The organism is Mesorhizobium sp. M0960, from assembly GCF_040319055.1.
Lineage (GTDB): Bacteria > Pseudomonadota > Alphaproteobacteria > Rhizobiales > Rhizobiaceae > Mesorhizobium.
Genome location: NZ_JAMYNN010000001.1, coordinates 1 through 109550 on the forward strand (window position 1 = coordinate 1; position 109550 = coordinate 109550).

The following is a 109550-nucleotide window of genomic DNA, read 5'->3' on the forward strand; positions in this document are numbered from 1 at the left end:
GAGTAGCGAGTAGCGAGTAGCGAGTAGCGAGTAGCGAGTAGCGAGTAGCGAGTAGCGAGTAGCGAGTAGCGAGTAGCGAGTAGCGCTCCCTACTCCCTACTCCCTACTCCCTACTCCCTATTCCCTCTACTCAGTGATCCTTCTTCCAGGCGTCGGAATTGACCCAGTAATCGAGGTTCTTCTGCAGGCGGCCGTCGAGGCTGACCTGGTCGAGGAACAGGTTCATCCAGGTCAGCAGGTCCTGCTCGTCATAGCGCGTGGCGAAGGCCAGTGGCTCCTTCGACAGCATGTCCGGCATGATGATGAAGCTGCCGGCCGGATAAGCGGTTGACTGGCCCTTGACCGCCGAGACGTCGTTGACGCCGCAATCGGCCTGGCCGTTGTTGACGGCGTCGAGCAGCAGCGGGCCGCCGCCCTTGTAGCTCTTGATGTCGGCATCGGGGAAGGCGGCCTTGGCTTCCTTCTCGCCGGTGGCGCCGAGCAGCACCGCGATCTTGGTGCCCTTGGCCTTGCAGTCCTCGGTGGACTTGAAGGCGGTCCCAGCCTTGGTGAAGACGGTGCTGCCCGTGTACATGTAAGGCTTGGTGAAGGCGACCTTCATGCCACGCGCCAGTGTCGGCGTCATGTCGGCAACCAGAAGATCGGCCTTGCCCGACAGCAGCGCCGGGATCAGGCCGTCCCAGTCGAAGTCGAGGAAGGTGATCTTGACGCCCATTTCCTTGGCCATCAGTTCGGCGAGTTCGACCGAACTGCCGGTGCGTTCGCCGGCGGCGCCGACCAGCGAGAAGGGCGGTCCCTGCGTCTGCACGGCGACGCGCAACTCACCGCGCTTGGTAATCTCGTCGAGCGTTCCGGCACTGGCGGCAGCGGTGAGGCCGGCGAGCGCAAGTCCGGCGATGAAAAGCTTGGCAATCTTCATTTGGGCATTCCTCCTTGTTGTCGTTTGTTGTTCCACTTGTTGTTTCACCCCATCGGGGCGCCTTTTGAGCGGCGGCGCCGTTGCCGGCGGCAACCACCGTTCGAAAATCTTCAATCCCAGCTCACCGTTTCGGCGACCTTGATGCCGCGCCTGGCCAGCTCGTCGAGGAAGCGGCCATCGGGCACATGCAGCAGCGGGTTGAGCAGGCCGGGCGTGGCGATCTCGCGCCGTGCCAGCATCTGCGCCACGATACTGGCGGGATAGCCGACGCCAAGGCTCATGCCGAACAGGCCGGAGGCGAGGTCGCGTTCGATGACCAGCTCCGAGGTCACCGTCTTGCGGCGGCCGCCTTCGCTGCCGACAAAGACGTTGCGCATCACGCAAAGGTCCTTTTCGTCGGCGCCATATTGCAGTTGCGGACCGAGCAGCCGGCCGAGGAATTCGCGTGGGCTGACGCCGGTGCCGGGTACCTTGTCCTCGGACAGGAGGCCAAGCTGCTTCAGCGGCGCCCAGAACGCCGACCAGCCGGGCCAGCGCAGCGAATAGCGACCGGAGCGCTGCAGCCCATTGGCGGCGGCGAGCATGCCGGCATAATGCGGCGCGTCACCATTGGGGAAGGCCTCGAGCCTGCCCAGCCCGGCGATCTCGATATCGTGGATGAAACGATTGTCGTGCTGGCGGGCGGCCGGCACATCGACCCGGTTGCCGTCCTCGACCAGCACGCTGTCGCGGTTCTGGCTGACCAGAACCATGTCGAAATTCCAGCTCACCTTGTAGCGGAGCGGCTCGACCACCGCCTTCGGTTCGGGAATGCCGCCGCAATAGGAATCGATCGCGGTGATGGTGTCGAACTGGCGTGCGGCGCGCGCGTAGAGCACAAGGTCGATGCCGGGGTCGAGCCCGCATTCGGTGACGATCGAGACGCCGGCCCTTTCGGCCTCGGGAGCGAGATCGGCGATGGCCTTGCCGTAATTGGTGGTGACCAGCGGCGTGCGCGTCGCGATCGCCGCCTGCACCGCCTCGCGCATCAGCGGCTGCGGCAACAGGTCGATGACCGCGTCGACGTCCTTCATCACATCGGCCAGCACCGGACCGATCGCGCCCTCCGGCACGACAAAACGCACCCGGGCAAGGTCGGTCAGGCCGCCAAGCCGCGCCGCGCCGTCGGTTGCGGTGTCGAGGCAGACCACTTGCTCGACGCCGTCGCTGGCAACGAGATCGGCGATCGCCGCCCGGCCTTGCAGGCCGAGGCCGCCGAGAACCGCGATCTTCATGCCATTTCCTTTCGCGTCTCGTCCGACCAGCAGCCTTCAGGCAGGCTGACCCATTTGTTGCAGGACGCCATGACGACGAAGGTCTCGCTGCGCACGACTTCGCCCGGCTCGCCGGCGCCGGGGATCAGCTCGCTGGTGACACGGTAGAGATCGGCGACATCGCCGGCCACCGTTACGTCGACGATGATGTCGAAGCGTCCGGTGACGACGGCGGCCGAGTTCACGAAAGGCAGTTCGGAGATGCGCTGCGCCAGTTCACGCGCCCGGCCGCGCCCTTGCGCGTTGATGCCGACGATGGCCGAGATCAGCTCGGGGCGTTCGGTCAGGTTAAGCAGTCCGACGATCTTGAGCAGGTTGCGGTCGAGCAGGTTGCGCAGCCGCATGCGCACCGTCGGCACCGAGATCGCCATCTTCTCCGCGAGGCGGTTGACGCCAAGCTGCGCATCCTGCGACAGCAGCTTGACCAGTCGCCGGTCGGTCTGATCGAGATGTTCCCGCAAACGCTCAGGCTTTCATAAAAGGAAATAAACGGTCGGATTTTCTTTCTGATATGAAAATACCTTATGAGAGATTTTTAACAACGGCAAGAGCCACGTCAGCCGCGGTGCCCCTGTGCCTGTCGGCAGTTTCGTCGCAGATGCCACATTTTGTTCTTGCTTTGTGCCGGCAGCTATGCTACTAATTTGGGTATGGTGCTAATCGCGCCGCCGACCCGCCCTCCCGAGGCGGGTTTTTTGTTTTCCGGATACCCTTTGAAGGTTCAGCGCCGCCGGCTTGAGTTGGCGGTACAGCGCCGTTCGGGACGCGCTGTGTTCGAGGGTGAAAGAAGCAAGTGGCGCAAGAGGTGCCTGGAATCCATAGTTAGAAAGGAACGGTAGATCGACATGAAGAAGATTTTTCATCTGTTGGTGCTGACGGCAATCTGCACCATTACCGCCGCCATGGCGCCAGCTGGCGCCGCATATGCCCAGAATGCGCCCTACTGGCGAGCGGACTGGGAGGAGGGGCCTTGCACCGGAGCCTCGTGCTATACCGACTGGTCTTTCGTCCAGGCGGAGAATCCGGCGGAAGCCGATCCCAGCCTGAACGCAATTGTCAGCGGCCTGGTCTCGACCGGCGCAGGGAATGTATCCTCGCACGGCGGCAACAGCTTCGGAAAGTTCGAAACGACGCTGGCTGCCATCAATGCCGGGAAGCCCCACTCCAAAGTCTACAAGGAGTGGCTCTTTGCGGGCGGCCTGGCCAAGAACGACGCTTTCGGACGTCCGCTCCAGGCGATGTCGCCGTCAGGGATCGATGGAACTTATGTCGCGTGGTTTTTCATTCCCTCCGATTACCAATACGCGGGAAACGGCTGGACGAATATCTTCCAGTTCAAGGTGACCGAGCAATCGCCTTTCAAGCAGGATCCAACGTGGTGGGTCAACCTGACCGACAATCCGACTGACGATGTGGTGATGCTGCATGTGGAAAATGCGGCGGCCGGAGTCCACAATCCGGCTAACGATGTTCCCGCCCCGAAGGGCCGCTGGTTTCAGCTGCGCGCGGATCTCTATGAAGGGGTAGGCATCGATTGGTATCTGGACGGGGTGTTTTGGCAATCGTCGTCGAACGCAACCTGGCCGGTCGGGCGAGATTCCGACGGATCAGGTACACCTCAGTCATTCGTGTTTGGGGTGGGTCACTATGGTGGAGTTGGCAAACTCTACACTGATGATGCCTACATGATTGCAAAGTAGCCACTGACACATTGCCGAAGTGCATAAAATAACAAGCTGCTTCGGGTCCAACCGGGCGGCTATTTTTGCACCTAGAGCGCGTCGCATTGAACGGATCCTGCGACGCGCTTTAAGTTTTTGTTTTATGCATGTCGCAAAATCGCTGCGAGGCGCAACCTCAACTTATTGTGCCTTCACCTGATAGGCGGAGAGGCTCATCCGAGATATCGCCAAAAGCGGCTTCTCAATAAAACTATAGCTGGCCAGGGAGACGGCGATGCAGGCGGCGACAAGAACCGTGCCTGCGAGCCATGGTGATACATTGGCGCTTGCAACGACAGGAGCGGTCGCAAGCAGCACGATAGGATGTGTCAGCTAGAGAGAGTAGGAAGCATCACCCAACCTTGCCAGCACGCGAGGAGCAAGAAGCCGGAAGTAGCTTTCCAGGCTTATGCAAGCCGCGACAAGGATCAACGCCGGGATTCCCTGAGCAAGGGTTCGCGGCAAGTTGAAGCCAAGGCCCATCACCAGCATGGACACGATGGCGAACACGAGTGCCGAGACACCCAGGACGGCATGCAAACGCGCCAGCCTGCCGACCAGGTGGCCGAGAGCCATGCCGGCAAGGAACTCAAACAGGATTGGCGTGGTATAGAAAAACAGCACAGTATCGGCGGCGGGTTTGAAGATGATGCGCGCCGCTACGGCGATTGCAAAGACAACGCCGACCATGGCCATTTGCGTCAAGGTGCCAAGACCCATAGTCGCCGCGAACAGAATGTAAAACAGGATTTCCAGATTGAGCGTCCAACCCACGCCAAGCACTGGTTGGACATAACCTGTAACAGTGTCGAGATAGGGAATGAAAAGCAGGCTATTGGTGAGCTGCTCAAGAGACACTGCACGACCGGCAAACAACCAAAGTGCGGCGACCATGACGAAGGTCATAACCCAATAGAACGGAACGACGCGCGTGAAGCGCTGCATCAAAAAAGCACGATGGTCGCGACGTCTGTTCTCCGTCGAGAGAACCATGACAAAACCGCTGATGACGAAAAACAGATCGACACCACTGTTTAGGATGGGAATACCCAGATCGAGCATGCCCAGTGCGGCCGGAAGATGATAGATAACAACCATGAGGGCTGCTAGCCCCCGCAGGATCTGTACCGATGTATACTGTTGAACCCGGCGCGGCGCAGCGTGATCATTCTCTGGAATGATGTTCATCGAAAAATGGTCCCCTGTGCGGGGAGCATTAACACACGGGGTCGTTGATGTGCTGATTAATTGCTGGTTTAATTAATGCGTAAAGTTTTAGATAAGTTTTACTGACACCAGCACGCGGCTATACTTTAGACCCGCCCGACTTTGGCCTGCCTCTCTGTCAAAACCTGGCATCTCCCCAGTGAAGAGGAGATTGGCTGTTTCCCCGCGCTAACGGCTGGTCTCGAAGATAGCGACGGCTGCCGCTGTCAGCGCGGCGTTACCGGGTGCTACTGTTCCGTCAGGAAGCTCCTTGCCGTCTTCCAGCCCGACGCGCGTCGACCAACGGCGTTCCGCCGCCCGGTGCACGAAAGGCCAGACCGTGGCGTCGGCACCGTGCAGCAGGATCGCCCGGCGCATCCCGGCGCCGTCGAGCACGGCGGCGATATCGTCACTGACCTCCAGCGCCGCGTCCAGGGGCTGCTCGGAGATTTCGAGCAGGATGCGCAGCACCCGTTTGCCATGGTCGAGGCTCACCAGGCGTTCGGCGTCGGCGACGGAGGCAAGCCCCGCCTCGATGCCGATGCCGCGCTGGCGCAGACTCTCCATGACGGCGGGCGCGGCGTCTTCGCTCAGATTGACCGAGGCATAGTCGGGCAGCTCGCTCCAACCGGCGATCGCGGCCAGCGTCCGCTCGTCGTCGTTTTCGATCCAGGCGCCGGTCGACACGCCGATCAGCGTTCCCGGACAGGCACGGCGGAGCGCCATCACAGTCCGGTCCATAGCCGCAGGCGCGATGCTTTCGCGGCCGTCGAGTCCGCGCGCATGGACATGCAGCTCGGCCGCACCGGCGGCAATCGAGGCCGCACCGTCGCGCGCCATGGCTTCGGGATCAAGCGGCAGTCGCGGGTGGAAATCGGCGCTGCGCGCGCCATTGATGCAGGTCTGGACAATCATTGAGATGGCGGTCCCGTTGAAGTGGAACAAGTTTAGCGCACGACAACGAAATCGGAAATCGGATGATATCCATCCCGCGAAGCTCACCCGGCAAGAAACGGGTGGTCTGCGCGCGCTGTCTCACCCATCTCTGGTCTTAGAGAAGGAGGCGAAGCCATGACCATCCATTCGATAGGCGCGAAAGCGGCGATCAAATCGGCGGAGGCGCGCGTCGCCGCCTATGATTGGCCGAAACTCGCCGGCGAGCTGAGCGGCTATGGCTGCGCCGTGATGGAAAAGCTGCTGACGCCGCAGGAGTGCCGGCAGATCGCCGGGCTCTATCCGGACGAGAGCCATTTCCGCAGCCATGTCCACATGGCACGGCATGGTTTCGGCAAGGGCGAGTATCGCTATTTCCGCTATCCCTTACCCGACTTGATCGGCGGCTTGCGCACCGCGCTCTTTCCGCGCCTGGCCGCGGTCGCCAACGACTGGAACGCGCGCATGGGTATCGCCCAGCGCTATCCCGACGAACACGCCGCATTCCTCGAGCAATGCCACGAGCAGGGCCAGACGCGGCCGACGCCGCTCCTGCTGCAATATGTCCCCGGCGATTTCAACTGCCTGCACCAGGATCTCTACGGCGATCTGGCGTTCCCGCTGCAGGTGGCGATCCTGTTGTCCGAGCCCGGCAAGGATTTCACCGGCGGCGAGTTCGTGCTGACCGAGCAGCGTCCGCGCATGCAGAGCCGCGTCGAGGTGGTGCCGCTGCGCCAGGGCGACGCGGTCGCCTTCGCGGTCCACAATCGTCCGGTCCAGGGCACACGAGGCAATTACCGGGTCAATCTCAGACACGGCGTCAGCCGGCTTCGCTCCGGCATGCGCCACACCGTCGGTATCATCTTCCACGACGCCAAGTAGCCGAGCCTCTCGGCCCGGCGGCGATTACCGGGAAAAATCGCTGCGCACGATGCCGTGGCGCTGGAGCTTGTCGTAGAAGGTCTTGCGCGGAATCCCCAGCGCTTCGATCGTGCGCCTGACATCGCCCTCGTTGCGGCCAAGCGCCTCGCGGATGATGTCGGCCTCGTAGCGCTCCAGCCGCTCCGGCAGCTTCATGGCGGCGTTCGATTCAGTCGGGGCAGGGGGTTGTGCTTCGGCGCCTTCCTCCAATCCAAGCACGAACCGCTCGGCGAAATGCGCCAGTTCGCGCACATTGCCCGGCCAGTCATGGTCGCTCAGATGGCGATGTACCGTCGCCGGCACTGCCGGCACCGGACGATGGAAGCGGGCGGCGGCGCGCTCGGCGAAATAGAAGAACAGCAGGGCGACATCGTCGCGGCGCTCGCGTAGCGGCGGGATCGAGATCGTCACCACGTTGAGCCGGTAGTAGAGATCCTCGCGGAAAGCGCCGCGCTGGCGCGGATCGCCGAGATCGACCTTGGCGGCGGCGACAACACGCAGATCCACCGGCCGCACCTCGTTGGTGCCGAGCGGAGTGACCTCGCGCATTTCCAAGACGCGCAGCATCTGCACCTGTGTCGAGACCGGCATGCTTTCGATCTCGTCGAGGAACAGCGTGCCGCCGCTGGCGTGCTCGATGCGGCCGATCCGTTTCTTCTGCGCGCCGGTGAAGGCGCCGGCCTCATGACCGAACAATTCGCTCTCGATGACGGTCTCCGGCAGCGTGCCGCAATTCAGCGCGACGAAATTGCCCTTGGCGCGGCGGCTCCAGCGATGCAGAAGGCTTGCCACCACCTCCTTGCCGGAGCCGGTCTCGCCGGTCACCAGCACGTCGACATCGGTGTCGGCGATCTGGCGCAGTGTGCGGCGCAGCCTGTCCATCGCCGGTGTCTGGCCGATCAGCGGCAGGCCGTCCTGCGCCTCTCCGGCCGCCTCGCGCAAGGCGCGGTTCTCCATCACCAGGCGTCGCTTTTCCGCTGCGCGACGCACGCTCTGCACCAGCCGGTCGGCGGCGAAAGGCTTGGTGATGAAGTCGTAGGCGCCGTCCTTGATCGCCTTGACGGCCATGGCGATGTCGCCATGCCCGGTGACGAGGATGACGGGAATGTCGGCATCCAGCCGCAGGATGCGGTTGAAAAGCTGCAAGCCGTCGATCTGCGGCATGCGGATATCGGACACCACGACGCCGGCAAAATCGGCGTCGAGCCTGGCCAGCGCCTCGGCCGCCACCGCAAAGGCCGAGATCGAGAAGCCGGCAAGCTCCAGCGTCTGCGCGGTGGCCTTGAGGAGATCGCGATCGTCGTCGATCAAGATGACCGGCGCGGCATTGTCGTTCGTCATGATGGCTTACGCTGCTTTCATGAGATGGATGGTGAAGCGGGTGCCGCCGTCGTTGCTTGAAACCTCGATGCGGCCGCCATAATCGGCGACGATGTCCTTCGAGATGACGAGGCCAAGGCCGAGGCCTTTTTCCTTGGAGGTGTTGAACGGCGTGAACAGCGACTTGAGAATCCCGGGCGGAATGCCAGGTCCGTTATCGGACACGCCGACCGTCACGCCGTCCGCGGTCTCCTCGACCGATACCTGCACATGAGCGTCGTCGCGGCCGTCGAGTGCTTCGAGCGCGTTCTGGAAGAGGTTGATCAGCACCTGTTCGAGCCGCACCCGATTGCCCATGACTTTGAGGCTCGGCGGCGGCAGGTCGATGGCCAATGCGTCGAGCCGACCGGCAAAGCGGCTTCTCAACAGCATGATCGCGCCCTCGACAACACCACGTAATTCAACAGGCTCGGCGGCGGTGCGGCCCTTGCGGGCAAATGCCTTCAACTCCTCGGTGATTGAGCCGATGCGTTCGGTAAGTGCTGCAATGGCGCCGAGGTTTTCCTCGGCCGGCCCGGTCTGCTTGCGGTCGAGGAAGGTGCGGGCATTGTCGGCATAGGCGCGGATGGTGGCGACCGGCTGGTTGATCTCATGGGCGACACCGGCGGCGACCTGGCCGAGGATGGCGAGGCGGTTGGCCTGGACCAGATCCTGCTGCACGATTTGGAGCTTGGCTTCGGTGCTGCGGTGGCCTGCTATCTCGGCCTGCAGCCGGTCGCGGGCTTGGCTCAGATCCTCGGTGCGTTCGACGACGCGGCGTTCGAGTTCGGTGCGCGCCGCCTGTTCGGCGGCAATCCGCATCTGCGCCGACTGCCGCCGCCACAACAGATACGCGGCCAGGCCGAGCAGCGGGACGACGGCACCCAGTGCCAGAAGCCGCATTTCGCGGACGGCAGCGGCGATCGGCGCTTCGGCCGGGATCAGATAGTCGAGCTGCCATGGGGTCGAAGGGACCGGCGTGGAAAGGCTGAGATACTCCGCCTCACTGCCGCCGGGCGTCACCGCGTGGACAATCGACACATCCGGGCTGAGCGCCTGCCGGTGCATGATCGGCAGCGGAACCAGCGGCGCGTCGCCGAACTGTTGGCTGTCGCGGATTGCGGCTTGCTCAGGTGCGGCCAGCGGCACGGTTGTCATGAAGCGCCAGGACGGCACGCTGGTGATCAGCACGACGCCGTTCTCGTCGCTGACATAGGCCGGGCGGTTGGCCTCGCGCCAGTCGGCTTCGAGCTGGTCGAACTCCATCTTGACGACGACGACGCCGAGCGGTGCGGCAGCATCGCCGACGCGCCGCGAAATGTAGAGGCCGGGACGCTTGCTGACATTGCCGAGCGCAAAATACTCGGCGGTTCCGGCCTGCATCGCGCCGGAGAAATAATCGCGAAAACGGTAGTCATTGCCGACGAAGCTGATCGGCTCGCGCCAGTTGCTGGAGGCGATCGCCAGTCCGTCGGTGCCGACGACATAGAGCACCGACGCCTTGGTGCCGGAGACCAGCCCCTCGAGCTTGCGGTTCAGAACATCGATTGCCGCGGCATTTTTCTGCGACAGCGCGTCACGCACTTGCTGGTCCGCGGACAGAAGCAGCGGCAGGGCGCGCGGGCTTTCGAGCACGGCGCGCAGCAGCGCGACCTTGAGATTGGCGTCGGTACGCCCCTGCGCCGCCAGGGTCCCGACCTCGGCGGTGCGGCCGTAGAGGCCGGCACCGTAGAGCGCTACCGTGACGATCAGCAGGGCGACGGCCGCAAACAGCAGCCAGGCTCGGCGCGCCCGCCTGGCGAGTTGCTCGGGCGTCGAAGACAAGGCACCGGCGGGGCGTTGCAGCATCGCCCATTTGTGCATGAACTCGCACAAAACACAATTCGACCTATGCGGAGATTCGCACTTGTCTGTGTGTCCAGCAGTGCGGACGTTTGTGAATGCTCAACAAAATCAATGATGAAAGGCCCTTCTGCGTATCTGGCACGGCTGTTGCAAACACGAATTCAGCAGTCGCGAGGCTGCTGGTCAAAACAACTGCCCCGGGGAGTCGAGCTTTCGATCGGGGCGCCATGGAGGACGTCATGCAGACAGCAATCGCTGCCGCCGAGCCGCGCGGCAAACTTCCCTTATACCGGCATCTTTATGTGCAGGTGCTGGCGGCGATCGCCGCCGGTGTGCTGCTCGGCCACTTCTATCCGGAAACCGGCGAGGCGATGAAGCCGTTCGGCGATGCCTTCATCAAGCTGGTGAAGATGGTGATCGCGCCGGTGATCTTCCTGACGGTGGCGACCGGCATCGCCGGTGTTTCCGACCTGCAGAAGGTCGGCCGCGTCGCCGGCAAGGCGATGATCTATTTCCTGGTGTTCTCGACGCTGGCGCTTGTCGTCGGCCTGGTCGTCTCCAATGTCGTCCAGCCCGGCGCCGGCATGCACATCAATCCGGCCACGCTCGATACCACCAAGGTGACGGCCTATGCCGAGAAGGCGCACGACACAACCATCGTCGGCTTCCTGATGAACATCATCCCCGACACCATCACCGGCGCCTTCGCGCAGGGCGACATCCTGCAGGTGCTGTTCTTCTCGGTGCTGTTCGGTGTCGCCCTGGCACTGGTCGGCGATCGCGGCCGTCCGGTCGTCGATTTCCTGCAGGCACTGACCACGCCGATCTTCCGCCTCGTCGCCATCCTGATGAAGGCCGCACCGATCGGCGCCTTCGGCGCCATGGCCTTCACAATCGGCAAATACGGCATCGGCTCGATCGCCAACCTCGCCACGCTGATCGGCACATTCTACCTGACCGCGCTGCTGTTCGTGCTGGTGGTGCTCGGCGCGGTTGCCCGCTACAATGGCTTCTCGATCCTGGCGCTGATCCGCTACATCAAGGAAGAGCTGCTGCTGGTGCTCGGCACCTCGTCCTCGGAAGCGGCATTGCCGGGCCTCATGGCCAAGATGGAGCGCGCCGGCTGCAACCGCTCGGTGGTCGGCCTGGTCATCCCGACCGGCTATTCCTTCAATCTGGACGGCACCAACATCTACATGACGCTGGCGGCGCTGTTCATCGCGCAGGCGACCGACACACCGCTCACCTACGGCGACCAGATCCTGCTGCTCGCCGTCGCCATGCTGAGCTCCAAGGGTGCCGCCGGCATCACCGGCGCCGGCTTCATCACGCTGGCGGCAACGCTTTCGGTCGTCCCCACCGTGCCGGTCGCCGGCATGGCGCTGATCCTCGGCGTCGACCGCTTCATGTCGGAATGCCGGGCGCTGACCAACTTCATCGGCAATGCGGTGGCGACAGTGGTGGTGGCACGCTGGGAGGGAGAACTCGACCAGACGAAGTTTGCCGCCGCCATGGCCGGCGACTTGCCGGAGGAAGTCGACCTGTCGCTGCCGGGTTTGCAGGCCGCCTGACTGTCCAGGCCACGTGACTATAAGCCCCGGAGGCGGTTCGCCGGCTCTGGGGCAAAGCACCGGCGGTCGCGGCATGCCGCCTGAACGCAACCTGAAGTGGCCCTGTTTTCGACGCGGGGCTTGTTCCAGCCGCATTTGAAGGCCAGTATCCGCCATGCCTTCAGGGCACCCGTCCGCTTCGCTCCCGACCTGATCGCGAGGCGAGACATTTCCGTCGGGCTCGGTTGCGACATCACCTTGGCCGAACTCGTCTGGGCTTTTGCTGCCGCCGACCCCTGACCATGGCAGCAGCCCTCGAAGGCAATGGCGGCCTCAGTACGAAGTCGCAAAGCGAAACGTGACCCGTCTCCTGATAGAAAGCGCAGGCTTTCTCCCAGGGAACTCGTTGCGCGCCAAGAGGGCGCTTGAAGAGGGGGGCAGGCCCATGAGCGGGCCTTTGCCGAACCAAAGCAAGATGCGAGGTCAAACGCGATGCAGACTGTCCCGAGAATTCCGGTATCCATCATCATCCCGAACTACAACTACGCGCGGTTCCTCAAACGCACCATCGACAGCGCCCTCGAGCAGGACTACGCGGATGTCGAAGTCATCGTCGTCGACGATGCATCGCAGGACAATTCCACGACAATCATGGAATCGTATCGCGACGAGATCCTCGCATGTCCGCGAGCGCAAAATGGCGGACACGCCGCGGCATTCAACACTGGCTTTGCAGCGAGCTCGGGCAAGATCGTCCTGTTCCTCGACGCCGACGATTATCTTTATCCGACCGCCGTCTCCACCATCGTCGACACCTGGGACGAGGCAACCGCCCAGGTCCAGTCCAGACTGCATATCGTCGACGAAGGGCAACGCATCAAGGATGTCTTTCCGCCGCCCGAACTGCCTTTCGACAGCGGCGATGTCATGCCGAAACTCCTGCACAAGGGCCGCTACCAGACCACCGTGACCAGCGGGCTGGCCTTTGACCGCGCAACGCTGGAGTCGATCATGCCCATACCGGAGCCGGAGTTCCGCCAGGGCGCTGACGGCTATCTTGCCACGCTGGCGCCGATGTACGGGCACGTCCAATCCATCGACGAATGCCTCGGCGCCTACCGGATCCACGGCGCCAACCATTCGGTCTTCGGCGAAAAGCTCGCCGAGCGGGCACGCTGGCGGGTAACCCACGATTTCCGCCGCATGCAGGCACTGTCGGACCAGGCCTCCGGGATCGGCCTGACCATCGTGCCGTCGGATGCTGTCCGCCACGATCCGGTCCACCTGGAGGAGCGGCTGGCGTCGCTCTGCGCCGACAGAGACCGACATCCGGTGGCCGACGATTCCCGGCTGGCGCTCGGGGCGGCCGGCGCCGTCGCCAGCCTCGAAATGACCGCATCCCTGCGGCGGCGCGTCATCCTTGCCGCATGGTTCCTGTCGGTCGGGGTGTTGCCGCGGAAAATGGCCACGGCGGTGCTGTCGTGGAAGCTCGATGCGTCGTCGAGGCCGGCATTTTTGAGCCGCCTGTCCAAGAGAATCCGCCACGCTATGGGGTAGTGGGTGGCGCAGTGACACAACGCCGCCAGGTTTTCGGGAGGTCTGGCAACCCGGGTAGATTTCGAGCAATATCACTATGGGCACGTGGCGACCCAACCGAAGGACAACCAGCCCATGACCTGTTATAAGCCGATGCGTCCGATGGAGCGCTGCCCATCCCACCCTGGGGCGCTGCTCGACGACATTATCCCGGCAACCGGAAAGACCAAGGTGGAAATCGCCAATCTGCTCGGAATCTCGCGCCAGCAGCTTTACGACATCATCCGCGAAAAGAAGCCGGTCTCGCCGGCCGTCGCGGCGCGCCTTGGAAAGATGTTCGGCGACGGCGCCGCGATCTGGCTCAGGATGCAGGCCGCTTACGATGCGTGGCACGCGGAGCGCGAGGTTGACGTCAGTGCCATTCCAAGGCTGCATGCTGCCTGAGATGCAATAGATCGGCCGAACCACCGAGGCTCACAAATCGATCACGGTCCCGCCTGCCTGGACCGGTCCTGCGGTTCAACGGCTCGCTCGACCAGGACATGCGCTTCCCGCGCGGCCTCGATGAACGCGTCCCTGGCGGCTTCGGTCCAGCGGTCGTCGCTCATAGCGCGGCGGCATGTGCGCCGTGCCAAGCCGTGTTTGGCGCTGCCAGCGTCGCGCCAGTGGGCTTCCAGCAATTCGACAGCCTGCCGTGCGTTGGAAATGTTGCGGATATCTCCCACGATGCCGACCGCAACCGCAACCGGCTTGGAAAACCATCCTTGATTCATGGCGAAGCCTTCGACGTGTTGAACTACCTATAACGAAAATCGTGGCGCAAGGTTTCATTCGCGCCAGTCACCGCGGCAGTGAGGCGGCCCTCACTGCGCCGCGCGCAGCCTGACCACGACGCTGCGCGCCACAAGCACCAGCACCGTGATGACGATCAGGATCACCGAGAGTGCGGCGATCGCCGGGTCGATGTTGTCGCGCAGGCCCATCCACATCAAGCGCGGCAGCGTGATGGCGTTGACCGAGGTGATGAACAGGGTGACGCCGATCTCTTCCCAGGACAGCACGAAGGACAACAACGCCGCGGTGACGATGCCGAAGTTGATGTTGGGCATGATGATGCGGGTGGCGCGCTCCCACACGGTGGCGCCGAGGCCGCGCGCGGCAAGATCGATGCGGCGGTCGAGCTGGCTGAGCGACACCAGGATCAGCACCGTGGCGAAGGGCACCGTCATCACCGCATGCGCCATGGCGACACCCAGCCAGGTGTCATAGCCGAAGAACGACGAGAAACCCGAGATCGAGGTCAGCAGGAAATAGAGCGTGATTGCCGAGACCACCGGCGGTACCACCATCGGCAGCAGCACGAAGCCGACCAATGCTGCGGTGAAGCGCGGCTGGAACATCCAGACGCCGAGGCCGAAGCAGAGCGCGAGCACGGTGGAAAAGGCGCTGCTGACGACGCCGATCCTGATCGAGAGCAGGATCGAGTTGATCCAGCGCGGATCCTCGATCAACGCCCGGTAATGGCGCAGCGACAATTCGCCCGACGGCATCGCCAGCATGCGGCTCGGCGTCAGCGACACCGGAATGACGGCGAGCAGCGGCAACAGCAGAAACAGCGCGACCAGGGCGGCGAGGACCAGCGAGACGGGACCGGGGCGATAGGTCGGCATCGCGCTACACCAACTGCTTTGGTCTGATATAGCGGAACAGCAGCGCCATCAGCGCGCCGACGAACAGCACCAGCACCACGCTGATCGCAGCGCCCAGGCCCCAGTCCGGGCTCTGGAAGATGCGGAGATAGATCAACTCGGCGATCATCACGCTACGACCGCCGCCGAGGATCGCCGGCGTGACGAAGAAGCCGAGCGAAAAGACGAAAACGATCAGCGCCGAGCCGATGATGCCGGAGCGGGTCATCGGCACGAACACCGACCAGAAGGTGCGCATGCGGCTGGAGCCGAGGCCGCGCGCCGCCAGCAGCACGCGGTCGTCGAGACTGCGCATCGAAGAGGCCAGCGGAAACACGGCGAAGGGGATGAGGAAATGCGTCATGCCGACGATGACGCCGAACTCGTTGCGCACCAGCGCCAGCGGCTCCGAGATGAAGCCGACCGCCTGCAGCCAGGTGTTAATCAGGCCGCGATTGGACAAAAGCGCCACCCAGCCGAAGGCGCGGGTCAGCACCGAGATCCAGAACGGCACCAGGATGCAGAATTCGGCCACGACGCGCTGCACCGGCGTGCCGCGCACCCAGACAACGGTGATGGCGTAGGCGGCGGCAACCGAAACGATCGTCACGATCGCCGCGATGCGCAGCGTGCGGATAAAGACCGACTGCACCAACTGATCCGTGAGCAGCGCATTGTACTGCCCCAGCCCTGGCGTGGGCAGCGTAAAACTCCATTTGACCACGCCGAGGAATGGCCAGGCATAGGCCAGCACAAGAAAGAGGAGCAGCGGCGCCATCAACAGCGCCGCGCCCATCCTGTCGGAGAGGTATGCTCTCATCCGGTTATCCCGGCTTGTCAGGCGGAGATGATCTTCGTGTATTCGTCGAGTGCCGCCCCGTAGTTCTTGGCGTACCAATCCATGTCGAGCGGGATCTGCTTTTTCATGTTCTCGGGATCGACGGGGTTGATGCGCTTCTTGTCGGCGGGGATCAGCGCATCGGCGGCCGGATTGGCCGGACCCTGGCCGAGCTTGTCGAACATGATGAGTTCCTTCTCAGGGTCCTGGGTGCTGGCGATGAACTTCATCGCCGCGTCCTTGCCGCCGGGATTGCCCTTGAGCACGGCGAGCGCGCCGGGCGAGATCAGACCCTGGTCCCAGATGAACTTGATCTTGCCGCCGGAATCCTGCTCGATGAGCGAAGCCCGGGTCGACCAGACGATCGCCATCGACGCCTCGCCATTGAGCAGTACGCTCTGGCTTTCGGCGCCGCCACCCCAATAGGCGACGACGTTCTCCTTGAAGGCGGCGATCTTGTCATGCGCGCGCTTGAGGTCGAGCGGGTAGAGCGAGGCCGGCGCGATGCCGTCAGCAAGCAGTGCCGCTTCCCAGCTCGACACGCCCCATTTGTAGAGCGAGCGCTTGCCGGGGAATTTTGCCACGTCGAAGAAGTCGGCCATGCCGGTCGGTGCCTGGCTGCCGTATTTCTCGGCATCGTAGGCGATGACATAGGAGAAGAAATAGGTCGAGGCGGCGTGTTCCCAACCGAAGCCCTCGCGCATCTTCTTCTTGTCGACGATCGTATAGTCGATCGGCTCAAGCATGCCCTGCGCGCCGAGCGTGATGGCCGAGAACGGATCGACGTCGACCAGGTCCCAGGTCGGGGCGCCGCTCTTGAACTGCGCCGCGATCGCACCTTCGGTCGGGCCGGAGCCGTCCATCTTGACGACAATGCCGGTCTCCTTGGTGAAGGCCTGGCCGTAAGCCGCGTCATAGGCGGTGATGGCGTCGCCGCCCCAGTTGACCAGCACCAGTTCCTTCGCCGCGGCAAAGGCGCCGGTCGAGCGCAGCAGCATCGGCGTGCCGGCCAGCACCAGTGCGGCCAGCTGCGTGAACTGCCGGCGCGAGATCTCGCCGCGCACTGCCCTGGCGGACAGCGCCTCGATGGAATTTTTCTTAGTTTGGTTTGTCATGTCAGTTCCCCTTTTTTTGTCGTTGATATTTCCCGAAAGTCAGCCTGGCGAATTCGCCACGTCGATCGTCATTGTCCTCCACGCGGGAGGAGGAAACCTTTCTCCGCCGGCCATGTCAGCCAGACGGAATTGCCCTTGCTGAGTGCGGAGGCGGCGACCTCGTTCGGCACCGAAACCGTCACCTTGGCGCCCTGGCGCGTCGTCAGATCGAGCCGCGTCGCAGCACCGAGATAGGTCGAGGCGACGGCAGTTGCAGCAATGCCGTTCTCGCCCGCTGCCGCTTCCGGCGCGATCGACATGTATTCGGGCCGGATCGCCAGGATGGCGTCGCCACGGACCTTCTCGGCCTTGCAGCGCATGCTGATCGCGCGGTCTTCGCAGAGGCCGGTCGAGCCATTGTCGGCCGGGCGTACGCCCTTCAGCGGCAGCATGTTAATCTCGCCCAGGAACTCGGCGACGAAGCGGTTGTCCGGCCGGTCGTAGACCTCGTCCGGCGCGCCAACCTGCAGCAGTTTGCCATGGTTGAAGATGGCGACGCGAGACGACAACGCCAGCGCCTCGCTCTGGTCATGGGTGACGAAGACGAAGGTGGTGCCGGTTTCCTGATGCAGCCGCTTCATCTCGGCCTGCATCTGGCCGCGCAGCCCTTTGTCGAGCGCCGAAAACGGCTCATCGAGCAAAAGCACGCCCGGCTCGAACACCAGCGCACGCGCCAGCGCCACGCGCTGCTGCTGGCCGCCGGACAATTGCGACGGCAGTTTCTTCTCGTGGCCCTTGAGCCCGACGCGCTCGATCATTTCGCCGACGCGGCGTTTGATCTCGGCCGCCGGTTTCTTGCGCACCTTGAGCGGGAAGGCGATGTTGGCCTCGACGCTCATATGCGGGAACAGGGCGTAGCCTTGGAAAACCATGCCGGCGGCGCGCTGCTCGGCCGGCCGCTCGGTGATGTCGACGCCGTCGCTGTAAAGGCGGCCGTCGGTCGGCTGAATGAAGCCGGCAAGGATCATCAGGAAGGTGGTCTTGCCGGAACCGGAGGGGCCGAGCAGGGTGAGGAACTCGCCACGGCCGATATCGAGCGTCAGATCGTCCAGCGCACGGAACGAGCCGAAGCTCTTGCCGATCCCGATTGCCTTGATCTCTGCGGCCCGGCCGGGTTGCTGCATCCTGCCCTTCCCTTAGCGTAGGCGAAATCGTAGGCAGGGCGGCAGCTCACCGCAACCGAATAGTTTTCGCCTGACCGGCAAATTTGATTCATCTATGCGCCAATCTCCTCCTCGAGGGGGGAGATTAGCGCTCCTTGTTCTCGGACAGCTTCGACCTCAGCCATCTCCCAAACGCCTCCAGCACCGGATGTGCTGCCTTGGCGTGCTCGGAAACCAGAAAATACGAGCGCGGCGAATTGATCGCTATGTCGAAGGGGCGGACCAGCCGGCCTTCGCTCAGCGCCCGGCGACTGGTCAGCTCGTCGCCCATGGCGATGCCCTGGCCGGCAATCGCCGCCGAAAAGACCAGGTTCATGTCGGAAAAGAAGATGCCGCCTTCCGGATCGGGGTTCTCGACCTTGGACAGGGCCAGCCAGCGCGCCCAGTCCTCGGTTTCACCGAGATGCAGGAGATTGGCGCGCAGCACGTCTGCCGGCTTGGAGAAGCCGCCGATCTTGTTGAGCAGCGTGGGGCTGCACAGCGGCGTGAAGGAGATTTCGCACAATGGTTCGACCACGCGGTTCGGCCAGTTGCCGACGCCGAAGGCGATGAAGGCGTCGGCCTCGGCATTGCTGACGTCGTCGAGGCGCCGCGGCGTCAGGATGCGCAGTGCGACATCGGGGTACATCTGCCGGAACTCGCCGATATGGGTGCACAGGAACAGCGAGGCGAAACCCGGCGTACAACTGACACTGAACGAGCCGCCGATGCCGGTGCCGGCATGGCGTGTCACCGCGTCGCCTAGCACCGTCAGCGCCTTGCGCACGTCGCTGGCATAGCGTTGGCCGCGTGGCGTCAGCGCCACGCCCTTGCCGATGCGCGCGAGCAGGTCGAAGCCGAGATCGCGTTCGAGCAGGCGCAATTGATGACTGACCGCACTGCGGGTCAGATGCAGTTCGTCAGCGGCGCGCCAGACGCTGCCGTGGCGGGCAAAACTGTCGAGCGCGCGCAGCGCCTGCGTCGAGGGAATTCTCAAGAGGTGAACCGAATTTGCATGAGCCGGGAAAACATATCACTTTTTGGAGAGGCGCTTCACTGCTTTCTTTCCGCCATGGAGAAACCGGTGACCTCGGCGCAAGCGACCGCGCTTGCCTGTCTGGACGACATCCAGCCGTCGCTGTCGGCGTGGACGCGGACCATCTTCGACTTCGGCGAGACCGCCTGGCGCGAATACCAGTCGGCCGCCTGGTATGTCGAGCGCCTGAAGCACGAAGGCTTTACCGTTGAAGAGGGCTCTGGCGGCATGCCGACCGCCTTCTGCGCCCACTGGACCAACGGGACCGGCCCGACAATCGGCATGTATGCCGAGTACGACGCGGTGCCTGGCAATTGCCAGGATGCGGCGACGGTGAAGCGACCGCGTCCGGGCCTCGGCGAACAGGCCGGCGGCCACACCGATCCGCATTCCGGGCTCGGCATTGCCAGCCTCGGCGGGCTGCTGGCGACCAAGGCGGCGATGCAGCGCCACGGCATATCGGGCACGCTGCGCTTCACCGGAGAGCCGGCGGAGAAGGTGAGGGGATCGAAGCCGATCCATGCCGCGAAGGGCTATTACGATGGGCTGGCGGGCATGATTTCCTTCCATCCTTTTTACATGCTGCCGCTGTGCAACACGGCGCGCTGGGACACGCATTGCGGTGCGGCCTATGCGATGATCTACCGCTTCATCTGCGACGAGCCGGAACATTGGGCGAGGGCGGCAGGCAACGCGGCGCCGATCCCGCAGGCGCATTCGGCGGTCCGGGCGCCGGGCGCCAACGACGCGCTCATGATGATGTACATGGCCTCGAAGGCGCTACGCGATTCCATGCTGCCGCATCAGGGCGGCTGGTCGATCAGCGAGGCGATCCTGACGGCGGGGCAGGCGACCGCCGACAATCTGCCGGCCGGGCTGGCCGAGATCCAGTACATGATCCGCGTGCCGACGCTGGCGATGGCCGAGCAGGTCACCGCCGTGCTTGACCGCAATGCGGAAGCCGTCGCGGTGATGGGCGGCTGCCGCTATGAGCGGCACTGGGTGTCGAAGTCGCGGCCGGGGCTCGCCAATCACGTAATGGCTGGCATTGCCTTCGACGCGCTGGCGGCGGTCGGGCCGCCGCGCTGGGACGAGACGGCTAAGGCGATCGCCCGCGAAATCCAGGTCAATGCCGGCGGGGTGGCGAGCGAGGAGCCTTTCATCGAGGAATTGGAACTGCTGATCGAACCTCGCGAGGCAGAAGCGATCCTGCGCCGCGACCTGGCGCCGTCGCAGGTGAATTCGACGTCCGACGACTACACCGACATGTCATGGCATACGCCGACGGCGCGGTTCTATGTCGCTCGCCCGGCATTGCGCTCGGAGAACGGTCACGCCTTTCCGTCCTGGGCGATGAATGCGCTGGGCGGCATTTCTGCCACCATCGACCCGATGGTCATCTGCGCCGCAAAGACGGTCGCGCTGGCAGCACTTCGCCTGTTGGAAGACGAGGCCGCGCGCGACGCGGCGATGGACGAATTCGTCGCCCGCACCGGTGGCGGCATCGGCGGCTCGAACTGGATCGCGCCGCTCTGCGACTACGAGCCGCCAATTGGATTTCGCTGGCCGGAATACATCACCTCCCCGCGCGGACGGGACTGGTGGATACCGAGCAACCAAGCCGCATGACTCAACCAAGCCGCCCCTTCACGAGGAGAACCCATGACCGTCCATGACCGCATCGTCACCGAGCCGTTTTCGCTGCAGCGCCGCAACCCGGCCGGCGGCACCAAGAAGCTGACCGCCTGGGGCTTCGCCAACGAGACCGACGTGCTGACCGACGTGCTGCTCGGCTCGCCCAATTTCCTGCGCCATCTCTCGACCAGCTCGCTATCGCGAAAACATCTGCGCGAGGCGCCTTGCAATGTCCAGATCGCGCAGGCGCAGCACAAGGACCTTGTCGCCGCCTATGAGCATTTCGGCGTCAACATCCACTGGCATGAGCCGACGCCGGAACTGCCGATGCAGGTCTATTCACGCGATTCCAGCGTGATGACGCCATATGGCGTCATCATCACCGCGATGGCCAACTGGTGGCGGCGCGGCGAGAACTACGCGGCGATCCGCACCTATGAGAAGCTCGGCATCCCGATCTATGACATGGTCACCGCCGGCACATTCGAAGGCGGCGACTTCAACGTCATCGAGGACGGCGTGGTGCTGATCGGGTGCGGCGGCGCCCGCACGCAGGAGGAGGGCGCCCGCCAGGTGCAGGCCTGGTTCGACAAGGAGGGCTGGGAGACCCGCATCGCGTTCATCGACGAATATTACGTCCATATCGACCTGATGGTGGTGCCGATCGCCGAGAAGCTGACCGCCGTCTGCCTCGCCTGCACGGAGCCGGGCATCGTCGACTGGCTGAAGGGCAAGGGCCACGAGATTATCGACGTGCCGTTCCAGGACACGATGGCGCTCGGCTGCAACTTCATGTCGCTGGGCAAGGACAGGGTGATCGCGCCGACGTCCAGCCAGGCGCTGATCGGCCAGCTCAAGGCACGCGGCTTCGAGGTCGCGGCCATCGATATGAGCGAGATCTCGAAGACCGGCGGCGGCATCCACTGCATGGCACAGGCGCTGAAGCGCGAGCCGGCCTGAGGGGCCGGCCTTTAGCCCCAACGCTCCCACGAAAGCGCCATTGTCAGCAACGTCGAACCCGCCTGGCTCGCGGCACGCGCCTACAGCACGATGAGCTTTCCCTTGCGCAGACGCTTGGCGCAACGATAGGCGAGGTCGGCGGCGACCATGTCTTCCATCGCAATGCCCATCGCCTTGTAGGTGGTGATCTGTTGATTCGAAACGCGACCCGGCGCGCGGTCGAGCAGCATGGCGCCAAGCTCGGTGCCGAAATCCGGGTCGAAGCCGGCAAGCTCGCAAGAACCGACCGGGGTCGGTTTGAACGCATCCTTGGTTTCGACAAAAAGACTGGATTTGCCGATGAGCTCGATCGGCATTTCTCCGCCGGGCGGCGCCACCCCGACCGACGAGACATGCGTGCCCGGCTGGACCCAGCCTGCGTCGATCACCGGCTGGTAGGAGTGGGTCGCCAGGCACACCACGTCCGAACTGCGCACTGCCGCCTCGAGGTCGGCGACCGCCACCACCGACGGATGCAGCCGGGCAAGCGCTGCCGCATCGTCGAAGCTCTTCGAAGCGACCCGGATTTCGGCAAAGTCGCGCACCAGCGGCAACAGATGCAGGTGCTGGTTGGCCTGCACGCCGGCGCCGATCACTGTCGCTATCCTGGCATCCCGGCGGGCAAGCGCGCGCACCGACAGCACGGCGGAGCCGGAGGTTCGCACCGCGGTTATGAAGGTGCCGTCCATGATGCAGACCGGCAGGCCGGACAGCGGATCGAACAGGCTGATGGTGGCGAGATGGCTGGGCAGGTTCTTGGCCAGGTTGCCTTCGAAGACATTGACGATCTTGACGGTCAGGTTCATGTCCTCCATCCAGGCCGGCATGGCGAGGCTGTAGCCGGCTCCGGGGATGTCGAGCTGTGGTCGGGGTGGATTGACGACCTTACCTTGTGACAGCGCCTTGAAGCCGTCTTCCAGAACGTCGAGAAGCTGGCTGAGGTCGATGCACGCCATCACGTCGGCTTCGCTCAGCACCAGGATCTCGGTCGCTCCCTTGCTGATTTCCGCCGCACTCTTGCCGGCTGGGCTGCACGCTTCCTTGGTCATCCTGCACTCCTGTGTTCGTCGAAATCGGCTCACCACATCTGCTTTGAGTGGGTGAGGGAAGCGCAGGCTATTGCGAGGTTTTATGTGATGAAATACGTTGATTTTGGCATCTGTGCGTGAATTAAGCACACAAATCCCTGAGATAGAGTGGATTGTGAATGGACGATCTCGACCAGATAGACCGCAGCCTGCTCCGGCTGCTGCAGGAGGATGGGCGCCGGACGACGCTTGATCTTGCCGGGCGTGTCGGGCTGTCGCCGACCGGAACCAGCCAGCGGGTGAAGCGCCTGTTCCGCGACGGGTTCATCACCGCGGTCAGGGCTATGCTCGATCCGCGCAAGGTCGGCAGGGGAACGCTGGTGTTCATCGAGGTCAGGCTTGACCACACGGCGCCGCATGTCTTTGACCGCTTCGCCGAAGCCGTGGCGAAAGCTCCGGAGGTTCTGGAGTGCCATATGGTGGTTGGCGGTTTCGATTATCTGGTCAAGGCGCGGATCGCTGAAATGGCGGTGTTCCAGGATTTCCTGCAGCGGGTCATCCTGCCTCTGCCCGGCGTGCGCGAAACGCACACTTTCGCCTCCATCGCCGATGTCAAGCCGAACGCTCTCTTGCCGGTGTAATCAGATGGAGGAGGGGAATGCTGTTCAGGGCGACGTTGAACGCATCTTCGCCACCTTGTCGCTCCCCCTAGCGCGCCTCCTGGTGCAGAGATGCCGGAGACCGGCTCTAGCCTTGCAGGGTCAGCAGGTTAGCGTCGCGCGCGAGCCGCCACTCACCATCTGGCTCCTTGCGCAGGAGCGTCAGCGCATATCCCGATCGATGGACCGGCTCGCCATTCGGCGGGGTCGCGGTCATGTCGATGCGGCTGCGGATGAAGGCCCAATTGCCGAGAAGCTGTAGTTCCACGATATCGCTCGTGCCGTCGATATGAACGCCGGCCGTCTCCTGCGCGGCCGCCGCGAAGATCTCCTTGTCGAAGGGTTCCCGGCCGGGAACCATGAAGATCGCATCGTCCGTCATCAAGCTGAGGACAGTCGCGATGTCTCCACGCTTACTCGCATCCATCCACGTCTCGACCAGCTTTCGGATTGCTGTTTCGTCGCCCGTCATCCGTTACCTCCCTGGCATCTCGCCGTCATCGATAGCGCACGGCGCTCCTCCGTCGCTGAAACATAGGGCTTAGATCGCTGTCGTCATCGATTGCGGTGGTCCTCGACGTCGCGCGGCGTGGGGCATGGTCCGCGAAATGGCAGGTCCTGGCCCTCGATGCCTATCGCCAGCCACCCGAGGCGGTGATGCGCTCGCCGGTCAGCCATGACGCCTCGTCGGAAGCGAGGTACACCGCGACGCGGGCGACGTCATCGGGCAGGCCGAAGCGACCGAGCGGGGTCATGGCGATAATCTGCTTCTCGAATTCGCTGCCGACGATGCCGATGCGCGCGAGGCCTTCGGTATCGATGCCGCCGGGCGCGATCGCGTTGACGCGGATGTTGCGTGCGCCGAGCTCCCGCGACATCGACAGCGTGATCGTGTCCACCGCTCCCTTGGTGGCGGCGTAGACGAGCGAGTTCGGCTGCGGATTGCGGCTGGCAACCGAGCTTATGTTGATGATGCTGCCGCCGCCCGGGCCAAAATGGCTCACTGCTGCTTGCGTGGTCAGAATGATGCCCAACACATTGGTGTCGAACTGACGGTGGAACTCGGCCTCGGTAACCGCTTCCAGCGGCTCGAACGCGAAGACGCCGGCATTGTTGACCAGGATGTCGAGCCCGCCAAACTCCGATTTCGCCGCCTCGAACAGGCGGCGCACGTCGGCCGCTTGCGACACGTCGCCCTGGACGGTGACGGCGCGGCCGCCACGGTCCTCGATCTCGGCGACGACGCGGTCGGCGCCTTCCTGTGACGAGGCGTAGTTGACGACCACCGCGGCGCCGGCCGTGGCAAGACCCTTGGCGATGGCAGCGCCGATACCCTTGGAGGCGCCGGTGACGATGGCGACCTTGCCGTTCAGCTTGCTCATCAAATCTCTCCTTTGTCGATGATGAGCGGTATTTAATGATGATCAGAAATCGTATTAGGATCATCATGATCCATTCTTTCGTGCCTGGAATTCCGGAATGACCACCATCCTCGAAAAGACCGCCGGTCTCGTCGCCTTCGTCCGCACGGTCGATGCCGGCTCGTTCCATGCCGCCAGCCGGCTGGTCGGCTCCAGCCCATCGGCGGTGTCGAAAAGCGTGGCGCGGCTCGAGCGGCGGCTGGGCGTCAGGCTGATCAAGCGCTCGACGCGCCGGCTCGGGCTGACCAGTGAAGGCATCGCTTATTACGAGCGCGTGGCGCCGCTGCTCAGGGCGCTGGACGATGCCGAAGACATCGTCCAGCTGGCCGATACAGCGCGCGGCCTGCTGCGCGTCACAGCGCCGGTCGAACTCGGCCGCGGCCTGATCGCGGCATGGGCGCAGGCGTTCCTTTCGCGGCATGGCGCAGTCAAACTAGAGCTCAGCGTCACCGACCGCCACGCCGACCTGATCCGCGAAGGCTATGACGTTGCGGTGCGCATGGGGCAGCTCTCGGACACCGGGCTCATCGCGCGCAAGATCGCCAATCTGCCGATCGTGCTGGTGGCCTCACCGGCCTATGTCGAGCGGCGCGGCCGTCCGGCATCGGTCGAGGATTTACCGAACCACGAATTCGTCCGCTACCAGATGGCCGGCCGGCCCTATCCCGTCACTTTTGCCGACGGTACGATGATCGTGCCGGACGGACGGCTCGATACCGATGATGGTGGTGCCATCCGCAATGCGGCACTTGCCGGCGCCGGCATCGCGCATCTGATGCGGTTTGCCGTGCAGGACGATCTCGACACGGGCCGCCTGGTCCGCATCCTGCCCGAGGTGGCGATGCCGACCATGCCGGTGTACATCGTCCATGCGTATGGGCGACAGCTACCCGTCCGGGCGCGGCTGTTCGTCGACTTCCTGGCGGGCCAGATGGCGGCGCTGATGCGATAGCGCAGGGCGGAATGACCTCCGCAGCCGATCCGACGCCGTCGCAAGCAAGATTCTTGCCCCATCACCCGATCTTCAGAACGCAATCTTCACTGACTCGGCGCTGCGGTTGGCCGGGCCGTGGTGGACGGCCTCGATATTGTTGCCGTCGGGATCGAGCAGGAAGGCGGCGTAGTAGCCGGGATGGTAGTGCTGCCGCTCGCCCGGTGCGCCATTGTCCGTGCCGCCGCCATCGAGGCCGCCCCTGTAGAAGGCGTCGACCATGGCGCGGTCCTTTGCCTGGAAGGCAAGGTGGTGGCGCCCCGTCAGCTTTCCCTGGGCTGCCGGGCTGTCGGGGCTGGAAATGAACAGCTCGTCGGCCCAGAAATAATCCTCGGCGCTGCCGCCGATCGGAATATCGAGCACCTTGAAAACCGCCTCGTAGAAGCGGCGGCTGGTCTTGAGATCCCTGACCACCAGCTGGACGTGGTCGATGAGACGGCCGCGATGAAGTTCCATGCCTGTCAGCTCCTGATCGCCAGGTTGAAAATCTAGCTCAGGACGGTGCACGGTCAATGCAATGGAGCAATTGAGCGGCGCAATTTCTTGACTGGATAAAAAATGCAACCAGATTGTCGGATTCAAAACGTCTCCAACGTCCTTCGGACGCAAGCGGCTCGGCGAAGCTCGAAAAGGTCGTGCCGTATCAACGCTTCCGGCATGGGAGAAAAGTGAAATGAGCCTTCCCTATCGTTGGGTTATCGTCGCGGCTGGCGCGCTGATGACCTGTGTCGCCCTCGGGGCGATGTTCTCGCTGGCGATCTTCCTCGAACCGATGGCGCTCGACACACAATGGTCGCGCGCCGGCATATCGAGTGCGATGACGCTGAACTTCCTGGTAATGGGCCTCGGCGGCTTCGCCTGGGGCGCCATTTACGACCGCTTCGGCGCTCGCATCGTCGTCATGACCGGCGCCGTATTGCTTGGCCTGGCGCTGGTCCTGGCCAGCTGCACCGGCTCGCTGCTCGTTTTCCAGCTGACCTATGGCGTGCTCGTCGGCCTCGCGGCAAGCGCCTTCTTCGCGCCGATGATCGCGCTGACCTCCGCCTGGTTCGACACGAACCGCAGCCTCGCGGTCTCGCTGGTCTCGGCCGGCATGGGCGTAGCGCCAATGACCATCTCGCCCTTCGCGCGCTGGCTGATTTCGGCCTATGACTGGCGCACGGCGATGTTCGATATCGGCATAACCGCGTGGGTGCTGCTACTGCCGGCCGCGCTTCTGGTGCGCCAGCCGCCCCAGCCCGCTGCCGACGGCGCTGCCCCAACCGTTGCCGCCGAGGGTGCCGGCATGACGGTTCCGCAGGCGCTGCGCTCGCCGCAATTCATCGTGTTGGGACTGACCTTCTTTGCCTGCTGCGCAGCGCATTCGGGGCCGATCTTCCATATGGTGAGCTATGCGATGCTGTGCGGCATAGCGCCGATGGCGGCGGTCAGCATCTACAGCATCGAGGGCCTGGCAGGGCTGGGTGGCCGGCTGCTTTACGGCGTGCTTGCCGATCGGCTGGGCGTCAAGCCGGTGCTGATCACCGGGCTGGCCATACAGGCGGTGGTCATCACCGCCTATCTGGCGGTCAGCGAGCTTGGTCAATTCTACACGCTCGCCGTCATCTTCGGCGCCACCTATGGCGGTGTCATGCCGCTCTATGCGGTGCTGGCGCGCGAATATTTCGGCCAGCGCATCCTCGGCACGGTGTTCGGTGCCGTAACCATGCTGTCCAGCCTCGGCATGGCTTTCGGCCCGCTCGCCGGCGGCATGGTGTTCGATGCCTATGCCAGCTATTCCTGGCTGTTCATCGGCTCGGCCCTTGTCGGGCTTGGCGCGATGGCGATTGCGATCGCCTTCCCGCCGCTGCCGCGCCGGGAGTTGCAACCGGCTTAAAGCCGGATCAGCAGAAAAGGGCGGCCGCTTGGATGGCAAGCGGCCGCGATCTGGCAGTGCTTGTTCGGCATTATGAAAAGCGAATTGCTATGGCCGCAGAGGCACCACCTCGGCGCCGTCAAGCGTGTAGCGCGCGTAGCGGAAATCGCGAATTCTCGCCAATCTGTCGCCCGCCCATTCCAGCAGGATAAAGTATCTTGGCCCTCCGGCCGAGTCGTCCGGATCGATCACCAGAATGGCTGGGTGCCGATCCACCAGGCCCGGAAGCAGCCGCCAGTCGTGGATACCCGCGTAATTGTGGAAGTACCGGCCCACTTTCGTGCGGCCGCTCGCCCGGAGCCGGTTGACGAGGTCAAGCCGCACGTCCTCGGCCAGCATGTCGCGGATCGCATCGAAGTCGCGGGCGTTGAACCGCTCTACATAGGCTGCCAGACGCGCCCGCTCGGGCTCGGCCAACACCGGCACAGGCCGATCGTCAGGCTCGCCGGCGACTTCGCGCAGGCGCAGACGGCCGCGATGCAGTGCGGCTTTCACCGCCGGAACACTGCTGTCGATAATGTTGCCGATCTCTTCGATCGTATAGCCGAGCACATCCATGAGAATGACGCTGCTACGCTGCGCCGCGGGCAGGCGCATGAAGGTCTGCAGGCTTGCGGCCGCAGTGTGCCGGCCCTCGGCCGACATGCCGGGGTCAGGTATCATATCGATATCCTCGACGACATGCGCGGCATCCAACCTGGTACGGCGGCGTAGGTGGTCGAGTGCTGCATTATGCGCGATGCGGAACAGCCAGCCCTCGACATTGGCTATCGGCCCGGTCCCGGGGAACGCCTCGAGCGCCTTCACCGTAGCTTCCTGGACGACATCCTCGGCATCGATCACCGAACCGGTCATGCGGGCACAATAGCGATGCAGTTTCGGCCGCAATTCGCCGAGCTGCCGGTCAAATGGCTCCCGTCCTTCTGGCGCACCGGATGCGGATCCGGTCATCGCACAAGGATCGATTTCATTGCGTATCTCCCAGGGCAGGCGCGCCCGCCATCAGGCGCAGCGTCTTATAGACGCTCGACGATGGCAAAAGGATTCGGTCGAAAAAAACTTTCTTTAGCTGGAATCCTTTGGTGGTGCCTCCGCGTCTCTGGATCATGGGACCGCGAGACTGGTGGGCCATCTGTTCAAGCCGGAGGCGCCATAATCATGAGCAAGCAAAGTGCGGGATCAACGAAGGTCTGGGTTCTCGCCCTCACGTCGATAGGCTCCTTGATGGTCGTTCTCGATGCGATGGTCGTGGCGACCGCATTGAGCACGATGCGGGTCGAACTCGATGCCTCGCTGGAGACGCTGCAATGGACGATGAACGCCTATAATTTGAGCTTTGCCGTCCTGCTCATGACCGGGGCTGCGCTCGGTGACCGGTTCGGCCGCCGCCGTACGCTCGTTGCCGGATTGGCGTTGTTCATCGCAGCGTCGGTTGCCTGCGCGCTCGCTGGAAATGCCGGATTGCTGATTGCGGCCCGTGCGGTTCAGGGCGCGGGTGCCGCAATGGTCATGCCGCTGGCCATGGCGCTGCTGAGCGTCGCTTTTCCCCCGGAGGAACGAGGCAAGGCGCTGGGCATCTTTAGCAGCATCACCGGCCTGGCCCTGATCATCGGTCCGATGGCGGGCGGGGCGATCTCCGAAGGCCTCTCCTGGCACTGGATCTTCTGGCTCAATGTTCCGGTCGGCATCGTTCTCATCCCGCTGGTGATGCGTCGGATTCCGGAGAGTCACGGGCCGGGTACGGCAATCGATGTCCTCGGCGTCGCCCTGGTGACTGCGGCGGCATTTGGAGTGGTCTGGGGTCTGATGCGCGGCAACATCGTGGGCTGGAGCAGCTCTGAAGTGCTGTCGGCGCTGACGGCCGGGCTGCTTCTGGCCATCGCATTCGTCCTTTGGCAGCTGCGTACCCGTGAGCCCATGCTGCCTTTGCGGTTCTTTCAGGCGCGCGCATTCTCCTCGGGCGTCGGCGCGAATTTCCTGCTTTGCGCCGCCATGTACGGCCTCGTATTCCTGCTGCCGCAGTTTCTGCAGTTTGCCCAGAGCCGTGGGCCGCTCGGCGCCGGCATGGGTTTGCTGCCCTGGACCGCCACGCTTTTCGTGGTCGCACCGATCGCCGGCAGCCTGATCAACCGCGTCGGCGAGCGCTGGCTTGTCGTGGCCGGATTGATCCTGCAAGCGGCTGGAATGGCCTGGCTGGCGCAGATCGCAGCACCTGATCTGCCCTACATCCAGCTAGTCGCGCCCCTGATCATTACCGGTGCCGGCGTGTCGATGGCCATGCCTGCCGCGCAGAATGCGGTCCTCAATGCGGTCGCGCGGCCGGAGGTCGGCAAGGCTGCCGGCACGTTCAATACATTCCGCTTTCTGGGCGGCGTATCCGGGATCGCGATCGCCGGTGCGGTGTTCGCCGGCACTGGAAGCTTCTCGTCCACCGACGCGTTCAGCGATGGCTTCACCGCGGCAATCGACGTCTCCGCGCTGCTCTCGCTCGCCGGCGCGCTCGTCGGAATGGGGCTTCCGGAGCGTCGCACAGTGGCGCTCGCGAATGCCGGCAAGGAGGCGTAATTGTCGCTCGGAGGCGGGAAGCTCGCGCGAAGCGGGTCCCCGCTTCAAAACGCCTTCTACTGCCCGGCGGATGCGAGGGTGCCGCTCGCCATGAGGCCCCACAACTGGTCGGCGCTCAAGTGCCTGGCGGATCCGTCATAGGCCACGCGTCCGAGGCTGAGAACCACGATCCTGTCGGCCAGCGCCCGCACCGTGGCGAGATCGTGTGTGACGAGGCTGACGCCAGTGCCGCTGGCGGCGATCGAACGGATCAGCTTCACGCGTTCCGTGATGGCGGCGAACATGCTGCATCGCAGCACCCTGCCGCCGATATCGGCGGGCCAAGGCAGCGCGCGAAAATCGTCAAAAATGGACAATTCGGGCTGGTTCCCGCTTTTTTTTGGCTTTTATTAGCCGCGCCTCACGTTCCTGTTTCAAATATGTCAACTTTTTGTGTTGCGTTGCACAATGGTGGCGCCTTATCCTGCGTGAGGGGGGCGCTTCCGATTGGAAATGCGCCGTGAACGACGCCGCTATGTTGACCGATTGGCAGTTTCGCCGTCCCGCCGGCGCACGCCGCTAATGGGAAATGCGCGCGACACCCAATTGGACGCGCTGAGGGCCATCGCCGTGACGATGGTGCTGTACGCACACTTCTTCGCGGCCGGAGGATCCTCGTTCTGGGGCCATATCGGCGTACGTCTGTTCTTCGTGCTGAGCGGCTTTCTGATTACCCGCCTGCTGCTCGAAGCCCGCTCGGCCGCCGAATTCGAAACCGGACCGGCGCTGAGATCCTTCTATATCAGGCGGGCGCTGCGGATATTCCCGCCCTATTTCGCCGTGCTGGGTTTCGTCTGGCTTACGGACATGGAGCAGTCGAGAGGATCGCTGGCCTGGCACGCGCTCTATCTGTCGAATTTCTGGTACGCAGCGCAGAATGAATGGACGCCCTGGCTGCTCTGCCATTTCTGGAGCCTGAGCATCGAGGAGCAGTTCTATATCGCCTGGCCGTTGATCGTGCTGCTGGCGCCGCGCCGGCGCCTCGAAGCGATCTGTATCGCCGTTATCGGGCTGTCGCTGGCCTACCGGTTTTATTGGCCGATCGCGGGAACACCCGGTTTGTCGCGCGACCTGCTGCCGCCGGCGTCGATGGACGCGCTGGCGTCAGGGGCGCTGCTTGCCGCTTACCGGTCAAGATCCGCTGGCCTGCCGCAATGGCTTCGAGCTGGCTGGCCGTGGCTCGCCGCGGCGTTTTTCGTTCTGCAGTGGTTTGCGCCGGCGCCGGCAAATCCGCTGCAGGAATGGGGCCTCTGGCTGCTGTTGCAGATCCTGCCTCTCGTGCCGCTGGTGGTCATCGTTGCAAGCTGTTCGACAGGCGTTGGTGGCTATATCGGAAAAGGTCTCGAACTGCCGCCGCTGCTTGGCCTTGGCCGCATCAGCTACGGCGTTTATCTCTACCATCCGATAGTGCTGTCGCTCGTCGTCAAATCGCAGCCCTGGATTCCGCTCAACGTCTCGGAACAAGGGCCGGGACGGTTCCTGGTGGCGGGAACGGTGACGCTCATGCTGGCGTCGGTTTCATGGCTGCTTTTCGAGAAGCCGCTCAACAGCCTAAAGCGCCACTTCCCCTATGTTGCCCGGAGAGGCCGAGCCGGCTTCCCGACAGGCATCGATACGACCAACAGCGGTTGGCTCGCGGCAGGAGCATATCCGAGCAGGCCGCTTGATGGCGCATCGCGCTTGCCACGCAAGTTGCAACGAAGCGGTCGGGGCTGACCAATGGCTGCTCCCTTAGTCTCCGTTCTGCTGCCGACCTACAATGCGGGACCTTATCTTGCCGCTGCGCTGGGTAGCATCCTGCGCCAGGATTACGATCGTCTGGAGGTCATCGCCATCGATGATGGCTCGACCGACAACTCACTGCAGATCCTACAGAAATACCGCCAGGCCGACAATCGCATCTCGATCATCTCACGCGAAAACCGTGGCCTGATTGCAACTTTGAACGAAGGCCTGGCCATGGCCCGCGGCGATCTGGTCGCCAGGATGGACGCCGACGATGTCGCCTATCCCCGGCGCCTGTCGCGACAGGTCGCGCTGTTCAACCAGCAGCCTGACCTCGCGCTGTGCGGCGCGGGTTTCGACACCTTGCTCGGCAACCGCATCGTCAGGGGTTCGCCCGATCCGATATTCCAGGACAATAGCCTGCGCATCTTGTCGATGTTCTTCACGATCTGCATGCATTCCACGGTCGTCTACAACAGGAAGGTCATCGAAGAGAGCGTTCTATTTTATAACGAAAGGTACAAGCACGCCGAAGACTTCGACCTGTTCAGGCGGCTGACCGACCGCTACCCGGCGGCCATGATCCCCGAAAGCCTGATCGCCTATCGTATCCATGACGACAGCGTGACCAACAGGCACAAGCGCGAAATGCGCAGGACGCATTTGAAGATCGTCGCCGAGAACCTCGAGCGCGAGGGGCTCGCGGAAGAGACGCAAGACCTCCGCGACATCGGTGAGGTCCTGTCGATGGGCACGGTTCGCCGTGCCGCCGAGTGGATCCTTGCGCTGGAAGAAAGGATTGCCGCGCTGCCGGCCGAGGCGAGGCCGAGCTACCAGGCCGGCACGCTGAACCTGTTCTACTTCCTCTATCAGCTCATATCGGGAGAAAGACAGCCGTTGCTGATGCACGAATTCCTGACGCGGACCGCGAAATGGAAGCTCATCCGGCGCCGCGAGCAGTACGTGTTTCGCACCGGTGCCTTCGCGCCGCGCTTCAGTCTCGCCTCGATGTCGGTCACCAGGCAGGTGGATGCCCTGTCGCGGTATCTGCAATCCGTGCCGGCCGCGGCGGTTTTGCCTTCGAACCAGTTGAGCTAGCAACGCATGTTCGTCAAATCGCACCAACTCCAGCAGCGCGGCCACTCGACGGTGCCGGCGGCCATGTCGCCGCGGCCGCAGCATGGACCGGCGCCGGCGGTCAGCTTCATCGTCTGCACACGCGACCGCGTCGCCGTGCTCGAGCCCTGTATCAGGTCGATCCAGGCCGCGTGTCGTGCCCATGCCGACTTTGCCGCCGAGCTGGTGGTTGTCGACAACGGCTCGACCGACAGCACCGCCAAACGGCTGGCCAGCATCGCCGAACTGTCGGACATCCCGTTCACCGCTATTCGCGAACCACGACCTGGACTGGCGGCCGCGCGCAACGCCGGGCTGGAGCGGGCGCGGGGCCGCGTGCTCGTCTTCGTCGACGACGATTGCGCAGTCCACAAGGATTATCTGCACGATCTGCAACGGCACTATTCGGCCGGCGAACGGGTCATCCGTGGTGGCCGCGTCGAGATCGGCGATCCCCGCGACCTGCCGTTCACCATCAAGCGGTCGCCGGTGCGCGCGCGGCTTACGCCGGATGTCCATCCCGGTGGCTTCGTGCTTGGCTGCAACATGACGATGCACCGCGATGTTGCCGCCCGCATCGGCCGTTTCGACGAACGGTTCGGCGCCGGCGGCCCGCTGCGCTCCGCCGAGGATACGGACTATCTCGTGCGGGCGGTGCTGCTTGGGATTCCGGTCGAATATGTGCCCGACATGACCATCTATCACCATCACGGCCGACGCGACCGCAAAGCCATCGAAAAGCTGCATCGCGACTACAGCATGGGCAATGGCGGGCTTTGCCTGAAACATATCCGCCACGCGCCGTGGCTGCTTCGCCATTTCTACTGGTCGATGAGGGCGGCTTTGCGCGAACTGAGGAAAGGCCCTCTGTTCGACCGTGAACTCAAGCTGTCGCACTGGCCGATCATCGGCATGAACTTGCTCGGCGCGGCCAAGTTCGCGGTGCTTTCGCTGGTGAAATCGCCGCAGCCGGCGCAAATGCGACAGGAGCAACAGGCAAATGCCGAGGCGAGGTGATCCGCAATCATGCGCCTGATGCCGCCCAGCCTGCCGATGCTGCGCCGCGCGCTCGGGCAAAAGCAGTTGCGCCTGCTTCCGGCCGTGGTGGTGCTCGGGCTGCTCAGTGCGGCGCTTGAGGGGTTCGGCATCGGCCTGATCATCCCGTTGCTGAACATAATCATGGGGCAGGGGCAGACCGGCATGGCCGGCTTCTCCGCCGTCTTCCAGCATGTCGGATCGAGCCTGAGCGAGCGCGACCGGCTGATCGTCATATCGGTCGCCATCCTCGGCTCGATCGTGCTGAAGAACCTGTTCGCCTACGCCAACACGCTGCTGACCACCTTCATCTATGGCAAGGCGAGCCATTCGATCCGCAGCGCGCTGTCGGAGCAGCTGCTGCGGGTGGGCTACCCGTTCTTCCTGCAGCAAAGCCCCGGACGGCTGCTCAACATCATCTCCAACGAATCCTGGCGGGCCTCGGATGCCATCCAGATTACGCTGGGGGCAATCGTCAACGCGTCGGCCGCAATCATCCTCCTGACCTTCCTGCTGCTTTTGTCGTGGCAGATGACGCTGCTGGTCACGCTGGGACTGGCGCTGGTCCAGGTCGCGCACGCCATGCTGTCGGCCAATCTGAAGGCGCCGAGCCGCAGCGTCGCCTCCCGCAACAGCCAGCTCGCATCACAGATGCTGCATCTGGTGCATGCCGGACGGCTGATCCGCATCTTCGGCCAGGAGCAACGCGAGAAGGCGGCATTCGACCAGGCATCGGATGCAGTGCGCCGGGCGGCGTTCGTGCTTTTGACGCGTCAGGGAGCGTTGCCGCCGCTGACCGAGGTTCTGCACGCCATGCTGTTCCTGGCGGTGGTGATCGGCGCCTGGTTCGCCAATGTCAGCTTCCCGCTGATCGTCGCCTTCGTCATCCTGCTCTACAGGCTGCAGCCCTACATGCGGTCGCTGCAAATGGCCTGGAGCCAGTTGCAGGGCCTGAGCGGATCGCTTGAAGAGGTGACGTGGATGCTGGACCCATCCGGTAAGCCCGAGCCGCCGCAAGGTGACGCGGCGTTCCCCGGGCTCAGCCAAGGCATCAAGTTCGAGGACGTCACCTTTACCTATTCTGGTTCGGAACAGCGCGCGGTGGTGCTGCATGCGGCGAATTTCGACATCCGCAGCGGCCGCTCGACCGCGCTGATCGGCCGCTCTGGCGCCGGCAAGACGACGATCGTCAATCTCCTGTGCCGCTTCGTCGAACCGGATAGCGGCAGGATCCTCGTCGATGGATCGCCTCTGGACCGCATCGACCCCAGCCAATGGCGAAAGCACATCGCGCTCGCCAGCCAGGAGCTGGAGCTGGTCGACGGCACGATTTTCGACAACATTATCTACGGCCAGGACGCGGCCTCGGCCGATGACGCCGAGCGCGCGGCAAAACTGGCCGAAGCGCATGGCTTCATCGAGCAACTGCCGCAAGGCTACAGGACCGTCGTCGGCTACCGCGGCGTCAACCTCTCGGCGGGACAGCGGCAGCGGATCGCGCTGGCCAGAGCCCTGGTGCGCGATCCCGATATCCTCATCCTCGACGAAGCCACCAATGCGGTGGACGGGCTGTCGGAAGCGGCGATCGTCGAGACGCTGAAGTCGCGCGCCGGCCGCCGCACCACCATCGTCATCAGCCACCATCGCAGCACCATCTCGTTCTGCGACGACGTGGTGATCCTGAGCCACGGCCGCGTGAAAAAGCAGGCGCCCTTCGCGGCGCTCGCGACGCTCAGCATGGACGAGCTTTACCAGCACGAGGCGCTGGAGGGCTGAGGGCGCCCTCCGCTGCGTGCGCGCGCTGGGAGGTCGTCTCGGATGTCAAGCCAGGTCAAGCATCTCAGGGCGAGGAGCCCTCCGCCATGCCTCTCTGCAGGATTTCTGGGATGATGAGTGATCCCGAGCTTACCCGCTTTCGATCTGGAGCGTACAGAACCAAGGGTCCGCCTGCCAAATCCATCAATGGCAGGCGGACCCTAATCAGCGCTGAAGGGACTGATTCTGCGCCGATCTCTCCTCGAGGAGGTGACGCCATCAACTGAAGACGGGCGCAGTTGTTCCCGGCGCCGGCCGTACACGAGACCATTGCGCAGGCAGGTCAGACTTAGGTCCTATAAACGGGCATCGCTGGCTGGAGTGAACATCGGGTCTGCTCGGTGGTAGCGAAACTTCGGCCGGAGGTCGACGCAGCCATTGGGTTCCGGGGCATGGCTCGGCGCTGATCATAGGCGGCGATCGATCCCCGCACGCCTGATGGAGGGGCGCTTGCATTCCTGCGGAATGCCCATCCACCGGCGCCAAGTGAAGTTCTCCAAGCGGTACGGGCTCAGCGGTCGTCAAGCTGTTGCTAATATGCAGCACAGGCAGCGCTCTATGAACAGCGTCGCTTGGAACCGCTACCTCCGACCAACCGTTAGTGTCACAATGACGAACCAAAAAGTGAGGCTGACGATGGACCCGCTGCAAAACAACACGTTGGAGATCTGGTGTCTTGCGGCTGTTCCGCTGTCACTGCTCCTTACGGTGTTATTAGCCGGATTTATTCTTTAGCTGACCCAACGAGGCCGGCTTTGCGGACCGGGCCAGGAAGATGAAAATGACGGCCATTAGGCACGGTAGGGTCGCGGACACCCCGTGGCACCAGGCCGTGGCTGCCTTTTCCAACGTGCCCCCATAATCGGCTCTTTCGAGCGGTCCGGCTCGCGGCGATTGCTCGCGGCGCCGTGGCGATGGCGAGCATCCGAGCTCGTACGTTTTTTACACAATCTCTGATTGGTGGACTCGCCCGACGCCATCGACGTTAATTTTGCGTTAGCGACAGGAGGGGGAAGATCGCTAACGGGAGGAAGAAAATGAAAGAAAACTACGATCTGACGATCGACTACGACGACGTGCCTTACGACAACAAGCCTTACGATCTAGCCACATTCGCAAGGAAGCACGGGCTCAACATTCGAGCCGCCGAGCTTCTTCTTTTCGCCAAGGGCCCGTCTCGAGCGGCCTGCGATGCCGCGGCGAGGGCTTTTCTGGCGGCAGTCGCCGCACAAGCTATGAGACAATCGGCGCGGTAGGTCTCACAAAGCCATTGCTGACACGGCCTGCCGTGTCAGCAACCTAACGGACAGCGCTGGAAATTCCGGGCCGTTTCCAACAAGATGCCTAACATCCGGGAACGGCCTGAAATGTGCAATCTTTACAATATCACGACCAGCAGGAGGCCATTCGCCAGTGGACCCGCGCCTTGCGGGATATCCTCGGCAATCTCGAACCCTCCATCGACATCTATCCCAACCAGCCAGGCCCTGTGGTGCGCAACACGCCGGACGGCGAACGCGAATTCAATTCGCCCGTGACATTTTTGTTCCCGTTTTGTTCAATTTGACCAGAAACTAGTGGAGGCATCGCCCACATTGCAAGCGAACGCTTCGTCACTGAAAGGTTTATGCCGCTTGCGCGAGGTGCATCAGGTACGGTTCTGAACAATTTGCATACCGTGCTAAAATCCGCGGGCGACCGCGATGGGCGTCGTTACCTGCTTCTGGACGCACCATGTTCTCGTAAACTGTCCGGCGCAGAGATGCGTGGCCGCCGTCTTCGCAGGCTCAGGTTCCGTCAGGCATCCGGCGCGGCTGCCTGGCAAGCGACAACACGCCCAACGCCGCCTCAATGCTTCTTGAAATACTGCACCTCACGTTCGTGCTTCTCCGCAGCCTCGCGGCTGTCAAACGTCCCGAGATTGCGGCGCTTGCCGGTCTTTTCGTCCTTCTTGCGCGAATAGAGGCGGTATTTTCCGTCTTTGAGTTTTCTGATCATCTGTCACTCCCCGAGCCGCTGCTTCCCCTTGAGGTTGCGCGCGGCTTGTTCGATCGCCGCCCGGTCGTTGCCCAGCCTGTCGATCAGCTCCTGTGCCTGTTCGCCCGATATGCCGGTGCGCACCGCCAGGGCCTCCACCGTCAAGACGTCGGAACTCGCGAACTCGCGGGTTTCCGGCAGGGCATCGCCTGCCGTCAGCGGCAGGGCTGCCTCCCTGTCGATCTCGGCCTCAGCCCGGTGCCAGTGCCGCTCGGGATCGCCATGGATCCCGCCTTCGCGTTCCCAGATCTGGTATGCGCGCTCACGAATCTTGTCGTCCCGTTCGTCGCCCATCTTAATTCCTCCTTTGCCTGTCGGATGAACGCCGCGCCGATCCGAACGATCCAAAAAAATTGGGCATTATCCCCTTGACACAAGTACAGTCATTTCGTACAAAGGGTCATGGAAAACCCGAGCAAGTCACCGCAGTTCTCAGTTCGCAATTTCTTCGCCCGGTTCCCGGATGACGAAGCTTGCCTGCAGCACATAATGGACGTGCGCTACGGCATGAGGCACCCTTGCCGGAAGTGCCTCAACCTTTCGACATTCCACCGCATGACCGACCGCCGCGCCTTCGCTTGTTCGCATTGCGGAGACCATGTTTACCCGACCGCTGGAACGGTGTTCGAAGATACCCGTACGCCGCTGCAATCGTGGTTCTATGCGATATATCTGTTCGTCACGACACGCCACGGCGTTTCGGGAAAAGAGCTTCAGCGCCAGCTTGGCGTGACCTATAAGACCGCATGGCGGATGGGGATGAAAATCCGTGAACTGATCGGCTCGACCGAGGATTTCGACATGCTGAAAGGCCACGTCGAAATGGATGAAACCTATGTCGGTGGTTATCGCCCCGGCAAACGTGGCCGCGGCGCGGCTGGCAAGACCATTGTCATGGGCATGAAGGAACGCGACGGCGATATTCGCACCGAAGTCATTCCGAACGTGAAGATGGCTACGCTTCGTGGCGTGACCCTGCGCAACGTTGAGAAGGGCTCTGTCGTCTCGACCGACGAACTCATGTCCTATGGGTTACTAGAGGGTGACGGGTACAAGCATGGCACCGTGATGCATGGCGACAAGGTGTGGTCTACGTTCCACAACGCCACTGGCGAATTCCACTCGACAAACCATGTCGAAAGCTTCTGGAACCTGTTCAAGAATTCGGTTCGCTCGACCCACATTCACGTGTCGGCGAAGTACATGGACCGCTACCTTGCGGAATTCACTTTCCGGTCGAACCATCGCGTGATGCAGAACGCGATGCTCGATCTGATCGTGTCTCGTGTTTGATGACTTTGGAGGCCGCCCCTAAAAAAGCGGCCTCCTGAATTGGGCCGATTCCTGCCGCCTCGGCTTGGCGTATAAACTCCTCCAATCGGTCTTCGCGGATTGCTGCGGCCAAAGACAGGGTCATATCTTGATTCCTTTCGAGCGGAGCAAATCGTTGAAGTCCATATGCTGCACCTTCTCAAGACTGCACACGTCCGGAATGCGGCGCTTGTTTGCGCTTGGCTGGAAAACGTTCGCCTTTTCCATGCTTATCACCGGAAGTGCCAGCGTCTTGGCAAGAGCGATGATGGATATGTCGTTAAGGCCGACCGTCCCTTTTCGGTTCCCGTTGTACTCGGAAATTACGGACTTATGATCGACCCTCATCCGTTCAGCGTGTTCCAGGTACGCTTCCCAGTTCCAATCGCCATTGCCTATTTCCCTGATTAGGCAATGGCCATGGTCTTTGACACAGGAACCAAGCGTGCCCTTGATCGCCAGCATTTCATCATAGATTTCCGGCGTGCAGCAAAACACGCCGTCCCTTATGAGGTTTTGGACCCGATCCCACAGACCCTCATAGATATCGCCGGGCAGAGCCTCCCACGGATTGCTGATGCCGGATGTGTCCAAGCAATAGTCAGTCATTCGACATCCAGTTCGCCCGGATGTCGTTGAGGTGATCTAGGTTCCTAATCCCCATAAACTCGGCGGCGTTGTGGTTCGTGATCCGCCCGGTGTTCCATGCTTCAAGGACAAGCCCCGTGTAGAGATCGCCCTTGGAGCTGCGATAGCGAGAGCCGTAATATTTGGGCCTTCCAAAGCCCTCATATTCCTCTTCCTGCTTCACAAATTGAGGTCTTTTCACCCGCCAGTAAAACGATGGCTGCACATAGCCAAGATTGACAAGACGTATGAGGGCCGCGTGCGGGCTGACAGCGTATCGCGCTGAGACCGATGCCAGTTGCGCGTCCGCTATTGATTGGGACCCTTCCGGGAAGCTTCCCATGAAGGCGGTCACCGAATCTGCTGGCATGAGAAAGGCAGCCGCAAAGCGATTGCACCACCCTTCTACTTTCTTGAGCGAGGATCCATTTCCAAAGCGTGGGTAGCTGCTGAGAGCACTTTGTCTTAGCAGGATATGGGCAAACTCATGTACTAGCGTAAATGCTGTGCCGCCCGGCGACTCGTTGCCAAAAACGATGATTGGGAAGGTCTCGCTATAGAGACATATCCCTCGTGTTCGGACACGGCTTAGCCCGCTTTGTTTGAGGACAAGAATTCCAATCTCTTCCAGCTTTCGTCTAAGGACCGCAGGAAAGCCATCTCGATCCTTCTGAGATCGAAGGCTCGTCTGTCTCTCAATGGGGAACGCGATCCGTTCGCGGACTCGCGCCGCTGCCTTGTCAACGTCTTCCTCGATGCTGCAATACAGGTCAGATGGAAATGGAGTTGGCGGCTCTCCGATTAGGTCGAGGAGATCGAAGGCATTCAGCCTAATCTCTTCTGCCCAAGTCTGCAGTTCGACAAGGGCAGCGGCTTCAGACGAAGTCGGCGGAATTCTATGAAAGCGAAAATCGGGAGCCAGTTTCGGTTGCTGGATAGCTGGTATTTCTCTTGCGAAGAATTCAAGAAACGGTCGTCCATACATATCCGCAAGGGCTCGCGCCTGCCTAACGGTCGGCGCGTCCGGTCTCCCATCGTGCTCCCACGCAATAACCTTCTCTGGCGGCACATGCAGGCGGCGAGCCGCGTCTTCAACGCCAATGCTTACCCGCTCCCGCGCCCATCTCATGACACGCGGATTGTATGGAATCTCCCGTTTTGCTGCCGTAACCATATTGAGACTCTAGAAACCCCGCATCCTGAAAGCCACCGCTTTCTTGACAAGGTGAACGGAATTCATTAACGGCCGCCTATACGTGTCTCAAGGGGATAATGCCCAAAAAATTTGCGTGATCGTTGGTTAGCCGCTCGAGGGTGGGATCGCACAAGACACCATGCCCTTCGGTCCGCTAGCCCGCCATCCGGCGCGCCAGCCTACTCGCACTGCCGACGTGGCCCGCCGGAATACGGTTGATAGCTGTTGTCCTCCGGCCGGTACGAGCGGTAGCGGCTGAAGCAGTATTGGACGTGGTCGGATGAGAACTCGGCGCCGCCGGGTTCATCCGGTGGCGGGTAGCCCTCCACTGACGACGTATCGCTCGCCTCGACGTAGCTGCCGTCATCGGCGGCGTCGAGATAGGGCGATATGCAGGGGCGCTGTTGGCCGCTGTAGGATGTGTAGCGGTTGTCGCCTGGCCTGTAGGAGCGGTAGCGGCTGGCGCACCATTCGACATGGGCGGCGGGCAGCGTCTGCTGCTCTTCCACCGCCGGCTTGATGGAGCCGGTGGTGTCGGGTGTCGAAGCTGCGGCGGTGTCGGCGGGTTTCGAGCTGCGATCAACTTCCGAGGTGCGAACGGGAACCGGGCGGGCCGGGAGGCGCTCGAGGCGCTGCGAGGCCGGGTTTACCGGGCGCGGATCCTTGGCCCACAGTTCGGCGACGCTGGAGACCGGGGCGGGCGGCCGCACCGGCTTGGCTATCAATAGCCAGGTGGCGAATGCGAGGCCGCTGGCGAATACGGCGAGCGTCAGGACGAAGCCGCCAAAGATTGCGAACAAAGCTTTCATGCCGCGCTCCTTCGCCTCCCGGTTAAGGAAATGCGGGGGCGGGGAATCCGGTTCCAGGAAAGAGCGCGGGGGGAGAGGATTTCAAAAAAGGAAGACCCCTCTCCGTCTCGGCTTCGCCGAGCCACCTCTCCCCGCTTTGCGGGGCGAGGAACCCAAGATCGCGTAGGGGGCCTTTCAGTGCAGGCCGAATTCGCGCAGCAGTTCTTCGCGGTAGCGTACGAAGCGGCTTTCGCTGCGCTCGCGCGGGCGGGGCAGGTCGATGTCGATCAGCCGCGCCGCGCCGCCTTTCTCCTTGGGCAGGATCAGCACCCTGTCGGCCAGGTAGATCGCTTCCTCGAGGTCGTGCGTCACCATCACCATGGTGACGTTCTCCTCGCTCCAAATGCGCGCCAGTTCCTCCTGCATGCCGATCTTGGTCATCGCGTCAAGCGCGCCCAGCGGCTCGTCGAGCAGCAGGATTTCGGGCTGCACGGTCAAGGCGCGGGCGATGCCGACGCGCTGCGCCATGCCGCCCGACAGCTGCCTCGGGAAAGCATCGCCGAATTCGGCGAGGCCGACGAGCGCGATATAGAAGCGCGCCCGTTCCTCGGCCTCGGCCTTCGGCACGCCGCGCACTTCGAGGCCGAAGGCGACATTGCCGAGCACGGTCAGCCAGGGCAGCAGGCGCGGTTCCTGGAAGATCACCGCGCGCTCGGCGCCGACGCCGTGCACCGGCTTGCCGTCGATGGCGACGCCGCCGCTGTCGGCGGCCTCCAGCCCGGCAAGAATGCGCAGCAGCGTGGTCTTGCCAGATCCGCTGGCGCCGACGATGACCAGGCATTCGCCCGAGCGGATGTCGAGGTTGAGGGTCCTCAGCACGGCAAGCGAGCGCCCGCCGATGCTGAACGATTTGGACAGGTCGCGTATGCTGACCTCACCGCCGCTTGTGCTGCTCATCGCGCTCGTCTCCCAACTGCCGGTTGGCCTTGTCAGTTGGTCTTGGTTTCGCCGGGCCGGTAGAGGATGTCTGTTGCCTTCAGCTTACCCTTTGGCAGGCGACCGTCGCGCTCGAGCACGCTGACCCAGAAGTCGATGTCGCGGTCCGTCGCCTTGGCCCCCTGGCGCAGCCCGAAGCCGGTCCAGTAGCGCGCCAGCTCGCCGTTTTCGCCGCGCTTGTCGAGGATTGTCGCGAGCACCTTGCGCGCTTCGTCGGGGTTCTGCAGCGACCAGTCGGAGGCGCGCGCCGATTGCTCGACGAAATTGCGGGCGGCGTCGGGATGCGCGGCGATGAAGTCGCGCCTGAGCACGACGAAGCCGCCGGCCAGTTCGCCCAGCACGTCGGTGTCGTTGAACACGCCACGCACGCCGCCATTGTCGACCAGCGCGCCGGCAAAGGTCGCCTGCCAGTAGCCGAGCGCCGCGATGTCGACCTGGCGGGAGCGCAAGGTCTGTTCGAGTTGCGGTCCGGGCACGACGACGAGATTGGCGGCGTCCGGCGACAGGCCGACGCTGTGCAGCGCCTCGCGCACCGTGTAGTCGAGATGGGCGCCGAGCGTGTTGACGGCGATGGTCTTGCCGGCAATGTCAGCGATCGATTTGATCGGGCTGTCGTCGAGCACGTAGAAGACGCTTCGCACCTTGCCGTTGATGCCGTTGCTCGGATAGACGGCGACGAAGTCGTTGCCACCGGAAATCGAATTGATCACGGCGGCGGTTGCGGCCGAGCCGATATCGACGCTCCCGGAGGCCAGCGCAAACAGCGATTCCGGGCCGCCGCCGGAATAGCCGACATTCTCGACCTCGATACCGAGGCCTTTGAAATAGCCGAGCTCGCCGGCAAGCTCATGCGGAGAGATGCTGCCGCGGCTGGCGAGGGAGCGGAACTTGACGGGTGCCGCTTCGGCAAAGGCGAGGCGCGGCAGGCCGGCGGCGAGAAGGCCGGCGGCAAAGGGCGCGCCGGCAAGCAGGGAACGGCGAGTGATTTTCATGGTCCGGTCTTCCTTGGTTCTGGCCTGGCTTGGCCTGGTTGGGAGATGGCGAAGGGGTGGTCAGTCGACGGCATTGCTCCAGCGGCAGAGCCGCCGCTGCAGGCTGACCAGCGCCTGGTTGGCGATCAGGCCGAGGCCGGCGAGGATGACGATTGCCGCAAACATCAGCGGGATCTGGAAATTGTACTGCGCGTTCATCACCTGGAAGCCGATGCCCTTATTGGCGCCGATCATTTCGGAGGCGATCAACAGCAGCAGCGCCGTGGTGGCGCTGAGCCTCAGCCCAACGAAGATCGAGGGCACGGCACCGGGCAGCACGACGCGGCGGAAGACGGTGAGCTGCCTGGCGCCATAGACGCGGGCCATCTCCAGCAGTTTCGGATCGACCTGCTTGACGCCGCCGATGGTGTTGAGCAGCAGCGGGAACAGCGTCGCCCAGAAGATGACGAACACCTTGGAGGCTTCGCCGAGCCCAAGCAGCAGGATGAATACGGGATAGAGCGCCAGCGCCGAGGTCTGGCGGAAGACCTGCAGGATGGGATCGAGCGCGGTCTCGACCGCGCGCACCTGGCCCATGAACAGGCCAAGCGGGATGGCGACCAGCACGGCGGCCGCGAAGGCGAGACCGGCGCGCTGCAGGCTGATGGCGATGTCACCGAGCAGAGTGCCGCCGGCCAACCCCTTCCAAAGTGCCGCGACAATCATGTCGATCGGCGGCAGCACGGCCGTGTTGACCCACCCGGCGCTGCTCGACACTTGCCAGATTGCGAGGAAAGCGATGAGGGCGCCGTAGCGCGACAGGAAGCGGATGCCTGCCCGGCCGCCGAGGCGCAGGAAGTCCGTGCCCAGGCTTGTCGTGCCGTCACGCGTGCCGAGGCTGGCGGCCTGTTCGATGTGCTGCAAGGTCATCGTCTTGCCTCTCGCTTCGAGGGTAGTGGGCTTCTCGGGATTATTCGGCGGCCAGCACGGCCGAGCGGGCGGCGGTCCACGGGTTTTCAGGCCGCCTGAGGCCGAGGTTCTCGCGCAGCGTCCTGCCTTCATAGGCGGTGCGGAACAGGCCGCGGCGCTGCAGTTCGGGGATCACCAGCTCGACGAAGTCGTCGAGCCCGCCGGGCAGCCAGGGCGGCAGGATGTTGAAGCCGTCGGCGGCTTCGTTGCCGAACCATTCCTCCAACTGGTCGGCGACCTGCACTGCGCTGCCGATGACGGTGTAATGGCCGCGGGCCGTCGCCACCCATTGGTAGAGCTGGCGGATGGTGAAGTTGTGCTCGTCGGCAATCTGGCGGATCAGCGCCTGGCGGCTCTTCATGCCTTCGGTTTCCTTGCTCGGCGGCAGCGGGCCGTCGAGCGGATAGCCCCTGATGTCGAGCGTCTGGCCTGCCAGCCCGTTGAGCAGGGCGACGCCGTCTTCGGGCAGGATGAGATCGTTCAGCTGCTGGTATTTGGCGCGCGCTTCTTCTTCGGTACGGCCGACGAAGGGTGCTACGCCGGGCATGATCAGCACCTGCTCGGGATCGCGGCCGACGGCCGCCACGCGGGCCTTGATGTCGCGGTAGAATTCCTGCGCCGACGCCAGGTTCTGATGGGCGGTGAAGATGACTTCCGCCGAGTGGGCGGCGAGCTTGCGGCCGTCCTCCGATTGCCCCGCCTGCACCACCACCGGGTGCCCCTGCACAGGGCGCGGCACGTTGAGCGGACCCTTGACGCTGAAATGCGCGCCCTTGTGGTCGATGTCGTGGAGCTTGTCCTTGTCGTAGAAGCGCCCCGATTTCTTGTCGCGGATGAAGGCATCGTCCTCCCAGCTGTCCCACAGCGCCTTGACCGTCTCGACATGCTCATGCGCGCGGGTATAGCGCTCGGCGTGGGCAGGCTGGGTATCACGATTGAAATTGCGCGCGGTTTCGTCGCCGGCCGAGGTGACGACGTTCCAGCCGGCGCGGCCATTCGACAGATGATCGAGCGAGGCGAATTTGCGGGCGAGCGTGTAGGGCTCCTCGTAGGTGGTCGAGGCGGTGGCGATGAAGCCGAGATGCGTGGTGAGCGGCGCCAGCGCTGCAAACAGCGTCACTGGCTCGAAGCCGGCGATCTTGGCATTGCCGCCTTCGCGGGCGCCGAGCCCGACCGTCAGATTGTCGGCGAGGAAATAGGCGTCGAACAGGCCGCGCTCGGCGGTCAGGGCAAGCTGCTTGTGGAACTCGAAATTGGTGGCACCGTCGGCCGGCGCCTCGGGGTGACGCCAGGCGGCGATATGCTGTCCGCCGCCGGGCAGGAAAGCGCCCAGTTTGATCTGCCTGGATTTCTTGGATCTGGTCATCGCGGCGTGCTCCTGGATTGGTCGGGGAGGGGATCTCGGGTCAGTAGTGCGTTCAGGCGGCAAGGCCGACGCGATAGGGCACTCCGGTTACCCGGCATGCCTCGGCGACCGCCTGCCGGGCGCGGGCATGGATCGCGTCCGACACCAGCACGCCATTGGCAAAGTCCTTGTCGGAGGCGTAGATCGCGGTCGGCACGGTCAGCGCCTCGAAGAAGCCGAACAGCGGCCGCAGCTGGTGCTCGACGATCAGCGAATGGCGCTCGCCGCCGCCGGTCGCGGCGAGGATGACGGGCTTGCCCCTCAGCGATGACGGATCGAGCAGGTCGAAGAAATGCTTGAAAAGCCCGGTATAGCTGCCTTTGAAAGTCGGCGAGCCGGCCACCAGGATGTCGGCGCCTAGCAGCCGTTCGACGATGTTGCGCGCCGCCGGGTCGAGGTCGCCGAGGCGCCTCGCCTGCGGCAGGGACGCGCCGAGATCCTCGATGTCGAAGACGGCCGAGGCCGCGCCAATGCTTTCGGCGGCCTGTCCGACAATGTGGCTGACGAACGCCTTGGTCTTCGATGGCCGGGTCAAGTTGCCCGACAGCCCCACCACGAGCTTTTTCGACATTCCTGGCTCCCTCTCAAGCGCTCTATTTTAAGATCTTGGGTCTAGCGATCTATTTTAAGTCTAGAGATTTTGTAGAATTAAAAGAGCGAGAAAATTTCAAAAGCAGGGCGATGAGCGAACTGAGTTTGCTGCACATCGCCCGCAATTGGTTCATTCAACGCGCCGTACCGCGCTGAAAGATCGCTGCAGCGCCTGCAGCCGCGATAGCGTAGCGCGTCGGACAGAGCGCATGAACAGCCGGCCGGACATATCAGGCAAGTCGCCCTCGGGCGCTCCGGCGCGACGTCGGGGAACCATGTCCTGATGCCACGATCCTGGATGGCCTAGCGGCCCTCGGAGAGGACGCGGCGCGGGCACAGGCCAAGGTGCTGGCGTGGGGTCCGCGGCATGTGGTGAGTCAGGCCAATTTGATTCAAATCCGGCTGTGGATATTTGCTTTTGGGTAAATCGAGGCGGTCATCTTGCCGGCCGGCGGGCAACAAGGAGAAGCCTATGACAAGCGACTTTGCCGCCGCACACCTCCACCTCGAACGAGCCTGCCATTATTTGAGCGGCGAGGACGAGACGAGCCGCACGGCTCGTGCGGCTCTGGATCTCCTGATCGATGCAATTGTCGCGGCACAATACAAGCGGCCCACGGGCGACGTTGTGGAATTTCCAAGACCGGCAAAGTTGGGACAATCCGCAAGCGGGAACGAGTAATCCAACCGGCGGCATCCCTTTGCTTCCGCCTGATCACATGAACCAGGTTGCCACCAGGCCGATCGTCGCCGAGAAAATAGCGGCGGTCGTTGCCCAACCGAGTATGTTGGTGCTGCGGCTGTTCACCTGGTCGCCCATGATCCTGCGGTTGTTCGTCATCAGCATGATGAGCAGCAGCAAGGGCGGCGTCGAGAAGCCTTGAACGATGCCGGACCAGACCAGCGCCTTCATCGGATTGAAGCCAAGGAAGTTGAGGCCGGCGGCGATCGCGGTAAAAAATCCGATGGCGAGATAAAATTTGGGCGCCTCTCGAGCCCGGGCGTGCAGGCTGTTTTTCCAGCCGATGGCTTGCGCCACATCATAGGCAGCGCCGGTGGTCATGACAGGAACCGCGAGGAAACCGACGCCAATCACGCCTGCGGCGAACAGAACGCTTGCGGCCTGGCCGGCGAGCGGCCGCAGCGCCTCCGCCGCCTGCGCGGCCGTGTCGATATCGTGGTGGCCCGCCTTGTAGAGCGTAGCACCCGTCGACAGGATGATGAAATACATGATGAGATTTGAAAACATCATGCCGATGAGGATGTCCCGGCGAGAGCGACGGAGTTCGCTGTCGGTGGCGCCCTTCCTTTCCCTGAGCGTTGTCCGCCCCTGGGCAATCTCCTCCTCGACCTCCTCATTGGACTGCCACGTGTAGAGATAGGCGGACAGCGTCGTGCCGATGATGGCGACCAGGATCGACAGGAACTCACGGTTGAATTCGATCCTGGGGAGCAGCGTCCCGCGCAGCACCGCCGCGGCGTCCGGCTTGGCCAGAATGGCGGCACCGACATAGGCGAGCAGCGCCAGCGCCAGCCAGCGAAAGATGTTGCGGATCAAAGTATAGGAGCCGAAGACCTGGAGGGCGAAGATGAGGGCGGCGACGAACAGCACGATCAGCGGAATGGGAAGCGGCACGAATATGTTGATCGCCGCGGCCATTCCACCGAGATCCGCCGCTGCCTCGATGGTGTTGCCGACGAGCACACCCAAAAGCACCGACCAGAGCAGCCACCGCGGGTAAAAGTCCTTGATGACGTGGAACAATCCGCGCCCCGATACCTGGCCGAGCTTCGACGACAGGTAGACGACCGCGTACATCATCGGCAACGTCACCGGAGCCGTCCAAAGCAGGTCGGGTCCGAAACGGGCGCCGGCGCTGGCATAGGTGCCTATCGCGGAACAATCGTCGTCGGCCGCCCCTGTTATCAGGCCGAGGCCGAGCGCGCGGCCTATGCCGCCTTTACCCTCCTCCGGTGGGGTGGAACGATCGGAACCGGCCTGCCTCATTGCGATCGGACCGGGTTGGGAACGAAGGGCGCGGCCTGCCATGCAACAATGCTAACGATCGGTCGGCGCGCTGGTCTCATTTTGCTTCCTTCAACAACTTGCCCAAACCCGGCGCGCCATGACTTGTTCCTCGACGACGGGGCAGGGATTTTGCCTCAGGCAAAAAAGTTCGGGTTGACCGCTTCCGAACGCGAAGCGACTATCCGCGCGAGGCGAAGATCGCAGGAGGAAGTGCAATGGACGAGCCCGATCAGTGGCGCCACATGTCGAGCGCGCCAAGGGACGGCAGCAGAATCCTTGTCACGGTTCGGCCTTCCGAACAGGGGCCGGCCGAGGTCGACATGGCTTACTGGGCCCGCGCCGATCAGTTCGGCAGCGAAGGCTGGCGCGCTTCCGATTCGTCTCCAGGACGCATCGTCGAATATGCCGAACCCGAACTGAAGTGCTGGATGCCGCTGCCGTCGGCCAATCTCAGCAAAGGCTCAATGCCGAGCCCGTGGGAAGGCGAAGATGTGCCGCTGGTGGATGGCTCGGGGATATGAAAGGGCCGAATGCCCAGGACCTCCAAGAGCCGATGTCCACGGCCACCCGCATTCGCCAAAAGTGCGCGCAAGCTGACCGCGGCGGTCCGGAAATCGAACCCCTGGATCATTGACGCCCGGCGGGCCCGCTGGTTCTCAAGATAGCGCGCGAGCGCAATGTCGTGGCGCAGTGGCCCGCCGCGCGGCTGCGGGTCCTGCCTTGAATCATCATGCCAGATGGGCCATTCCGTCGGGGGTAGCACAGCGTCCTCCTGAGATACCAGTCTCCCGACACTTGTCTTCCCTGCGTCGTGAGAAACGCGGTGGAGCCAGCGTGAAGGATTCGTGAAAAACACCAGGCCGGGCGAAATGACGGTTGAAATAGAGGCAAGTACAGGAAAGGATCGCAAAGAAGCTGTGGCTGTGGCGGATCCGATGGCGCACCCTCATCTCTGTCTGTTAGGCGGCTTTGACTTTGCCGGAGGAGCGGTGGCCCCGGTTTTCAGCCGCAAGGCTCGCGCCATGCTGGCTTATCTCGCCCTGCAATCCGGACACTCCCAATCGCGCGAGAAGCTCGCCGCGCTTTTGTGGGGCGGCAACAGCCAAACCCAGGCCCGAATGAACCTTCGACAGGCCCTATCCGCCATAAGGAAAGGAATGGGCGCATCCGATGGCGAAAGGTTTCTGAGCGACGGCGACAGCATTACGCTCAATCTCGACGATCTTGATTTCGACGTCGCGCGGTTCGAGTCGCTGGCCGCCGGCTCCGACCCGGAGCAACTCGAGCAAGCGCTCGTCGTCTATCGTGGCGACCTCCTGGACGGGTTCGGCCTGAAGGAGGAGCCGTTCGAAGATTGGCTCAGAGTGGAGCGCGAGCGATTGAGGGCAATCGCAACCATCGTGCTGGAGAAGCTCGTCGCGCACTATTCGGCAACGAATGATCTTCCATCATGCCTGCGGGCGGCGGTGCGCCTGCTGGCTTTGGAGCCCTTACGGGAGGATATCCACCGAGCCCTGATGCGGACCTATGCCGCCCAGGGCCGCTTTAACCTCGCGCTGAAACAGTATGAGCGCTGCCGTGATGTGCTGCAACTGCAGCTCCGCTTGCAGCCCGAGCCGGAGACCCGGCAACTCTATGATGACCTGCGGACGCGCCGCGTGACGCCGCAAGCCGCTACCCGGATAGCCGCCTCGGTGTCGCCTTCCCAGACACCGCCAACGTCGGCAGCCCGAACAGGTGAGCGGCCGGCGTCCCGGGCCGAGCCGATGCGCCCCGCGACCCACTATGTCAAATCGGCCGGAATCAACATCGCCTATCAGGTAACCGGCGACGGGCCGGTCGACCTGATCTATGTGCCTGGGTGGGTCTCCAATCTCGACCTTGCCTGGTCATCGCCGCGGCTGGCGCATATGCTCCAGCGTCTCGGTTCCTTTGCCCGCCTGATCCGTATGGACAAGCGAGGCACCGGACTGTCCGATCGCAATGTTGGTTTGCCAACGCTGGAAGAGCGGATGGAAGACATGCGAGCGGTGTTGGATGCGGTCGGATCAAAGCGAACGGTTCTGTTCGGCAGCTCCGAAGGGGGGCCCATGTGCATGCTTTTCGCGGCGACCTATCCCGAACGAACAGCGGCTGTCGTGCTCAACGGAACCTATGCCAGCGGCCGATGGTCGCCGGATTATCCATGGGCAAGGACAAGCGAGCAGGTAGAAGAAGATCTGACCGCCGTCGAGAGACAGTGGGGGGAGCCGGCGGACATGAGCAACGCCGCGCCCAGCCTGATGAACGACAGTTTCGAGAGAGAATGGTTCGCCGCCTATCTTAGGAATTCAGCCTCGCCTGCCGACGCGGTCGCGCTCTGGCGCTGGGGCACTGAAATCGATGTTCGCGCCCTTCTCCCAACCGTTCACGTCCCGACACTGATCGTGCAGACGGCGGGCGACCGCTGGGTAAAACCGGAAGAGGGGCGCTACCTGGCAACGCATATCGAAGGCGCCAGATACATTGAGCTTGCCGGCCGTGATCACGTAATCTGGGGGGAGAATTCCGATCGTTTGGTCGACGAGATCCAGGCTTTTGTCACCGGCTCGCTGCCGGCAACGTCGAGCGAGCGCGTGCTTGTGACGGTGCTGCACATGGAAATCGTCGGGTTGCCGCCGGCTCCCGTCAACGCTAGCGACCGGGCGCGGCGCGATCTGATGCAGCGACACGACGACGAGATACGCAACGAATTGCATCTTGCTAACGGTCAGGAAATCAGCCGCACCGGAAACGGGTTTCTCGCGGTATTTCTGCGACCAACGCGGGCGATCCAATGTGCAATCGCGGTCCGTCGTCGAATGAAGAGGTTAGACCTTCAGGTTCGCGCGGCAGTCCATATTGGCGAATGCGAAAGGCGCGGAGACGACTTCACCGGTGTTGCAATTCAACTGGCATCACATCTGCTCGACGTTGCCGGACCGGGCGAGATCATCGCGTCGCGCACGGTTCGTGATCTCGTGGCCGGTTCCGGCCTGGCTTTTGAAGAGCATGGCGAGATGGAGCTTGCAGGTGTTCCCGGCAGCCTGCAGCTTTTTTCCGTCAGTGAACCGGCTGCCTGAGGTCCCGCTGGGTTGGGATATGAGCCGGAGAGTTCAATAGGCCGGCGGGACAGCGCCCCCCTCTGTCCTGCCGGACATCTCCCCCACAAGGGGGGAGATCGGCAGCTTCACTGTCGGCCCTCAGAACAGGAATGCGGCTGTAGCGGGGTTCGGGCCGGAGCGGCCGTCGGGCGAATCCATGCCCCGAATGAGCTCGAGGTCCTTCGCTTCCAGCTCGAAATCGAAGACATCGAAATTGGCGGCGATGCGGTCCTGGTGGATCGACTTTGGAATAACGATCAGCCCTTCCTGAAGATGCCACCTGACGATCGTCTGCGCCAGCGACTTGCCGTGTTTCCTGGCAATGCTTTCAAGCGTCGGATCGTTCAACAGCCGGCCGCTGCCCAGCGGGCTCCAGCTTTCGATGCGGATGTTGTGCCTGTCATGAAATTCGCGTTTGTCACGCTGCTGGAAGCGGGGGTGGAGCTCGATCTGGTTGACGGTCGGCGTGACACCGGTCTCGCCGATGATCCGTTCGAGATGGTCCTGGTTGAAGTTCGAAACGCCGATCGACTTGATCCGGCCTGATTGCCTGAGTTCGACCAGCGTCTTCCAGGCTTCGACATATCTGTCCTGGCTGGGCACCGGCCAGTGGATCAGGAACAGGTCGATCTGCTCGATGCCGAGCTTGCTCATCGTCTCGTCGAAGGCGCGCAAGGCGGCGTCGCGCTGATGCGCGCCGTTGCGCAGTTTCGAGGTGATGAACAACTCGCTTCTCGGCACGCCGGCCGAGCGGATTGCCTGCCCGACACCTTCCTCGTTCTGATAGCCTTCGGCGGTGTCGATCAGTCTGTAGCCGGCCTCGATTCCCCAGCGCACTACCTTGGCGGTGATGGCTGGATCGACCTGCCACACGCCGAGGCCGATTTGCGGAATGGCGGAGCCGTCGTTCAATCTGATCTGTTCAGGTCTATTCAGGGTAATCTGTTCAGGCATGTTCAGGTCCTTCTGCATCGTTCCGCCCGGCGCAGGCTCTATCTAGTCCGGATGGCCGGCAAAGCCAGTCGATATCAGGAGAATGTGAGGAGACGGACGTGAAGCGCTGATCTCGATGTCCGTTCGGGCCGACAGCGTTCCAGCTTTTGACCCATTGGACTCGAGTACAGGAGCCGCCACTATTGCCGATAATGTGGTATTCTGCCGACTATCCGAGGAGGCGACTGCGTTGACCAACAGCTTGGAAGCCGAAGGGGCAAGAGACTGGTCTCACCTGCTGATCGCGGCAGAAAAAGGCGATGCGGAGGCGGTTCGATCGGAATTGGCGGCTGGCGCCGATATCAATCAGTCGGACGACGGCGGCTGGTCTGCACTTCACCTTTCAGCCCTCAATGACCGCACAGCTGTGGTGGAGGCGCTGATCGAAGACCCGGAAATCGACGTGAATTCCAGAAACAAGTGGAAGAGCACGCCCTTGAGTCTTGCGTCGGCCAAGGGACATTACGCGTGTATCTCAGTCCTCGTGAGACACCCCCAAATAGAGATCAACGCGCGAGCTGACTACTACGGCAGAACGGCTCTTATCGAGGCGGCGAAGAACGGGCATCTGGAAGTCGTCAAGTTGCTCGTGCAGAATGGCGCGGAAGTAAATCTGACCGACAAGACGGGGAGAAACAACGCGCTCATCGAGGCGATCAAAGGGCGGCACTACGAGATCGCGGAATACCTGCTGGATTCTGGGAAGGTGAGCTTTATCAACAAGGAGATGAGGCTAAACGCCCTGATCTGGGCTGGCAGCTGCCACAACCCTCAGCTTATCGAAAAGCTGGAAGCCGCGATCCACGCTTTCTTCGAAGGCAAATAAGGGCCTCGCCCTTACTGTCGCGGGGCGCGTCCGTATCTCCCGTCACGTCGACGCGCTCGATGGCGCAAACAGCCCCGCAGCGCTTCACATAAATTATTCAACCAAACGGTTGACTATCTCAAAGCGTGCGCCTATATTAAACTACATGGTTGAATTAGAGACATCCCAGATGGACGCGGTTTTTCACGCCCTTGGCGACGCCACCCGCCGGCACATGCTTCGCGATCTCGCCGATGGCGAGAAAACGGTAAGCCAGCTGGCGGAACCCTTCGTGATGTCGCTCGCGGCCGCCTCCAAGCACATCAAGGCGCTGGAGAACGCAGGGCTTATTCGTCGAGAGGTGAGGGGCCGCACGCATCTGTGCCGACTAGCCCCTGGACCGCTGGCCAGCGCCCATCAGTGGCTCAGCTTCTACGAGCGCTTCTGGACCGGTCGTCTCGATGTTCTCGAACGCCTTCTTCGCGAAGAGGACGCACGCAAAGCCCAGGATGAGCCCAGGAAATCGCCCAATCCGAAAGAAGGAGACGAGCAATGAACCAGATGAGAACCATCGGCGCCTATGGCGAGCTGACCGAGCCCGCCACGTTCACCATCCAGCGCCTTTTGCCCGGCCCCATCGAGCGCGTCTGGGCCTATCTCACCGAGAGTGACTTGCGACGGCAATGGATGGCCGCAGGCCAGATGGAAATGAAGGCCGGCAGCTCGTTCGAGTTCGTCTGGCGTAACGACGAGCTGACCGACCCGCCTGGCCAGCGCCCCGCGGGCTTCCCCGAAGAGCATCGGATGGAGGGCCGGATCACCGAACTCGATCCGCCGCGCAAGCTTTCCATCACCTGGGGAAATACCGGCGGCGTCTCCTTCCTGCTGGAGGCGAAGGGTAGCGATGTGCTGCTCACCGTCGTCCATCGGCGCCTGCCGGAACGTGCAATCCAGCTCAACATCACCGCCGGCTGGCACGTGCACCTCGACCTGCTGGCCGCCCGCCTGGCGGGTAAGACACCGACCTCGTTCTGGGGCGACTGGAGCCGCCTGCGGGACGAATACGACCGCCGCCTGCCGGCCTGATGTAACTCGCGGCGGCCATCCCTGAGGTCGCCGCCAGCCACACGAAGCAACGATGATCCGACGAAACGTGCTTGCATCCCGCAAGCCTGATGGAGGAAGTCATGCGTAAATTGATCACTGGAATGAAAATTTCCGTCGACGGCAAGATGGAGGGACCCGAGGGTTACGCTGATTGGGTCGATGCGTGGTCTGAGGAATACGGCCTGACGCCGCAAATCGATGCCTGCCTGCTTGGCGGCGTCATGTATGCTGGCTACGAGCGCTACTGGAGCGCCATCCAGAACGAGCCCGACAAGCCGCTGCCGATGACCGGCAAATTGCCGAAGCCGGCCGAGCTCGAATGGGCCCGCTTCGCCGCGCAGACGCCGCATTATGTGCTGTCGAACACAATGACTTCGGCGGCCTGGCCAAAGACGCGCTTCGTGCGGAATTTCGAGGATATCGCTGCGCTGAAACAGCAGCCCGGCAAGGACATCTACCTTATGGGCGGCGCCCGAATTACCGCGAGCCTTATCGATGCCGGGCTGGTGGATGAACTCAGGCTGATCGTCTATCCGCTGCTCGCCGGTGAAGGAAAGGCGCTGTTTGGAACGGCGAAGAATCGTCGTGGGCTCGAACTGCGCAAGGTTGAGCAGCTGTCGGACGGTCGCGTCGGGCTGGTCTATGGGATTGGCTAAAGCGCGTCGCGTTCGATCGGCCTCATGGGACGCGCTTTAGGTTCTTTGTTATGCATGTCGTTATCGCAAACCGATACACACTTTTGCGCGACATGCATTAGCGCCAACGTCAGGCAACGACACCGCGGCAGGCCCAGGCGACATTGGCAAAGGACCTCGGGCCGTCGGGCCGGCCGGCCTCATAGGCGTCGCGCATGGCGGCGTCGGTGCGCGCCCGCTCTTCTGGATCGAGCGTGGCCACATACTTGCCGAGCGGCCCTTCGCCGGCGGCAATCGGCGCCCAGTAATCATCGAAGTTTTGGTAGTCCATGCGGATCATCAGCTCGGTCTCCGTAACGTCGCGGAGACCCTGCTCGACAAAGGTCCGTTTCATTTCGCCCGGCTGCACCATCGGCTGGGTGCAATAGCGGGCGCGCAGCTGGCGTCCGCCTTCACTGAGCACTGCCACCGTGTCGATCATCATGCGCATTCCGGGCATGCCGCCGAGATGGTCCCATACGGTCGCCGCGACCACGCCGCCCGGCCGCACGACGCGTCGCATCTCAGCGACTGCCTTGCCGGTTTCGGGCACGAAATGGAGCACGAGCAGCGCCAGGGCGCGGTCAAACGCGCCGTCCTCAAAGGGCAGAGCGCAGGCATCCGCCTGGCGGATTTTTATCCGCGGGTCGGTGTTGCGCCGGATTGCCTCCTCGACGAAAACGGCCGAAAAATCGATCGCGGCGATCTCACGGAGTTCAGCGGCCTTGACGAGCGCGAAGGTCAGGCTGCCGGTGCCACAACCGACGTCGAGGATCTTTTCGCCGTCCTTAAGGCCCGCGAAGTCGATGAACAGCGGCGCGAGCCTTTGGCTCCAGCGACCCATGAGCTGCTCATAGCCGGCAGCATGGTGAACATTGAAACTTGAAGTCATCGAACCCTCCCTTAGCATAAGCTAAACCTCGACACAGCGATTGCCAAGGCGGGCGAGCATTCGTCCCACCGTGAGGCGGCCGCTGGCGAAAGCCACCTTACGGATGCCGGGGCGCGAAGACTTCGCCGGCATCGTGGATTTGATGCGGCCGGCGAGCCGACCTCGATCAGTCTGGGCCACCCATTTGGCGGGCAGTCCGCGGCGCTGGCACTGGATCTCCAACACGGAAGGCGAACGACACGACTTTCGTCGCATCCGGATCGACCTCGCAACGAAAGCTCAGAGCGTACCACTGCCCGCCGGCGCGGAACTCGGTCCTGGAGACTTGCATGATATTGCCGGCCTTCAACCTGAAGGGACGCAAGACGTCAGGAAAGTAGGGGGGCGAAGCATGGCGCAACTGTTCGCGCACTTCCCAGAAGCAGAGCTGACCGATCCGATCGGGGCGCGGCACATTTCTCATGGCGGTTGTCGCGATCGGATCACCGGTTGCTGTTTGCGAGAACAATCTTTTCGCTTCTTCAAGCTTCAGCGGCTTTTGCACCTTGGCCGCTCGCTTGGGCTTAGGCGACGCGGATGCGCCAGGCGGCGGAGCGGGGTCTTTGCCGTCTACCGCAGTCACGTCCGGCGGCTGCGCAAGATCCTGTTTATCGGGATCTTGCGGCGCCGTCGGTTGTTCCGAACCATCCTCCGCACTGTTGCCGTCCAGAGACTTGCGAGGGCCGGCGTCCTTCTCGCCGAATTGGAAGACAGGCCTCTGAGGGCCGGCTTCCGGATGCGCCGGCGTCTCGATCTTTGCTTCCGGCGGCTTTTCGGGCTTGGGCGGTTTCGCAGGAGGCGGAGGTTTGGCTTTCTCCGATGGTTTGGGCGGCGGCACCAGATCCACCCCGATGGCCTGCTCCTTCTGCGGCTGCGGGGGCGACACCGGCAGCGCGGACAACAGAAGCGCCGCGGCGAGCAAATGCAGGACCGCGGAGGCAGGCAAGGCCCACCTGAATACCTGGCGCTGATCCCGTATCTCGTCCGTCATCGTGACCGGTGTGTGGAATGAAATATTGGCGGCATCAAGCACCGATGCCGCCAGACGTCGAAATAACCGGTTCATGTCGAGCTTCGACGGTTTTGCGGCGGCCGAGCAGATGCCGCCCAACGCGTTCGTTGGAACTGTCGCCGTCGCTACGAATCGCGCCATCGGCGACTGCCGCGAGGCGCGTCATTCAAATACACGAGGACAGTGGCCGAGCCTGTCCCTAGCGTGGCGTCGGCCAGAGCGCACGGTCAGGGGGTGAACCCGTATTCGGGGGAGGCGAATGTTCGCTCCTTAACGGCGCTGCACGAGAGGGATATTCAGTCATGAATTTCAAAGGTTTGATCAAGCGTGCCGAGACTGTGGAGAGGGCGTTCAAGGAGCTCGAAACCGATTTGGCGGATGCGTTTAGCGAATGTCTCAACGTGGACGATCAGTCGCCGTTGAACGACGTCACTGTCCCGGATGAGACTGTGTCGGATGGGAATCTCGCGGCAATGGATGACAGCTCGCAACTTGAGGCCAATGCGGATGCCTTCGAGACCGCGCGACGGCTGACGCCCCACACGCAAACCCGGCTCGCTGCCTTAAGTGCGGTCGATGGGCTCTTTCACGACGCGCAGGAGTATCTTGGGGAGATCCATGCGAAACTGTCGGAGATCGCGACCTCGCATCATCTGACAGGCGAATTCCTGAAACTCCTCCACGGCGACATTCTTCGCGCCAACGAATTGGAGCTGGCAAATACCAGCTTGACCGCGCAACAAAGAGCACTATCCGAACAGCTCCACGATGCAACCAGAAAGCAGCGCGAGCGCGACAGCGCTATCGAGGCGCTGCAGCAGCACGAGGCGAGCCTGGTCGAGGACAAGGAAGCACTTCGCGGCGCGCTGGCTGCAGCAAGGCTGGAACTCGTCGTGGCAGGCAATGCGAGCGCAAAACGCGAGGCCGAGTTCGGCGAGCTTGTCAAAACGCTCTCGGCCAGAGCGGTCGAGGCCAACAGACGCTCGCGCGAGAACGAGATGCTGCGGGAGAAACATGTCAGCCTGTCGATCGACCTCGACAAGGCGCTGAAACGGGAGGCCGAGGCCCGGCACAGGCTGGACGAACTCTCGACTGTCCACGCCAATGACGCCGCACAGGTTTCGGAACTGCTGGCCGCGCTTGGCAAGAGCGAGAAAGAGGAAATGCGGCTGCAGAAATCGCTCGACATGGCGCAGGCCAAGCTGTCGGAAATGACGGAAGCGGCCCGCATCAGGGACGGGGACAGGGAAGCCGAACTTGCACGCGGTGTCGCGGAGATGACCGGCTTGCGTTCTGAGATCGAGGATCTCCGATCGCGACTGGAAGCCGCCTCGAACCACAACAGCGAAGCCGTCAGCGAGATCGCCAGGCTCAAGGCTCAAGCGAGCGACGCGGTGGCCGAAAAGCAAATCGCCGAGGAAAAATTGTCTGCTCTCATGAAGGAGAGCGAAAGCGACAAGATGAACCTTTCCGCGGTCAGCGCGAATTTTTCGCAGCTTTCCCTGCAGCAGGCATCCGAACAGATACAGTTCGACGTCCAGCGGCAGGAATGCGAGGATCTGCGTGCCGAAGTCGCGTCGCTTCAAGCCCGGGTCAAGGAACTGTTGCCCTATGAGCGGCTCCACAAGGTCACCAACGCCAGACCGCGTGAAGACGGCGTGGTCGAGATCACCGCTGCGGTGGCGGAGAAGGCCCGCGCCAGCAGGCGGCGCCTTCGCCTGCGCGCGGCATCCTAGCGGCTGTCTGAATTTCGACTGGTGCGAAACCGACATCCGTCAATGGATGGCGGGTCGAGCGTGAGGCTGGCCTTCCCTGCGTCGGCCTGCAATAGTGCACGCCGGTGAAGCGGAGGGGGCTGAGCATGCGGCTATTCATAAAGCGGAACCACCTCCGTTGGAGGATGTTGGCCTTCATCGCTATCATGGTGCTTTTGCCGAAAGCGGCGTCGGCCGATACCATCCCACCCGACAGGATCGCCGCGGCCCTTGCGAAGCTCGAATTACTCGCCGAAGGCGTCGTCGCGGATGGTAGCGTGCCCGGTCTGGCCATCGGCGTCGTGCATGGCGACGAGGTGATCTTCCTCAAGGGATTCGGGCATCGCGAGACCGGCAAGCCGGAGGCCGTCGACGCCGATACGGTCTTCCAGATCGCCTCGCTCTCCAAACCGGTCTCAGCCACCGTCGTGGCGGCGCTGGTCAGCGACGGGATTGCTTCGTGGGATTCGAAGATCGCCGACCTCGATCCGGCTTTCCGGCTCGCCGAGCCCTATCCGACCAGCGAACTCACGGTCCGCGACCTGTTTGCGCACCGCAGCGGGCTTCCCGGCACGGCGGGCGACGACCTCGAGGACATTGGCTATGACCGCGGGGAGATCCTGCGCCGCCTGCGGTTCGTGTCGCCGTCGTCGAGCTTTCGTGCCGGCTATTCCTACAGTAATTTCGGACTGACCGAGGGTGCCGTCGCCGCCGCGAAGCCGACGGGCAAGCCCTGGGAAGAGGTCGCCGAAGAGAAGCTCTATCGTCCGCTTGGAATGGCCTCGACCAGTTCGCGTCATTCGGACTTCATCAAGCACGCCAACCGCGCCGAACTCCACGCCAAGATCGATGGCGCCTGGGCCGCGAAGGTCCAGCGCTATCCGGATGCGCAGGCGCCAGCAGGCGGCGTCAGTTCCACCGCACGCGATCTCTCTCAATGGATGCGCCTTGTGCTCGGCAACGGGGCCTACGCCGGCAAGAGACTCATTGCCGCCGATGCGCTGGACCAGACACATATTCCCTTGATGGTTCGCGGCAAGAACCCCGTCTCCGGAGGCGAGGCCTTCTACGGCCTCGGCTGGAATGTCGAATTCGGCCGGCACGGGCTGGTCTGGGGTCATGCGGGCGCCTTCAGCACCGGCGCACGCAGTCTGGTGATGCTCTTCCCCGAGGAGAAGCTTGGCATCGTCGTCATCGCCAACGCCTTTCCGACAGGCGTGCCGGAGGGACTGTCCGACAGCTTCGCCGATCTCGTCTTCGACGGAACGCTGGGGAAAGATAAGGTAAAGGCATGGAATGATATCTATGCAGGCATGTTCGGGCCGGTGATTGCGGCGGCCAAGGCCACCTATGCCGTGCCGCCCTCTCCGGCAAGTCCGGCCGGGCCAGCCAGTGCCTATGCCGGCCGTTACTTCAACGACTTCATCGGCGATGCTATTGTGTCGGGCGAAGGAGAGGCTCTTGTCCTCAAGGTCGGGCCCGCCGGTGCGCGGTCCTATCCACTGAAGCATTTCGACCGCGACCTCTTCGTGACCTTCCCCGATGCCGAGATGCCGGACAGGCCCTCGGCCGTCAGCTTTGTCATCGACCCCGACGGCAAGGCGTCGGCCGTGACCATCGAGTTTCTCAACGACAATCATCTCGGCACGCTGCAGCGCGAGGGTGATTAGCCGTCGCGGGGCGGGCGAGCCTTTGCCGGTTCAGGATGCCGGGCCGAACTGGAGCAATTTGAAGCAATCGCCGCTGCCCGGCGTCGCTTGCGTCAGGAAGGGTTTCGACCGGTCGATCCATTCTTGGTGCGACCTGGCATCGGCTTCGATCTCATTGGCCGGTGCAAGCTTGACGAAACCGCGCCCCTTGCTGAACAGCCAGCATGCGCGGCCGAGAAACCGCCTGCTGCGCTGGCGCAGGAGGTCGGCATCATAAAAAATGTCGAGCACCTCCTGCTTGATCTTCCGCTCCTTTTCGGGATTGGCGATCGCAACCTCGATCGCCTCGCCGCCGATCGCATCCTGCAGGTCCTTGTAATCCAGGGCGATCTGAGTGGTGGCATATTTGATGTCGCTCTCGTCCCGGACGATGTTGAACCATAGCGTTGGGTTGAGCTCGTTGACGACGAACGATGCTTCGAAATCGCGTGATAAATTCAGGGTATCGAACCCCTGAACATCGACGTCGCGTTCGACCAGAAGGATCTGCGAAACCTGCTTGGCGAGCGCCGTCCCGTGGGCGCTGACCGCGGCATTGTTGCCGCCGAGTTCCGGACTGACATAGGCGCCGCCATCATCCAGCAGCGCATCGAATTCGCCAAGGGCCTCCACGACGGCGCCGCCGCGGGCAATACGCGCCGCCAGTTTGGCGAGAACCTGCTGGAGCTCCGTTTCGCGTTTACGCTGGTCCTGATAGTTCTGCTGGAAAAAGAAGATGAACAGGGACACGCCAATGCCGATCAGGATCACACCCAGCTGCGAAAAGATGTTGCGATAGTATTCCAGCAGCTTTTCACGATGGCGTACGTCGTCACGCACACTGTGCGCCACACGGAGATTGACGATCAGCGAAACGACCAGGAGCCCGGCACCGACCAGGATCAGGCCGCCGATCAGCAGGTAGCCGTAGCCAGAGTTCAAATCCATTCTTTGCCGCGCTCCCGAAGCCCCAGACAGCGCAGACTAATACCGTTCGGCTTCAACACCTACGTTTTCATAGGAGCGCCGGCGAAGGATTCCCACCGTTCGGCCGCTGTTCTTACAGCCAGGTCTATGCTCGCCGTCCGCCTCGTTTCGTAGCGGTCTTCTCGCAGCCGAATTCAGGCCGCGTGCTTGGAACCAATGACGGGCGAGACTGTTCAGCTATGACTTTGATACGACGCCGATGTGCCCGGTCGGCTGGGCATGCGGCGATCTTGAGGAGTTTCTCATCATGAAGATTTCGTCCAGATTTCGTTCAGTCGCGGTTGCCGTCATCGCCGCCGCGGCAGTTAGCTTTGCCAGCGTCGCGCATGCCGACAGCGGTACGATCCGCTTCGCCATCTACAAGGCGGCCTTTTTCATCGGCGGCTCCGGAGGCGAGGGCACACTGACCTTCCATGGTCGCCGATATCCCATCTCGGTCGGCGGCATCTCGGGCGGCCTCGCCTTCGGCGCCTCCAAGACCTATTTCAAAGGTACCGTGCGCCACATACGCCGCGCCCGGGATGTGACGGGGGTGTACGGTGCAGCGGGCGGTGGCGGCGCGCTTGGCAAAGGAGCCCAGGTGATCGTCATGACCAATGACAAGGGTGCCCAACTCGAACTCACAGGCAGGCAGGTAGGTCTGCAAGTCAACGCCGATCTCAGCGGTATGAGCATCTCGCTGAAATAAGGGCAGTCATTGCATTCGTCATTCCCTGGATGGGCCGGATTTGGCCGCTCCAAACCGCAGCCCATCCATCAGCAGCGACACCAATCGGCGCGAGCGGTCGCGCCAGTCCTTGGTGTCCGGGGCCGAATAGATGCCGCCCAGCGCATGCAGCACGTCGGAGGCATCGACGTCGCTGCGGATCGAGCCGTTGGCGACCGCGGCATCGATCAGCCGCCGCAAAGCCAGCGTCACCCTGCCCGAAACGTCGGAGAACAGGGTGGAGTTGGTTGTGAGCAGGATGCGCAGGCTTGTCGACAGCCCGCGCTTGGTGGCGATGTAGTCGACGAAGCGCTGCATCCATTGTTCGAGCGCGACGTCGGGCACATGATCGTGGGCGAGTTCGTCGGCCGCCTGGCACAGTCCTTCCACTTCGCGCCGATAAACCACCTCGACCAGATGCTCGCGCGTTGGGAAATGCCGGTAGAGCGTGCCGATGCCGACGCCGGCCTGACGCGCAATCTCCTCCAGCGAGGCATCGACGCCATGCGCGGCAAAGGCTTTCGCCGCGACCTCGACCAGTGCGTCGCGGTTGCGCTGCGCGTCGGCGCGCAGCGGTTTTGCAGCGGCGGCTTCGGCCTTGTCTCCAGATATGACGGGCGGCTCTGCGGCCAATTTTTTCTCCAGTGTTGATCCGAATAGGGCAGGCCCCGTTTCAACAACGGAGACGCCTCCAACTTCGTTACGCCTCCGACAAATATAATCGCAAGTAAATACAATCACAGGATCGAGTCTGGGCCGGCGTTCCGCATCTTGCCTGTCCCGGTGGATGACGACGGAGGATATTTCCTGGCGCGGCCGGCACTCCTCATCTGTTCGGCCGATGCCCTGAGGCAAAAATGAGCCGACATTGAGCACGATCCCCTCAGGATCATTGGACTGTCCTGCCCCTACAGACAGTTCAGAGAGCACCACCGGCTTGGGCCGGTGGTGCTTTTTTGTCTCCAGGCATGACGGCTGGCTGCCCTGCCAATTTTCTCCAATTTTGATCATTTTCGATCCTGGGCTTGAACAGGGCCGAGCAGGTCCTTAGGTAATAAGCGGAGGCGCCTCCGATTGTGGAGCGCCTTTCTCATGTAATCACGGGATCGGGTATGTCACGTCTTTGGACCTCGCAAGCCGCAGCCTCCCCGAGGTCGCGCCAAGTCAGGCAGACCCCCTCTGCCCTGCCGGGCATTTCCCCCAAGGGGAAGATAGCCTTCACCTAGCCATAAGCTGACCTTGCCGCTCGCCGGCCGGGCACCAGATCATCCCCTCCCGCGTCAAGCAACTGGAGCCAGACGCCCCATGACAAGCAAAACCCGAACTCCAATCCAACTTCAAATCAACGGACATCGACATGAGCTGGAGGTCGAACCGCGCGTTACCCTGCTCGACGCCTTGCGCGACCATCTCGGCCTGACCGGCACCAAGAAGGGCTGCGACCAGGGCCAGTGCGGCGCCTGCACGGTGCATATCGACGGCCAGCGCGTGCTGGCCTGCCTGACGCTTGCCACTCAGGCTGAGAGCAGGGACATCACCACCATCGAAGGGCTTGCCGGGGAGGATGGCACGCTGCATGCGGTGCAGGCCGCCTTCCTCGAACAGGATGCCTTCCAGTGCGGCTATTGCACGCCGGGCCAGATCATGTCGGCGGTCGCCTGCATTCGCGAGGGCCATGCCGGTTCCGACGAGGAGATCCGCGAATACATGGCCGGCAATCTCTGCCGCTGCGGCGCCTATCCGCATATCATCGCCGCCGTGCGCCAGGCGGCCGTGGAGGCCGCGTCATGAGGGACTTTTCGTATCTCCGCGCCGGCTCCGTCGATGCAGCCCGTGAGGCAGCAGCACTTCCCGGCGCCATGCTTTTGGCCGGCGGCACGACGCTTGTCGATCTCGCGAAATGCGGCGTTGCCGAACCCGAGACCGTGGTCGACATCACCCATCTCAAGGGACTGGACACGATTGCCGTTGATGACCGGGGCGCCACGATCGGCGCGCTGGCCAGGATGAGCCGCGTCGCCGACCATGCCGATATCAAGAGTCGGTTCCCAGCCGTCTCGGAAGCATTGTGGCAGGCCGCATCGGCGCAGTTGCGCAACATGGCGACGATCGGCGGCAATTTGATGCAGCGTACGCGCTGCCCCTATTTCCGCGATCCGGCGAATTTCCCCGCTTGCAACAAGCGCTCGCCCGGCAGCGGCTGCTCGGCGATCGGCGGCGTCACCCGTGGTCATGCCGTGCTCGGCACCAGCGAAGCCTGCATCGCCACCTATCCCGGCGACCTGGCGGTTGCGCTCGTCGCCTTCGACGCGATCCTCCATCTCGGCGACCGTCAGGTCGCCGTCGATGATTTTTTCCTGCCGCCGGGCAGCACGCCCGAACGGGAACATGCGATCGAACCCGGCGAGATGATCACCGCGATCGGCATTCCCGCTTCGGCCGCCGCCCGCCGCTCGACCTATCTCAAGGTCCGCGACCGCCAGTCGTATGAATTCGCCGCGGCAAGTGCCGCGGTCGGTATCGAGTTCGAGGCCGACGGAAGGACGATCCGCGATCTGCGCGTCGCGCTTGGCGGCGTTGCCACCAAGCCATGGCGCGCCCGCGCCGTCGAAGAGGCGCTGAAAGGCAAGGTGCTCGAGCCGGAGGTCGTCAGGCAAGCCAGCCTGCTCGCCGTCGAGGGCGCCGTCGACCATGGCGCCAACCACTACAAGATCGAACTGGCGCCGCGCGTCGTCGCCCGCGCCATCCTCAAAATGGGAGAAACGGCATGACCGTTCACGAGTTGAGAACAAGACCTGGCGATGCCAAACGCGGCGACGCTTCGGACGGCGCCGTCCTCGCGGATCAGGTCGGCGGCCGGCTGTCGCGCGTCGACGGACCGGCCAAGATCACCGGTGCCGCCAAATACGCCGTCGAGCAGCAGCTCGAGGGGCTCACCTATGCGGTGCTGGTCGAGAGTACCATTGCCGCCGGCCGGGTGCAGTCGATCGACACGGCAGCGGCCGAAGCCGCGCCGGGCGTGCTGCTGGTGCTGACGCCCGACAATTTCCTGCCGCTGAGAACCGCCACGGACTGGCTGGGCACGCCGCCGCCGGCTGTTGCCTATTGCCCGCTGGCGCGCAGCATCACCTTCAGCGGCCAGCATATCGCGGCGGTGGTGGCCGAGAGCTTCGAACAGGCGGTCGCAGCCGCGGCGCTGGTCAAGATCGCCTATGACGAGGCGCCGGCGATCGTCGACCTCAGCGATCCGAAAGCCGGCGACGGCATTGCGGTCGATGCGATGACCAAGGAGTGGGGTGAGGCGGAGACCGCGTTCGCCTCGGCTCCGGTCAGGATCTGCAACGCCTACAACACGCCGCGCGAATACCAGGCGCCGATAGAGCCGCATGGCCTGATCGCAAAGTGGCAGGACGACCAACTCACGGTCTGGGAGCCGAGCCAGTGGCTCGACGGCATGGCGCGGACCTATGCCGAATGGTTCGGCGTGCCGTTCGAGAATGTGCGACTGGTCTCGCCCTATATTGGCGGCGGCTTCGGCTCCAAGGCGTTCGCCTATGGCTACGGCGCGGTGGCGGCAGTCGCCGCGAAAATGCTGGGACGGCCGGTGAAGCTGGCGGTCAGCAGGCCGCAGACCTTCACCGCCTATGGCGGACGGGCGGCGACGCGCCAGACCGTGGCGCTCGGCGCCAACGCAGAGGGTCAGATCCAGTCGATCGTGCATCGCGGCGTCAACGAGACCTCGGTCGACGGCATGTGGGTCGAGCCGCTCGGCTCGGTCACCTCGGTCATGTACGCGACGCCGAATTTCTCGTCGCGGCAGAACGTCGTGCGGGTCAACACGGTGGTGCCGGGGGCATTGCGCGCGCCGGGCGAGAACCCGAGCGCCTTCGGCATCGAAAGCGCGATCGACGAGCTCGCCTATGAGGTCGGTATCGACCCGCTGGAAATCCGTCTCAGGAACTATGCCGAGCAGGATCCGCATGCGAAGAAGCCGTGGTCGACACGGCAGCTGCGCGAGGCGTTCGCGGCCGGCGCTGAAGCCTTTGGCTGGTCGAAGCGGACGCCCCAGCCGCGTTCGATGCGCGACGGCAACCAGTTGATCGGCTGGGGCGTCGCCGCCGGCACCTACCCGGTGCGGCGCGCCTATGGCGAGGCGGTCGTGCGCATTCTCGCCGACGGCTCGGTTGAGGTCGAAAGCTCGTCGATCGACATGGGGCAGGGCACCTACACGATCTTGGCGCAGACCGCCGCCGAGGTGCTGGGCGTGCCGGCGGAAAACGTCATCGTCAAGCTCGGCGATTCCCGCTATGCCCGTGCCGGCGTCACCGGCGGTTCGCGGCTGGCCGGGGTGATGACCGGCGCCGTCCACAAGGCGGCGAGTGCCGCGCTCGACCAGTTGGTCGGGCTCGCCATCAGTGATCCGGCTTCGCCGTTCCATACGCTGCAGGCCAACACGCTCGTCGTCGCCAATGGCCGCATTTCGTCGCCGCGCGGCAACGGCCCTGAAGTTTCCATCGCCGAACTGCTCAGCAGCGTCGGGCGCCAGCATATCGAGGCCAAGGGCGACACGATGCCGGCCAATTCGACGGTCGAGGACCGCTACAAGAACTACACCACCATAGCCATGGCGCTGCCGCACACCGAGGGCGACTATTCCCGCCACAGCTGGTGCGCGCATTTCATCGAAGTGCGCGTCGACGAGGACTTTGGCACGGTTCGTGTGTCGCGCGTGGTATCGGCGCTGGATTCGGGCCGGCTCTATAACCCCAAGCTCGCCGAAAGCCAGTGGAAGGGCGGCATCATCATGGGCATCGGCCAGGCGCTGCTCGAGGAAGGCATCGTCGACCGCCGCCACGGCCGCATCGTCAACAACAACCTCGCCGACTATCTCATCGCCACCAATGCCGACATTCCCGACATCGAGGTAATCTCAGTCGGTATTCCCGACCCGCATTCCTCGGTGCTTGGCGGCAAGGGGGTCGGCGAGCTAGGCATCGTCGGCGTGGCGCCGGCGATCGCCAACGCGGTATTCCACGCCACCGGGAAACGGGTGCGGGATCTGCCGATCACGCTGGAGAAGCTGATTTAGGCGGACGCGGTGGAACTGCCAATCTCCCCCCTCGTGGGGGAGATGCCCGGCAGGGCAGAGGGGAGCGTGAAGGATCGCCAGCGTTCAGTTCAACTTTGATGAGCTGAGAACCTTACGTGGGTGCGCGAACTGCTTGATAGGCTGGAGGGACAGCGCCCCTCTCTGTCCTGCCGGACATCTCCCCCACGAGGGGGGAGATCGGCAGCTTGAACGCCCTGCCTTTTCAGGCTCACCACGACAGACTGAACGCAAGCTTGCCGAAATGCCGGCCGCCGGCCGCCATGTGGGCGTAGGCCTCGGTCGCCTGGTGCTGGCTGTAGATTGTGTCGATGACCGGATCGATACGGGCGGCGCCGATAGCGCGCGCAGCGTCGCGCAGGTCGGATACCGAACCGGTGTTGTTGCCCACTACCTTGAGCGCCTTGATGATGATCGGCAGCAGGTTCGTGGTGGCCTCGGCGCCGGTGACGAAGCCGATCGCGAACACCGTGCCGCCGGGCGCCGCGGCATTGATTGAGCGGGCGAAGGTGGCCGAGCCGCCGGTCTCGACGATCAGATCGGCGCCGAGGCCGTCGGTCAGCTCGAGCACCTTGGCGTCCCAGTCCGGTGTCTCACGATAGTTGATGAGATGATCCGCACCCAAGGCCTTGGCGCGGGCCAGCTTTTCGTCCGACGACGAGGTGATGATGACCGTGGCGCCGGCTGCCTTTGCCAGCTGCAGGGTCAAGATCGACACACCGCCGGTGCCGAGCAGGACGACGACTGATCCGGGCCCGGCATCGGCGGCGCGGATCGCGTTCCAGGCGGTGGTGCCAGCGATCGGCAGCGTTGCTGCCGCTTCGAAGGACAAGTGAGCCGGCATCGGCACGACGGCATTGGCCGGCAGCGCGACATACTCGGCGAGCGAGCCGGGCAGCGTCAGGCCGCGCATCTCTCTGGTCTCATAAGGCCGCGGACGGCCGCCGATCCAACGCGGTTTTGCATGGGCGATGACGCGGTCGTTGACGGCGAGCCTCGACACACCCTCGCCGATGCCGACGATCTCACCGGCGCCGTCGACGACGGGAATGAGCGGAAAGCTCGGACCTGGGTAGTTGCCGTTCGCGATCGCGACGTCGACAAAGTTGAGGCTTGCGGCGCGCAGGCGGATCAGCACTTCGCCGCGCTGCGGTTCAGGCGTGGGAACGGTGGCCGCGCGAAACGCGTCCAGTCTCGGGGCAGTTAGTTCGATCGCTTTCATGTCTCACTCCGGTTGATGGGCCGATTGACGGGCCGGGATTGAGTGAAACTAGCTGCTGCGCTATTGGTATATAATCCTTGGCTTTTACATTTGAGCTCTGCGCCAGATGCAGCAATCGCACGAACCGGCAGCATTGGCCGAAATGGCCGCCTTCGCGGCAATCGCCGAAGCACGCTCCTTCACCAAGGCGGCGGCTCGCATCGGCCGCGACGCAACGATCCTGTCGCGGCGCCTTGCCTCGCTGGAGGAGCGGTTGGGCGTGCGCCTGCTGCACCGGACGACGCGAAGCGTGTCGCTGACCGAGGCGGGTTCGGAGTTCCTTGTCCGCATCCGCGCTATCCTGGCCGCGGTCGACGAGGCCGAGGCCGCAGCGTCGGCGCATGCCGGCGGCGGGCCGCGCGGCGTGCTACGGCTGGCGCTGCCCGGCTCGTTCGGGCGCATGTGGATCGGCCCGCTGCTGCCGCAGTTTCTCACCGAATTTCCCGACGTCCGTATCGAGGCCGAGTTCTCCAACCGTTTCGTCGATCTCGTCGCCGAGAATTTCGATGTCGCCGTTCGTCTCGGCGCGCTGGAGGATTCGCGGCTGGTGGCGCGCAAGGTCGCGACACGGCGGCGGCTGCTGTGCGCCGCGCCGTCCTACCTCGCCCGCCGGGGCACGCCGGCTGCGCCGGAAGCGCTGCTGGAACACAGCTGTCTCGGCTTCTCAGGCTTCCAGACCTTTCCGGCCTGGGAGATGACCGACACCACGGGCCGCCGCGTCAGTATCGAGGTCTCCGGCCCGCTGGTCACCGACGACGCCGAGGTCCTGGTCGAAGCCGCCGTGCAAGGCGTCGGGCTGATGATGAGCACGGATTGGCTGGTCGGACGCGAGCTCGCCGACGGCCGGCTGGTGCCAGTGCTGGAGGACTGGACCCTTGCCGACGAAGGGGCCGTCTATGTCGTCACGCCTTCGGCCAAGGGGCAAGCCGCCAAGACACGTGCCTTCGCCGACTGGATCGGCAAACGCTTTGCGCCGGTCCCGCCGTGGCAGAGGTGAGGGTGCTGATCTCCCCACGAGGGAGATTATGCGCTCCTCCCTCACTTCCCGCCCTGCTTGATGAAATGACCGAGCAGATCCATTGGCACCGGAAACACGACCGTCGACGAGCGCTCGCCGGCGATGTCATGGAGAGCCTCGAAATAGCGTAGCTGCATGGCTTGCGGTGCTTCGGCCAGCATCTTGCCAGCCTCGACGAGCTTTGCCGCCGCCTGTTGTTCGCCGTCGGCATTGATCACTTTCGCACGCCGCAGCCGTTCCGCCTCAGCCTGCTTGGCGATGGCGCGGACCATGTTCTCGTTGAGGTCGACATGCTTGATCTCGACATCGGAGACCTTGATGCCCCAGGCATCGGTGCGCTGGTCGAGAATCTCCTGGATATCGCTGTTGAGCTTGTCACGTTCGGCCAGCATTTCATCGAGCTCATGCTTGCCGAGCACCGAGCGCAGCGTGGTCTGTGCCAGCTGGTTGGTGGCGGTCATGAAGTCTTCGACCTGGATCACCGCCCGCTCGGCGTCGACGATACGAAAATACAGCACCGCGTTGACCTTCACCGAGACGTTGTCGCGCGAGATCACGTCCTGCGGCGGCACGTCCTGGACCACCACTCGCAGGTCGACCTTCACCATCTGCTGCACGAAGGGGATGAGGATGATAAGGCCGGGGCCCTTGACCCCGGTGAAGCGGCCGAGCGTGAAGACCACCCCGCGTTGATATTCCCTCAGGACGCGAATGGCCGCGGATAAGAACATGACCACGACGAGCGCTGCTGCCAGATAGGCCACATAACCGATGATCATTGCCTTGCTCCATCGCTTCCCACATTGCGGCGCCGTATCGTCAGCACAAGACCCCTGACATCAGCCACCTCGACGCTGTCGCCCACCGCAAGCGGTTCGTCGGCTTTTGCCCGCCAGCGCTCGCCCCGGGCGAGCACGTGGCCCTCGCTGCCCTGCCAGTCGAGAATCTCCGCCGGCAGCCCCTGCATGGCCTGTGCGCCAACACGCGGAACGTTCTTGCGGGCCGCCCACAGATAGCTGCCGGTCAACAGCGCCAGGCCGAGCGTCAGGACGGCGGCGGTGCCGATAACGGCCCACGACATCTCGAAGCCGGGCCCCTCGATCTTGAGCAGCATGGCAGCGCCCAGCAGAAACGCAGCCACGCCTCCCAGCCCAAGGACCACTGTCGGGTTCAAGGCTTCGACGACGAGAAAGATGATGCCAAGCAGCATCAAGGCAAGGCCGGCATAGCTGATCGGCAGGAGATTGAGCGCATAGAGGCCGAGCAGAAGGCAAATCGTGCCGATCACGCCAGGCGCGACCGCGCCCGGGCTCGTGAATTCGAAGACGAGGCCATAGACGCCGACCAGCATCAGGATGACGGCGATGTTCGGGTCCGTGATGACGGCGAGAAGCCGGATGAGCCAGCCTGGTTCGAGCGTTTCAACCGGCAGCCCTTTCGTCGCCAATGCCTCTTTCTTGCCGGCGATCTCGACGGTCCGGCCGTCGGCCAGTTGAAGCAACTCGGTGGTGTCGCGGGCGACGAAGTCGATGACATGCTCCTGCAGCGCCGCGCCGGCCGACAGGCTGGCCGCCTCGCGCACGGCCTTTTCACCCCATTCGGCATTGCGCCCGCGCAATTCAGCCAGGCTGCGGATCAGGGCAACGGCATCGTTCGTCGCCTTGGCGATCATCGCATCGCCCGCGGGTGCGTTCTTCTTGTCCTTGTCCGCCTCCGGGCCATCGTTCTTGTCGCCGGGAAACGATGGCAGCGGCCCGCCCATCTCGATCGGCGTTGCCGCGCCCAGATTGGTGCCGGGCGCCATCGCCGCCAGATGGGTGGCGTAGAGGATATAGGTTCCGGCGCTCGCCGCATGCCCGCCGGCCGGCGCGACATAGCCGATGACGGGAACCGGCGAGGCGAGAATGCCGGCGATCATCTCGCGCATGCTGGTGACCAGCCCGCCGGGCGTGTCCATCTGCAGGATGAGAACCTGGGCATTTCGGTCCGCGGCCACCGCCAGCGCTTCCTCGAGCTGCCTGGCACTCGCCGGACCGATGGCGCCGTCTATCTCGACGCGCAGCACAATTTTCTCCCGGCCGTCCGCCTCTCCGGTTGCGGAAGAGGGACAAACGGCCGCAACAGCCACGAAAGCCGCGGCAAGCAGGACCGCACGCGCGAGTTTCACGCTCAAAGCTCCACATCTAGGAATATGGGCTGGATTTTGCCGAAATCCATGACGCGGCGCGCGGCGGGTGACGCATCGCACGGTCCTGCTGAATGTCGGCCTGCTCAGCGGCGGCTACGGCACCGAGGAGCTCCGCCAATCGGGCGCGTTTCGCGTCTATGAAGATTCCGACGACATGCCGACGAAGTCGGCGGCCGCACATGAAGGCGACCGGCGGGCTGTCGCCGTCATTCGATCACACCTATGTTTTGCGCATTGGAGCCATCTCTGGCGGGCTTCTATTGCGCGGCGTCCTCCTGGATTGTCTGTTCCTGGATTCGGGCGGGTGCCCCGAGACACTGATCGTAGCCGATGGTGCAATTATTCAGACATTCGTTGCGCCCCTGGATGGATTTGACGCTGTTGTAGTCGATCGGCACAGCCTGGCATTTCTTCTGGCACGCCTGGTCCTTCTCGGCGCAATTCGTGCCGTGGCCCTTAGGGTACTTCTTCGTGGTCGCTTCAGCGTTCAATGGCAAGACGGCCAGCAGCGCCAGCAGCGTCGGTATCAGTCGGAGCATACGCATGGATCCTCCCTTGCGCGTTAGACCTCTGCACTTGGAGGCAATGTTAGCGCGCCACTTCCGTTGGCCGCATCACCCGTGCGGGGGATGGATGGCAGCGGGGCCGCCGCTGCCCAGGCAATTTCCCCGTGATCGGTTCTGATCGTCATCGCTCCGGCCGGCAGCCGATCACAAAACGCGACGACGTTCAGGCAATCATATCGCGCGCTGGGCACGATCAGACCGTCATAATCGAGGAAATGCGCGGCCTCGCCGATGTCTTGCGACCTCGGATATTCGGCGTGCTTTTCCTGATACGAAAGCTGCCCGTAGCGCGCGGTGTCGAGGCCAAGGGTCTGCAAGGCTGCCAGGTCGAGCAGTCTGAGCGTCCGGTCCAAAGCAAGATCGATCTCGAAGAGATTGTATCTGACACGCGAAGGGATCACTGGCTGCCCCCGCGTCAGGTGGAATCTCATCTCGCTCAAGGCACCTTCGCGCTCTTGCGAGGTGTAGAGCACGTCGAACGTTCCATCGTCCCAACGGCCGCCGGAACTCGAGCACTGAACCGGGCTGCGGCCCTGGCGCACCACACGCCAAACCATTCCGGAGTATTCGACCGGAACTATTGCCTCGATAGCGTCGATGAGCCGGCTATCGCGTCGTTTCCGCCCGGCGATCGCCAACTAGAGAAAGACCTCGTTCTCAAGCCGATCGATGACTTTGAGCACGTCGAGAGCACGGTCGTCGTGAATGAGATCGATTGCTCTTTCGCCGTTCAATTGCGGGTGGCGAGCGTAAAGCCAGGTGCGGATATCGCTTGGCTCGTAGAACTCCTGCAGACGGCCGACGATATAGTGCAGGTCCGACAGAATGAGCTCGCTGCGCGGCTGGGGCTTGATGTCGCCGGCCTTCCACCTCGAAACCGTGGCCTTGGACACGTCGGTGATGTTTGCAATATCGGTTCCCTTGAGACCGCCAAACGTGCCCAATTCGTCCAGGAATCTGGGAACCGCCCGCAACGCCGTAGCCATGTTTTCTCTCCGGCTTCCAAGCCAGCTTCGCGCATGCGTGTCAACCTGACACTTTGACTGCATCGGCGCATTTCGGTTTCACAAATGGAAAATATGAAACAGAGATGCAAATGTCAATTGCCGCTTCGGTTCGAGGGGCCTCCAGTGTCTGGTCGCTCAGGCCTGAAGCAGCGCCAGCTCTTCCGCGCTCAGATGGCGTGCCTTGCCTTTGGCAAGCTCGCCGAGCTGCAATTGGCCGATCGCCACCCGCACCAGGCGCAGCACCTCGATATCGTAGGCGCCAAGCAGCCGGCGGATGTGGCGGTTGCGGCCCTCGTCGAGCACGATCTCCAGCCAGGCGGTGCTGGTGCCGCTTCCACTCGATCGAAAATCAATCGCCTGAATTGCTACAGCGCCCTGTCACCGGTAATGCCACGGGACAATTTGTTTTGTATAGTCCTTGATGCCACGTGGCCGACGATGGTTCGATGACTTGGGAAGGGAAGATCATGCGAAGCGGATTGGCGAAATTCGTCGTGGCGGGTTGCGTCGCCGCTCAGGTCGTCCTGCAAGCGGCGCAGCCGGCGTTTGCCGCGCCGTGCGGCTGGACGGCGAAACTGGAGGAAGAGGAGGGCGGCAAAGTGCTGATGGCGTCGGTCTGCGGCGGATCGAATGGCGGCGCCCAGCTGACGCTGGTCTGTTTCGGCAAGCCGACGCTGAGCTATGATTTGGGCGACAGCGGTCCGCAACTGGAACCCGGCATCGCTTCGTTCGCGTTCAAGGCCGGCGGCAAGGCGGTGACCAAGACGCTTCAACTCGAAGAAATGTACAACACCTTCACCGTGGAATTGAGCAGCACCGACCCGCTGTTGGCCCTGCTGCGCTCCAAGGGCGAGGTCACGGTCGCCTCGGGCAAATATGGCGAGAACAGCTTTCCGCTTGCCGGCTCATCCGCCGCCATCGGCAAGGTGCTGGCCCAGTGCGGCAAAGCCAAGGCTTCTTCCGACAATGACAACTGATGAACCCCTTACATTTCAATTTGAATCGCGCGAGACGTTGGTTGCGAAGATAGAGCGTGATCCCGCTAACCTCGATCCCTGGACAGGGCTTGTCGAACTGGAGGCCGAGGAAAGCAGCCTGGACACCGCGGTGTCGGTTCTCTTGCGGGCAATTGATGCTGTATCCGACAGGGAACAGCTTTGGCGATTTGTCGACAATTTTGTCTGGTTTTGCGGAGTTGCCGAAGGGCCGACTATGGCTTTGAGCGAAGCGAGCGTCCATGCCTTCTACGAGCGGTGGAAAATCGATACGCACCGTAGCGCGCAGACGAGCCTTTTCTTCGCTCAGCAGTTCAAGAAGCTCAATCTCCCTGACTTATGTGCCGAGAACGTTACGCGCGCAGAGGGCGAGGTGCACACCGGGCGGGACTATATCCTGCTTGCCTTGTTCCTGCGCGACAAAATGGAAACGCCGCAGCTGGCTTTGGCCGCCTTGCAACGGGGAATAGCCGCGCACCCGCGCAACGCGATCATCTGGGATTGCGTTGCCGACACGCATCGCATTGGTAACTCGGCGCGCGAGATAGCGGAATCCAGCTATCAGTCATTCAAGCAATGCCGCCTCGATGCAATCACAGAAGATGCCTGCGTCGCCTGGGCATCGTTTGGGCTAATGCTCGATGAAATCGGCAACTATTTGTCGGCTGAAAAGGCCTATCGCCGGGCAATAGAAATCGATCCACGCTACCGCTGGGCGACAGGGAAATTGTCGGGACTGCTCCGTCGCCGGTTCGCCCGCTACCATGAAGCTGAGAAACTTGCGCTGCGGTGCGTTGAAATCGATCCGGAGCACGCATGGTCGTGGTTCAATCTCGGCTTTGTTTATCATCATCATCTGGCCCGTTTCGCCGACGCCAAAACGGCGTATCAGCGCGCGATCAAACTCAAGCCGGACTATGTTAAGGTGTGGGAGAATCTGGCCGCTCTGATGGCGTTCGAAACAGACGCGCCCATAGAGGCTCAAAAGGCGTTCGACAAGGTGTTCGGACTCTCGGGTTTTTCAGCTTGGACCTATAATCAATACGGTATTTTTCTTCGCGAATTGACAGACCGGTACGACGAGTCAGAAAAGGCCTTGTTGCACGCAATTGAAATGGAGCCAGCAGACTGGTGCCATCGGTTGGCGTTGGCGGTTCTGTATGAGAAGCGCTTGCTGAGGTTCGAGGAGGCTCGCAAATTTCTGCTCGAAGCAAAGGAGCGTGGCGCTCCGATCGACAATATCGACTATCGCCTGGCCTTGATTGCACAACGCCGTCGCCCTCTGAAGGTAGTCAAGTAAAGGAACGGCCATGAAACGTTCGGCGTGCTCGATTTTTGCAATCCTATTTGCCACATGGGCGCACGCCCATGTTCCGCCAACAGGCCCGGCTTATGCGAAGGATTTGTTCGCCAAGTTCGATGAACTTTTGCAGCAGCGCCGGATTGAAGGCAAATTGCCAAATCTTGAAGATCCAACGGACCGGGATCTACTGCACAAGATTTGGGACGGCGAGGCTTTGATAGGTTCGCCGCCATACGATGAGGGCGACCTGGAAGCACTGTCTTTCGTAATGGACAGAAGTGGGTCGCTACTCGCGCTCTATAGCCAAAATAGCCCATTGCCTCTGCAGGATGAAGCTACGCAGTCATTAGCGCTTTTGATTCGGGCTGCTGCCGCTTCCCAGCTAGCTTTCAATGATTTCCTAGCGCACCAACCTAACGCTGCCGAAATGTTGCGCGCCAACGGAGCCAAAGCTCGAGGAGGCATAGAGAAAATGTTTCGTGGCGCCTCAATTTTTCTGGCTGACCCGGCTCTGAAGGAGGGGAACAAGATAGTTCTTGTTGAATCGCTGAGAACAGATGGTCCCTATCTCGCGCAGAGCATCTCTCCAGACCATCGCCAGGCTCTGATCGATTTTGTTTGTCCCGTCGGTTGGCCAGCTTCCCATGCCTGCCCAAGAATCGCTCAAGATATTTATGCAGAAAATCAATGCCGCCGGCTGCGATCTGTTGTGTGCTGACGGAATGTAATACCGACAGAGATTGATATCGGTCGAACCGGTGTGAGCGGTCGGTCAGGAATATCCGCCAGGAGTCGAAAGCGACCCTTGTCCGCCCGCGCCGCTTGCTGCGTCACGTGGGCTTCGACTGGCAGTTGGCTGACTGTCGAGTCGCCGCCAGCAGTTCAGGCCTGAAGCAGCGCCAGATCTTCGGCGCTCAGATGGCGTGCCTTGCCCTTGGCAAGCTCGCCGAGCTGCAATTGGCCGATCGCAACGCGCACCAGGCGCAGCACCTCGATATCGTGGGCGCCGAGCAGCCGGCGGATATGGCGGTTGCGGCCCTCGTCGAGCACGATTTCCAGCCAGGCGGTGCTGGTGCCGCCGCGCAGCAGCTCGATCGACCGAGCCGTCAGCAATTCGCCGTCGACGGTCGCGCCGGCGCGCAACCGCGCCAGCATGGCCTCGTCGGGCAGCGCACCGATCTGCACGTGATAGGTCTTGGCGACATGCGAGGCGGGATCGAGCAGGCGCTGCGCGAAGCGCGTGTCGTTAGTCATCAACAGCAGGCCTTCGCTGGCCTTGTCGAGGCGGCCGACGGGCGAGACGAAAGGCAGGTCGAGGCCTGCCAGGCAATCATAGACGGTGCCGCGGTCCTGCGGGTCGTCACGGGTGGTGACCAGCCCGCGCGGCTTGTTGAGCATCAGATAGACCTTGCGCTCGGCGGCGACGCGGCGGCCGTCGACCTCGATGCGATCGCGGCCTGGATCGACGCGAATCGAGCCGTTGCGCACGATCTTGCCGGCGACCCGCACGCGCCCCTCGGAAACCAGAAGCTCGGCCTGCTTGCGCGAGCACAGGCCAAGCTTCGACAGCGCGCGACAGAGGCTGACGCCGGGAGGCTGGGCCCCGGGGGCAGGGCGTTGCCGGGCAATGTTCGGTCGCGGCGACATGATGTTGCCTGTGGATTCTTGTATACGAGCATCCCACTATAGCCGGCCGCCGGCTATGTCCACGGAAGGGAACTGCATATCGTTTGCGTCGTGCGCAGCGGCTGCGAGGACTTGCATGAAAACAGCCATTCGCCTTTGCCTGCTGCCCGCCTTGTTGCCGACATCGCCGGCGCATGCCGGCTGGCAGGCAGTCGAAAAGGTCGAGACCTATGCCATCTCAGGGCAATCCGGCCCGGAGCTCTATGCCTCGATCGGCGGGCGCGGACCGCTGCTCGGCGAACGCCGCGTCATCGCGCATACCAATTTCAAGCTGACCTGGGTGAGGGACTACCAGCCGCAAGGCGACGCCTGCGTGCTGGTGTCGGCGCGACCGAAGCTGATCATTACCTACACCTTGCCGAAGCCGGCCGCGCGGCTGCCGGGCGCAATCCAGAAGAACTGGGAGGTTTTCGCAGCCGGCCTCGCCGCCCACGAGAAGGTGCACGGCGCCAGCATCGTCGACATGGTGCACAAGATCGAGGCGGCCATCATTGGCCTGACCGTCGCCGATGACCGTGGCTGCAGCAAGATCAGGATCGAAGTGACGAGACGGCTCGCCGGAATCTCCCAGGCACAACGGCAGGCGAGCCGCGATTTCGACCGGGTCGAATTCGGCCCAGGCGGCAAGCTGCGGCAGCTTGTGTTCACGCTGATGACCGGCGGATGACGCTGCAGGGCTGCGGGGGCGGCGCAGGGCACCACCTTTGCGGCCCTCACGCCTGCTCGGTCGGATAGAGCGTCAGGATGTTGACGTTGACCCTTGGCGGCTGCGTCACCGCGTAGAGGATCGCGGCGGCGATGTCCTGGCTTTCCAGCTGCTCCATGTCGCCCAGCCTTTGCTCGACCGCCTGGCGCACATCGGCGCGCATATTCTGGGTGAACTCGGTCTTGACGGCGCCAGGCTCGATGCAGGTGACGCGGATGCCGTCCTTGCCGATCTCGCGGCGCAGCGATTCCGCCATCGCGCTCACCGCGTGCTTGGTGCCGGAATAGACCACCGAAGGGTGGATGTAACGGCCGGTGCCGGAGGAAACGACGACGATGTGGCCGGCGCCTTGCCGTTGCATCGTGGGCAGTGCGGCATGGATCGGATAGAGCAGCCCGAGAATGTTGACGTCGACCATCCGGCGGTACTCTTCCGGCGTCGTGTTGCGGAACGGCGCCGCGACGCCAACGCCGGCAATGGCGAGCAGCATGTCGAGCCGGCCGTATTCACGCGCGACCCGTTCGACCATGGCCGAGGCCTGCGCCTCGTCGGTGACGTCGACCGTCATCGGCAGTGCCGCGCTGCCGGTCTCACGGATCCGCCTCGCCAGGTCGTCCAGGCGCTCGGCGCGCCGCGCGGCAATCGCCAGCGTGGCGCCCTCTGCCGCCAGTGCCAGGGCGGTGGCCTCGCCGATGCCGGAAGAGGCGCCAGTCACCAAGGCGATCTTGCCGCTCAGTTTTCCTGTCTGCATCTTTTTCTCCTGACGCTTTGGACCCGCCCTGAAGCTAGGGCGCCGGCTTTCTGGAACAATGCTGATCGAAAAACCGAATCCACCGTTAGGGTTTTGGCCCCAGCAAGCCCACGTCTGCGCATGAACGGGCCTTGACGCGACCGGAGGTGTTGCGTCTTGATATGGGGGCTGCGGGGCTTCGCATGAAAACAGCTGATCGACTACGTCTGCGGGTGGCTTGTTTGCATGCGACGCTTGCATGCACCCCCGCGATCCTCTCGCGACCGACAGGTCTGAGCGCCAGATGAAGGTCCTCGTCGTCCATTGCCATCCCTGCGCCGACAGCTTCAGCGGCGCGGTGCGCGACACGGTGCTGGAGACGCTTGCCGAAAGCGGCCACCAGGTCCACCTGCTCGACCTCTATGCGACCGGCTTCGATCCGGTCATGCGCACGCAGGAATGGCGCGGTTACCACGACAAGGCGGCGAACCTGCAACCGGTGCACGAACATGCGCAGGAGCTGCTCTGGGCGGAGGCGGTCGTCTTCATCTATCCGACCTGGTGGTATGGCCTTCCGGCGATGCTGAAAGGCTGGCTGGAGCGTGTACTGGTGCCGGGCTTCGCTTTCGAGATGCCGACGGCACGACGCGGCCCGCGGCCCAAATTGCGGCACATACGCCGGGTGATGGCAATGACCACATGTGGCGCCACGCCGCTGATGTCGTGGATCATGGGACAGCCCGGCCGGCGGACCCTGCTGCGCGGCTTCCGCTCCGTCTGCCATCCACTATGCCGGACCAAATTCCTGGCGCTCTACCGGATGGACAGCGTCTCGGCCGCCGGACGCCAGGCGCATCTGCAGCGGGTCAGGAAAGCGGTTGCCGGTCTTGGCCGCGCTGATGCCATTGCCGCCACGGTGCCTGGCTGATTTGGTCGAGCGAGCCGCCGAGGGCTGCTGGCATCGCTTCGATGTGTCGGATACGATCAATTATACAAGTCGGCGCCGCCCCTCATCGCCCTGCCGGGCACTTCTCCCCGTATAGTGACGGGGAGAAGGGGCTGGCCGCAGCGTTGGCGTCGTTTCTGCACCGCCGATGTTTGGCGAAATCACCGATGACGAGGCCCCTCTCCCCGTCACTATACGGGGAGAGGATGCCGGCAGGCAGGTGAGGGGCAACGCAAACGCTTAGAGGGCGAATTCAAAACTGAGAGATTGCCTTGGGTCGCTGGCAGAGGCGCGTTGACTCTCTTCGCCATTTCTGGAATCCTGGAATTATGGACAAGACACTCGCCCTTTCGGCGCTTGCCGCGCTCGGCCAGGAAACCCGGCTGGACGTTTTTCGCCTTTTGGTGCGGGCTGGAGCCGACGGCGTGCCGGCGGGCGAGATCGCTTCGCGGCTCGCCGCGTTCCCGAATACGATGTCGGCCCATCTCAAGATCCTGTCGCATGCCGGCCTGGTGCGGACCGAACGGGAGGGCCGCAGCGTGCGCTATTTCGCCGATATGGCCGGCTTTCGCGATCTGCTGGCCTACCTGATGGAGGACTGCTGCAATGGCGCGCCGGAACTTTGCCAGCCTGTGATCCAGGCTGTGACCTGCAACTGCTAGAAGGGAGGTGCGCGATGAGCGAGCCATACAATGTTCTTTTTCTCTGCACCGGCAATTCGGCAAGGTCGATTCTCGCCGAGGCGATCCTGAACCGCGTCGGCGCAGGCAAGTTCAAGGCCTATTCGGCTGGATCGCATCCGAAGGGAGAGGTTCATCCTTACGCCCTTCAGCTTTTGAAAAGCCTCAACTACGACACGTCGTTCGCCCGTTCGAAAGACTGGCAAGAGTTTGCGGAGCGGGGTGCCCCAGAGATGAATTTCGTCTTCACGGTCTGCGACAATGCCGCCAACGAATCATGTCCGGTCTGGCCCGGGCAACCGATGACGGCGCATTGGGGCGTACCTGATCCTGCAGCCGTCGAAGGCACCGAGGCGGAAAAGCATCTCGCCTTCGCCGAAGCCTACCGCATGCTCAACAACCGAATTTCGATCTTTGTCAGCCTGCCGATCAATGCGGTCGACAGACTTGCGCTGCAGAAGCGCCTCGACGAGATCGGCCGCAATCTGCCGAAGGCCGGCTGAGGTGGTTCAGCTTTCCCGGCGCCTTGTTGCCGAGGCCCTCGGCACGGCTCTGCTGGTCGCCACCGTGGTCGGTTCCGGCATCATGGCTGACAGGCTGAGCAACGATGTCGCCGTCTCGCTGCTCGGCAACACCTTGCCGACCGGGGCGATCCTGGTCGTGCTCATCGCCATATTCGGGCCGATCTCCGGAGCGCACTTCAACCCGGCGGTGACGCTGGTGTTCGCGCTTCGGCGTGAAATCGAAACGAACGCAGCGCTGGCCTACGTCGCCGCCCAGATTGCCGGCGGCATCGCTGGAACGTTCCTGGCGCATGCAATGTTCGAATTGCCGATCCTGGAAGTGTCGGCGACGGTGCGGACCGGAGGCGGCCAATGGATTGCGGAGCTGGTCGCCGCCTTCGGGCTGGTCTTCACCATCCTTGCCGGCCTGCGTTCCCGCCCGGATTCTATCCCTTGGCTGGTTGGGCTCTATATCACCGCCGCCTATTGGTTCACCGCGTCGACATCCTTTGCCAATCCGGCCGTCGCCATCGCCCGAGCGTTCTCCAACACTTTTGCCGGCATCCGCCCCGCCGATCTGCCGGGCTTCATCGCCGCCGAACTTTTGGGCGCGTTGCTCGCCATGGGATTGGCAGGGTGGCTGCTCGCCCAACCGAAACCAGTCGGACAGATGAAAGCTGCGCAATGACCGTCACCATCTACCACAACCCCGATTGCGGCACCTCGCGCAACACGCTGGCCATCGTCAGGCAGTCCGGCGAGGAGCCGAAGGTGATCGAATATCTGAAAACCCCGCCGTCGCGCGAAAAGCTCGTCGAGCTGATCGCCGCAATGGGCATGACGCCGCGCCAATTGCTGCGCCAGAAGGGCACGCCCTATGCCGAACTTGGCCTGGGCGACCCGAAGTGGAGCGACGACGAGATCCTCGATTTTATGCTGGCGCATCCGATCCTGATCAACCGGCCGATCGTGGTGACGCCGCTCGGCACCATGCTCGCCCGACCCTCCGAAGCGGTGCTCGATATCCTGCCCAATCCGGATATCGGCCCCTTCACCAAGGAGGACGGCGAGGTCGTCGTCGACGCCAGCGGCAAGCGCGTCGCCTAGAGTATTTCGACATTTCTCGAAATTTGCTTTGACGCCACGACGTATCACGCCTATCTATTTCGATGAAACTCGAAATAAGAAAGCTTTGAAGCCATGAAACCAGTCGATCACGCAGGGTCCCTGCCAAACATAGATATGGAGCAACTCCCGGCAATCGATGCATCTGCGCTGTTCGATGTGGCCGCCTCGGCCCACAAGCCTCGGATCTTGATGCTCTACGGCTCCTTGCGGGAGCGTTCCTATTCCCGCATGGCCACTGAGGAAGCGGCACGTATCTTGACCTGGCTTGGCGCTGAAGTCCGTATCTTCAACCCTGCCGGTCTGCCGCTGCCGGATTCGGCGCCCGCCGATCACCCCAAGGTGAGAGAGCTGCGTGAGCTCTCGCTCTGGTCCGAAGGTCAGGTCTGGTGTTCGCCCGAACGTCACGGTTCAATGACCGGTATCATGAAATCGCAGATCGACTGGCTGCCATTGTCGTTGGGCTCGGTGCGTCCCACCCAGGGCCGGACGCTTGCCGTCATGCAGGTTTCCGGCGGCTCACAAAGCTTCAATGCCATCAACCAACTGCGTATCCTGGGCCGCTGGATGCGCATGTTTACGATCCCCAACCAATCGTCGGTGGCAAAGGCATTCAACGAATTCGATGCGGCCGGGCGCATGAAGCCCTCGCCCTACTACAACCGCATAGTCGACGTGATGGAGGAGCTGATGAAATTCACGCTTCTTCTGCGCGAATCGGTCCGCCTATCTCACCAACCGCTATTCCGAACGCGTCGAAAGCGCGGAAGAGCTTGCCAGACGGGTAAACCAGCGGTCGATTTGAGGCAGACGATTGGCGCAAAGGGGGACGGCGATTGCCCGGTTATTCGACAATGTTCGAAATAAACGTTGACGCCCTGTCTTCTTGGAAGTATGGTATTTCCATGAAACTCGAAAAAGCAGCTGCGCAACTTGAAGCCCTCGGCAACCCGACGCGGTTGCAGCTCTACCGCACCCTGGTGCGGGCGGGCGATGAAGGGCTGCCGGTCGGGCGCATCCAGGACAGGCTCGGCATCGCCGCCTCGACGCTGTCGCATCACCTCAAGCGGCTGGTCGACACCGGCTTGGTGACGCAGGAGCGGCAGGCGACGACGCTGATCTGCCGGGCCAACTATTCCGCCATGAACGGGCTCATCGGATACCTCGCGGACGAATGCTGCGCCGACGCCACCTGTGCGCCGGCATCGGTGAAAGCGACGGCCAAGACGGCGGCGTAATTTTTTTGGCATTGTAATTCGAAACTACCGGAAGGATGGAAGATATGGATATGATCGAAAGGCTTCCCGTTGCGGTGATCGGCGCCGGGCCGGTCGGCCTGGCGGCAGCGGTCCACCTCATCGCGCAAGGTATTCCTGTCAAAGTCTACGAAGCCGGCAATGCGGTTGCATCCAATCTCAGGGATTGGGGCCATGTCCGGGTGTTCACGCCTTGGCGCTATTGCGTCGATCAGGCGGCTAGAAACCTGCTCGAGGTGCATGGCTGGCGGATACCGGAGCCCGAGGCATTCCCGACGGCAAACGATCTCGTCGCGGACTATCTCGAGCCGCTTGCAAAGCTTCCGCAATTGTCACCGTCGGTCGAAACCGGCGCCCGCGTCGTCGGCATTTCGCGCTGGGGCGCCGACAAGGTGCTGAGCAAGGAACGCGAAAACCGGCCGTTCATGCTGGTGATCGAAACCGCCAGTGGCACGCGGCGCGACAGCGCCCGCGCCGTCATCGATGCTTCGGGAACCTGGCAGATGCCGAACCCGCTCGGCGCCGGCGGAATTCATGCCGTAGGCGAAGCGCAATTTGCAGATCGCATCGCCTACGGCATCCCCGATATTCTCGACCGCGACCGCAGCCTTTATGCCGGCAAGACGACGCTGGTCGCCGGCTCCGGCCATTCAGCCGCCAACGCCTTGCTGGATCTCGCCAGGCTGGCGGATATGGAGCCCGGCACGGCCTTCATCTGGACAACGCGCGGCACCGACCTGGTGCGCATCTATGGCGGCGGCGATGCCGACCAATTGCCGGCACGCGGCGAACTCGGCGCCGAAGTGCGCGAACTCGCCGAGAGCGGCGGCCTCAGACTGGTGACGGGCTTTGCGGCTGTTTCGATCCGCGATGCCGACGGACGGCTGGTCGTCGAAGGCCAGACCAAGGACGGCTTGCAGCGGATTGGCCCGGTCGACCGCATCATCGCCGCGACCGGACAGCGCCCCGATCTGTCGCTGACCCGCGAGCTTCGGCTTGAGCTCGATCCGTGGCTGGAAAGCGTCAAGGCACTGGGACCGTTGATCGATCCCAACGGGCATTCCTGCGGCGACGTGCCGCCGCACGGCCATCGCGAGCTCAGCCATCCCGAGCATGGGTTCTATACGGTCGGCATCAAGAGCTATGGCCGCGCACCGACCTTCCTGCTGCTGACCGGGTATGAGCAGGTCCGCTCCGTCGCCGCGGCGATCGCCGGCGACATGGTGGCCGCCGACAATGTCCAGCTCGTGCTGCCGGAGACCGGCGTCTGCACCGTGCCGCGGATCGGCATTGCCGACACGGGCTGCTGCGGCGGTCCGGCGCCGGTAGCGGTGGATGCCTGCTGTGTCGCCGATGCCGAAGCAAAGGCGATCGGCAAAAGCGGCTGTGGCTGCGGCGTCGCGGAATGAGCCTTCTGGCGCCTTCGCCCACCATCCTGCGCAGCCGCGGCGCAATCATCACGGCGCTTGGCCTGACGCAGATCATGGCGTGGGGATCTTCCTACTATCTTCCAGCGGTCATTGCGCCGGCGGTCTCCTCCGATACCGGCTGGCCGCTGGCATGGGTTGTCGGCGGCCTGTCTCTCGGCTTGCTCACGGCAGGATTGATCTCGCCGCGCGTCGGGTCGTCGATCGAGCGGCATGGCGGCCGCAGCGTTCTGGCGTTCAGCGCCGTATGCATCGGGCTCGGCCAGATCGGGCTGGCTCTCGCCCCTAATCTTGCGGCCTATATCGCAGCCTGGCTGGGCATCGGACTGGGCATGGGGGCTGGGCTCTACGATGCCGCTTTCGCGACGCTTGGGCGCCACTACGGCCACGGCGCGCGCTCCGCCATTACCACGCTGACGCTGTTCGGCGGTTTTGCCAGTACGATCTGCTGGCCGATTTCGGCCTGGCTTCTTGGGGAGGTCGGCTGGCGCGGCACCTGCCTGGCCTACGCTGTCTTTCAGCTGGTGATTGCGCTTCCGCTCTATCTCGTGATCCTGCCCCGCGAGGCGCCGCAACCGGCAGTCGGGCCAGGATTGCCGGTCGGGCCAGGATTGAAAGAGGTGACGCCGGCCGGCGAAGGCAATCCCGATCCGTCGATCATCATCGTTCTAGCCGCCACCCTTACGCTTGCGGCGGTGATCTCCTCGACGGTGTCGGTGCATCTGCTCACCATCCTGCAAGGCAGCGGCATGGCGCTGGCCGCGGCCGTCGGGCTCGGCGCGCTGGTCGGCCCGTCCCAGGTGGCGGCGCGCGCGATCGAGATGACCATCGCGCGCTACCACCATCCGATCCTGACCAAGTTCGCCTCGGTTACGTTTGTGGCGATCGGCGTTTCGGCGCTCTGGGCCGGCATGCCAATCATCCCGCTGGCGCTCGGCTTCTATGGCGCGGGCATCGGCCTGGAATCCATCGCGCGGGGGACGTTGCCGCTCGCGCTGTTCGGCTCGAACGGCTACGCGAAGCTGATGGGCCGCCTCGCCATGCCGAGCCTGATCGCCCAGGCGGCGGCACCCTCGGCCGGCGCATTGCTGCTGGAGCGCTTCGGCCCGCATGGGACGTTGGCCGCGCTTTCTGGTCTGGCGCTGGCCAACGTCATCCTCGCATGCGGCCTGGGCTGGCGGATGCTCCGCTGGCGGCAATCGCAGGTTCAAACCCGATAGGATTTCGACCCGCGTTCAGCGCCGTCAACTGGAGAGCGGGAGATCTTCCACGGGATCGACAAGGAAGGATGCGGCAATCAGATCGTCCGCATCGAGGCGCAGTGAGCCTTTGGCGCCGCCCATAATGGCGGCAACCTTTTGAAACGTCTTGATTTCGTGCTCGGTAATCTGGGCACTTTGCATTCTGGATTTGAGGTCAGCGACGCGCAGCCCCAAACTGGGGGACATTCCGATTTTACGGTTCGACATGGTAAGATGCTCCTCCCCGGCCCATGTTTGTTTTGCCACCCGCCGTTATTCGCATTTCCTCCGCCTGCCTAAATATGAGGCATCGCGAATACAGCGCCCGAACGCCCGATGCAAGGGAAGGTTCCGGCGCGCAGCGGTCACGAAATAATAATACGAAGGAAGCACGGCCGATGGTCGGGCCGAAGGTAGGACTTAGGTACGATGCCCCGCCGGACAGAGGGCTCCGGTGGCTTATCGGCTGGCGAGGACCATGCGGTTGCCTTCGCTGTCGCGAAACTCCGCCACCGTGCGCCCCGGCTGCCACGGCGCATCATGCGGTTCGGTGATGATTTCGACGCCGCCCGCCTTCAACGCCGCGCTCATTGCTCCGACATTTTCGTCGACCAGCACCAATACGGGCTCCGCGCCGGGGGCGTCGTCGGCGCGCCTGATGAAATGCAGGTTCGTCACGGCATGCGGAAATGCCAGCTCGATCCAGCGCCAGCCGCCGTCGCCCATCTTCTGGTCGGCCAGCACCTGACAGGCGAGATGCCTGGTGTAGAACGCCTTGGCGCGGTCCTGGTCGAACACCGGAAGCTCGGCAAACTGGATATGCATGGTCGTCTCTCCTGCTTGATGGCTGCCGCGCAGCCGCCCACGCGGGAAAGACGATGCGGGCAACCGAAAAGATTCTTCCACAAGGAGAATCTTTTCAGCGCAGCCGGTCGTCCTTCGTTCATACCAACCAGTCAGGAGACGACGATGGACTACGCGCTCATTCGATACGGTGTGAACCAAGCCGACCTGGAAGATAACCGCGCGCTGGTCGAAAAAGTGTTCGAAGCACTGGGCGAGGCGGCACCGCCGACGGTGCGCTATCTCGTGCTCGAGCTGGACGACGGCTCGTTCGTCCACATCGTCGGCCAGGACGGCGATTCGTCGGCGCTGACCGGGCTTGCCGCCTTCAAGGCATTTGCGGAAAACCACGCCGAACGCCGTTCGACCCCGGCAATGCGATCGCCTGTCAAAGTCATCGGCAATTACCGTATGCTGGCGGGTCAGAAGGCGGGATAGCGCCTGCCATGCCGCTCGCGCAGAAACGGGATGCTACGCCGAAAATGAACAGGGCGACGTTGGAGGCGATGCTCGTCGGGTTGCGGCCAAGGCTGCATCGCTACTGCGCGCGCATGGCCGGCTCGGTGATCGACGGCGAGGACATCGTTCAGGAGGTGCTGATCAACGCGCTGCAGGCGATCGACGGCGGTGCGATGGTCGAACGGCCGGAGCAATGGCTGTTTCGCATCGCCCACAATGCCGCGCAGGATCATCTGCGGCGGCGCAATCGGGAAAGGTCGCGCATGACCGAGGCCGACATGAGCGTCATCGAGGATCCCTCCGGCAGCGCCGACAGCCGGCTCGCCGCCCAGACCGGCCTGCGCGCCTTCATGCAGCTTTCGGTGCCGCAGCGCAGCGCCGTGATCCTGGTCGACGTGCTCGGCCTCAGCCTGCATGAGACCTGCGAAGTGACCGGCGCGACGCTCGCCGCCACCAAGGCCGCGCTGCATCGCGGGCGGGCGCAGCTCAAGCTGCTGGCGCTGCAGCCCGAGCAGGCGCTCGCGCCGAAGCTCGACGCCGATGACGAGCGCCGGCTGCGGCGCTATGTCGACCTGTTCAACGCGCGCGACTTCGACGCGGTCAAGGCACTGATCGCAGAGGACGTCCGGCTCGAAGTCGTCAACCGCGTCCGCCTGCGCGGCAAGGCCCAGGCGTCGACCTATTTCGGCAATTACGACCGTATCAGCGACTGGGCATTGTCACTCGGCTTCGTCGACGGCAGGCCGGCGATCCTTATCCGCGACCCGCAGGCGGCCGACGGCACCGTGCGCGGCTTCGTGCTGGTTGAATGGGCGGGCGATGAAATCATCCAGATCCGCGACTTCCGCTATGCACCGTGGTGCCTGGTCGATGCGGAAATCAGGGCCGTGGAGAGGTGAGGCGAGCGCTGGAAATGGTGCGGAAATGGCGCGCGGAGGCGACAGGGCCAAGGTTGCGCCACCGGACAAGTCTGCCATCGCCTCGATCACTAAGCTGAAGGGCTCCGCCCCCGATTTCGGGGACCGGTATCGTCGCGAAGAGGATCTACGGCCTACACCCGTCATGCTCGATATAGAGCGGTGCCAGCTTTCGGATCAGGCAGCCTCCTCCTGGGTGACCCAAACGCAAATTGTCACACGGCAGCAAGTTCTTAGACTGGTTCCGGTTCTCTGGAACCGGTAACCCGCTCTAACTATCTGTTTTGCCGCATTTATGCGGACGCCAAATGATTCCATTTGGCTGCAAAATGCGCTAGCCGATACGCACGCGGCGCGTCACCTGGCCATTGCTTTCCCAGTATGTGTGTTTCTTGGCAATCAAGGGATCGTCCATCGCCGGTTGAATTTGTCCCGTGGTGCTGACCGCGCGCGAGGTCACCGTGTGTTCTCCAGGAGAGGGATTTGCCCAATCCAGGGACCAAATTTTCCAGGCGTGTTCTGCCTCCTCACTGTGGTCAATGGTCGCTGGTGCCCAAGGCCCCTGATCGATTTGCACTTCGACCCGTTCGATCGGCGCCCCCCAGCCTGCTCCAATGATGGAGTAATCTGAATCTTTCCGGGTAACCTTCGCGGGCGCGGACTTTATCAGCGCTCGCCCGACCGAAGTCTCGGCCCATACGGTCTCGCCGTTGTGGTCCTCCTCCCGGATGGTGACATAGTCACGGGCCATCAGAAGGCTCATGAACCGCGTATCGCGAACCTCGATGCGCTTTAGCCACTTGACGTTGGCGATCCCGTACCAGCCTGGAGCAATGAGCCGTACCGGGAAGCCGTTGGCCGCCGGCAAGGCGGCTCCATTCATTTCATAGCAGAGGAGATTGTCGGGGTTCATCGCGTCGGCGAGCGACATGCTACGAGCGAAGTTCTGCTGCATCTTGACGTCGCGTATCGGGACCTCGCCTGTGTCGGTACCGAAAAAGACGACCTCGATGCCCTTCTCCAGAACACCGGCTTCCTCGAGGATCGGGGCGAGCGGCGTCCCTGCCCAACGGGCATTGCCGATGCCGCCGGTGAAAAAGGGAAATCCGTGGTTGCCCGAGCATTCCACTGTGAAAACGACCTCCTGCCGCGGTCGCGCCCTGATGTCGGCGAGCGTTAACTCCAAGGGCTTCTTGACCAAGCCTCCGATCTCCATCGACCATGTCTTCTCGTCGATCGTTGGTCGGTTGAAATGCGAGATGCTGAAGAACTTGTCGTTTGGCGTTATCCAGCTATCCAAATCCTCCCAGACAAGCTGCTTCTGGATACCCACCGGATCGGGATTTTTGGTCGGCTGATCCAGCCACGGAATAACTTCCTCGCTCGGCCGTGTTGGAAAAGCGTAAGCCCGACGCGAGGTATAGAGAGCAGCAATTGCGGCAAGAGCCGCGCTTCCTTGAACAAGAAGTTCTCTGCGCTGAAAATCAGGCATGTTGTTTACCTCCCAGTTGATCCGGAACGGGCTGCAACGTGCCTTAGGCCGTAGCCTGATCACGGATAGGCGACACAATGTGAGGTCTGCCCATCCGGAAGTATCCGGATAGGTCAGACAATCACCGACGCAAGTCAGGCATGTGAAGCGTTGGACGAAACTCTGGCTCGCGTTTCGCATGCCAAGAGTGCGCCTTTGAGAAGGAAGTGTCCACAACTTGGACGGGACATGATGATGATTGCGGCATTCCATGCCGATTTCCGGTCCTGCCAAATCCTTGCTGCTCGGATCGCTGCCGAACGCCCCTTCTGGGTCATTTCCGGACCTTGGCGGGTTGCGCTCGGAAACGCTTGTTTCGACCCACGTCTGCCGTTCCGATATCGCCCCGCCATCTCCGGGGGGTATGTTCACCCAAATTCGACAAGAAACCGCATTGGCCTGCCGCCTCTTGTCGCGATCACTCTTGGCGCCACAGGATGGCGGCACGGCCGGCGCAGGTGTATGATGATGGTCTAATACTTCGCATCAGGGAGGACAGCATGACGTCTTGGGAAATCAAGGGACGGGAACTCGTCAATTGCACCTGCGAATATGGCTGCAACTGTCAATTCAATGCGCTGCCCGACAAAGGCCATTGCCATGCGGTGGCGGGCATCCAGATTGACGAAGGTCATCATGGCGAAACCGCTCTCGACGGCCTGCGGATCGCCGCGATCTTCAAATGGCCTGGCGCGATCCACGAAGGCAATGGTGAAGCCATCGCTTTCGTCGACGAGAATGCAACCGACCGGCAGCGTGACGCGCTGCTGCGCATCATGACCGGCCAGGACACCGACCCGTTCGCGACGATGTTCGCCGTCTACGCCTCAACCGTGACAAAAATGAATGAGCCGGTTTTCACCAAGATCGATCTCGACCTCGATATCGACGGCCGCAGGGGCCGCATCTTCGTCAAGGACTACATCGAAACGGTCGGCGAACCGATTCGCAACAAGGTGACGGGCGCGGACTCGCGCGCTCAGATCGTGTTGCCGAACGGCTTCGAATATGCGGTCGCCGAGATCGGCAGCGCTTCAAGCACAACCAGCGGGCCGGTTCAGGTGAATATGAAGGACAGTTACGGCCAGTTCGCCCGGCTGCATCTCAACAATCACGGGGTGGTGCGAGCCTGACGCGCCGCATGGACGGTGGGTCGCCACTGGAACGGCTGCTCAGACGCGACCGCGTCATCACGATTGCGGGCGTGGCGGCGCTGTGCCTGCTGGGCTGGCTTTATATCGTCGCCGGTGCAGGGCTCGGCATGAATGCGTGGGAGATGACGAGGGTCGCGCTATTCCCCCACCAGCAAACCGCCGACATGACCTCCGATATGTCTGGCATGGATATGTCTGGCATGGACATGAGCGGGATGGACATGAGCGCGATGGCCATGGCGAACGAACCGCGGGTTTGGGGGGCCGCGATCTGGGCGCTGATGATCGCCATGTGGTGGGTCATGATGATCGCCATGATGTCTCCGAGCGCGGCGCCGACTGTCCTGCTCTATGCGCGCGTGCATCGCCATGCGCTCGCACAGGGCCAGATCCAGGACAAGCTCGCGCCCACCGGCGTATTCATGGCAGGCTATCTCTTGGTCTGGCTGGGGTTCTCCGTCGCGGCAGCTGCGTTGCATTGGCTGCTCGAACGCGAGGCATTCGTTACCGCGGCGACGATGAGTTCGCAGAGCCGCTGGCTTTCAGGCATCGTCCTGATCGCCGCGGGCCTGTATCAGCTCTCGCCGCTCAAGAACGCCTGCCTGTCGCATTGCAGGAAGCCGACGGCGTTCCTTTCCCGCCACTGGCGTCCCCACACACTTGGCGCGCTGCGTTTGGGCGCGCTGCACGGGGCGTTCTGTGTCGGATGCTGCTGGATGCTGATGGCGTTATTGTTCGTGGGTGGCATCATGAACCTGGTGTGGGTTGCCGGGCTCGCCATTCTGGTGCTGGTTGAAAAGGCGTTTCCTGCCGGCCAGTGGGTCGGCCGGGCAGCCGGCATCGCCCTGATCGCCTGGGGCAGCGCAACGCTTTTGGTGTGACGGCCACGTAAAGTGCATCGCACCGCCCCAGCCAGGCCGGCTCACAACGCGTCGGGGCGGACCGGCGGTGACGTCAAGCTTACGCAGGCATTCAGGCGTCAAGGAACTTTGAATCCTGGCGTCCGTTTATCCGAATGTCGGGTATGAAGGGCTCCGCCATGAATGTCGGCGACGAAAGGACTGTATCCGTTTGGGCGAGAACCGAAGTCGCGCCTGATGCGGTTCCGCTCGAGCGGAGTGAACAGGTCGATGTCGTGGTCGTCGGATCTGGCATTGTCGGACTGTCGGTCGCCTACGAACTGGCCATCGCCGGGCAAAAGGTGGCGGTGCTCGATCGCGGCCGGATCGGAAGCGGCATGACGGCCCGCACCACCGCGCACCTGTCATCGATCTGCGATGACTATTTTTCGGAACTGATCAAATTGCGCGGCGAGGAACTGGCGCGGATTTACTATCAAAGCCAGTCGGCCGCTATTGACCGTATCCAATCGATCCTGGAGGCGGAGGGTATGGCGTGTGATTTCCGCCGCCTCGACGGTTTTCTGTTTCCGGCGTCGGGCAGGAAGGAATCCGTCATCGAGCGCGAACTGGACGCCGCTCTGAAGATCGGGGTCGACGTCGAGAAAACCGCAGGCGTGCCGTTTGCAGGCTTTTCGGATGCACCGATCCTTCGCTACGCCAATCAGGCGACATTCCACCCGCTCAAATATCTCCGCGGGCTGGCTGCCGGCATCCGCGCGCACGGCGGCGCGCTTTATGCGGAGACCATCGTCGATAAGGTCGAGGAGACCGACGGCGGCGTGCGCGTAAGCACGGTCTCGGGCTTTGCCGTGTCTGCCAGGTCGGCCGTTGTCGCCACCAACTCGCCGATCAACGATCGGGTCGCGCTCCATACCAAGCAGGCGCCGTATCGGACCTACGCCATGTCGTTCGAGATCGCGCGCGACGTTTTGCCGGATGCACTCTATTGGGACACGCTGGACCCCTATCACTACGTCCGTCTGCAGCCTGGCGAAGGCAAGACCGACTTTCTGATCGTCGGTGGTGAAGACCATAAGACAGGGCAGGCCGACGACGCCGACCACCGCTTCACGGCCCTGGCGGCCTGGATCAAAAAATTGGTGCCCGATCTCGGCGCGGAAGCCAATCGATGGTCCGGGCAGGTGATGGAGACGGTCGACTATGCCGGGTTCATCGGCCGCAATCCCGGTGATCGGCGAGTCTTCGTTGCTACCGGCGATTCCGGCCAGGGCATCACCCATGGGGTCGTGGCAGGCCTGTTGATTTCGGACCTGATTCTGAAGGGGGAAAGCCCCTGGCGGGAACTTTACGAACCCTCTCGCAAGACGGTACGGGCGATCGCCGATTATCTAGCGGAGAATGCGACAGCGATCAGGAGTTTTGCCGAGTATGTCGCGCCTGGTGAAATCGATTCCGCCGACAAGCTGCGGCCGGGGCAGGGCGCCATCGTCCGCGAAGGTCTTACCAAAGTCGCGGCCTTTCGCGACGAGGACGGCACGCTCTACAAACGCTCGGCCGCATGTACCCATGTCGGCTGCCATGTCCATTGGAACTCGCTGGAACGCTGCTGGGACTGCCCCTGCCACGGCTCGCATTTTGCCGTCGATGGCACGGCTTTGAACGGGCCGGCCGTATCGCCCCTGGCTCCTGCCGGATAATCTTTTTTCGCCCCGGCCGCGCAGCTCACAATTCCTTTTCGGCGAGCTCGCGAAACGCGTCGGGAACGGACCGCGACAGTCCGAGCGCGACCGAGGCGTAGCCGACCGCCTCCCAGCCGAAGCGGTCGCGGATCTTGTCGACGGCGCGATCTGCGGTCCAGCGCGCCGCGCCCTTCCTGGTGCCGGGGCGGCAGCGGTCGTCGGCGAGCCCGAGCGGCAGTTCCAGTTGCAGGCCGGCATGCTGCTCCAGATGCGAGACAGCGATCGCCAGCAGCGAGATTGTCTTTTCGTGCGGATGGTCGATGAGCACCTTGCGCACCAGCGCCTCGGCGATCTCGGCCAGCATGGCGGTTGCCGATATCGGCTGGTCGAGCGTGATCGAGCGCGTCACCGAGCGCAGGTCGGCAAAGCGGACGCGAACCGTCACCGTGCGGCCGGGGCGGGATTTCGCCCGCAATCTTGTGGCGACCCTATCGGCCAGATGCAGCAGCGCAGGCACGAAGACCTGCTCCTCGGCCGGTTTTCGGCCGAGCGCCGATTGCGCGCCGGCCGAGCGCGCCCGGCGCTGCGTCTCCAGCTTACGCGGATCGCGGTTCCACGCCAGCGCGTTGAGTTTTTCTCCCGCCGCCGGCCCGAGCAGGCGCTCCAGCGCGCCATCGTTGGTCTTCGCCAGCTCGCCGATGGTGTTGACGCCGATGCCGGCCAGCCGCTCCCTGGTGACCGGGCCGACACCCCACATCAGCTCGACCGGCAGGTGGTGCAGGAACTCCAGCTCGTGGCGCGGATCGACCACCACCAGCCCGTCGGGTTTTGCGACCTGTGAGGCGATCTTGGCCAGATGCTTGGTGCGGGCTACGCCGACCGAGATCGGCAGGCCGAGCTCTGCCCGCACGCGGTGGCGGATCTTGCCGGCGATCTCGGCCGGCGAGCCGAACAGGTGGGTGCAGCCGGCGACGTCGGCAAAGGCCTCGTCGATGGAAATTCGCTCGACCACCGGCGTGAAATCGCCCAGCACCTTGATTGCCGCATCGCCCAGCCGCTGATAGTCCTTGAAATGGCCGCCGACGAAAATGAGTTGCGGGCAGAGTTCCCGCGCCCGCCGTCCCGGCATGCCGCCGCGCACGCCGAACGCCTTGGCTTCATAGGATGCGGCGAGCACTACCCCGCCGCCGACGGCAATCGGCTTGCCGCGCAAGGCCGGGTCGAGCAGTTGTTCGACCGAGGCATAGAAGGCATCCATATCCGCGTGAAGGATGTTGGCTTCCATCCGGCCCGTTCGCCCGCGGCGGTTCGAACGCCGCCTTGTCTAGAGTTTTGATGAGAACATAAAGAGAACATTGTGGGCGGATTGTCAAGCGGCGCGGAGGGCAGGTGAAGGGCAATTGTTTCAGTTTGGCGCCCTCTGTCTGCCTGCGTTCCAGCGTTGGTGGTTGGCGAAAGTCGAAGCAACATCCAATCTCCCCCCTTGCGGGGGAGATGTCCGGCAGGACAGAGGGGGGTGGGACGGATCGCCAACTTCGACTTCAGTTGTTGCCAACTCGAATCAGCCTGAGGGTTTGGCTCCGATTGGTTGACAGGTCGGAGGGACAGCACCCCCCTCTGCCCTGCCGGGCATCTCCCCCGCAAGGGGGGAGATCGGCAGCTTCGCCGACGGCGCCTGCTGCAGCGACCTACAGCGCCATCTTGTAGCCGAGATGGCTGGCGGTGAAACCGAGGCGCTCGTAGAAGGTGTGCGCTTCCCGTCGACTGTTGTCCGTGGTGAGCTGAATGAGGCTGCAGCCGCGCGAACGGCACGCTTCAATCGCCCATTCGATCATCAGCTTGCCGACGCCGCGAGAGCGCCATTGCCGGGCGACGCGAACGCCTTCGATCTGGCCGCGCCAGGCGCCTTTCCTCGAAATGCCTGGAAGGAAGCTGAGTTGCAGCGTTCCGACCAATTGCCCGGCCTCGACGGCCACGGCCAGCAACTGGTTGGGATCGGCATCGATCGCGCTGAAGGCATCGAGATAGGATGGCGCGAGCGGCGTGGACGGGTCTTCCCGGTCTGCGCCGAGCGCATCGTCGGCAAGCATTGCAACGATCGCCGGCAGGTCGGGCGCCTGGGCACGACGGAATTCGATCTCGCTCATCGCGCGGAGACATACGGCGCAGTGTTGGCGATCGCAATATCCGTTTTGACTGCAAGGGGGGCGCGCGTCTTCAGGCGGCCTCCAACGCCCAGAGGCGATAGCTGTAGCGGCGGAAGAAGCGGGCGAAGAGGCGCTGCTGCCTGGCGCGGGCGAGGTCGGCGCTGCGCCTTTCCTGTCGCCAGTGCGGCATGTTGCGGAACATCGACAGGAAGCGGGCGGCGTCCTCGATCGCCTCCTCGGCCGACTGCGCCGGGCGGATCGCCGCCAGGAACAAAGCGCGGCTCGGCTTCATCCGGTCGATCGCCGCCTTGCGCTGGCGATGGCCCTGGCGCGCCGTGCGGATGCCGTCCTGGCGGATGGCCGCGAAGGCGGCAAGCATGGCCGGGCTGTCGCCGGCATAACCGCAGGCCTGGGCGAACTGGGCGAGGTCCATCGTCACTCCCTTGCATTCGGTGGACGGAGCGGCCGCGGCTGCGCCGATTCCAGCTTGCATGGTATAGAAGCATAACTCAAATAAATGAACAAGTGAAACTTTCACGTTGGTGTAAGCGGAACCGACTCGACTCCGCCTCGAAAACCGATAATGATGTGAACAAAGCAGGAACAACGATGGGGATGGCCATGGCATTAGCGGGCAAGGAAGCGACGATCGCCGATGTCGTCTCGATTGCCGTCGAGTGCATCGATTGCGGCCGCAACAGGTGGTGGAAGCCGGCCGAGCTCAAGCGGCATGGGGTGAGGCCGGAGACACCGCTATCAGCACTTTCCGGGCGCCTGATCTGCAAGGCCTGCCGGGCCGACGGCCTGCCGGGCGCCGCCGTTTCGATCCAGGCTGCCTTCATCGACGACCGGCAGCGGGCCCGCGCCGAGGCGCGCCTGCTCAACGGTCGAGAGCTGGAGCAATCGAGGCGGGCTTGAGGGGGAGGGCGTGCTGCTCTTCCCTTCTCCCCTTGTGGGAGAAGGTGGCCGAGCGAAGATCGGTCGGATGAGGGGTGTTGGACGGATCGCTACCTTGATGGCGTAAGTGCTTAAAATCGCGTCTACATTTCCTCCGCCGCGTTCCTTCCAGCACCCTCATCCGGCTCGGCGCTGTGCGCCGATCCACCTTCTCCCACAAGGGGAGAAGGCAACAAGCGCCCGTCAATACCCCAGCAGTTCCTTGAGCGGGATAACGCGGAAGACGTTCTTGATGGCGTAGCGGTTGAAGGTCAGCGTCTTGGGCGGATTGTATTGCTCGACGATCAGCTCGGCGGCGGTGCGCTTGACCAGCTTCTTGATGAAGGCCTTGCCGTTTTGCTCGTTCTCCTCGGGCAGCGTCTCGATCACCACATGGTCGCCGGGCACGGCCTCGCGGCCGCCGCAATAGATCATCTCGCCGGGCTCGTAGCGCGGCACCATCGAATCGCTCAGCACGTGCAGCGCAAACACGTTGCGCAGATGCCGGATCCCCGGCGGCCGCTGGACATAGCCGGCCGGCTGGCCGTTGAAGGTGAAGTCGCCATCGTCGCCGCCGACGGCGGTGCCGAGAAGCTGGATGTCCATCGGCCCGGCGGGCAGGGGGCCGGGATCGGTGACGATCTCGGCATCGGCGACCGGCCCGGCATCTTCGAGGAAGACGACCTCGCCCTTGCCGAGCGCCACCGGGTCGACGCGCAGGAAGGCGGCGGTCTTCAAAAGGTTCTCGGTCTTGGGCAGGTTGCGCCCGGTTTCCCAATTGCCGACGGCAGCGACGTCGGTGTCGTTGTGCTCGGCAATGTGGCGCATCACCAGGCCGCGCTGCTTGCGCGCCCGGCGGATCGCCGCCCCGACCTTGATCGACAGTGCAGTTTTCACCATGGCTCCATCTGAGGCACAAGATTCGGTTTCGTCTATGCAAGAATAGCTTGCATTATGTATTAAGTTATGCTCTTATGTGGCCATGCACAAGTCGCTCCGCCAGCTTTCGGTCCTCGAATCCGCCCCCCAGCGCCAAGGAGGCGGCCGAGATAGTCATGTGCCAACCTTTTCCCCTTCGTCCTGGCTGTCCTCCTCCCCGGCCGGGACGATGCCCGAGGCTCGCGCCTCGGATCCGGCAGCGCAAGCGGCCGGAACGGCCGGAGCCGTTCCCCTCACGGCTCCGGCCACGAATTGCCTGCCGGCCGGCAATGCGGATGCCGCGGTTTCCTGCATCCGCACCGAAGACGGCACAGTAATCGCCTTCGACAAGCGGGCGGCCAAGGCAGTCTCCGGCGCAACAAGGCAGGCGGCCGAGATGAAGCTCGATCGTAGCAAGCCACGCGAGGGCTGACCGGCTTTCGAGCCTGAGGCCGGCGAAGCCGGCGCCACACAACCACCTTTGCAGGGAATAAAACATCATGGCCGCCCGCTATTCCCCCTCCGAATTGGAACAAATCGAGAACTGGCTGATGAGTGGGCTGTCGGCCGCGAAGATCGCCGCCCGGCTGAGTGCGCAACGCGGCCGCCCGGCCTCGCGCGCGGCCATCATCGGCATCGTCCACCGCACCGCCCGTCTGCACGCCATCGGCCTTGCCAGATCCAAGGGATGGTGTAGCGGACGGTCGGGCGGCCGGCATGGAAAATCGGCACCAGAGCCGTCGAACTCCGCCGGCCAGGCAGGGGCAGTACCGGCCGAGCACCACTGCCGCCCGGCAAGGCTCTCGGCCAGGCTGGCGCCGCCGGCCTGGCAGCCGGGTCCGGTTCGGATCACGGGGTCCGATGGCGAGCCGCTCGAAATGCCGGCGCCGCGCCCGATCGCCGCCGGCGGCCGCCAGCCTAACTTCGTCGCCATGCGCTTCATCGACTGCCTGTTCGACCGCTGCCGCGCGCCGCTCGACACGACGCTGCAGGAGGATGCGGAAAACGACGCCCCCGGCAACCGCCCCGGTTTGGACATGCTGTGCTGCGGGCTGCGCACAAGGCCTTCGAAAAGCTACTGCGCCTATCACGCGGCGCGCTTCCTGCGCACGCTGCCGGCCAAAGCTATTTGAGCCCCGCTGGATGACGGAAATTCGCCAGAGCCCGACGACAGAAAACCAGGAGGACAGAGCCGATGAGCAACAAAACCGTCCAAAAGACCAAAGCCAGGCTACCGCGATTGCCGAAGGGCGAGGCCGAGCAGGTGCGCATCCGCAAGGAGATCGGCCATGATTTCGCGCTGCAGGACGACCGGTTCGGCCGCAAGCGGCTGGCCAAGGGAACGCAGGAGGCGGCGCGCCTCTATGAGGTTTCCAATGACGGCCACACCGTGACCGGCGGCATCGTGCGGGTGCGCAATGTCGACCCGCTGACCGGCCTCACCTCATTGTCGCGCCAGCAGCGCGAGGCAGGCATGCGCTACCGCCAGGATTTCCGCAACTCGTCGGAGGCAAGCGCCAAGCCGATGGCCTGGGCCGAGCGCGTCGACGGCGGCCGCACTGGCAGCGGTGTCGCCGATCACATCCTGTCCGCCGGCCGCGACCATGCCGAGGCCACGAGGGCGCTTGCCCATTGGGAGATCGCCGGCATCGTGCAAAAGGTCTGCTGTGCCGACGCAACGGTGAAGAGCCTGGCCGAACAGGCCGGCGAGCCGCGCGACGTGGTGGTGAAACTACTCAAGATCGGGCTCGACATTTTGGCCGTGCACTACGGCATGATGCTGATGCGCAAGCCGCGGTGAGGAGGTCCACCGATCCGGCCGGCACTGCCGGCCGGATCGATCCGTCAACGACGGCAGACACGGATTCGTTCGATAACCCGGTGGTGATGACGCCAGTGCTTGACGACTTCCGTGTGGCAGCGCCGGTGATACCGGTAGCGTGGCCTGTAGTCCTCGTCATAGACGTCATAGCGGTAACGGGGGACGTACTCATCGTCGTAATCGGAATACCGATGATGGCGATAATAATAGTCGTCGTCATAGCCGTTGCCGATGCCGATCGTGACACTACCGCCGGCATTGGCCGGGCCGATCACGGAAGCCGCCGAGGCGATGGCGATCACCGAGGCAAGCAGGAGCTTCTTCATAGCTACCTCCTTCTTTAACGTCCCTCTAATAGAAAAACCCCCGAGGGGCAGGCTCGTTCCACAAATTTGCAAGATGCCACGAACCGAGAGCCCCAAATTAGCGCCGGCGGGGGCGAAAACGCGTCTGGCTGTGCGCCAGGGTGGGGCCGCCGACGCAAGCCCCGAGCGGGTTGTGGTCCGCGCCCTATGTATCCCGTCAAACAGCGACAAATTGGCCAGCGCCAGTCCCGTCACCTTGCCGATCTACAGAACATGGCCCAGTTCCAGCAAAACGAAGGCGGTCGCACCCAGCACAGCGAGGGCGTAGGCCGCATAAAGAACAAGCAGCATCACCTCAAAGTCCCGGACGAAACTTGCGGCAATCCTGGTCTCCTGAGGTTCCGCTTTCTCGATGCTGTCGGTTTCCAGCTGCTCCGTTGCCACGACGAGGCAGACGATCCTGTCGTTTTCGGCCGCCTGTAATATTCGTTCGGTCAAATCGACGGCAATCACTGGATCATCGGCCAACTGATCTCGCGATAGCCAGCTTTCAGTGACAGTCTGGATTTCACGCTTTTTCACGCATGCATAATTGCGCCAACTAAATTAGGTTCCACTAAAATACATGGAATGCGTCGACCGGATCGCGATGTGATGAGGCGTGGCCCTCCTGGGCGGCGAACTGCCGCCTGAGGCCCGCATTTGCCGACCGTCGAGGCGAATCTCGATCCGCATCCTCCGATCAAAGGGCGCCGGCTTCTTCATAGGCTGCTACGGTGCGCCATTGCTGGTAGGTCGCAATGCCAAAGCAGCCAAACTCTCATATCGCGAACGCAGCGCCGACGTCTTCAGTGCCGACCGGCTATGACGAGGATCGCATGCTTACTTATATCCGGCTGCTCGACGCGTCGGCTGAAGGGACCGATTGGCGTGAGGTCGCCCGCATCGTTCTGCACATTGATCCGGAGCAGGAGCCAGACAGGGCTTTCCGGGCGTGGGCGACACACCTGGCGCGTGCACGATGGATGACCAGGAAGCGGAACGAGTTGCGTCAATTGCATGATGAGTGGTGGGGATGAGCACCATCTAAGCGGAACTGCCGTCCCGGTCTGGCCGTTGAGGGAGGAGGCCAACATGGAAAAGCGCCCAATGACTTCTTGGCGAGCCAATACTTTCGAGCTGTGCTGCCTTCTTGCAGTTCCGCTGTCGCTTATCCTTACCGTTTTCCTCGCGGGTCTCATCCTTAGCTGACCCCGGGATGGTTGCCGTGTCGGTCAACGTGGCACCAAAGCCCACCTGAAGGATTCGGCGGGAAAGGCTGCCGGCACCGTTACTTCACAGCCGCCGCCATCACATCCGAAAACAGCGCCCGCTCCACCGCCGGCTCGAGCGTCTCGGCGAAGGGCGTTGCCAGATGGTGGCGGTCGCGGAAGGCGAGTTTGCCGTCGATGAAGACGTGGCAGGTGGTCTGGTCGCAGAAGCGGTCGGTCATGTCGATATAGCTGGCGTTGGGTGTCGAGCGCACGATGTCGCGCTCGATCGTGGCGATGTCGTCATTTGCCGCCATGATCCTCGGCGTATCGCATGTCGCGGGCGTCTGTCCCCGCCACAGCGCCCGCGCCACGCATTTGTCGGCGTAGCTTGCGTTATAGGGCACGTCCCTGATGACCGCGACCTTGATACCGGCCTGGCTGAACGCTTGAAGCGTCCAGGTCAGGCCCGTCCGCCACTGCTCTTGCCAATCGGCGTGCTTCAACTCCTCGGGCGATTCCTTGATCACATTGCCGATCGAGAATTCTGAGATCACCACCAGTTGCGGGTGGAGCGCGATGATGTCCTTGACCGACTGCTCGCGCCATTGGTCGCACTCGGTGTAGTCGCGCTTCAGCCGCCAATTCCAGGTCGTCACCCGCGAAGCCCGGCAGGAGGATTTGAGAAAGGTGACGACGCGAAAGTTGTTCTTCTCGGCCGCCTTGATCAGCGGCGTCGACCAATGGTCGGCATGCGAGTCGCCGAACAGCACGACCGAGCGCTGGGCGTCCTTGCGGCCGAACATGCAGGGTTTCGGCTTGACGGTCTCGAAATCGAGCACGCAGCCGCCGTCGCTCGCGCGCACGGTGGAGAGCTGCGCGGCGCTGTCGGCGATGACGTGCTGTTCGGGGCTGAGATTGTGCTCGGCAAAGCGCGCATTGCCGTAGGCCGCGACCACGCCGGCGCCGGTTAGGGCGACGGCGGGCACCAGCGCCCGCGCTGCTCCGGCCATCAGCCAGCCGTTGCGGCGGATCGGGTTCTCGATGAAATGATAGGTGAACATCGACAGAACCAGCGTCAGCGCCGCGCAGGCAAGCCGGTCAAGCGTGGACAGGTTGGGAACCATCATCGCCGCATAGACGATGACCGGCCAATGCCAGAGGTAGAGCGAATAGGAAAGCCGGCCCAGCCATTGCAGGGGCGCCAGCGCCAGCACGGCGCTTGGCAGGTTGCGGCCGCTGCCGCTGAGCAGCAGCAGCACGGTGCCGGCGACAGGCGCCAGCGCATTCACCCCGGGAAAGGGCGAGTCTTCGTCCAGCATCAGATAGGCCCACGCGATCAGCGCCAGCCCGAGGCATGCCTGGAGGGTGGCCAGCAGCGGCCGGTCGCGCCAGATCCTTGCTGGCGCCATGGTGGCGAGGCCGCCGGCGGCGAATTCCCAGGCCCTGAGCGGCGAGAAGTAAAAGGCCCAAGGCTGCGACACTTCGGTCAGCCAGGCGCAGGCGGCGAAGGAGGCTAGGCCTGCGACGCCGATGACGATTATAGCGGTGCGCTTGCCTGGGCGCAGCCATGCGGCGGCAAGAAGCAGCGCCGGCCATGCCAGGTAGAACTGTTCCTCGACCGAGAGCGACCAGAAGTGGATGAAAGGGTTGTTGGTGGCGTCGGCGGCGAAATAGTCAAACGACCAGCGGATCAGCCAGAGGTTGATCATGTAGGCGGAGGCGAACATGGCGCCTTTCGAATAGAGCGCCTGTTCCTCCGGCGACAGGATGAAATAACCCGCGAACAGCGTGGCGAGGATGACGAACAGTGCCGCCGGCAACAGGCGCCGGGCGCGCCGGGCGTAGAAGCGCCAGAGATTCAGCCGCCCGGTTTCGGTGATTTCCGTAACCAGGTGTTTTGTAATCAGGTAGCCGGAGATGACGAAGAAGATGTCGACGCCGGCAAAGCCGCCGGGCAGACCGGAGAGACCAAAATGAAAGGCAATGACACCCGCCACCGCCAGCGCGCGCAGCCCTTCGATGTCAGGCCGAAATGATGCCGACACAATCACCTCATGCAAGGAATGCCCACCTCGCAGAGGCTCGACCCGATGCGCCGATATTGCAATGCAACAAATCTAACGCAGTGCAACATAGGGGGAGGGCGCGGCTCCTCCAGCTTCTGGCGTGGGCGGTTCACTCACATGAGCGATTCAGTCATGAGAGCGATTGATATTGAAGCGAAACGAAGGGTGCCGAGGCACTCACGCCTTTTTCAAAAACTCGGTCTTCAGCACCAGGCCCTTTACCTGCCTGGTGCTGCATTCGATCTCGCCGGGATTGCCGGTGAGGCGAATGTTCTTCACCAGCGTGCCGCGCTTGATCGTCTCCGAGGTGCCTTTGACCTTGAGATCCTTGATCAGGGTCACGGAGTCGCCCTCGTGCAGCGCCGTGCCATTGCTGTCTCGTACGATCGCGTCGGTCATGGCAGGTCTTTCGTAGGCTTCGGTGGGGGATGGTTGGGCCAGTCCCGGCCTATCCCACGGTTGGCGGCGAGGTCAAGCGTGCTGGGTCAAGCCGCGTTGCCGGGGTCAGGTGCATCAGCTATTGACCGGCAGCCATTCCGGCACAATTCAAGACGGAGCCGACCATGACAGACAAGACCATCCTCAAATTCGGCGCCGTCGAGAACGCCGAGACCGGCGATCTCGCGGGATGGGTCGTGGTCGAAGGCGAGCCGACCATGAAGACCGCCGTCCAGCACATTACCGAGGACGGCAAGGTCATGTCGGGAACCTGGCAGGCGAGCCCGGGCACCTATCACGCAACCTACAGCGACTATGAGTTCGTGCACATGATAGCCGGCCGTATCGTCATCACGCCGGATGGCGGCGCGCCTGTCGAAGTCGGCCCCGGCGATGCCTTCGTGGTGGAAGCCGATTTCAAGGGGACGTGGAAGATCATCGAGCCGGTGACCAAGCACTTTGTCGTCAGGATCGGCTGACGCCGAATAGTGCGATTGACGCTTGCGCCCGACTGAACCGAGGGTCCCAAAACGAAGATGGCGGGCATCTCTGCCCGCCACTGCGATTGTGCTGAACCGACGTGCCTAGTTGGCGCCGCCGAGTTGCTTGGTCATCTTGCAGAAATCGTCATGCTCCTTGGCAATGGCCTCGTCGCCGCATTCCTTCATCATCATCGCCTGGTCCTCTTTGGACATGGCCATCCATGCGGTCTTGAATTCGGCTGCCGGCTTCATGGTCTTCATGCCGGCATCGGTAAAGAACGGCGACATTTTCTGCGGATCGTCGAGCGCCGAAGTGCCAGTGGCACCGGCGGCAAGCGCTGCGCCGGTCATCATTGAAAGCGCCATCGCGCCCATGCAAAGCATCTTGATGTTCATGATCATTCCTCCTGAGCTGCTGCTTTGAGGTTGTCCATCAGCGATCTACGAAGGAACGGCGTTTTGACCCAAAAGTTCCAGGTTCTGGCGCAAGCATGGAACAGGATTGCTGGTGCCGCCACTTATGCAAAAAATTCTACCGTGACGGAGCTGCCGCGCTGCCGGCAGCAAGCCAAACGACGGCAAATCAAAGCTTCGCTGTAGGAGAGGCTGCGAAGTTGCACGCCGGCTCAATATGCCCGATCATGGCAATGGCGGGGCGGAGGTATCAAGTGGCGGCAAATAGTCGAAACGGCGCGCACCTGTCGGAGACCCGGCGGGCGAGCATTGTTTCCGCGGCCAGGGCGCTTCCGCGCACATCGTTGCCCAGCGTAGCGTCGGTCGTGACGGCCGTCGCGGCGCTCTATTTCGGGCGCGAGGTCTTTCTGCCGATCGCAATCGCCCTGCTGCTTACCTTTGCGCTTGTGCCGATGGTGTCGGCACTCAAGCGAGCCGGCATTCCGCGTCTTCCTGCCGTGATCGCCAGCGTGCTCGGCGCATTCACGGCGCTGGCGCTGTTCTCCTTCATAGTCGCCACACAGGTCAGTGAACTGGCGCAGAACATCCCGCTTTACCAGGCGAATATCCTGACCAAGGTCCGGTCGCTCAAGGAAACCGGCGTCGGCGGAGGCATCGTTTCCAGATTGAGCCGGGTGATCGAACGCGTCGGCCAGGAACTCGACAGACCGGAACCCGCGCAACCCGCCGCCGATCAGCCTCCGCGGGAGCCGATCCCGGTCGAAATCGTCGCGCGCGAACGACCGCTCGAGGTTCTCCAGAATCTGATCGGCCCGCTGCTGAGCCCGCTGGCATCGGCCGGACTGATCGTCGTGGTGGTCATATTCATGCTGCTCGAGCGGGAGGACCTGCGCGATCGCTTCATACGCCTCGTCGGCTACGGCGATCTGCATCGAACCACCGAGGCGCTGCAGGATGCCGGCAAGCGCGTCGGCCGCTATCTGCTCATGCAATTGGTCGTGAACATCGTCTATGCCGTTCCGATTGCAATCGGACTTTGGCTGCTGGGCATACCCAATCCATTGCTGTGGGGTTTGCTGGCGCTGGCGCTGCGCTTCGTTCCCTATATCGGCCCGGTTATCGCGACGCTGCTGCCTCTGTTCCTGGCGCTGGCCGTGGCGCCCGGCTGGTCGCTCGTGCTATGGACCGCCGGGCTTTTCGCGGTGGTGGAACTGATCACCGGCAACGTGATCGAACCCTGGCTCTACGGCTCGCGCACCGGGCTGTCGCCGTTGGCTATTATCGTTGCGGCGATCTTCTGGACCTGGCTCTGGGGGCCATTGGGCCTCGTTCTGTCGACGCCGCTCACGGTCTGCCTCGTCGTGCTCGGCCGATATGTGCCGCAGTTCGAATTCCTCGACGTTCTGTTCGGCAACGAACCGGTGCTCGAACCGCACGCCCGGCTTTACCAGCGGCTGCTGGCCGGCGATCCCGAGGAAGCGACGGACCATGCCGAGGAGATGCTGGAGGAAGAATATCTCGTCGAGTTCTACGACAAGGTCGCGATTCCCGCACTTCTGCTCGGCGAGCAGGACCGTGTGCGTGGTGTGTTGAGCGATGAGCAAAGACAGCAGGTCGCGGGCAGCGCGCTGACGATGGTGGCGAACCTCGACGACAGCGCGCAGGAGGAGGCGGAAGCGGGCGACACTGCCGCGGCCGAGGACAACGGCTCACACGAGGACAAGCAGGTTCAGGGGGAGGTTCAGGGCGGGGACGACACCGAACTACCGGATGGCACGGGCATGTCGGTGCTGTGCGCCGGAGGGCGCGGCGAACTCGACGACGCGGCTGCCGCCATGCTCGCACAGGTGCTCGAAGTCCAGGGCGCCACGGTGTTGAGAGCGAGCTTCGCCGATATGGAACCGGGGAGCATTCGCCGCCTTGAGCTCGACGCTATCGATACCGCCGTCGTCGGATTTTTGAACCGGAATTCCGTCAAGCACGGCCGGTTCCTGGTCCGTCGGCTGAAACGCGCCAAACCAAGGTTGCGGGTGGGTATCGTGTTGTGGTCGGAACCCGACAGTGACAACCAGGAGGCAGCCGCCAAATTGGCCAATGAGATCAACGCTGATTTCGTCGCACACGGAATGGTCGGTGCGGTGCTCGGTGCGTTGTCCAGCAATCCGCCGGTGGCGCTGAAGACCACCGCCAAACGCCGCATGCGCCGCCTGGCGCCGGCGCGCAAGAAAGAGCCGCTCGCCGCGGCAAAATGAGCGCGGCCAACGACCGCGGCAGTGGTGTTATTACCGTTTTCGCGAAAACGGTAATTAGCGAAACGGATCAGGTGTCTTCGCAAGGATTGCGCTGAACCGTCCGGACGGTGCCGCGGCAAAGGGTGCGTACCCCTCACACCGTCCAGAAATAGCGCACGGTATGGAAGAACACCGGGGCGGCGAAGACCAGGCTGTCGGCACGGTCCATCATGCCGCCATGGCCTTCGATCAGGTGGCCCCAGTCCTTGACGCCCTGATCGCGCTTGATGGCGGAGGCGACCAGCCCGCCGAAGAATCCCATCAGGCAGGCGACCAGAGCGACGCCGGCCGCCTGCAGCGGCGAAAACGGCGTCAGGAACGACAGCAGCGCGCCGAGCAGGCTCGATGCCGCCAGCCCGCCGACCAGTCCCTCCCAGGTCTTCGACGGCGAGACCGTCGGCGCCAGGAGGTGGCGGCCGAACAGTTTGCCGAAGATATATTGCAGCACGTCGCTGCCTTGCACGGTGACGATCAGGAAGGCGATCAGCAACAGGTTGCGGCCTTCGAAACCGGGTACTTCGAGTGTTAGCAGCGCCGGCACGTGGCTGACGCAGTAGACCGAGATCATGACCGCCCATTGCTGCGCCGAGACGCGCTCGAGAAAGCGTTCGGTGTCGCCGTGCAGTGCGGTGATCGCCGGCATCAGCAGGAAGCAGTAGACCGGGATGAAGATGGTGAAGAGCCCGTACCAGGCGGTCCACACCAGCCAGTACTGGAACGGGATGACGATGCCGAACATGCCGAGCAGCACCCAGTGGTCGCTGCGGCGGCTGTGTGTCAGCGTCACGAATTCGCGCAGGGCGGCGAAGGAAATCAGCGCGAACAGGATGGTCATGCCGGGGCGGCCGAAGAAGAAGGCAACGGTGATCGCCACCACCATCACCCACCAGGCATTGATGCGCTGGGTGAGGTTGACCAGCGTCGGCGACAACGGTTTTGGCGCGCGCCATGACAAGACGCCGGCGACGACGCTGGCGCTGATCAGCACCGCCAGTAGGCCGACAATCAGAATGAGGGTTTCGTGCATCATCGGCAGCATTTTGCCTTGGTCCTCAATCGTCTCGTTGCGGCCGGGGGTTCAGCGCCAGCAGCGTTTCGCGGGCACGGTCGAGAAAGGCGCGGCGTTCCTCACCCGGTTGAATAGCGATCGGCGCGCCGAAGACGACACGGCAAAGCAGCGGCACCGGCACGAATTGCCCCTTGGGCAGCACCCGCGACATGTTCTCAATCCAGCACGGGATGAGTTCGACATCGGGCCGCGCCATCGACAGATTGTAGAGGCCGGAGCGGAACGGCAGCAGCGGTTCGTCGGTCATGTTGCGCGTGCCTTCGGGAAACAGGATCAGCGAATGGCCCTGATCGAGCACTGACAGCATGATCGAGATCGGGTGCTGCGTTTCATCCGTCCACTGCCGGTGGATCAGCACGGAAGACAGCATGTCCTCGGCAATGAAACGGCGCAGCCGCGTCTTGCCCCAATAATCGGCGGCGGCCACCGCATGGGTACTGGCGCGTTCCTTCTCGCTGAGGCAGGCCGACAGCAGGATGAAATCGCCGTGGCTGGCATGGTTGGCGAAGTAGATGCGCTGTCGGTCCGATGGCTGGCTGCCGTTCCAGATCGGCCGCACGCCGGTGACCGCCCAGGCCAGCGCCGACAGGCCGACCGAGGTCACCGTCTGCAGCAAGGTATAGGTGCTGACACGAAGCTTTGTCATGTACGGGCTCAAAAGAATGCCGCGACGACCGAGGCCGCCGCGAACAGGCCGAACGTGATACGCTGCTTGGCAAGCAGGCGGCGCGTGCCGGCTATCCGCTGGTCGAGCGAGCGGCCGCCGGCCGCCGTGGGTTTCAGCCGCATGCGCGCCAGCACATCGTCGACCGCGGCACCGCCGCCTGCCTCGCTGGCGTGGCTGGCCATCAGCCGGAACAGCAGCGCGTCGAACAAAAGCAGGGCCGAGAGAATGATTGTGGCTATGGCACCCGCTGCGGCGATCAGCCAGGCTACCGCCGACAGCGACGATGTTTGCGGCACTGCCGCCAGGCCGACGACCGGCGCCGCCAGCAAGGCAGCGGCAACCAGCAGCAGCGGCCATGCCACCTGCACCATCAGCCCGGCGGCGAACGTCTCGGCCCTATCTCGAAAGGCGGTCATGCCGGTGCGTCCACGCCAAGATGCACCGGCCGGCCCGCGGCGGCGAGCTTGCCTCGCGCCTGAGCCGGCGTGTCGGCCCGGCCGCTGGCGACCAGCCATTCGGCGACGACGGCGGCGCTGCGCTGGAAGCCAAGCGCACAGCAGACCAGCACCGTGCCCTGGCCCCGCGCCGTCTCGATCGCCGCCACCGCTTGCGCACGCGCCTCGCGAGACGGCGGCAAAAGGTCGACCATGGGCAGGCTCACCCAGCGGATCGAGGCGCCACGCGGCCTTTCCAATTCGCCGGCAAGATCGACCACCGTGCCGAAGGCGTCGGCCTCGGCGGCGGTCGGA

General features: G+C 63.1%; 114 protein-coding genes and 4 pseudogenes (1 of these 118 running past the window's edge). 58 read left to right on the top strand and 60 right to left on the bottom strand.

The window, feature by feature from the left end:
• Positions 1-130: 130 nt before the first annotated feature.
• From NKH63_RS00005 to NKH63_RS00015, 3 genes are all read right to left on the bottom strand, one after another.
• Positions 131-919: an ABC transporter substrate-binding protein gene (locus NKH63_RS00005; RefSeq protein ID WP_023720608.1), complete on the bottom strand. Its 789-nt coding sequence runs from the start codon at positions 917-919 to the stop codon at positions 131-133.
• Positions 920-1029: 110 nt separating this feature from the next.
• Entirely contained in the window at positions 1030-2193 is a 1164-nt protein-coding gene (locus tag NKH63_RS00010; protein WP_352481705.1) for a saccharopine dehydrogenase family protein, read from the bottom strand.
• Positions 2190-2693, bottom strand: a complete 504-nt coding sequence (locus NKH63_RS00015) for an Lrp/AsnC family transcriptional regulator (RefSeq protein WP_023677254.1) — start codon at positions 2691-2693, stop codon at positions 2190-2192. The genes NKH63_RS00010 and NKH63_RS00015 overlap by 4 nt, the downstream gene beginning before the upstream one ends.
• 384 nt (positions 2694-3077) lie before the next feature.
• Here NKH63_RS00015 and NKH63_RS00020 point away from each other — a divergent pair, with 384 nt between their 5' ends.
• Complete coding sequence (locus NKH63_RS00020; RefSeq protein ID WP_352481704.1) at positions 3078-3932, top strand: hypothetical protein; 855 nt, start codon at positions 3078-3080, stop codon at positions 3930-3932.
• A 354-nt stretch (positions 3933-4286) separates the two neighbouring features.
• Here the strand turns inward: NKH63_RS00020 and NKH63_RS00025 are convergent, their stop codons facing one another.
• Both NKH63_RS00025 and NKH63_RS00030 read right to left on the bottom strand, forming a co-directional pair.
• Positions 4287-5141, bottom strand: coding sequence for an acyltransferase family protein (locus tag NKH63_RS00025; protein WP_352481703.1), 855 nt, complete (start codon positions 5139-5141; stop codon positions 4287-4289).
• A 207-nt stretch (positions 5142-5348) separates the two neighbouring features.
• Positions 5349-6074: a 3-keto-5-aminohexanoate cleavage protein gene (locus NKH63_RS00030; RefSeq protein ID WP_352481702.1), complete on the bottom strand. Its 726-nt coding sequence runs from the start codon at positions 6072-6074 to the stop codon at positions 5349-5351.
• Positions 6075-6230: 156 nt separating this feature from the next.
• Here NKH63_RS00030 and NKH63_RS00035 point away from each other — a divergent pair, with 156 nt between their 5' ends.
• The gene (locus tag NKH63_RS00035; RefSeq protein ID WP_352481701.1) at positions 6231-6974 is read left to right on the top strand and encodes a 2OG-Fe(II) oxygenase; all 744 of its coding nucleotides are present in this window, start codon (positions 6231-6233) and stop codon (positions 6972-6974) included.
• Positions 6975-6998: 24 nt separating this feature from the next.
• On the opposite strand, the gene NKH63_RS00040 is transcribed toward NKH63_RS00035, so the two are convergent.
• Both NKH63_RS00040 and NKH63_RS00045 read right to left on the bottom strand, forming a co-directional pair.
• Complete coding sequence (locus NKH63_RS00040; RefSeq protein ID WP_352481700.1) at positions 6999-8354, bottom strand: sigma-54-dependent transcriptional regulator; 1356 nt, start codon at positions 8352-8354, stop codon at positions 6999-7001.
• A gap of 6 nt (positions 8355-8360) precedes the next feature.
• Positions 8361-10220, bottom strand: coding sequence for a sensor histidine kinase (locus NKH63_RS00045; protein ID WP_352481699.1), 1860 nt, complete (start codon positions 10218-10220; stop codon positions 8361-8363).
• A 236-nt stretch (positions 10221-10456) separates the two neighbouring features.
• Here NKH63_RS00045 and NKH63_RS00050 point away from each other — a divergent pair, with 236 nt between their 5' ends.
• From NKH63_RS00050 to NKH63_RS00065, 4 genes are all read left to right on the top strand, one after another.
• Positions 10457-11788: a dicarboxylate/amino acid:cation symporter gene (locus NKH63_RS00050; protein WP_352481698.1), complete on the top strand. Its 1332-nt coding sequence runs from the start codon at positions 10457-10459 to the stop codon at positions 11786-11788.
• 96 nt (positions 11789-11884) lie between these two features.
• Complete coding sequence (locus tag NKH63_RS00055) at positions 11885-12067, top strand: hypothetical protein (protein ID WP_352481697.1); 183 nt, start codon at positions 11885-11887, stop codon at positions 12065-12067.
• Positions 12068-12259: 192 nt separating this feature from the next.
• Positions 12260-13324, top strand: a complete 1065-nt coding sequence (locus NKH63_RS00060) for a glycosyltransferase family 2 protein (RefSeq protein WP_352481696.1) — start codon at positions 12260-12262, stop codon at positions 13322-13324.
• 114 nt (positions 13325-13438) lie between these two features.
• Positions 13439-13747 carry a HigA family addiction module antitoxin gene (locus NKH63_RS00065; RefSeq protein ID WP_031194464.1) on the top strand — a complete coding sequence of 103 codons (309 nt, stop codon included), beginning with the start codon at positions 13439-13441 and terminating at the stop codon, positions 13745-13747.
• 41 nt (positions 13748-13788) lie between these two features.
• Here NKH63_RS00065 and NKH63_RS00070 read toward each other — a convergent pair whose 3' ends face one another.
• The 6 genes from NKH63_RS00070 to NKH63_RS00095 all read right to left on the bottom strand — a co-directional run bounded on the left by NKH63_RS00070 (position 13789) and on the right by NKH63_RS00095 (position 19122).
• The gene (locus NKH63_RS00070; RefSeq protein ID WP_352481695.1) at positions 13789-14076 is read right to left on the bottom strand and encodes a DUF982 domain-containing protein; all 288 of its coding nucleotides are present in this window, start codon (positions 14074-14076) and stop codon (positions 13789-13791) included.
• Positions 14077-14166: 90 nt separating this feature from the next.
• Complete coding sequence (locus tag NKH63_RS00075; RefSeq protein ID WP_352917590.1) at positions 14167-14973, bottom strand: ABC transporter permease; 807 nt, start codon at positions 14971-14973, stop codon at positions 14167-14169.
• Positions 14974-14977: 4 nt separating this feature from the next.
• Positions 14978-15811: an ABC transporter permease gene (locus NKH63_RS00080; RefSeq protein WP_031194462.1), complete on the bottom strand. Its 834-nt coding sequence runs from the start codon at positions 15809-15811 to the stop codon at positions 14978-14980.
• Positions 15812-15828: 17 nt separating this feature from the next.
• The gene (locus NKH63_RS00085) at positions 15829-16944 is read right to left on the bottom strand and encodes an ABC transporter substrate-binding protein (protein WP_352481694.1); all 1116 of its coding nucleotides are present in this window, start codon (positions 16942-16944) and stop codon (positions 15829-15831) included.
• A 68-nt stretch (positions 16945-17012) separates the two neighbouring features.
• On the bottom strand, positions 17013-18107 hold the full coding sequence (locus NKH63_RS00090; RefSeq protein ID WP_352481693.1) for an ABC transporter ATP-binding protein: 1095 nt from the start codon (positions 18105-18107) through the stop codon (positions 17013-17015).
• Positions 18108-18231: 124 nt separating this feature from the next.
• Positions 18232-19122, bottom strand: coding sequence for a LysR substrate-binding domain-containing protein (locus tag NKH63_RS00095; RefSeq protein ID WP_023720588.1), 891 nt, complete (start codon positions 19120-19122; stop codon positions 18232-18234).
• Positions 19123-19197: 75 nt separating this feature from the next.
• Between NKH63_RS00095 and NKH63_RS00100 the strand changes: the two genes are divergently transcribed.
• Positions 19198-20790 carry a zinc-binding metallopeptidase family protein gene (locus NKH63_RS00100; protein ID WP_352481718.1) on the top strand — a complete coding sequence of 531 codons (1593 nt, stop codon included), beginning with the start codon at positions 19198-19200 and terminating at the stop codon, positions 20788-20790.
• A gap of 33 nt (positions 20791-20823) precedes the next feature.
• Entirely contained in the window at positions 20824-21756 is a 933-nt protein-coding gene (locus tag NKH63_RS00105) for a dimethylarginine dimethylaminohydrolase family protein (RefSeq protein ID WP_023720586.1), read from the top strand.
• Positions 21757-21836: 80 nt separating this feature from the next.
• On the opposite strand, the gene NKH63_RS00110 is transcribed toward NKH63_RS00105, so the two are convergent.
• A complete protein-coding gene (locus NKH63_RS00110; RefSeq protein WP_023720585.1) occupies positions 21837-22844 on the bottom strand; it encodes an ornithine cyclodeaminase family protein in 1008 nt (335 codons plus the stop codon).
• A 158-nt stretch (positions 22845-23002) separates the two neighbouring features.
• On the opposite strand from NKH63_RS00110, the gene NKH63_RS00115 reads away from it, so the two are divergent.
• A complete protein-coding gene (locus NKH63_RS00115; RefSeq protein WP_023720584.1) occupies positions 23003-23464 on the top strand; it encodes an Lrp/AsnC family transcriptional regulator in 462 nt (153 codons plus the stop codon).
• Between the two features lie 106 nt (positions 23465-23570).
• Here the strand turns inward: NKH63_RS00115 and NKH63_RS00120 are convergent, their stop codons facing one another.
• Positions 23571-23954: a YybH family protein gene (locus NKH63_RS00120; protein ID WP_023722391.1), complete on the bottom strand. Its 384-nt coding sequence runs from the start codon at positions 23952-23954 to the stop codon at positions 23571-23573.
• 160 nt (positions 23955-24114) lie between these two features.
• Complete coding sequence (locus NKH63_RS00125; protein WP_352481692.1) at positions 24115-24864, bottom strand: SDR family NAD(P)-dependent oxidoreductase; 750 nt, start codon at positions 24862-24864, stop codon at positions 24115-24117.
• 97 nt (positions 24865-24961) lie between these two features.
• On the opposite strand from NKH63_RS00125, the gene NKH63_RS00130 reads away from it, so the two are divergent.
• Positions 24962-25855: a LysR family transcriptional regulator gene (locus NKH63_RS00130; RefSeq protein WP_023722389.1), complete on the top strand. Its 894-nt coding sequence runs from the start codon at positions 24962-24964 to the stop codon at positions 25853-25855.
• Positions 25856-25927: 72 nt separating this feature from the next.
• Here NKH63_RS00130 and NKH63_RS00135 read toward each other — a convergent pair whose 3' ends face one another.
• Entirely contained in the window at positions 25928-26359 is a 432-nt protein-coding gene (locus tag NKH63_RS00135) for a VOC family protein (protein ID WP_352481717.1), read from the bottom strand.
• Between the two features lie 208 nt (positions 26360-26567).
• On the opposite strand from NKH63_RS00135, the gene NKH63_RS00140 reads away from it, so the two are divergent.
• Positions 26568-27770 carry an MFS transporter gene (locus tag NKH63_RS00140; RefSeq protein ID WP_352917591.1) on the top strand — a complete coding sequence of 401 codons (1203 nt, stop codon included), beginning with the start codon at positions 26568-26570 and terminating at the stop codon, positions 27768-27770.
• Between the two features lie 87 nt (positions 27771-27857).
• Here NKH63_RS00140 and NKH63_RS00145 read toward each other — a convergent pair whose 3' ends face one another.
• A complete protein-coding gene (locus NKH63_RS00145) occupies positions 27858-28760 on the bottom strand; it encodes a sigma-70 family RNA polymerase sigma factor (protein ID WP_352917592.1) in 903 nt (300 codons plus the stop codon).
• A 207-nt stretch (positions 28761-28967) separates the two neighbouring features.
• On the opposite strand from NKH63_RS00145, the gene NKH63_RS00150 reads away from it, so the two are divergent.
• Complete coding sequence (locus NKH63_RS00150) at positions 28968-30374, top strand: MFS transporter (protein ID WP_352481689.1); 1407 nt, start codon at positions 28968-28970, stop codon at positions 30372-30374.
• 56 nt (positions 30375-30430) lie between these two features.
• Here the strand turns inward: NKH63_RS00150 and NKH63_RS00155 are convergent, their stop codons facing one another.
• Positions 30431-30730 carry a P-loop NTPase family protein gene (locus NKH63_RS00155; RefSeq protein WP_156948281.1) on the bottom strand — a complete coding sequence of 100 codons (300 nt, stop codon included), beginning with the start codon at positions 30728-30730 and terminating at the stop codon, positions 30431-30433.
• Positions 30731-30935: 205 nt separating this feature from the next.
• Between NKH63_RS00155 and NKH63_RS00160 the strand changes: the two genes are divergently transcribed.
• The 6 genes and pseudogenes from NKH63_RS00160 to NKH63_RS00185 form a co-directional block, all read left to right on the top strand.
• On the top strand, positions 30936-32129 hold the full coding sequence (locus NKH63_RS00160) for an acyltransferase family protein (RefSeq protein ID WP_352481688.1): 1194 nt from the start codon (positions 30936-30938) through the stop codon (positions 32127-32129).
• A gap of 3 nt (positions 32130-32132) precedes the next feature.
• Positions 32133-33236, top strand: a complete 1104-nt coding sequence (locus NKH63_RS00165) for a glycosyltransferase family 2 protein (protein ID WP_023722381.1) — start codon at positions 32133-32135, stop codon at positions 33234-33236.
• A gap of 63 nt (positions 33237-33299) precedes the next feature.
• A complete protein-coding gene (locus NKH63_RS00170) occupies positions 33300-34271 on the top strand; it encodes a glycosyltransferase family 2 protein (protein WP_031195092.1) in 972 nt (323 codons plus the stop codon).
• Positions 34272-34280: 9 nt separating this feature from the next.
• Positions 34281-36065, top strand: a complete 1785-nt coding sequence (locus tag NKH63_RS00175) for an ABC transporter ATP-binding protein (RefSeq protein ID WP_502895814.1) — start codon at positions 34281-34283, stop codon at positions 36063-36065.
• A gap of 1076 nt (positions 36066-37141) precedes the next feature.
• The gene (locus NKH63_RS00180) at positions 37142-37360 is read left to right on the top strand and encodes a hypothetical protein (protein ID WP_051409764.1); all 219 of its coding nucleotides are present in this window, start codon (positions 37142-37144) and stop codon (positions 37358-37360) included.
• A 111-nt stretch (positions 37361-37471) separates the two neighbouring features.
• Positions 37472-37626: pseudogene (locus NKH63_RS00185) on the top strand (SOS response-associated peptidase); the annotation flags it as partial.
• 326 nt (positions 37627-37952) lie between these two features.
• Here the strand turns inward: NKH63_RS00185 and NKH63_RS00190 are convergent.
• On the bottom strand, positions 37953-38102 hold the full coding sequence (locus NKH63_RS00190; RefSeq protein ID WP_023722376.1) for a hypothetical protein: 150 nt from the start codon (positions 38100-38102) through the stop codon (positions 37953-37955).
• A 3-nt stretch (positions 38103-38105) separates the two neighbouring features.
• On the bottom strand, positions 38106-38435 hold the full coding sequence (locus tag NKH63_RS00195; protein ID WP_023722375.1) for a DUF2934 domain-containing protein: 330 nt from the start codon (positions 38433-38435) through the stop codon (positions 38106-38108).
• A gap of 108 nt (positions 38436-38543) precedes the next feature.
• Here NKH63_RS00195 and NKH63_RS00200 point away from each other — a divergent pair, with 108 nt between their 5' ends.
• Complete coding sequence (locus NKH63_RS00200; RefSeq protein ID WP_352481687.1) at positions 38544-39434, top strand: IS1595 family transposase; 891 nt, start codon at positions 38544-38546, stop codon at positions 39432-39434.
• A gap of 120 nt (positions 39435-39554) precedes the next feature.
• Here NKH63_RS00200 and NKH63_RS00205 read toward each other — a convergent pair whose 3' ends face one another.
• The 9 genes from NKH63_RS00205 to NKH63_RS00245 form a co-directional block, all read right to left on the bottom strand.
• The gene (locus NKH63_RS00205) at positions 39555-40061 is read right to left on the bottom strand and encodes a DUF4411 family protein (RefSeq protein ID WP_352481686.1); all 507 of its coding nucleotides are present in this window, start codon (positions 40059-40061) and stop codon (positions 39555-39557) included.
• A complete protein-coding gene (locus NKH63_RS00210) occupies positions 40054-41253 on the bottom strand; it encodes an XRE family transcriptional regulator (protein WP_352481685.1) in 1200 nt (399 codons plus the stop codon). Before NKH63_RS00210 ends, NKH63_RS00205 begins: the two co-directional genes overlap by 8 nt.
• A 200-nt stretch (positions 41254-41453) precedes the next feature.
• Positions 41454-42083, bottom strand: coding sequence for a BA14K family protein (locus NKH63_RS00215; protein WP_023722374.1), 630 nt, complete (start codon positions 42081-42083; stop codon positions 41454-41456).
• Between the two features lie 174 nt (positions 42084-42257).
• Positions 42258-43019 carry an ABC transporter ATP-binding protein gene (locus NKH63_RS00220; protein WP_023722373.1) on the bottom strand — a complete coding sequence of 254 codons (762 nt, stop codon included), beginning with the start codon at positions 43017-43019 and terminating at the stop codon, positions 42258-42260.
• A gap of 32 nt (positions 43020-43051) precedes the next feature.
• Positions 43052-44050, bottom strand: coding sequence for an ABC transporter substrate-binding protein (locus NKH63_RS00225; protein ID WP_352481684.1), 999 nt, complete (start codon positions 44048-44050; stop codon positions 43052-43054).
• Positions 44051-44110: 60 nt separating this feature from the next.
• Entirely contained in the window at positions 44111-44959 is an 849-nt protein-coding gene (locus tag NKH63_RS00230) for an ABC transporter permease (RefSeq protein WP_023722371.1), read from the bottom strand.
• Positions 44960-44999: 40 nt separating this feature from the next.
• A complete protein-coding gene (locus tag NKH63_RS00235; protein WP_352481683.1) occupies positions 45000-46364 on the bottom strand; it encodes an LLM class flavin-dependent oxidoreductase in 1365 nt (454 codons plus the stop codon).
• A gap of 52 nt (positions 46365-46416) precedes the next feature.
• The gene (msuE, locus tag NKH63_RS00240) at positions 46417-46974 is read right to left on the bottom strand and encodes an FMN reductase (RefSeq protein WP_023722369.1); all 558 of its coding nucleotides are present in this window, start codon (positions 46972-46974) and stop codon (positions 46417-46419) included.
• Between the two features lie 735 nt (positions 46975-47709).
• Positions 47710-49002 (bottom strand): Nramp family divalent metal transporter, encoded by a 1293-nt coding sequence (locus NKH63_RS00245; RefSeq protein ID WP_023722368.1) that lies wholly within the window; start codon positions 49000-49002, stop codon positions 47710-47712.
• 236 nt (positions 49003-49238) lie between these two features.
• Between NKH63_RS00245 and NKH63_RS00250 the strand changes: the two genes are divergently transcribed.
• Positions 49239-49544, top strand: a complete 306-nt coding sequence (locus tag NKH63_RS00250) for a hypothetical protein (RefSeq protein WP_023722367.1) — start codon at positions 49239-49241, stop codon at positions 49542-49544.
• A gap of 324 nt (positions 49545-49868) precedes the next feature.
• Positions 49869-52124: an alpha/beta fold hydrolase gene (locus NKH63_RS00255; RefSeq protein ID WP_352481681.1), complete on the top strand. Its 2256-nt coding sequence runs from the start codon at positions 49869-49871 to the stop codon at positions 52122-52124.
• 120 nt (positions 52125-52244) lie between these two features.
• On the opposite strand, the gene NKH63_RS00260 is transcribed toward NKH63_RS00255, so the two are convergent.
• On the bottom strand, positions 52245-53099 hold the full coding sequence (locus tag NKH63_RS00260; RefSeq protein ID WP_031195088.1) for an aldo/keto reductase: 855 nt from the start codon (positions 53097-53099) through the stop codon (positions 52245-52247).
• 229 nt (positions 53100-53328) lie between these two features.
• Here NKH63_RS00260 and NKH63_RS00265 point away from each other — a divergent pair, with 229 nt between their 5' ends.
• From NKH63_RS00265 to NKH63_RS00280, 4 genes are all read left to right on the top strand, one after another.
• Positions 53329-53964 (top strand): ankyrin repeat domain-containing protein, encoded by a 636-nt coding sequence (locus NKH63_RS00265; RefSeq protein ID WP_352481680.1) that lies wholly within the window; start codon positions 53329-53331, stop codon positions 53962-53964.
• A gap of 145 nt (positions 53965-54109) precedes the next feature.
• Positions 54110-54499, top strand: coding sequence for an ArsR/SmtB family transcription factor (locus tag NKH63_RS00270; protein ID WP_352481715.1), 390 nt, complete (start codon positions 54110-54112; stop codon positions 54497-54499).
• Positions 54496-55029, top strand: coding sequence for an SRPBCC family protein (locus NKH63_RS00275; protein ID WP_352481679.1), 534 nt, complete (start codon positions 54496-54498; stop codon positions 55027-55029). The genes NKH63_RS00270 and NKH63_RS00275 overlap by 4 nt, the downstream gene beginning before the upstream one ends.
• A gap of 101 nt (positions 55030-55130) precedes the next feature.
• Positions 55131-55706: a dihydrofolate reductase family protein gene (locus NKH63_RS00280; RefSeq protein WP_352481678.1), complete on the top strand. Its 576-nt coding sequence runs from the start codon at positions 55131-55133 to the stop codon at positions 55704-55706.
• Between the two features lie 109 nt (positions 55707-55815).
• Here NKH63_RS00280 and NKH63_RS00285 read toward each other — a convergent pair whose 3' ends face one another.
• Positions 55816-56616 (bottom strand): class I SAM-dependent methyltransferase, encoded by an 801-nt coding sequence (locus NKH63_RS00285; protein WP_352481677.1) that lies wholly within the window; start codon positions 56614-56616, stop codon positions 55816-55818.
• Positions 56617-56782: 166 nt separating this feature from the next.
• Positions 56783-57808: a DUF930 domain-containing protein gene (locus NKH63_RS00290; protein WP_352917593.1), complete on the bottom strand. Its 1026-nt coding sequence runs from the start codon at positions 57806-57808 to the stop codon at positions 56783-56785.
• Positions 57809-57969: 161 nt separating this feature from the next.
• Here NKH63_RS00290 and NKH63_RS00295 point away from each other — a divergent pair, with 161 nt between their 5' ends.
• Positions 57970-59403: a coiled-coil domain-containing protein gene (locus NKH63_RS00295; protein WP_352481675.1), complete on the top strand. Its 1434-nt coding sequence runs from the start codon at positions 57970-57972 to the stop codon at positions 59401-59403.
• 164 nt (positions 59404-59567) lie between these two features.
• Complete coding sequence (locus NKH63_RS00300) at positions 59568-61091, top strand: serine hydrolase (RefSeq protein WP_502896280.1); 1524 nt, start codon at positions 59568-59570, stop codon at positions 61089-61091.
• 30 nt (positions 61092-61121) lie between these two features.
• Here NKH63_RS00300 and NKH63_RS00305 read toward each other — a convergent pair whose 3' ends face one another.
• Positions 61122-62057 carry a hypothetical protein gene (locus tag NKH63_RS00305; protein ID WP_023722353.1) on the bottom strand — a complete coding sequence of 312 codons (936 nt, stop codon included), beginning with the start codon at positions 62055-62057 and terminating at the stop codon, positions 61122-61124.
• A 286-nt stretch (positions 62058-62343) separates the two neighbouring features.
• Between NKH63_RS00305 and NKH63_RS00310 the strand changes: the two genes are divergently transcribed.
• Positions 62344-62784: a lipid-binding SYLF domain-containing protein gene (locus NKH63_RS00310; RefSeq protein ID WP_023677323.1), complete on the top strand. Its 441-nt coding sequence runs from the start codon at positions 62344-62346 to the stop codon at positions 62782-62784.
• An 18-nt stretch (positions 62785-62802) separates the two neighbouring features.
• Here NKH63_RS00310 and NKH63_RS00315 read toward each other — a convergent pair whose 3' ends face one another.
• Entirely contained in the window at positions 62803-63435 is a 633-nt protein-coding gene (locus NKH63_RS00315) for a TetR/AcrR family transcriptional regulator (RefSeq protein ID WP_023722352.1), read from the bottom strand.
• A 672-nt stretch (positions 63436-64107) separates the two neighbouring features.
• On the opposite strand from NKH63_RS00315, the gene NKH63_RS00320 reads away from it, so the two are divergent.
• The 3 genes from NKH63_RS00320 to NKH63_RS00330 are packed head-to-tail and all read left to right on the top strand — an operon-like array spanning position 64108 to position 67891.
• Positions 64108-64593: a (2Fe-2S)-binding protein gene (locus NKH63_RS00320; RefSeq protein ID WP_023722351.1), complete on the top strand. Its 486-nt coding sequence runs from the start codon at positions 64108-64110 to the stop codon at positions 64591-64593.
• Positions 64590-65573, top strand: a complete 984-nt coding sequence (locus NKH63_RS00325; protein ID WP_031195083.1) for an FAD binding domain-containing protein — start codon at positions 64590-64592, stop codon at positions 65571-65573. The genes NKH63_RS00320 and NKH63_RS00325 overlap by 4 nt, the downstream gene beginning before the upstream one ends.
• Positions 65570-67891, top strand: a complete 2322-nt coding sequence (locus NKH63_RS00330) for a xanthine dehydrogenase family protein molybdopterin-binding subunit (protein WP_352917594.1) — start codon at positions 65570-65572, stop codon at positions 67889-67891. Before NKH63_RS00325 ends, NKH63_RS00330 begins: the two co-directional genes overlap by 4 nt.
• A gap of 229 nt (positions 67892-68120) precedes the next feature.
• Here the strand turns inward: NKH63_RS00330 and NKH63_RS00335 are convergent, their stop codons facing one another.
• Positions 68121-69131 (bottom strand): zinc-dependent alcohol dehydrogenase family protein, encoded by a 1011-nt coding sequence (locus NKH63_RS00335; protein ID WP_352481673.1) that lies wholly within the window; start codon positions 69129-69131, stop codon positions 68121-68123.
• A gap of 106 nt (positions 69132-69237) precedes the next feature.
• On the opposite strand from NKH63_RS00335, the gene NKH63_RS00340 reads away from it, so the two are divergent.
• Positions 69238-70167: a LysR family transcriptional regulator gene (locus NKH63_RS00340; protein WP_352481672.1), complete on the top strand. Its 930-nt coding sequence runs from the start codon at positions 69238-69240 to the stop codon at positions 70165-70167.
• 41 nt (positions 70168-70208) lie between these two features.
• Here NKH63_RS00340 and NKH63_RS00345 read toward each other — a convergent pair whose 3' ends face one another.
• Together NKH63_RS00345 and NKH63_RS00350 are read right to left on the bottom strand one after the other, a co-directional pair.
• The gene (locus NKH63_RS00345) at positions 70209-70967 is read right to left on the bottom strand and encodes a slipin family protein (protein WP_023722913.1); all 759 of its coding nucleotides are present in this window, start codon (positions 70965-70967) and stop codon (positions 70209-70211) included.
• Positions 70964-72355, bottom strand: a complete 1392-nt coding sequence (locus tag NKH63_RS00350; RefSeq protein ID WP_352481671.1) for an NfeD family protein — start codon at positions 72353-72355, stop codon at positions 70964-70966. The genes NKH63_RS00345 and NKH63_RS00350 overlap by 4 nt, the downstream gene beginning before the upstream one ends.
• Before the next feature lie 88 nt (positions 72356-72443).
• Between NKH63_RS00350 and NKH63_RS00355 the strand changes: the two are divergent.
• Positions 72444-72533, top strand: a pseudogene (locus NKH63_RS00355) (HAD family hydrolase); the annotation flags it as partial.
• Between the two features lie 100 nt (positions 72534-72633).
• On the opposite strand, the gene NKH63_RS00360 reads toward NKH63_RS00355, so the two are convergent.
• The 4 genes and pseudogenes from NKH63_RS00360 to NKH63_RS00375 all read right to left on the bottom strand — a co-directional run.
• Positions 72634-72921 (bottom strand): hypothetical protein, encoded by a 288-nt coding sequence (locus NKH63_RS00360; protein WP_352472174.1) that lies wholly within the window; start codon positions 72919-72921, stop codon positions 72634-72636.
• 17 nt (positions 72922-72938) lie between these two features.
• Positions 72939-73580 carry an RES family NAD+ phosphorylase gene (locus NKH63_RS00365; protein ID WP_352481670.1) on the bottom strand — a complete coding sequence of 214 codons (642 nt, stop codon included), beginning with the start codon at positions 73578-73580 and terminating at the stop codon, positions 72939-72941.
• Entirely contained in the window at positions 73581-73928 is a 348-nt protein-coding gene (locus NKH63_RS00370) for an antitoxin Xre/MbcA/ParS toxin-binding domain-containing protein (RefSeq protein ID WP_254819704.1), read from the bottom strand. It abuts the gene before it with no gap.
• Between the two features lie 156 nt (positions 73929-74084).
• A pseudogene (locus tag NKH63_RS00375) lies at positions 74085-74282 on the bottom strand (pseudouridine synthase); the annotation flags it as partial.
• A 134-nt stretch (positions 74283-74416) separates the two neighbouring features.
• Between NKH63_RS00375 and NKH63_RS00380 the strand changes: the two are divergent.
• Genes NKH63_RS00380 through NKH63_RS00390 form a run of 3 tightly spaced genes read left to right on the top strand, consistent with a single transcriptional unit; the run spans position 74417 to position 76965 of the window.
• Entirely contained in the window at positions 74417-74926 is a 510-nt protein-coding gene (locus NKH63_RS00380) for a hypothetical protein (RefSeq protein ID WP_352481669.1), read from the top strand.
• On the top strand, positions 74916-76244 hold the full coding sequence (locus NKH63_RS00385) for a tetratricopeptide repeat protein (RefSeq protein ID WP_352481668.1): 1329 nt from the start codon (positions 74916-74918) through the stop codon (positions 76242-76244). The genes NKH63_RS00380 and NKH63_RS00385 overlap by 11 nt, the downstream gene beginning before the upstream one ends.
• A gap of 10 nt (positions 76245-76254) precedes the next feature.
• Positions 76255-76965, top strand: coding sequence for a hypothetical protein (locus tag NKH63_RS00390; protein WP_352481667.1), 711 nt, complete (start codon positions 76255-76257; stop codon positions 76963-76965).
• A gap of 164 nt (positions 76966-77129) precedes the next feature.
• On the opposite strand, the gene NKH63_RS00395 is transcribed toward NKH63_RS00390, so the two are convergent.
• Positions 77130-77894 (bottom strand): pseudouridine synthase, encoded by a 765-nt coding sequence (locus NKH63_RS00395; protein WP_352481666.1) that lies wholly within the window; start codon positions 77892-77894, stop codon positions 77130-77132.
• Positions 77895-78009: 115 nt separating this feature from the next.
• Here NKH63_RS00395 and NKH63_RS00400 point away from each other — a divergent pair, with 115 nt between their 5' ends.
• The gene (locus tag NKH63_RS00400; RefSeq protein ID WP_352481665.1) at positions 78010-78600 is read left to right on the top strand and encodes a DUF922 domain-containing Zn-dependent protease; all 591 of its coding nucleotides are present in this window, start codon (positions 78010-78012) and stop codon (positions 78598-78600) included.
• 46 nt (positions 78601-78646) lie between these two features.
• Here NKH63_RS00400 and NKH63_RS00405 read toward each other — a convergent pair whose 3' ends face one another.
• On the bottom strand, positions 78647-79390 hold the full coding sequence (locus tag NKH63_RS00405; RefSeq protein ID WP_352481664.1) for an SDR family oxidoreductase: 744 nt from the start codon (positions 79388-79390) through the stop codon (positions 78647-78649).
• Positions 79391-79673: 283 nt separating this feature from the next.
• Here NKH63_RS00405 and NKH63_RS00410 point away from each other — a divergent pair, with 283 nt between their 5' ends.
• The 9 genes and pseudogenes from NKH63_RS00410 (at position 79674) to NKH63_RS00450 (ending at position 86526) form a co-directional block, all read left to right on the top strand.
• Complete coding sequence (locus NKH63_RS00410; protein ID WP_352481663.1) at positions 79674-80297, top strand: NAD(P)H-dependent oxidoreductase; 624 nt, start codon at positions 79674-79676, stop codon at positions 80295-80297.
• A 347-nt stretch (positions 80298-80644) separates the two neighbouring features.
• A complete protein-coding gene (locus tag NKH63_RS00415) occupies positions 80645-80977 on the top strand; it encodes an ArsR/SmtB family transcription factor (RefSeq protein ID WP_023722919.1) in 333 nt (110 codons plus the stop codon).
• Positions 80978-80991: 14 nt separating this feature from the next.
• A complete protein-coding gene (locus NKH63_RS00420; RefSeq protein ID WP_023722920.1) occupies positions 80992-81498 on the top strand; it encodes an arsenate reductase ArsC in 507 nt (168 codons plus the stop codon).
• Between the two features lies 1 nt (position 81499).
• Complete coding sequence (locus NKH63_RS00425) at positions 81500-82186, top strand: aquaporin (protein ID WP_023722921.1); 687 nt, start codon at positions 81500-81502, stop codon at positions 82184-82186.
• On the top strand, positions 82183-82605 hold the full coding sequence (gene arsC, locus NKH63_RS00430; RefSeq protein WP_023722922.1) for an arsenate reductase (glutaredoxin): 423 nt from the start codon (positions 82183-82185) through the stop codon (positions 82603-82605). The genes NKH63_RS00425 and arsC overlap by 4 nt, the downstream gene beginning before the upstream one ends.
• Before the next feature lie 135 nt (positions 82606-82740).
• Positions 82741-83428, top strand: a pseudogene (arsH, locus tag NKH63_RS00435) (arsenical resistance protein ArsH).
• A gap of 100 nt (positions 83429-83528) precedes the next feature.
• Positions 83529-83861, top strand: a complete 333-nt coding sequence (locus tag NKH63_RS00440; RefSeq protein ID WP_352481662.1) for an ArsR/SmtB family transcription factor — start codon at positions 83529-83531, stop codon at positions 83859-83861.
• A 44-nt stretch (positions 83862-83905) separates the two neighbouring features.
• Positions 83906-85288 (top strand): NAD(P)-binding domain-containing protein, encoded by a 1383-nt coding sequence (locus NKH63_RS00445; RefSeq protein WP_502896282.1) that lies wholly within the window; start codon positions 83906-83908, stop codon positions 85286-85288.
• Positions 85285-86526, top strand: a complete 1242-nt coding sequence (locus tag NKH63_RS00450) for an MFS transporter (protein WP_352481661.1) — start codon at positions 85285-85287, stop codon at positions 86524-86526. The genes NKH63_RS00445 and NKH63_RS00450 overlap by 4 nt, the downstream gene beginning before the upstream one ends.
• A 24-nt stretch (positions 86527-86550) precedes the next feature.
• Here the strand turns inward: NKH63_RS00450 and NKH63_RS00455 are convergent, their stop codons facing one another.
• Positions 86551-86775: a hypothetical protein gene (locus NKH63_RS00455; protein ID WP_352481660.1), complete on the bottom strand. Its 225-nt coding sequence runs from the start codon at positions 86773-86775 to the stop codon at positions 86551-86553.
• Positions 86776-87006: 231 nt separating this feature from the next.
• Positions 87007-87372 (bottom strand): VOC family protein, encoded by a 366-nt coding sequence (locus tag NKH63_RS00460; protein WP_352481659.1) that lies wholly within the window; start codon positions 87370-87372, stop codon positions 87007-87009.
• Positions 87373-87516: 144 nt separating this feature from the next.
• Here NKH63_RS00460 and NKH63_RS00465 point away from each other — a divergent pair, with 144 nt between their 5' ends.
• A complete protein-coding gene (locus tag NKH63_RS00465; RefSeq protein ID WP_352481658.1) occupies positions 87517-87828 on the top strand; it encodes a hypothetical protein in 312 nt (103 codons plus the stop codon).
• Positions 87829-87872: 44 nt separating this feature from the next.
• On the top strand, positions 87873-88748 hold the full coding sequence (locus NKH63_RS00470; RefSeq protein ID WP_352481657.1) for a sigma-70 family RNA polymerase sigma factor: 876 nt from the start codon (positions 87873-87875) through the stop codon (positions 88746-88748).
• A 352-nt stretch (positions 88749-89100) separates the two neighbouring features.
• Here the strand turns inward: NKH63_RS00470 and NKH63_RS00475 are convergent, their stop codons facing one another.
• Positions 89101-90258: a sulfite oxidase gene (locus tag NKH63_RS00475; RefSeq protein WP_352592728.1), complete on the bottom strand. Its 1158-nt coding sequence runs from the start codon at positions 90256-90258 to the stop codon at positions 89101-89103.
• Positions 90259-90797: 539 nt separating this feature from the next.
• Here NKH63_RS00475 and NKH63_RS00480 point away from each other — a divergent pair.
• The 3 genes from NKH63_RS00480 to NKH63_RS00490 all read left to right on the top strand — a co-directional run bounded on the left by NKH63_RS00480 (position 90798) and on the right by NKH63_RS00490 (position 94011).
• The gene (locus tag NKH63_RS00480; RefSeq protein WP_352481656.1) at positions 90798-91430 is read left to right on the top strand and encodes a DUF1326 domain-containing protein; all 633 of its coding nucleotides are present in this window, start codon (positions 90798-90800) and stop codon (positions 91428-91430) included.
• 8 nt (positions 91431-91438) lie between these two features.
• Positions 91439-92332, top strand: coding sequence for a DUF2182 domain-containing protein (locus NKH63_RS00485; RefSeq protein WP_352481655.1), 894 nt, complete (start codon positions 91439-91441; stop codon positions 92330-92332).
• Positions 92333-92490: 158 nt separating this feature from the next.
• On the top strand, positions 92491-94011 hold the full coding sequence (locus tag NKH63_RS00490) for an FAD-dependent oxidoreductase (RefSeq protein WP_352481713.1): 1521 nt from the start codon (positions 92491-92493) through the stop codon (positions 94009-94011).
• A 25-nt stretch (positions 94012-94036) separates the two neighbouring features.
• On the opposite strand, the gene dinB is transcribed toward NKH63_RS00490, so the two are convergent.
• The 3 genes from dinB to NKH63_RS00505 form a co-directional block, all read right to left on the bottom strand.
• A complete protein-coding gene (dinB, locus tag NKH63_RS00495; protein ID WP_352481654.1) occupies positions 94037-95278 on the bottom strand; it encodes a DNA polymerase IV in 1242 nt (413 codons plus the stop codon).
• A 403-nt stretch (positions 95279-95681) separates the two neighbouring features.
• Positions 95682-96140, bottom strand: coding sequence for a GNAT family N-acetyltransferase (locus NKH63_RS00500; protein ID WP_023722937.1), 459 nt, complete (start codon positions 96138-96140; stop codon positions 95682-95684).
• 70 nt (positions 96141-96210) lie between these two features.
• The gene (locus tag NKH63_RS00505; RefSeq protein ID WP_352481653.1) at positions 96211-96573 is read right to left on the bottom strand and encodes a hypothetical protein; all 363 of its coding nucleotides are present in this window, start codon (positions 96571-96573) and stop codon (positions 96211-96213) included.
• A 188-nt stretch (positions 96574-96761) separates the two neighbouring features.
• On the opposite strand from NKH63_RS00505, the gene NKH63_RS00510 reads away from it, so the two are divergent.
• Positions 96762-97058: a hypothetical protein gene (locus NKH63_RS00510; RefSeq protein WP_031195369.1), complete on the top strand. Its 297-nt coding sequence runs from the start codon at positions 96762-96764 to the stop codon at positions 97056-97058.
• A 222-nt stretch (positions 97059-97280) separates the two neighbouring features.
• On the opposite strand, the gene NKH63_RS00515 is transcribed toward NKH63_RS00510, so the two are convergent.
• Complete coding sequence (locus NKH63_RS00515) at positions 97281-97976, bottom strand: XRE family transcriptional regulator (protein WP_023722940.1); 696 nt, start codon at positions 97974-97976, stop codon at positions 97281-97283.
• A 208-nt stretch (positions 97977-98184) separates the two neighbouring features.
• Between NKH63_RS00515 and NKH63_RS00520 the strand changes: the two genes are divergently transcribed.
• The 3 genes from NKH63_RS00520 (at position 98185) to NKH63_RS00530 (ending at position 99795) form a co-directional block, all read left to right on the top strand.
• Positions 98185-98427 (top strand): hypothetical protein, encoded by a 243-nt coding sequence (locus NKH63_RS00520; RefSeq protein WP_352481652.1) that lies wholly within the window; start codon positions 98185-98187, stop codon positions 98425-98427.
• A 67-nt stretch (positions 98428-98494) separates the two neighbouring features.
• Positions 98495-99127: a GcrA cell cycle regulator gene (locus NKH63_RS00525; RefSeq protein ID WP_352481651.1), complete on the top strand. Its 633-nt coding sequence runs from the start codon at positions 98495-98497 to the stop codon at positions 99125-99127.
• Positions 99128-99189: 62 nt separating this feature from the next.
• The gene (locus NKH63_RS00530) at positions 99190-99795 is read left to right on the top strand and encodes a DUF6456 domain-containing protein (RefSeq protein WP_352917595.1); all 606 of its coding nucleotides are present in this window, start codon (positions 99190-99192) and stop codon (positions 99793-99795) included.
• Positions 99796-99839: 44 nt separating this feature from the next.
• Here the strand turns inward: NKH63_RS00530 and NKH63_RS00535 are convergent, their stop codons facing one another.
• Entirely contained in the window at positions 99840-100142 is a 303-nt protein-coding gene (locus NKH63_RS00535) for a hypothetical protein (RefSeq protein ID WP_352457316.1), read from the bottom strand.
• Between the two features lie 243 nt (positions 100143-100385).
• A complete protein-coding gene (locus tag NKH63_RS00540) occupies positions 100386-100703 on the bottom strand; it encodes a hypothetical protein (protein WP_352481649.1) in 318 nt (105 codons plus the stop codon).
• 218 nt (positions 100704-100921) lie between these two features.
• Here NKH63_RS00540 and NKH63_RS00545 point away from each other — a divergent pair, with 218 nt between their 5' ends.
• Complete coding sequence (locus tag NKH63_RS00545) at positions 100922-101200, top strand: hypothetical protein (RefSeq protein ID WP_352457314.1); 279 nt, start codon at positions 100922-100924, stop codon at positions 101198-101200.
• 251 nt (positions 101201-101451) lie between these two features.
• Here the strand turns inward: NKH63_RS00545 and NKH63_RS00550 are convergent, their stop codons facing one another.
• Both NKH63_RS00550 and NKH63_RS00555 read right to left on the bottom strand, forming a co-directional pair.
• Positions 101452-103419 (bottom strand): acyltransferase family protein, encoded by a 1968-nt coding sequence (locus NKH63_RS00550; RefSeq protein WP_352481648.1) that lies wholly within the window; start codon positions 103417-103419, stop codon positions 101452-101454.
• A 198-nt stretch (positions 103420-103617) separates the two neighbouring features.
• A complete protein-coding gene (locus NKH63_RS00555) occupies positions 103618-103839 on the bottom strand; it encodes an alkylphosphonate utilization protein (protein WP_352481647.1) in 222 nt (73 codons plus the stop codon).
• 164 nt (positions 103840-104003) lie between these two features.
• On the opposite strand from NKH63_RS00555, the gene NKH63_RS00560 reads away from it, so the two are divergent.
• Entirely contained in the window at positions 104004-104357 is a 354-nt protein-coding gene (locus tag NKH63_RS00560; RefSeq protein ID WP_023722949.1) for a cupin domain-containing protein, read from the top strand.
• Between the two features lie 105 nt (positions 104358-104462).
• On the opposite strand, the gene NKH63_RS00565 is transcribed toward NKH63_RS00560, so the two are convergent.
• Entirely contained in the window at positions 104463-104756 is a 294-nt protein-coding gene (locus tag NKH63_RS00565; protein WP_352481646.1) for a hypothetical protein, read from the bottom strand.
• A 272-nt stretch (positions 104757-105028) separates the two neighbouring features.
• Here NKH63_RS00565 and NKH63_RS00570 point away from each other — a divergent pair, with 272 nt between their 5' ends.
• The gene (locus NKH63_RS00570; protein WP_502896283.1) at positions 105029-107026 is read left to right on the top strand and encodes an AI-2E family transporter; all 1998 of its coding nucleotides are present in this window, start codon (positions 105029-105031) and stop codon (positions 107024-107026) included.
• Between the two features lie 133 nt (positions 107027-107159).
• On the opposite strand, the gene NKH63_RS00575 is transcribed toward NKH63_RS00570, so the two are convergent.
• The 4 genes in view from NKH63_RS00575 to NKH63_RS00590 are tightly spaced (at most 22 nt apart) and all read right to left on the bottom strand, a layout consistent with a single transcriptional unit that may run on beyond the window.
• Positions 107160-108095 carry a phosphatidate cytidylyltransferase gene (locus NKH63_RS00575; protein WP_352481711.1) on the bottom strand — a complete coding sequence of 312 codons (936 nt, stop codon included), beginning with the start codon at positions 108093-108095 and terminating at the stop codon, positions 107160-107162.
• Between the two features lie 22 nt (positions 108096-108117).
• Positions 108118-108780, bottom strand: a complete 663-nt coding sequence (locus NKH63_RS00580; RefSeq protein WP_352481645.1) for a lysophospholipid acyltransferase family protein — start codon at positions 108778-108780, stop codon at positions 108118-108120.
• A gap of 8 nt (positions 108781-108788) precedes the next feature.
• A complete protein-coding gene (locus tag NKH63_RS00585; protein ID WP_031195380.1) occupies positions 108789-109217 on the bottom strand; it encodes a hypothetical protein in 429 nt (142 codons plus the stop codon).
• Positions 109214-109550 carry the end of a phosphatase PAP2/dual specificity phosphatase family protein gene (locus NKH63_RS00590; protein WP_352481644.1) on the bottom strand. It continues 1007 nt past the right edge of the window, so the window shows 337 of its 1344 coding nt (coding positions 1008-1344); its start codon lies beyond the right edge, outside the window; it ends in the stop codon at positions 109214-109216. Before NKH63_RS00590 ends, NKH63_RS00585 begins: the two co-directional genes overlap by 4 nt.

What these genes read in the sequence shown, in the direction of transcription:
- NKH63_RS00490 (WP_352481713.1), top strand. Translation starts at nt 92,491, where the DNA reads ATGAATGTCGGCGACGAAAGGACTGTATCCGTTTGGGCGAGAACCGAA.
- NKH63_RS00165 (WP_023722381.1), top strand. Translation starts at nt 32,133, where the DNA reads ATGGCTGCTCCCTTAGTCTCCGTTCTGCTGCCGACCTACAATGCGGGA.
- NKH63_RS00005 (WP_023720608.1), bottom strand. Translation starts at nt 919, where the DNA reads ATGAAGATTGCCAAGCTTTTCATCGCCGGACTTGCGCTCGCCGGCCTC.
- NKH63_RS00525 (WP_352481651.1), top strand. Translation starts at nt 98,495, where the DNA reads ATGGCCGCCCGCTATTCCCCCTCCGAATTGGAACAAATCGAGAACTGG.
- NKH63_RS00040 (WP_352481700.1), bottom strand. Translation starts at nt 8,354, where the DNA reads ATGACGAACGACAATGCCGCGCCGGTCATCTTGATCGACGACGATCGC.
- NKH63_RS00535 (WP_352457316.1), bottom strand. Translation starts at nt 100,142, where the DNA reads ATGAAGAAGCTCCTGCTTGCCTCGGTGATCGCCATCGCCTCGGCGGCT.
- NKH63_RS00575 (WP_352481711.1), bottom strand. Translation starts at nt 108,095, where the DNA reads ATGATGCACGAAACCCTCATTCTGATTGTCGGCCTACTGGCGGTGCTG.
- NKH63_RS00485 (WP_352481655.1), top strand. Translation starts at nt 91,439, where the DNA reads ATGGACGGTGGGTCGCCACTGGAACGGCTGCTCAGACGCGACCGCGTC.
- NKH63_RS00580 (WP_352481645.1), bottom strand. Translation starts at nt 108,780, where the DNA reads ATGACAAAGCTTCGTGTCAGCACCTATACCTTGCTGCAGACGGTGACC.
- NKH63_RS00470 (WP_352481657.1), top strand. Translation starts at nt 87,873, where the DNA reads ATGAACAGGGCGACGTTGGAGGCGATGCTCGTCGGGTTGCGGCCAAGG.
- NKH63_RS00320 (WP_023722351.1), top strand. Translation starts at nt 64,108, where the DNA reads ATGACAAGCAAAACCCGAACTCCAATCCAACTTCAAATCAACGGACAT.
- NKH63_RS00460 (WP_352481659.1), bottom strand. Translation starts at nt 87,372, where the DNA reads ATGCATATCCAGTTTGCCGAGCTTCCGGTGTTCGACCAGGACCGCGCC.
- NKH63_RS00450 (WP_352481661.1), top strand. Translation starts at nt 85,285, where the DNA reads ATGAGCCTTCTGGCGCCTTCGCCCACCATCCTGCGCAGCCGCGGCGCA.
- NKH63_RS00285 (WP_352481677.1), bottom strand. Translation starts at nt 56,616, where the DNA reads ATGACTTCAAGTTTCAATGTTCACCATGCTGCCGGCTATGAGCAGCTC.
- NKH63_RS00340 (WP_352481672.1), top strand. Translation starts at nt 69,238, where the DNA reads ATGCAGCAATCGCACGAACCGGCAGCATTGGCCGAAATGGCCGCCTTC.
- NKH63_RS00140 (WP_352917591.1), top strand. Translation starts at nt 26,568, where the DNA reads ATGAGCCTTCCCTATCGTTGGGTTATCGTCGCGGCTGGCGCGCTGATG.
- NKH63_RS00210 (WP_352481685.1), bottom strand. Translation starts at nt 41,253, where the DNA reads ATGGTTACGGCAGCAAAACGGGAGATTCCATACAATCCGCGTGTCATG.
- NKH63_RS00305 (WP_023722353.1), bottom strand. Translation starts at nt 62,057, where the DNA reads ATGGATTTGAACTCTGGCTACGGCTACCTGCTGATCGGCGGCCTGATC.
- NKH63_RS00565 (WP_352481646.1), bottom strand. Translation starts at nt 104,756, where the DNA reads ATGAACATCAAGATGCTTTGCATGGGCGCGATGGCGCTTTCAATGATG.
- NKH63_RS00230 (WP_023722371.1), bottom strand. Translation starts at nt 44,959, where the DNA reads ATGACCTTGCAGCACATCGAACAGGCCGCCAGCCTCGGCACGCGTGAC.
- NKH63_RS00110 (WP_023720585.1), bottom strand. Translation starts at nt 22,844, where the DNA reads ATGACCAAGGAAGCGTGCAGCCCAGCCGGCAAGAGTGCGGCGGAAATC.
- NKH63_RS00380 (WP_352481669.1), top strand. Translation starts at nt 74,417, where the DNA reads ATGCGAAGCGGATTGGCGAAATTCGTCGTGGCGGGTTGCGTCGCCGCT.
- NKH63_RS00175 (WP_502895814.1), top strand. Translation starts at nt 34,281, where the DNA reads ATGCGCCTGATGCCGCCCAGCCTGCCGATGCTGCGCCGCGCGCTCGGG.
- NKH63_RS00025 (WP_352481703.1), bottom strand. Translation starts at nt 5,141, where the DNA reads ATGAACATCATTCCAGAGAATGATCACGCTGCGCCGCGCCGGGTTCAA.
- NKH63_RS00235 (WP_352481683.1), bottom strand. Translation starts at nt 46,364, where the DNA reads ATGACCAGATCCAAGAAATCCAGGCAGATCAAACTGGGCGCTTTCCTG.
- NKH63_RS00325 (WP_031195083.1), top strand. Translation starts at nt 64,590, where the DNA reads ATGAGGGACTTTTCGTATCTCCGCGCCGGCTCCGTCGATGCAGCCCGT.
- NKH63_RS00275 (WP_352481679.1), top strand. Translation starts at nt 54,496, where the DNA reads ATGAACCAGATGAGAACCATCGGCGCCTATGGCGAGCTGACCGAGCCC.
- NKH63_RS00280 (WP_352481678.1), top strand. Translation starts at nt 55,131, where the DNA reads ATGCGTAAATTGATCACTGGAATGAAAATTTCCGTCGACGGCAAGATG.
- arsC (WP_023722922.1), top strand. Translation starts at nt 82,183, where the DNA reads ATGACCGTCACCATCTACCACAACCCCGATTGCGGCACCTCGCGCAAC.
- NKH63_RS00400 (WP_352481665.1), top strand. Translation starts at nt 78,010, where the DNA reads ATGAAAACAGCCATTCGCCTTTGCCTGCTGCCCGCCTTGTTGCCGACA.
- NKH63_RS00505 (WP_352481653.1), bottom strand. Translation starts at nt 96,573, where the DNA reads ATGGACCTCGCCCAGTTCGCCCAGGCCTGCGGTTATGCCGGCGACAGC.
- NKH63_RS00060 (WP_352481696.1), top strand. Translation starts at nt 12,260, where the DNA reads ATGCAGACTGTCCCGAGAATTCCGGTATCCATCATCATCCCGAACTAC.
- NKH63_RS00440 (WP_352481662.1), top strand. Translation starts at nt 83,529, where the DNA reads ATGAAACTCGAAAAAGCAGCTGCGCAACTTGAAGCCCTCGGCAACCCG.
- NKH63_RS00465 (WP_352481658.1), top strand. Translation starts at nt 87,517, where the DNA reads ATGGACTACGCGCTCATTCGATACGGTGTGAACCAAGCCGACCTGGAA.
- NKH63_RS00050 (WP_352481698.1), top strand. Translation starts at nt 10,457, where the DNA reads ATGCAGACAGCAATCGCTGCCGCCGAGCCGCGCGGCAAACTTCCCTTA.
- NKH63_RS00120 (WP_023722391.1), bottom strand. Translation starts at nt 23,954, where the DNA reads ATGACGGGCGACGAAACAGCAATCCGAAAGCTGGTCGAGACGTGGATG.
- NKH63_RS00245 (WP_023722368.1), bottom strand. Translation starts at nt 49,002, where the DNA reads ATGAGGCAGGCCGGTTCCGATCGTTCCACCCCACCGGAGGAGGGTAAA.
- NKH63_RS00405 (WP_352481664.1), bottom strand. Translation starts at nt 79,390, where the DNA reads ATGCAGACAGGAAAACTGAGCGGCAAGATCGCCTTGGTGACTGGCGCC.
- NKH63_RS00395 (WP_352481666.1), bottom strand. Translation starts at nt 77,894, where the DNA reads ATGTCGCCGCGACCGAACATTGCCCGGCAACGCCCTGCCCCCGGGGCC.
- NKH63_RS00515 (WP_023722940.1), bottom strand. Translation starts at nt 97,976, where the DNA reads ATGGTGAAAACTGCACTGTCGATCAAGGTCGGGGCGGCGATCCGCCGG.
- NKH63_RS00065 (WP_031194464.1), top strand. Translation starts at nt 13,439, where the DNA reads ATGACCTGTTATAAGCCGATGCGTCCGATGGAGCGCTGCCCATCCCAC.
- NKH63_RS00145 (WP_352917592.1), bottom strand. Translation starts at nt 28,760, where the DNA reads ATGACCGGATCCGCATCCGGTGCGCCAGAAGGACGGGAGCCATTTGAC.
- NKH63_RS00070 (WP_352481695.1), bottom strand. Translation starts at nt 14,076, where the DNA reads ATGAATCAAGGATGGTTTTCCAAGCCGGTTGCGGTTGCGGTCGGCATC.
- NKH63_RS00555 (WP_352481647.1), bottom strand. Translation starts at nt 103,839, where the DNA reads ATGACCGACGCGATCGTACGAGACAGCAATGGCACGGCGCTGCACGAG.
- NKH63_RS00385 (WP_352481668.1), top strand. Translation starts at nt 74,916, where the DNA reads ATGACAACTGATGAACCCCTTACATTTCAATTTGAATCGCGCGAGACG.
- NKH63_RS00300 (WP_502896280.1), top strand. Translation starts at nt 59,568, where the DNA reads ATGTTGGCCTTCATCGCTATCATGGTGCTTTTGCCGAAAGCGGCGTCG.
- NKH63_RS00085 (WP_352481694.1), bottom strand. Translation starts at nt 16,944, where the DNA reads ATGACAAACCAAACTAAGAAAAATTCCATCGAGGCGCTGTCCGCCAGG.
- NKH63_RS00030 (WP_352481702.1), bottom strand. Translation starts at nt 6,074, where the DNA reads ATGATTGTCCAGACCTGCATCAATGGCGCGCGCAGCGCCGATTTCCAC.
- NKH63_RS00105 (WP_023720586.1), top strand. Translation starts at nt 20,824, where the DNA reads ATGACCGTCCATGACCGCATCGTCACCGAGCCGTTTTCGCTGCAGCGC.
- NKH63_RS00125 (WP_352481692.1), bottom strand. Translation starts at nt 24,864, where the DNA reads ATGAGCAAGCTGAACGGCAAGGTCGCCATCGTCACCGGCGCCTCCAAG.
- NKH63_RS00360 (WP_352472174.1), bottom strand. Translation starts at nt 72,921, where the DNA reads ATGCGTATGCTCCGACTGATACCGACGCTGCTGGCGCTGCTGGCCGTC.
- NKH63_RS00080 (WP_031194462.1), bottom strand. Translation starts at nt 15,811, where the DNA reads ATGAGAGCATACCTCTCCGACAGGATGGGCGCGGCGCTGTTGATGGCG.
- NKH63_RS00390 (WP_352481667.1), top strand. Translation starts at nt 76,255, where the DNA reads ATGAAACGTTCGGCGTGCTCGATTTTTGCAATCCTATTTGCCACATGG.
- NKH63_RS00260 (WP_031195088.1), bottom strand. Translation starts at nt 53,099, where the DNA reads ATGCCTGAACAGATTACCCTGAATAGACCTGAACAGATCAGATTGAAC.
- NKH63_RS00075 (WP_352917590.1), bottom strand. Translation starts at nt 14,973, where the DNA reads ATGCCGACCTATCGCCCCGGTCCCGTCTCGCTGGTCCTCGCCGCCCTG.
- NKH63_RS00345 (WP_023722913.1), bottom strand. Translation starts at nt 70,967, where the DNA reads ATGATCATCGGTTATGTGGCCTATCTGGCAGCAGCGCTCGTCGTGGTC.
- NKH63_RS00090 (WP_352481693.1), bottom strand. Translation starts at nt 18,107, where the DNA reads ATGCAGCAACCCGGCCGGGCCGCAGAGATCAAGGCAATCGGGATCGGC.
- NKH63_RS00100 (WP_352481718.1), top strand. Translation starts at nt 19,198, where the DNA reads ATGGAGAAACCGGTGACCTCGGCGCAAGCGACCGCGCTTGCCTGTCTG.
- NKH63_RS00220 (WP_023722373.1), bottom strand. Translation starts at nt 43,019, where the DNA reads ATGAGCAGCACAAGCGGCGGTGAGGTCAGCATACGCGACCTGTCCAAA.
- NKH63_RS00010 (WP_352481705.1), bottom strand. Translation starts at nt 2,193, where the DNA reads ATGAAGATCGCGGTTCTCGGCGGCCTCGGCCTGCAAGGCCGGGCGGCG.
- NKH63_RS00180 (WP_051409764.1), top strand. Translation starts at nt 37,142, where the DNA reads ATGAAAGAAAACTACGATCTGACGATCGACTACGACGACGTGCCTTAC.
- NKH63_RS00190 (WP_023722376.1), bottom strand. Translation starts at nt 38,102, where the DNA reads ATGATCAGAAAACTCAAAGACGGAAAATACCGCCTCTATTCGCGCAAG.
- NKH63_RS00270 (WP_352481715.1), top strand. Translation starts at nt 54,110, where the DNA reads ATGGTTGAATTAGAGACATCCCAGATGGACGCGGTTTTTCACGCCCTT.
- NKH63_RS00035 (WP_352481701.1), top strand. Translation starts at nt 6,231, where the DNA reads ATGACCATCCATTCGATAGGCGCGAAAGCGGCGATCAAATCGGCGGAG.
- NKH63_RS00200 (WP_352481687.1), top strand. Translation starts at nt 38,544, where the DNA reads ATGGAAAACCCGAGCAAGTCACCGCAGTTCTCAGTTCGCAATTTCTTC.
- NKH63_RS00415 (WP_023722919.1), top strand. Translation starts at nt 80,645, where the DNA reads ATGGACAAGACACTCGCCCTTTCGGCGCTTGCCGCGCTCGGCCAGGAA.
- NKH63_RS00530 (WP_352917595.1), top strand. Translation starts at nt 99,190, where the DNA reads ATGAGCAACAAAACCGTCCAAAAGACCAAAGCCAGGCTACCGCGATTG.
- NKH63_RS00585 (WP_031195380.1), bottom strand. Translation starts at nt 109,217, where the DNA reads ATGACCGCCTTTCGAGATAGGGCCGAGACGTTCGCCGCCGGGCTGATG.
- NKH63_RS00295 (WP_352481675.1), top strand. Translation starts at nt 57,970, where the DNA reads ATGAATTTCAAAGGTTTGATCAAGCGTGCCGAGACTGTGGAGAGGGCG.
- NKH63_RS00455 (WP_352481660.1), bottom strand. Translation starts at nt 86,775, where the DNA reads ATGTCGAACCGTAAAATCGGAATGTCCCCCAGTTTGGGGCTGCGCGTC.
- NKH63_RS00410 (WP_352481663.1), top strand. Translation starts at nt 79,674, where the DNA reads ATGAAGGTCCTCGTCGTCCATTGCCATCCCTGCGCCGACAGCTTCAGC.
- msuE (WP_023722369.1), bottom strand. Translation starts at nt 46,974, where the DNA reads ATGTCGAAAAAGCTCGTGGTGGGGCTGTCGGGCAACTTGACCCGGCCA.
- NKH63_RS00250 (WP_023722367.1), top strand. Translation starts at nt 49,239, where the DNA reads ATGGACGAGCCCGATCAGTGGCGCCACATGTCGAGCGCGCCAAGGGAC.
- NKH63_RS00020 (WP_352481704.1), top strand. Translation starts at nt 3,078, where the DNA reads ATGAAGAAGATTTTTCATCTGTTGGTGCTGACGGCAATCTGCACCATT.
- NKH63_RS00225 (WP_352481684.1), bottom strand. Translation starts at nt 44,050, where the DNA reads ATGAAAATCACTCGCCGTTCCCTGCTTGCCGGCGCGCCCTTTGCCGCC.
- NKH63_RS00205 (WP_352481686.1), bottom strand. Translation starts at nt 40,061, where the DNA reads ATGACTGACTATTGCTTGGACACATCCGGCATCAGCAATCCGTGGGAG.
- NKH63_RS00370 (WP_254819704.1), bottom strand. Translation starts at nt 73,928, where the DNA reads ATGGCTACGGCGTTGCGGGCGGTTCCCAGATTCCTGGACGAATTGGGC.
- NKH63_RS00290 (WP_352917593.1), bottom strand. Translation starts at nt 57,808, where the DNA reads ATGGCGCGATTCGTAGCGACGGCGACAGTTCCAACGAACGCGTTGGGC.
- NKH63_RS00170 (WP_031195092.1), top strand. Translation starts at nt 33,300, where the DNA reads ATGTCGCCGCGGCCGCAGCATGGACCGGCGCCGGCGGTCAGCTTCATC.
- NKH63_RS00475 (WP_352592728.1), bottom strand. Translation starts at nt 90,258, where the DNA reads ATGCCTGATTTTCAGCGCAGAGAACTTCTTGTTCAAGGAAGCGCGGCT.
- NKH63_RS00045 (WP_352481699.1), bottom strand. Translation starts at nt 10,220, where the DNA reads ATGCTGCAACGCCCCGCCGGTGCCTTGTCTTCGACGCCCGAGCAACTC.
- NKH63_RS00150 (WP_352481689.1), top strand. Translation starts at nt 28,968, where the DNA reads ATGAGCAAGCAAAGTGCGGGATCAACGAAGGTCTGGGTTCTCGCCCTC.
- NKH63_RS00445 (WP_502896282.1), top strand. Translation starts at nt 83,906, where the DNA reads ATGGATATGATCGAAAGGCTTCCCGTTGCGGTGATCGGCGCCGGGCCG.
- NKH63_RS00115 (WP_023720584.1), top strand. Translation starts at nt 23,003, where the DNA reads ATGGACGATCTCGACCAGATAGACCGCAGCCTGCTCCGGCTGCTGCAG.
- NKH63_RS00500 (WP_023722937.1), bottom strand. Translation starts at nt 96,140, where the DNA reads ATGAGCGAGATCGAATTCCGTCGTGCCCAGGCGCCCGACCTGCCGGCG.
- NKH63_RS00310 (WP_023677323.1), top strand. Translation starts at nt 62,344, where the DNA reads ATGAAGATTTCGTCCAGATTTCGTTCAGTCGCGGTTGCCGTCATCGCC.
- NKH63_RS00520 (WP_352481652.1), top strand. Translation starts at nt 98,185, where the DNA reads ATGCCCGAGGCTCGCGCCTCGGATCCGGCAGCGCAAGCGGCCGGAACG.
- NKH63_RS00335 (WP_352481673.1), bottom strand. Translation starts at nt 69,131, where the DNA reads ATGAAAGCGATCGAACTAACTGCCCCGAGACTGGACGCGTTTCGCGCG.
- NKH63_RS00195 (WP_023722375.1), bottom strand. Translation starts at nt 38,435, where the DNA reads ATGGGCGACGAACGGGACGACAAGATTCGTGAGCGCGCATACCAGATC.
- NKH63_RS00330 (WP_352917594.1), top strand. Translation starts at nt 65,570, where the DNA reads ATGACCGTTCACGAGTTGAGAACAAGACCTGGCGATGCCAAACGCGGC.
- NKH63_RS00420 (WP_023722920.1), top strand. Translation starts at nt 80,992, where the DNA reads ATGAGCGAGCCATACAATGTTCTTTTTCTCTGCACCGGCAATTCGGCA.
- dinB (WP_352481654.1), bottom strand. Translation starts at nt 95,278, where the DNA reads ATGGAAGCCAACATCCTTCACGCGGATATGGATGCCTTCTATGCCTCG.
- NKH63_RS00545 (WP_352457314.1), top strand. Translation starts at nt 100,922, where the DNA reads ATGCCAAAGCAGCCAAACTCTCATATCGCGAACGCAGCGCCGACGTCT.
- NKH63_RS00215 (WP_023722374.1), bottom strand. Translation starts at nt 42,083, where the DNA reads ATGAAAGCTTTGTTCGCAATCTTTGGCGGCTTCGTCCTGACGCTCGCC.
- NKH63_RS00560 (WP_023722949.1), top strand. Translation starts at nt 104,004, where the DNA reads ATGACAGACAAGACCATCCTCAAATTCGGCGCCGTCGAGAACGCCGAG.
- NKH63_RS00510 (WP_031195369.1), top strand. Translation starts at nt 96,762, where the DNA reads ATGGCATTAGCGGGCAAGGAAGCGACGATCGCCGATGTCGTCTCGATT.
- NKH63_RS00130 (WP_023722389.1), top strand. Translation starts at nt 24,962, where the DNA reads ATGACCACCATCCTCGAAAAGACCGCCGGTCTCGTCGCCTTCGTCCGC.
- NKH63_RS00160 (WP_352481688.1), top strand. Translation starts at nt 30,936, where the DNA reads ATGGGAAATGCGCGCGACACCCAATTGGACGCGCTGAGGGCCATCGCC.
- NKH63_RS00480 (WP_352481656.1), top strand. Translation starts at nt 90,798, where the DNA reads ATGACGTCTTGGGAAATCAAGGGACGGGAACTCGTCAATTGCACCTGC.